At 46.5% G+C, this 105,226-nt stretch carries 93 protein-coding genes, 2 pseudogenes and 3 other annotated features; of the genes and pseudogenes, 18 read left to right on the top strand and 77 right to left on the bottom strand.

The annotated features are described in order from the left end of the window. Positions 1-373: 373 nt before the first annotated feature. The gene (locus ACZMB2_RS07740; protein WP_487596270.1) at positions 374-1,606 is read right to left on the bottom strand and encodes a GNAT family N-acetyltransferase; all 1,233 of its coding nucleotides are present in this window, start codon (positions 1,604-1,606) and stop codon (positions 374-376) included. 158 nt (positions 1,607-1,764) lie between these two features. On the opposite strand from ACZMB2_RS07740, the gene ACZMB2_RS07735 reads away from it, so the two are divergent. Further along, on the top strand, positions 1,765-2,676 hold the full coding sequence (locus ACZMB2_RS07735; RefSeq protein WP_487596269.1) for a LysR family transcriptional regulator: 912 nt from the start codon (positions 1,765-1,767) through the stop codon (positions 2,674-2,676). On the opposite strand, the gene buk is transcribed toward ACZMB2_RS07735, so the two are convergent. The 5 genes from buk to ACZMB2_RS07710 form a co-directional block, all read right to left on the bottom strand. Continuing rightward, positions 2,637-3,740 (bottom strand): butyrate kinase, encoded by a 1,104-nt coding sequence (gene buk, locus ACZMB2_RS07730; RefSeq protein WP_487596268.1) that lies wholly within the window; start codon positions 3,738-3,740, stop codon positions 2,637-2,639. The genes ACZMB2_RS07735 and buk overlap by 40 nt on opposite strands. A 21-nt stretch (positions 3,741-3,761) precedes the next feature. Beyond that, entirely contained in the window at positions 3,762-4,907 is a 1,146-nt protein-coding gene (rlmD, locus tag ACZMB2_RS07725) for a 23S rRNA (uracil(1939)-C(5))-methyltransferase RlmD (protein WP_487596267.1), read from the bottom strand. 4 nt (positions 4,908-4,911) lie between these two features. Continuing rightward, on the bottom strand, positions 4,912-6,132 hold the full coding sequence (gene tyrS, locus ACZMB2_RS07720) for a tyrosine--tRNA ligase (protein WP_487596266.1): 1,221 nt from the start codon (positions 6,130-6,132) through the stop codon (positions 4,912-4,914). A 68-nt stretch (positions 6,133-6,200) separates the two neighbouring features. Further along, positions 6,201-6,494 (bottom strand) — a binding site (T-box leader). Between the two features lie 33 nt (positions 6,495-6,527). Beyond that, positions 6,528-7,598, bottom strand: a complete 1,071-nt coding sequence (locus ACZMB2_RS07715) for a dipeptidase (protein WP_487596265.1) — start codon at positions 7,596-7,598, stop codon at positions 6,528-6,530. 6 nt (positions 7,599-7,604) lie between these two features. Further along, entirely contained in the window at positions 7,605-8,117 is a 513-nt protein-coding gene (locus tag ACZMB2_RS07710; RefSeq protein ID WP_487596264.1) for a shikimate kinase, read from the bottom strand. Between the two features lie 670 nt (positions 8,118-8,787). Here ACZMB2_RS07710 and ACZMB2_RS07705 point away from each other — a divergent pair. The 3 genes from ACZMB2_RS07705 to ACZMB2_RS07695 all read left to right on the top strand — a co-directional run bounded on the left by ACZMB2_RS07705 (position 8,788) and on the right by ACZMB2_RS07695 (position 11,713). Beyond that, the gene (locus tag ACZMB2_RS07705) at positions 8,788-9,705 is read left to right on the top strand and encodes an AAA family ATPase (protein WP_487596263.1); all 918 of its coding nucleotides are present in this window, start codon (positions 8,788-8,790) and stop codon (positions 9,703-9,705) included. A 12-nt stretch (positions 9,706-9,717) separates the two neighbouring features. Further along, entirely contained in the window at positions 9,718-11,418 is a 1,701-nt protein-coding gene (locus tag ACZMB2_RS07700; protein ID WP_487596262.1) for a vWA domain-containing protein, read from the top strand. 94 nt (positions 11,419-11,512) lie between these two features. After that, entirely contained in the window at positions 11,513-11,713 is a 201-nt protein-coding gene (locus tag ACZMB2_RS07695; RefSeq protein WP_118770924.1) for a cold-shock protein, read from the top strand. Between the two features lie 142 nt (positions 11,714-11,855). Here the strand turns inward: ACZMB2_RS07695 and ACZMB2_RS07690 are convergent, their stop codons facing one another. The 11 genes from ACZMB2_RS07690 to glnA form a co-directional block, all read right to left on the bottom strand. After that, positions 11,856-12,236 (bottom strand): DUF3783 domain-containing protein, encoded by a 381-nt coding sequence (locus ACZMB2_RS07690; RefSeq protein ID WP_487596261.1) that lies wholly within the window; start codon positions 12,234-12,236, stop codon positions 11,856-11,858. Positions 12,237-12,454: 218 nt separating this feature from the next. Continuing rightward, complete coding sequence (locus ACZMB2_RS07685; RefSeq protein ID WP_487596260.1) at positions 12,455-13,843, bottom strand: alanine/glycine:cation symporter family protein; 1,389 nt, start codon at positions 13,841-13,843, stop codon at positions 12,455-12,457. Between the two features lie 341 nt (positions 13,844-14,184). Then, positions 14,185-14,412 (bottom strand): hypothetical protein, encoded by a 228-nt coding sequence (locus tag ACZMB2_RS07680; protein WP_487596259.1) that lies wholly within the window; start codon positions 14,410-14,412, stop codon positions 14,185-14,187. Positions 14,413-14,489: 77 nt separating this feature from the next. Continuing rightward, the gene (gatB, locus tag ACZMB2_RS07675; protein ID WP_487596258.1) at positions 14,490-15,920 is read right to left on the bottom strand and encodes an Asp-tRNA(Asn)/Glu-tRNA(Gln) amidotransferase subunit GatB; all 1,431 of its coding nucleotides are present in this window, start codon (positions 15,918-15,920) and stop codon (positions 14,490-14,492) included. Positions 15,921-15,933: 13 nt separating this feature from the next. Continuing rightward, the gene (gene gatA, locus ACZMB2_RS07670; protein ID WP_487596257.1) at positions 15,934-17,403 is read right to left on the bottom strand and encodes an Asp-tRNA(Asn)/Glu-tRNA(Gln) amidotransferase subunit GatA; all 1,470 of its coding nucleotides are present in this window, start codon (positions 17,401-17,403) and stop codon (positions 15,934-15,936) included. 12 nt (positions 17,404-17,415) lie between these two features. Next, complete coding sequence (gene gatC / locus ACZMB2_RS07665; protein ID WP_308459427.1) at positions 17,416-17,709, bottom strand: Asp-tRNA(Asn)/Glu-tRNA(Gln) amidotransferase subunit GatC; 294 nt, start codon at positions 17,707-17,709, stop codon at positions 17,416-17,418. A 21-nt stretch (positions 17,710-17,730) separates the two neighbouring features. Beyond that, complete coding sequence (aspS, locus tag ACZMB2_RS07660; RefSeq protein ID WP_487596256.1) at positions 17,731-19,062, bottom strand: aspartate--tRNA(Asn) ligase; 1,332 nt, start codon at positions 19,060-19,062, stop codon at positions 17,731-17,733. 539 nt (positions 19,063-19,601) lie between these two features. Continuing rightward, positions 19,602-21,683, bottom strand: coding sequence for a glycosyltransferase-like membrane protein (locus tag ACZMB2_RS07655; protein WP_487596255.1), 2,082 nt, complete (start codon positions 21,681-21,683; stop codon positions 19,602-19,604). Continuing rightward, positions 21,680-22,534 (bottom strand): diaminopimelate epimerase, encoded by an 855-nt coding sequence (gene dapF, locus ACZMB2_RS07650; protein ID WP_487596254.1) that lies wholly within the window; start codon positions 22,532-22,534, stop codon positions 21,680-21,682. Before dapF ends, ACZMB2_RS07655 begins: the two co-directional genes overlap by 4 nt. A gap of 70 nt (positions 22,535-22,604) precedes the next feature. After that, complete coding sequence (locus ACZMB2_RS07645; RefSeq protein ID WP_487596253.1) at positions 22,605-23,153, bottom strand: ANTAR domain-containing response regulator; 549 nt, start codon at positions 23,151-23,153, stop codon at positions 22,605-22,607. 43 nt (positions 23,154-23,196) lie between these two features. Next, on the bottom strand, positions 23,197-24,525 hold the full coding sequence (gene glnA, locus ACZMB2_RS07640; RefSeq protein ID WP_487596252.1) for a type I glutamate--ammonia ligase: 1,329 nt from the start codon (positions 24,523-24,525) through the stop codon (positions 23,197-23,199). A 153-nt stretch (positions 24,526-24,678) separates the two neighbouring features. On the opposite strand from glnA, the gene ACZMB2_RS07635 reads away from it, so the two are divergent. Then, on the top strand, positions 24,679-24,897 hold the full coding sequence (locus ACZMB2_RS07635) for a hypothetical protein (protein ID WP_487596251.1): 219 nt from the start codon (positions 24,679-24,681) through the stop codon (positions 24,895-24,897). Positions 24,898-24,926: 29 nt separating this feature from the next. On the opposite strand, the gene ACZMB2_RS07630 is transcribed toward ACZMB2_RS07635, so the two are convergent. From ACZMB2_RS07630 to ACZMB2_RS07620, 3 genes are all read right to left on the bottom strand, one after another. Continuing rightward, positions 24,927-26,570, bottom strand: coding sequence for a DUF6020 family protein (locus ACZMB2_RS07630; protein WP_487596250.1), 1,644 nt, complete (start codon positions 26,568-26,570; stop codon positions 24,927-24,929). Then, entirely contained in the window at positions 26,560-27,507 is a 948-nt protein-coding gene (locus tag ACZMB2_RS07625) for a glycosyltransferase family 2 protein (RefSeq protein WP_487596249.1), read from the bottom strand. The genes ACZMB2_RS07630 and ACZMB2_RS07625 overlap by 11 nt, the downstream gene beginning before the upstream one ends. A 137-nt stretch (positions 27,508-27,644) precedes the next feature. Beyond that, positions 27,645-29,027, bottom strand: a complete 1,383-nt coding sequence (locus ACZMB2_RS07620) for a citrate/2-methylcitrate synthase (RefSeq protein WP_487596248.1) — start codon at positions 29,025-29,027, stop codon at positions 27,645-27,647. A gap of 465 nt (positions 29,028-29,492) precedes the next feature. On the opposite strand from ACZMB2_RS07620, the gene ACZMB2_RS07615 reads away from it, so the two are divergent. Further along, positions 29,493-30,272, top strand: coding sequence for a polysaccharide deacetylase family protein (locus ACZMB2_RS07615; RefSeq protein ID WP_487596247.1), 780 nt, complete (start codon positions 29,493-29,495; stop codon positions 30,270-30,272). Positions 30,273-30,312: 40 nt separating this feature from the next. Here ACZMB2_RS07615 and relB read toward each other — a convergent pair whose 3' ends face one another. The 4 genes from relB to ACZMB2_RS07595 form a co-directional block, all read right to left on the bottom strand. Further along, a complete protein-coding gene (gene relB / locus ACZMB2_RS07610; protein WP_487596246.1) occupies positions 30,313-30,657 on the bottom strand; it encodes a type II toxin-antitoxin system RelB family anti-toxin in 345 nt (114 codons plus the stop codon). Positions 30,658-30,752: 95 nt separating this feature from the next. Then, positions 30,753-34,334: a helicase-exonuclease AddAB subunit AddA gene (addA, locus tag ACZMB2_RS07605; protein WP_487596245.1), complete on the bottom strand. Its 3,582-nt coding sequence runs from the start codon at positions 34,332-34,334 to the stop codon at positions 30,753-30,755. Beyond that, on the bottom strand, positions 34,331-37,726 hold the full coding sequence (gene addB, locus ACZMB2_RS07600; RefSeq protein WP_487596244.1) for a helicase-exonuclease AddAB subunit AddB: 3,396 nt from the start codon (positions 37,724-37,726) through the stop codon (positions 34,331-34,333). The genes addA and addB overlap by 4 nt, the downstream gene beginning before the upstream one ends. A gap of 127 nt (positions 37,727-37,853) precedes the next feature. Beyond that, the gene (locus ACZMB2_RS07595) at positions 37,854-38,432 is read right to left on the bottom strand and encodes a zinc dependent phospholipase C family protein (RefSeq protein WP_487596243.1); all 579 of its coding nucleotides are present in this window, start codon (positions 38,430-38,432) and stop codon (positions 37,854-37,856) included. A gap of 227 nt (positions 38,433-38,659) precedes the next feature. Between ACZMB2_RS07595 and spoVAD the strand changes: the two genes are divergently transcribed. The 3 genes from spoVAD to ACZMB2_RS07580 are packed head-to-tail and all read left to right on the top strand — an operon-like array spanning position 38,660 to position 42,050. After that, complete coding sequence (spoVAD, locus tag ACZMB2_RS07590; RefSeq protein WP_487596242.1) at positions 38,660-39,697, top strand: stage V sporulation protein AD; 1,038 nt, start codon at positions 38,660-38,662, stop codon at positions 39,695-39,697. Then, positions 39,694-40,152: a SpoVA/SpoVAEb family sporulation membrane protein gene (locus ACZMB2_RS07585; protein WP_487596241.1), complete on the top strand. Its 459-nt coding sequence runs from the start codon at positions 39,694-39,696 to the stop codon at positions 40,150-40,152. The genes spoVAD and ACZMB2_RS07585 overlap by 4 nt, the downstream gene beginning before the upstream one ends. 44 nt (positions 40,153-40,196) lie before the next feature. Continuing rightward, entirely contained in the window at positions 40,197-42,050 is a 1,854-nt protein-coding gene (locus tag ACZMB2_RS07580) for an ABC-F family ATP-binding cassette domain-containing protein (RefSeq protein ID WP_487596240.1), read from the top strand. Here the strand turns inward: ACZMB2_RS07580 and ACZMB2_RS07575 are convergent. The 14 genes from ACZMB2_RS07575 to hydF all read right to left on the bottom strand — a co-directional run bounded on the left by ACZMB2_RS07575 (position 42,047) and on the right by hydF (position 56,386). Next, positions 42,047-42,460: a stage V sporulation protein AB gene (locus ACZMB2_RS07575; RefSeq protein ID WP_487596239.1), complete on the bottom strand. Its 414-nt coding sequence runs from the start codon at positions 42,458-42,460 to the stop codon at positions 42,047-42,049. The two genes, ACZMB2_RS07580 and ACZMB2_RS07575, sit on opposite strands and share 4 nt — an antisense overlap. Beyond that, the gene (locus tag ACZMB2_RS07570; RefSeq protein ID WP_487596238.1) at positions 42,450-43,130 is read right to left on the bottom strand and encodes a stage V sporulation protein AA; all 681 of its coding nucleotides are present in this window, start codon (positions 43,128-43,130) and stop codon (positions 42,450-42,452) included. Before ACZMB2_RS07570 ends, ACZMB2_RS07575 begins: the two co-directional genes overlap by 11 nt. Positions 43,131-43,136: 6 nt before the next feature. Further along, positions 43,137-43,880 carry a SigF/SigG family RNA polymerase sporulation sigma factor gene (locus ACZMB2_RS07565; RefSeq protein WP_487596237.1) on the bottom strand — a complete coding sequence of 248 codons (744 nt, stop codon included), beginning with the start codon at positions 43,878-43,880 and terminating at the stop codon, positions 43,137-43,139. Positions 43,881-43,885: 5 nt separating this feature from the next. Next, positions 43,886-44,308, bottom strand: a complete 423-nt coding sequence (gene spoIIAB, locus ACZMB2_RS07560; RefSeq protein WP_487596273.1) for an anti-sigma F factor — start codon at positions 44,306-44,308, stop codon at positions 43,886-43,888. Beyond that, entirely contained in the window at positions 44,308-44,622 is a 315-nt protein-coding gene (locus tag ACZMB2_RS07555; protein WP_487596236.1) for an anti-sigma factor antagonist, read from the bottom strand. Before ACZMB2_RS07555 ends, spoIIAB begins: the two co-directional genes overlap by 1 nt. A gap of 109 nt (positions 44,623-44,731) precedes the next feature. Further along, entirely contained in the window at positions 44,732-46,090 is a 1,359-nt protein-coding gene (locus ACZMB2_RS07550) for a tetratricopeptide repeat protein (protein WP_487596235.1), read from the bottom strand. 13 nt (positions 46,091-46,103) lie between these two features. Beyond that, complete coding sequence (locus tag ACZMB2_RS07545; RefSeq protein WP_308459406.1) at positions 46,104-46,247, bottom strand: hypothetical protein; 144 nt, start codon at positions 46,245-46,247, stop codon at positions 46,104-46,106. Beyond that, complete coding sequence (locus ACZMB2_RS07540; protein ID WP_487596234.1) at positions 46,240-47,541, bottom strand: bifunctional folylpolyglutamate synthase/dihydrofolate synthase; 1,302 nt, start codon at positions 47,539-47,541, stop codon at positions 46,240-46,242. The genes ACZMB2_RS07545 and ACZMB2_RS07540 overlap by 8 nt, the downstream gene beginning before the upstream one ends. A 1-nt stretch (position 47,542) precedes the next feature. Next, a complete protein-coding gene (locus ACZMB2_RS07535; RefSeq protein ID WP_487596233.1) occupies positions 47,543-50,182 on the bottom strand; it encodes a valine--tRNA ligase in 2,640 nt (879 codons plus the stop codon). 31 nt (positions 50,183-50,213) lie between these two features. Further along, positions 50,214-51,971: a CotH kinase family protein gene (locus ACZMB2_RS07530; RefSeq protein ID WP_487596232.1), complete on the bottom strand. Its 1,758-nt coding sequence runs from the start codon at positions 51,969-51,971 to the stop codon at positions 50,214-50,216. Between the two features lie 79 nt (positions 51,972-52,050). Further along, positions 52,051-52,271: a binding site (T-box leader), on the bottom strand. A 67-nt stretch (positions 52,272-52,338) separates the two neighbouring features. Then, positions 52,339-53,544, bottom strand: a complete 1,206-nt coding sequence (locus ACZMB2_RS07525) for an alanyl-tRNA editing protein (RefSeq protein WP_487596231.1) — start codon at positions 53,542-53,544, stop codon at positions 52,339-52,341. Positions 53,545-53,550: 6 nt separating this feature from the next. Beyond that, positions 53,551-54,717, bottom strand: a complete 1,167-nt coding sequence (locus ACZMB2_RS07520) for a class I SAM-dependent methyltransferase (RefSeq protein ID WP_487596230.1) — start codon at positions 54,715-54,717, stop codon at positions 53,551-53,553. Between the two features lie 30 nt (positions 54,718-54,747). Continuing rightward, a complete protein-coding gene (locus ACZMB2_RS07515; protein ID WP_487596229.1) occupies positions 54,748-55,182 on the bottom strand; it encodes an RrF2 family transcriptional regulator in 435 nt (144 codons plus the stop codon). A gap of 13 nt (positions 55,183-55,195) precedes the next feature. Next, the gene (hydF, locus tag ACZMB2_RS07510; protein ID WP_487596228.1) at positions 55,196-56,386 is read right to left on the bottom strand and encodes a [FeFe] hydrogenase H-cluster maturation GTPase HydF; all 1,191 of its coding nucleotides are present in this window, start codon (positions 56,384-56,386) and stop codon (positions 55,196-55,198) included. A gap of 195 nt (positions 56,387-56,581) precedes the next feature. Here hydF and ACZMB2_RS07505 point away from each other — a divergent pair, with 195 nt between their 5' ends. Further along, a complete protein-coding gene (locus ACZMB2_RS07505; RefSeq protein ID WP_487596227.1) occupies positions 56,582-58,693 on the top strand; it encodes a glutamine synthetase III family protein in 2,112 nt (703 codons plus the stop codon). A gap of 124 nt (positions 58,694-58,817) precedes the next feature. Here ACZMB2_RS07505 and gdhA read toward each other — a convergent pair whose 3' ends face one another. The 12 genes from gdhA to rpsL all read right to left on the bottom strand — a co-directional run bounded on the left by gdhA (position 58,818) and on the right by rpsL (position 71,265). Then, the gene (gene gdhA / locus ACZMB2_RS07500) at positions 58,818-60,152 is read right to left on the bottom strand and encodes an NADP-specific glutamate dehydrogenase (RefSeq protein ID WP_487596226.1); all 1,335 of its coding nucleotides are present in this window, start codon (positions 60,150-60,152) and stop codon (positions 58,818-58,820) included. Between the two features lie 100 nt (positions 60,153-60,252). Beyond that, positions 60,253-60,375 carry a hypothetical protein gene (locus ACZMB2_RS07495; protein WP_487596225.1) on the bottom strand — a complete coding sequence of 41 codons (123 nt, stop codon included), beginning with the start codon at positions 60,373-60,375 and terminating at the stop codon, positions 60,253-60,255. Positions 60,376-60,388: 13 nt separating this feature from the next. Beyond that, positions 60,389-62,464, bottom strand: a complete 2,076-nt coding sequence (locus ACZMB2_RS07490; RefSeq protein WP_487596272.1) for a glycogen debranching protein — start codon at positions 62,462-62,464, stop codon at positions 60,389-60,391. Positions 62,465-62,538: 74 nt separating this feature from the next. Continuing rightward, complete coding sequence (locus tag ACZMB2_RS07485) at positions 62,539-63,048, bottom strand: hypothetical protein (RefSeq protein WP_487596224.1); 510 nt, start codon at positions 63,046-63,048, stop codon at positions 62,539-62,541. A gap of 64 nt (positions 63,049-63,112) precedes the next feature. Beyond that, on the bottom strand, positions 63,113-63,865 hold the full coding sequence (locus ACZMB2_RS07480; RefSeq protein ID WP_487596223.1) for an N-acetylmuramoyl-L-alanine amidase family protein: 753 nt from the start codon (positions 63,863-63,865) through the stop codon (positions 63,113-63,115). A gap of 87 nt (positions 63,866-63,952) precedes the next feature. Next, positions 63,953-64,591, bottom strand: coding sequence for a DUF3786 domain-containing protein (locus tag ACZMB2_RS07475; RefSeq protein WP_487596222.1), 639 nt, complete (start codon positions 64,589-64,591; stop codon positions 63,953-63,955). 21 nt (positions 64,592-64,612) lie between these two features. Further along, on the bottom strand, positions 64,613-64,885 hold the full coding sequence (locus ACZMB2_RS07470) for an acylphosphatase (RefSeq protein ID WP_118770733.1): 273 nt from the start codon (positions 64,883-64,885) through the stop codon (positions 64,613-64,615). A 12-nt stretch (positions 64,886-64,897) separates the two neighbouring features. Beyond that, complete coding sequence (gene mgtE, locus ACZMB2_RS07465) at positions 64,898-66,289, bottom strand: magnesium transporter (protein WP_308459467.1); 1,392 nt, start codon at positions 66,287-66,289, stop codon at positions 64,898-64,900. A 411-nt stretch (positions 66,290-66,700) separates the two neighbouring features. Further along, on the bottom strand, positions 66,701-67,888 hold the full coding sequence (gene tuf / locus ACZMB2_RS07460) for an elongation factor Tu (RefSeq protein ID WP_118770735.1): 1,188 nt from the start codon (positions 67,886-67,888) through the stop codon (positions 66,701-66,703). Positions 67,889-67,992: 104 nt separating this feature from the next. Beyond that, a complete protein-coding gene (fusA, locus tag ACZMB2_RS07455; RefSeq protein WP_118511623.1) occupies positions 67,993-70,110 on the bottom strand; it encodes an elongation factor G in 2,118 nt (705 codons plus the stop codon). A gap of 48 nt (positions 70,111-70,158) precedes the next feature. After that, positions 70,159-70,629: a 30S ribosomal protein S7 gene (gene rpsG / locus ACZMB2_RS07450; protein WP_308459466.1), complete on the bottom strand. Its 471-nt coding sequence runs from the start codon at positions 70,627-70,629 to the stop codon at positions 70,159-70,161. A 213-nt stretch (positions 70,630-70,842) separates the two neighbouring features. Next, positions 70,843-71,265, bottom strand: coding sequence for a 30S ribosomal protein S12 (gene rpsL / locus ACZMB2_RS07445; protein ID WP_117499839.1), 423 nt, complete (start codon positions 71,263-71,265; stop codon positions 70,843-70,845). A gap of 228 nt (positions 71,266-71,493) precedes the next feature. Here rpsL and ACZMB2_RS07440 point away from each other — a divergent pair, with 228 nt between their 5' ends. Then, positions 71,494-72,015, top strand: a complete 522-nt coding sequence (locus tag ACZMB2_RS07440; RefSeq protein WP_487596221.1) for a VanZ family protein — start codon at positions 71,494-71,496, stop codon at positions 72,013-72,015. Between the two features lie 56 nt (positions 72,016-72,071). Here the strand turns inward: ACZMB2_RS07440 and rpoC are convergent, their stop codons facing one another. From rpoC to rpmG, 9 genes are all read right to left on the bottom strand, one after another. Beyond that, positions 72,072-75,770 carry a DNA-directed RNA polymerase subunit beta' gene (gene rpoC, locus ACZMB2_RS07435; RefSeq protein ID WP_487596220.1) on the bottom strand — a complete coding sequence of 1,233 codons (3,699 nt, stop codon included), beginning with the start codon at positions 75,768-75,770 and terminating at the stop codon, positions 72,072-72,074. A 14-nt stretch (positions 75,771-75,784) separates the two neighbouring features. After that, positions 75,785-79,711: a DNA-directed RNA polymerase subunit beta gene (gene rpoB, locus ACZMB2_RS07430; protein WP_487596219.1), complete on the bottom strand. Its 3,927-nt coding sequence runs from the start codon at positions 79,709-79,711 to the stop codon at positions 75,785-75,787. Between the two features lie 243 nt (positions 79,712-79,954). After that, positions 79,955-80,329: a 50S ribosomal protein L7/L12 gene (gene rplL / locus ACZMB2_RS07425; RefSeq protein ID WP_487596218.1), complete on the bottom strand. Its 375-nt coding sequence runs from the start codon at positions 80,327-80,329 to the stop codon at positions 79,955-79,957. A gap of 67 nt (positions 80,330-80,396) precedes the next feature. Continuing rightward, on the bottom strand, positions 80,397-80,885 hold the full coding sequence (gene rplJ / locus ACZMB2_RS07420; RefSeq protein WP_487596217.1) for a 50S ribosomal protein L10: 489 nt from the start codon (positions 80,883-80,885) through the stop codon (positions 80,397-80,399). Between the two features lie 48 nt (positions 80,886-80,933). After that, positions 80,934-81,069: a sequence feature (ribosomal protein L10 leader region), on the bottom strand. 54 nt (positions 81,070-81,123) lie between these two features. Next, positions 81,124-81,813 carry a 50S ribosomal protein L1 gene (rplA, locus tag ACZMB2_RS07415; RefSeq protein WP_487596216.1) on the bottom strand — a complete coding sequence of 230 codons (690 nt, stop codon included), beginning with the start codon at positions 81,811-81,813 and terminating at the stop codon, positions 81,124-81,126. Between the two features lie 67 nt (positions 81,814-81,880). Then, on the bottom strand, positions 81,881-82,309 hold the full coding sequence (gene rplK, locus ACZMB2_RS07410; protein WP_487596215.1) for a 50S ribosomal protein L11: 429 nt from the start codon (positions 82,307-82,309) through the stop codon (positions 81,881-81,883). A 75-nt stretch (positions 82,310-82,384) separates the two neighbouring features. Beyond that, on the bottom strand, positions 82,385-82,900 hold the full coding sequence (gene nusG / locus ACZMB2_RS07405) for a transcription termination/antitermination protein NusG (RefSeq protein WP_487596214.1): 516 nt from the start codon (positions 82,898-82,900) through the stop codon (positions 82,385-82,387). A gap of 16 nt (positions 82,901-82,916) precedes the next feature. Then, positions 82,917-83,126, bottom strand: a complete 210-nt coding sequence (gene secE, locus ACZMB2_RS07400; RefSeq protein WP_487596213.1) for a preprotein translocase subunit SecE — start codon at positions 83,124-83,126, stop codon at positions 82,917-82,919. Between the two features lie 29 nt (positions 83,127-83,155). Then, positions 83,156-83,305: a 50S ribosomal protein L33 gene (rpmG, locus tag ACZMB2_RS07395; RefSeq protein WP_117499871.1), complete on the bottom strand. Its 150-nt coding sequence runs from the start codon at positions 83,303-83,305 to the stop codon at positions 83,156-83,158. 302 nt (positions 83,306-83,607) lie between these two features. On the opposite strand from rpmG, the gene ACZMB2_RS07390 reads away from it, so the two are divergent. Both ACZMB2_RS07390 and ACZMB2_RS07385 read left to right on the top strand, forming a co-directional pair. Beyond that, positions 83,608-83,889, top strand: a complete 282-nt coding sequence (locus ACZMB2_RS07390) for a DUF6110 family protein (RefSeq protein WP_487596212.1) — start codon at positions 83,608-83,610, stop codon at positions 83,887-83,889. Positions 83,890-83,945: 56 nt separating this feature from the next. Further along, a complete protein-coding gene (locus ACZMB2_RS07385; RefSeq protein WP_487596211.1) occupies positions 83,946-86,036 on the top strand; it encodes a heavy metal translocating P-type ATPase in 2,091 nt (696 codons plus the stop codon). 63 nt (positions 86,037-86,099) lie between these two features. Here the strand turns inward: ACZMB2_RS07385 and spoVT are convergent, their stop codons facing one another. From spoVT to ACZMB2_RS07340, 9 genes are all read right to left on the bottom strand, one after another. Next, entirely contained in the window at positions 86,100-86,648 is a 549-nt protein-coding gene (gene spoVT / locus ACZMB2_RS07380; protein ID WP_487596210.1) for a stage V sporulation protein T, read from the bottom strand. A gap of 188 nt (positions 86,649-86,836) precedes the next feature. Beyond that, positions 86,837-88,294 (bottom strand): nicotinate phosphoribosyltransferase, encoded by a 1,458-nt coding sequence (locus tag ACZMB2_RS07375; RefSeq protein ID WP_487596209.1) that lies wholly within the window; start codon positions 88,292-88,294, stop codon positions 86,837-86,839. Between the two features lie 28 nt (positions 88,295-88,322). Then, the gene (locus tag ACZMB2_RS07370; RefSeq protein ID WP_487596208.1) at positions 88,323-89,435 is read right to left on the bottom strand and encodes a peptidylprolyl isomerase; all 1,113 of its coding nucleotides are present in this window, start codon (positions 89,433-89,435) and stop codon (positions 88,323-88,325) included. Positions 89,436-89,489: 54 nt separating this feature from the next. Continuing rightward, entirely contained in the window at positions 89,490-90,503 is a 1,014-nt protein-coding gene (locus ACZMB2_RS07365) for a SurA N-terminal domain-containing protein (RefSeq protein ID WP_487596207.1), read from the bottom strand. Beyond that, on the bottom strand, positions 90,500-93,868 hold the full coding sequence (gene mfd, locus ACZMB2_RS07360) for a transcription-repair coupling factor (protein ID WP_487596206.1): 3,369 nt from the start codon (positions 93,866-93,868) through the stop codon (positions 90,500-90,502). Before mfd ends, ACZMB2_RS07365 begins: the two co-directional genes overlap by 4 nt. Positions 93,869-93,881: 13 nt before the next feature. Then, positions 93,882-94,445: an aminoacyl-tRNA hydrolase gene (gene pth, locus ACZMB2_RS07355; protein WP_487596205.1), complete on the bottom strand. Its 564-nt coding sequence runs from the start codon at positions 94,443-94,445 to the stop codon at positions 93,882-93,884. 24 nt (positions 94,446-94,469) lie between these two features. Further along, positions 94,470-95,402, bottom strand: a complete 933-nt coding sequence (locus ACZMB2_RS07350; RefSeq protein WP_487596204.1) for a GTP-binding protein — start codon at positions 95,400-95,402, stop codon at positions 94,470-94,472. An 18-nt stretch (positions 95,403-95,420) separates the two neighbouring features. Further along, positions 95,421-96,869, bottom strand: a complete 1,449-nt coding sequence (locus ACZMB2_RS07345; protein WP_487596203.1) for a C69 family dipeptidase — start codon at positions 96,867-96,869, stop codon at positions 95,421-95,423. A 22-nt stretch (positions 96,870-96,891) separates the two neighbouring features. Continuing rightward, positions 96,892-97,044, bottom strand: a complete 153-nt coding sequence (locus ACZMB2_RS07340; RefSeq protein ID WP_487596274.1) for a hypothetical protein — start codon at positions 97,042-97,044, stop codon at positions 96,892-96,894. On the opposite strand from ACZMB2_RS07340, the gene tnpB reads away from it, so the two are divergent. After that, the gene (tnpB, locus tag ACZMB2_RS07335) at positions 96,979-97,206 is read left to right on the top strand and encodes an IS66 family insertion sequence element accessory protein TnpB (RefSeq protein ID WP_487596271.1); all 228 of its coding nucleotides are present in this window, start codon (positions 96,979-96,981) and stop codon (positions 97,204-97,206) included. The genes ACZMB2_RS07340 and tnpB overlap by 66 nt on opposite strands. 74 nt (positions 97,207-97,280) lie before the next feature. Here tnpB and ACZMB2_RS07330 read toward each other — a convergent pair whose 3' ends face one another. Both ACZMB2_RS07330 and ACZMB2_RS07325 read right to left on the bottom strand, forming a co-directional pair. Continuing rightward, positions 97,281-97,628: a type II toxin-antitoxin system RelE/ParE family toxin gene (locus ACZMB2_RS07330; RefSeq protein ID WP_487596202.1), complete on the bottom strand. Its 348-nt coding sequence runs from the start codon at positions 97,626-97,628 to the stop codon at positions 97,281-97,283. Beyond that, entirely contained in the window at positions 97,625-97,930 is a 306-nt protein-coding gene (locus ACZMB2_RS07325; protein WP_009587702.1) for a type II toxin-antitoxin system RelB/DinJ family antitoxin, read from the bottom strand. The genes ACZMB2_RS07330 and ACZMB2_RS07325 overlap by 4 nt, the downstream gene beginning before the upstream one ends. 120 nt (positions 97,931-98,050) lie before the next feature. Between ACZMB2_RS07325 and ACZMB2_RS07320 the strand changes: the two are divergent. The 4 genes and pseudogenes from ACZMB2_RS07320 to ACZMB2_RS07305 all read left to right on the top strand — a co-directional run. Next, a pseudogene (locus tag ACZMB2_RS07320) lies at positions 98,051-98,209 on the top strand (phage portal protein); the annotation flags it as partial. Between the two features lie 159 nt (positions 98,210-98,368). Further along, positions 98,369-98,572, top strand: coding sequence for a helix-turn-helix transcriptional regulator (locus tag ACZMB2_RS07315; RefSeq protein ID WP_007886509.1), 204 nt, complete (start codon positions 98,369-98,371; stop codon positions 98,570-98,572). Further along, positions 98,569-99,015: a hypothetical protein gene (locus ACZMB2_RS07310; RefSeq protein ID WP_015516358.1), complete on the top strand. Its 447-nt coding sequence runs from the start codon at positions 98,569-98,571 to the stop codon at positions 99,013-99,015. Before ACZMB2_RS07315 ends, ACZMB2_RS07310 begins: the two co-directional genes overlap by 4 nt. 234 nt (positions 99,016-99,249) lie before the next feature. Further along, positions 99,250-100,062 carry a helix-turn-helix domain-containing protein gene (locus ACZMB2_RS07305; RefSeq protein ID WP_487596201.1) on the top strand — a complete coding sequence of 271 codons (813 nt, stop codon included), beginning with the start codon at positions 99,250-99,252 and terminating at the stop codon, positions 100,060-100,062. 11 nt (positions 100,063-100,073) lie between these two features. On the opposite strand, the gene ACZMB2_RS07300 is transcribed toward ACZMB2_RS07305, so the two are convergent. The 7 genes and pseudogenes from ACZMB2_RS07300 to ACZMB2_RS07270 all read right to left on the bottom strand — a co-directional run. Further along, positions 100,074-101,474 (bottom strand): HAMP domain-containing sensor histidine kinase, encoded by a 1,401-nt coding sequence (locus tag ACZMB2_RS07300; RefSeq protein ID WP_487596200.1) that lies wholly within the window; start codon positions 101,472-101,474, stop codon positions 100,074-100,076. Then, the gene (locus tag ACZMB2_RS07295) at positions 101,462-102,124 is read right to left on the bottom strand and encodes a response regulator transcription factor (RefSeq protein ID WP_262575041.1); all 663 of its coding nucleotides are present in this window, start codon (positions 102,122-102,124) and stop codon (positions 101,462-101,464) included. Before ACZMB2_RS07295 ends, ACZMB2_RS07300 begins: the two co-directional genes overlap by 13 nt. Before the next feature lie 40 nt (positions 102,125-102,164). Beyond that, on the bottom strand, positions 102,165-102,908 hold the full coding sequence (locus tag ACZMB2_RS07290) for a lantibiotic immunity ABC transporter MutG family permease subunit (protein ID WP_487596199.1): 744 nt from the start codon (positions 102,906-102,908) through the stop codon (positions 102,165-102,167). Between the two features lie 2 nt (positions 102,909-102,910). Beyond that, positions 102,911-103,642 (bottom strand): lantibiotic immunity ABC transporter MutE/EpiE family permease subunit, encoded by a 732-nt coding sequence (locus ACZMB2_RS07285; RefSeq protein ID WP_412657309.1) that lies wholly within the window; start codon positions 103,640-103,642, stop codon positions 102,911-102,913. A 50-nt stretch (positions 103,643-103,692) separates the two neighbouring features. Continuing rightward, positions 103,693-104,403 (bottom strand): lantibiotic protection ABC transporter ATP-binding protein, encoded by a 711-nt coding sequence (locus ACZMB2_RS07280; protein ID WP_487596198.1) that lies wholly within the window; start codon positions 104,401-104,403, stop codon positions 103,693-103,695. A gap of 191 nt (positions 104,404-104,594) precedes the next feature. Then, the gene (locus ACZMB2_RS07275) at positions 104,595-104,915 is read right to left on the bottom strand and encodes an RNA methyltransferase (protein ID WP_487596197.1); all 321 of its coding nucleotides are present in this window, start codon (positions 104,913-104,915) and stop codon (positions 104,595-104,597) included. Between the two features lie 106 nt (positions 104,916-105,021). After that, positions 105,022-105,226, bottom strand: a pseudogene (locus ACZMB2_RS07270) (recombinase family protein); the annotation flags it as partial.

Below are 105,226 nucleotides of genomic sequence, written 5' to 3'. Positions count from 1 at the left end.
TGCTTTTGACTTATATAAGTTAAAGCTGTTCGTTTAAAAATTTTCAAAAAGAATTTTCGAAGATCTTTAAAGCACTATTTAATTATCAAGGTTCATTGTTTATCTCGTTGCCTCATCAGCAACTCTGATATACTATCACATCTACCAGATCTTGTCAACAACTTTTTTAACTTTTTTGAAAAGTTTTCATTGTAACAGATCTTTCGAAGTTCTGTGTTGATCGCTCTCGCAATCAACTCAGTTATAGTACCAAATGTTTCCGCAGATGTCAACACCTTTTTTCAATTTTTTTCATTTTTCTTGTATTTTCTTTTTCACGGCAAAACATGGGCAAAAAGGCAGCTTCTTCACGGAGCTGCCTTTTGGTGCCTTTTTAAAAATATGTATAGTTCTTCGGTTTCTGGCTCCAGCCAATGGCATTTTGTATATCCTGTGCATATGCCGTATCGCTGCACTGCATCCGCCCTGTCCATAAGAACGCTTCCAGCGGGATAGCTCCTATCACCAGGGAAGACAAATCTGCAATATTCGTCTTCAATGTCACATCTGCACGCTGTCCGCTTACCAGTTTCACTTCTTTATCTTTGATATAAAGCTGTACCTTCTTATCATTCGATTCCATAAAACTGTCTTCCACCTGCAGCTCCAGTGTGAACTCTCTGCTCACTGGTTTGTCGCAGTGGTTCTGCTGCCGGAAATAGTCATCCAGATCCAGGATGCGGAACATAAAGCCCATGATTTTCCGTCCTGTCTCCTGAATAGCGCCGTCATAGGCACGGTTCTCTCCGCTGTCCGGATTCGTGAACAGCATATGGAAATACTCTTCATATGTATAAATGCGTACCCGCTCAATCTGATCCGTCTGAGATGCAAAAAAAGTCAGAAACTGTTTCATAGTCTCCATATCTTCACAGATAATCTCGCGGACAGCCAAATCATGGTACATATCCGTATAATGATCCACTTCCACAAAATCAAAGGTCAGATAACCCGTAATCCTTCCATTTCTTCTGCAGACCACCACATAGGGCTCATCAAAAATCCGGTGTTTGTCCATAAAGGAGTGAATCGTAGCTCCGTGCGTCTTTCTGGCATACTGCCGATAGAACTCCAGAATCTCTTCTTCATCCTCCGGTTTTGCATAGGCAAGCCCTGACTTATCTCCATAAGAACGAATATACTGCGGACGCGGTGAATACATCACCTGTTCTGTACAGTATCCGTATCCCATCTTATGATAAAATGCAGGATTAAAAGGATGCAGCGCCCCTACAGCTGTTCCCGTCTGTGCAAATACCCCCATTTGCACACGGAGAAGGTTCTTCGCAACATGCTCCTTTTTATGCAGAAAACTGGTGGAAACATAAGCTGGCGCTCCCATTTTCATCATTTTTCCACGCACGTTCATCTCAAAATCCATCATGAGAAGAGAACCGATCATAGTTCCATCCTCATCAAAACATCCCAGGTACCGTCCCTCATCTGGATGTACCAGCTCCCCCGGCATATTATCAAGCAATGCCTGCGGTGTTTTAGACGGAAATGCTGTCTGTACATTTCTTGCAAGCTGCTGTACTTCTTCCGGTTTTACAAAACGAATCTCCATCTTTTATCCCCTCCATAAATATACCCCCATTATATCCGTTTTTTTGTATAAAGTAAACCACGGAATATTCTGGAAAATAATCCTGTTGCATAATTTCCACAAAATATTTATACTAAAATCAAATTTATACCTATAAGGTATCAACGGAGGAGCACTTCATGGAATTACGGCACATTCGTTATTTTAAAGCGGTCGCAGAAGAGCTGAATTTTACAAGAGCAGCTGAAAAATTAAACATTGCCCAGCCCCCCTTAAGCCGACAGATTCAGGATCTGGAGCAGGATCTGGGAACAAAACTTTTTATAAGAAATCCTCACAAAATCCTTCTGACCCATGAAGGAGAACTCTTTCTCCAATATGCCAATCAGATTCTGGACCTGGTAAACCGGTCAGCAGAAGAAGTACGAGAAGTAAAAGAAGGATTACAGGGAACCCTTTATATTGCATCTGTCGAAGGTTATGGCCCCCAGTTTTTTGCTGAAACAATTTCTTCTTTTCAAAAGAAATATCCCCATGTTCAATACAATCTCTGGAACGGAAATTCCGATGATGTCAATGCACGTGTTTCCAAAGGTCTGTGTGAAATTGCCATGATCACTGCCCCTTACAACAAAGAGGGCTTCGAGGTTCTTCCCGTTCACCAGGAACCATGGGTTGCTATTTTTCCACATGATCATCCTTTAGCAAGCAATGCGGACAAACCCCTTACGCCGGAGGAACTTCTTCCATATGAACTGCTGATTCCATCCCGGGAATCCAGAAAAAGTGAGATTGACCGTTGGTTTTCCCATACAGGAAAAGCGCCCGTCATACGGGGACGAATCGCCCATATGATGAACGCTTATGAATTAAGCAGGCACGGAGTCGGTGTTGCCATCTACCCGGCCTCTATTTCCCATATGATCAAAAATAATGAAATATGTATTCGTCAGATCGATCACCCTGATGCATTTGCTTCCTATGCGCTGATCTGGCTGAGAAATCATCAGCTGTCACGTACTGCTGAAATCTTCATCGAACACGTAAAACATCAGTCTTTAAAACCATCCCACACCGGTTTACCCGGATAGATCTTCGCTTCCTCTTCTCCGCGAAGTACCCGGAGTGCACCAAATGCCATGGCCTCCTGCTCGAATTCACCCGGGTAGGAAGTCACCGGTGCGATCCAACCGCAGCTTTCACGGATCTTTTCTTCCACCTCCGGGAAGCGCAGCAGTCCGCCAGTCAGTACGATTCCATCTACTTTTCCCTGTAATACGGTACTCATAGAACCAATATATTTGATTACCTGATAGATCATGGCATTCCAGACACGAGTGGCTTTCCTGTCGCCTTCCTCCACCTTTTTGTGGATCGCATCCGAATTGGAGGTTCCAAAATAGCTGCTCAAGCCACCGGTCTGACTGCAGAGGGATTTCATCTCTACCTGTGTCTTATCCCAGAAATAACGAGTAATGTCCGTCACCGCCATAGTTCCCATTCTGGTTGGGGTAAACGGTCCTTCTCCTCCGCCTGCGTCATTTCCATCAATCATTTTTCCTTTTTTATGAGCGGTAATAGAGATTCCGCCGTCAATATGGCAGACGATGAAATTACAGTCTTCGTATTTTTTTCCAAGGCTGAGGGCATGTCTTCTGGCTGTCTCTTTCAGATTCAGCGCATGGCAGACGGCACGGCGATAAACGCCATCCACTCCGGTCACACGGGCCAGGTCACAGAGTTCATCTACAATAGGCGGATTCATCATAATCATGATACCGCCATATTTTTTGTGAAGTACATCTGCCATCTGCACACCCAGCATAGAGGAATGATAAAGCCCACCCTTTGCAGCCTTAGTATCCTGAATCAGGCGGTCATCGATTTTGTAAATACCGCCTTCCACAGAATAGCATCCGCCGCCTCTTCCAACTATAGCATCCACCCCGGTCAGGTCAATGTTTCCATCTTTCAAAAACTTGTCAACCACTTCCATTCGGTAGTCCAACTGGTCATTGATGGTCGGAAACTTCTTAAGCACTGATGAATCATGAAATACGTCTTCGGTAAATAAGCAGGTTTCATTTTCAAACATCGAAAGTTTTGTTGATGTAGATCCTGGATTGATCACCAGAATCCTGTATATCTTATCCATTTTTGCACTCCTTATTCTGTGTTACTCTTTTCTCGTCAGCAGTACCACAGTCTCGCACTTCTCAGTAAACGGGAACATGTCCACCGGCTGAATTGCCTCCACCTTATAATCTTTCTTCAACGTTTTTAAATCTCTGGCCTGAGTTTCCGGTTCACAGGAGATATAGACAATCTTCTTCGGGCGAATCACCAGCAGGGATTTTAAAAATTCCGGGCTGCTGCCGCTTCGGGGTGGGTCCATGAACACCACATCCACAGCCTCTTCTCTGTCTGCCATGCCTTCCAGAAATACGCCTGCGTCTCCCTGTACAAAACGGATATTCTTCATGTTGTTTCTGCGGGCATTGCTCTGAGCATCACGGACTGCTTCGGCATTCAGTTCCACACCGATGACTTCTTTTACCGTCTTTGCCGCCACCATGCCGATGGTACCGATGCCACAATAGGCATCCACCACCACATTCCGCTTGTTCAGGCGGGCCAGCATCATGGCCGTCTTATACAGCTTCTCCGTCTGCACCGGATTGATCTGATAAAAAGACGTCGGTGAAATGCGGAACATACATCCACAGAGCCGGTCTTCAATATATCCTTTTCCATATAACGTAATATTTCGCGGACCGAGTACCATGCTGGTCTTCCGGTCATTGACATTGAGCACCACCGTAGAAATCTCCGGATGCTGTGCCCGAAGGGCTTTCACAAAATTATTCTTAGACGGAAAAATCGGTGAACTCACCACCAGTACCACCATAATCTGACCGGTCATATAACCCGTTCGCACCAGCACATGGCGCAGAAGTCCATAGCCTGTATCCTCATCATAGACTTTTACCTTAAAGGATTTTAACAGTTTCCGCACAGATACAATGATTTCGTCCGCCTTTTCATTTTCAATCTGACAGGCATCCACCGGAACTACTTTGTGGGTACCTTCCTGATAGATCCCTGAGACAATCTCTCCGTTCCGTTTTCTGGAAAAGACTGCATGCACTTTATTTCGGTAATGATAAGGATCATCCGCCCCGATAATAGGGCGGATTTCTCCAAATTCTTTCATCAGTTTCCGGACAGAATTTTCTTTCTTCTTCAGCTGCTCTTCATAGGAAATTCCCTGATAGTCACAGCCGCCGCATTTTTTTGCCAGCGGGCATACTTTTTCTGCCATGATCTTATTTTACAACCACTTTCTTGAAGTTCTTCTTTCCACGTTTTACAAGTAGACCAGTCTCCATCTGCTCTCTGGTATAGGTCATTCCGATATCAGTTACTTTCTCGCCGTCAACCGTCACGCCGCCCTGCTGTACATTTCTTCTTGCTTCGGAACGGGATGCTGCCAGTCCGGACTTATGAACGACCGTCAGAATATCTACCACGCCATCATTAAAGTCTTCCTCATTCAGAACTGCTTCCGGCGCATCAGTTCCTGCTCCTGCTCCGAACAGTGCTCTTGCACTCTCCTGTGCCTTCTTTGCCTCTTCCTCACTGTGAACCAGTTTGGTCAGTTCATAAGCAAGAATCTCTTTTGCCTCATTCAGCTGACTGCCTTCCCATTTGTCCATCTCGTCAATCTGCTCAAGGGGCAGGAAGGTGAGCATGCGCAGGCATTTGAGCACGTCTGCGTCGGAGACATTTCTCCAGTACTGGTAGAACTCATAGGGAGAAGTCTTCTCCGGATCCAGCCATACAGCGCCCTTTGCAGTCTTGCCCATCTTGTTGCCCTCAGAATTGAGCAGCAAAGTAATGGTCATGGCATGTGCATCTTTTCCAAGCTTTCTTCTGATCAGTTCAGTACCACCCAGCATGTTGGACCACTGGTCATCTCCGCCAAACTGCATGTTACAGCCGTATTTCTGATACAGCATATAGAAATCGTAGCTCTGCATGATCATGTAGTTGAATTCCAGGAAGCTTAATCCTTTTTCCATTCTCTTCTTATAGCACTCTGCAGTCAGCATACGGTTTACACTGAAGTGTGCTCCTACATCTCTTAACATTTCAATGTAGTTGAGCGGCATCAGCCAGTCTGCATTATTTACCATGATAGCTTTGTCATCTGAGAAATCAATGAATTTGCTCATCTGCTTCTTGAAGCAGTCACAGTTGTGCTGAATGGTCTCCTGAGTCATCATCTGACGCATATCGGTACGTCCGGACGGGTCTCCGATCATAGCGGTACCGCCTCCGATCAGGGCAATCGGTTTGTTTCCTGCCATCTGAAGTCTCTTCATCAGACACAGTGCCATGAAATGTCCTACATGAAGGCTGTCTGCGGTCGGGTCAAACCCAATATAAAATACAGCCTTTCCGTTATTTACCATTTCACGGATTTCTTCTTCGTTTGTTACCTGCGCGATCAGTCCGCGCGCTACCAGTTCTTCATAAACCTGCATGTTTCTTTCTCCTGTTTTCTTATTTTATTTTCCAGTATCTGGATGCAAAAAAGGCTCTCGCCCTTTTGCCAAAGGACGAAAGCCGTTATGTCTTCCGTGTTACCACCTTTTTTCACAGTACACTCACGCGCACTGCCTCACCGGGTACATGTTCCTTTTATTCCAGTACAGACCGGTCTGCCATTCGCAGATACCCTCGCATGATATCGGATGCACCCGTCTCCTCCTACACGCGGCTTTATTCACCGTTTCAAAGGGAAGCTCCAAGAGGTATTCATGACTTCTATTCCCCGCGCCTCTCACCAGCCGGCAGCTCTCTGTGGTCTTTCAAAATCATTACTTATTCTTTTCAACGCCGATTTATACGGCTATTTTAGGTGAGAAGCATTAGAATGTCAAGAGGTTTTCGGCAGCATTTTCCGGAAATACTGCACAAAATTCTCTCCTACGATTTTTCGGACAGCTTCTTTGTCCATGCCCCTCTGTAAAAGTGCCGCTGTCAGAAGCGGTACATTTCCGTGATTCAGAAGGCAGTCCGCATAATGAGGCTGACCTTCCGCCATCCGCTCCGCTGCCGTGTAAGAATCGCAGAAATCAAAACCGTAGCCCACATGCTCCGGCCCCATCACTTCCACCATATGCTCCACATGCATACATAATTTTTCCAGACAGTAAACACCATTTTCATCCGGATATTCTTCTTCCGCCGTCTCCGACACCAGACGGACGTAGCCATTAAGTCCTGCTATGCCGCCCTGGTCTGCCAGAATCTGCATCTGTGTATCCGTCAGATTACGATAGTGAAAGGATACCTCTCTGCTGTTGGAATGGGTTGCCATAAATGGCCGGATTGCTGTTTCCCGAATATTTTCAAACCCATCATCATTGAGATGACTGACATCCACAAGCATTCCCAAACGCTCCATCTCCCGGACAACATCAAACCCTTCTGGCGAAAGACCGCCCCGGATCTCATAGCATTCACTTGCCTTGCAGCAGCCGGACGCCAGCAGATTTCTCCTGCTCCAGGTAAGGGAGGCCCCGCGTACCCCCAATTCCCACAGAGCGGTCAGAAGCCTCACATCTGATCCGATGCAGTCCAGGCCTTCCATATAGAGAATAATTCCAATCCGATGATCTTTCAGGCACCGGTCCAGATCTTCCACAGACCGAATCTCCAAAAACTCCGGATTTTTCCGGATCTGCTCTTTCAGCACCACAATCTGCTCCAGTGCTGCCCGAAGTCCACCTTCCGGAAGTTCATGGTTCTGAAGGTAAACCGATGAAACAATCAGGTCAAAACCGCCTTTGCGAAATGCCGGAAGATAAATGTCCCGCAGCGGATTTTCTTCCCCATTGCGGAGACGAAAGACCAGTTCCCCTGCCAGGTCCAAATGAGTGTCCACGACCGGACAGGTTTTATGAATTTCCTCAGCTTTTGCTTTATAATACGTATCTATTTTCATATTCCGTTATTCCACGCTTTCCAACGCACTCACAATTCTCTCTACAACTCCGCGGATATCCAGATTTTCTTCATCCACAATAAGATCCGCATACTTTTCATAATAAGGAGTCCGATAGTCTACCAGATCTTTTAACGTCTGTCCCGGTTTCAGCACAACACCACGTTTTTTCAGATCACCAAGTCTCCTTTTTAAGCTTTTGTAAGGCAGACGCAGATAAACAACCGTGGAAATTTCCTGCAAGTGCTTCATGGCATCTTCTCCAAACACAGCGCTTCCACCGGTGGCAATCACAGTCTTATCTACTGTAAGCCCGGCATTTACCTGGTTCTCAATCTCCAGAAATCCTTCATCTCCATGTTCCGTAATCAGTTCATGCAGCAGTTTTCCCGTCTGTTCCTGAATCTCCAGATCAGAATCCAGAAATCGATATCCCAGTATCTTCGCAAGCACAACACCTACCGTACTTTTTCCCACTCCAGGCATACCAATAAGTGTCACATTCTGTTTCTTATCCATGTGTCCGCTCCTTTTTTCTTTTTATCTTGTCATCGAGTGTATCATATTTTCTCCTTTCCTCCAATACTGCAACGTAAGAACTGGCATTTCATCAAGATTTAATTTGTCAGATTATATAATTTTATTTTAAAAATATATTGACAAATATAATTACTGTGTTATAATAAACTCATAAAAACAAAGGAGAACGAAAAGTTAAAAATAAAAATCCCGAATAGCAGGGAGCATGTAAAGGAGGAGAGTCCAACTAAAACTTAACGTTACACCCCATAATATGAAGAATTGGAGGTACGGACCACCGGCAACGATAATTTCTTTTAAAACTTAGAAAATTGAATACGAAATAAAAAAAGAACGTGATTACCAATAGGGTAAGAAAAAGCAAAAAGCTTTTAATAAAGGTAAAGGACAGATACCTTGTAAAATAAAAAACCAGAAATGAAAAAGCCGTAAAGATTAAAAAGATAATTGCATACGGCACAGTAAAAAGTCATAAAAGACGATAAAATAGATAAATCAAAGAAACCGAGGTTTAGTCCATTGGAAATTACAGTTATATAGGCGGTATGAGAATTTTCAGAACAGATTCTTATACCGCCTTTTTCATGCATTTTTTCTTGTTTCGTGCTATACTTAGAGACAGAAAACTAGTTCGAGGGAGGCAAATGCCATGTTGGATTTTCTCAGAAAGGAAGGGGTAAATTCCCGGCTAATTCAGGAGCTTGCAGATTTTCGGGAACAGTACCCTGCAGAATCAGGACTAAAAGATCGAATCCGTATGCCGCGGTATCTCTATTATGGGACCAACATCTGGGAAGAGGCACTAGCCGCACTTCTCTCCGGCGAGCACCTGTTACTAACCGGACCCAAGGCAACCGGAAAAAATGTATTTGCAGAAAATCTGGCGGCTGCCTTTGGTCGCCCTCTTTTTAATATTTCTCTAAGTATTAATACCGATGCAGCTTCCCTCATTGGCTCCGACACTTTCAAAAACGGGGAAGTTGTTTTCCGGGAAGGTCCTGTCAGCCAAAGCGCACGGCTTGGCGGCTTCGGCGTATTGGATGAAATTAATATGGCCAAAAACGAAGCCCTTGCCATTCTCCATGAAGCCCTTGATTTTCGTGGCAGCATTGACATTCCTGGGTACGGCCGCACAGAACTGCACCCCGCCTCCCGCTTTATTGCAACCATGAACTATGGTTATGCCGGAACCAGAGAATTAAATGAGGCTCTGGCCTCCCGTTTTGTAGTCATCGACATGCCTGCAATCTCCGAAGATTCGCTAAACCGTCTTTTGGAAAAGGAATTTCCAACCCTTTCTTCAGAATGGAAGGACCAGTTCTGCAAGCTTTTCCAGGAATTGCAGGCAAAATGCGAAAGTGCCCAGATTTCACCGAAGGCACTGGATCTACGTGGACTTCTCGCCGCTATCAGGCTTATGGATAAGGGACTTTCTCCCCTTAACTCCCTGCGGCTTGGAATCGGTAACAAAATCTTTGATCCTTATGAGCGCAAACTGGTCGATGATCTTTTTATCGCACGGATTCCATCAAATGCAGATCATGACACTGTTTTTTCAAGTAAGTAAGGAGCTGATCAGATGAATCTGTCGGGATTTCAGGAACAAAGGGCAAAAAATATGATCTGGAATGCTGCTTCCGATTATCATTTTCTGCCGGATTATGCGGCCTACGACCGAAATGGCGAACCCAGCTTTTACTTTAACTGTATTATCGGTTATGTACACCGTTACTACGATTATGCCCTTCTCGAGGATCTTTTTCTGCGGCTCGGACGGCTGCGGGAGGCCAATCTTTACCGCAACCTTATCTGGCTTGGTCTGGAAGCATGTACTTATCAGCAGGCTGTCACGGACCGTCCATTGTTGTCCACACTGCGCCATGAGTATGCCGTGGATGTCTGGGAACACCGTACTTCTTACTGGGATCAGGAACTTTTTGAACGTCTGAACACAGCCCACTTTGGTACATTATTAGGAGAACACGTACGGTTAAGCAAAAAAGAATCTGCATTACTTAAGGATCTGGAGTTTGACGTCTCCATGGATACCTCGCAGATCGTCCGGAAGATCCACCAGATTATGAATTCATATTTTCACTGTGGGGTTCCTCCTCTCCATGAGAAACGACTTTTTCCAAGAATTCCTCTGCGGATCCGCAAAGCGGCTTTTCATGGCGGTGCTTTTGCCATGCCGGCGGAAAAGGACTCATCTCATCAAGAGAAGAGCAAACATAGATTAACCCTTTATCTTCCGGTACTCTATGCTTCTATCCGAAATCAGCAGCTTCGAAAGTTTCTGGAACTGAATTTTGGCACTTCCATTTATACGCCCCAGGAGCTCTCTGCCCTAGAGCATCGTATTTGTGTGAATGGTCATAAGAACTGCCATCTGCATATCACCCGGGGAGAGTTTCGCAAGGAAGCTTTCCTTCATGAACCACCCGGCTCCTTTCATGCAGCTCTCCTTCGCCAACAGGAGAAAAATCTCCGTTTTCATCGGGAACATTTTGACCAGCATATGCTCAGTATTTCCAGACTAACAGATCGCATCCGGTATGTACTCCAATGCAACACCAATGGGAATCCGGAAGAAAGCAGAAACGGCCAGCTCTGCCCGAACCGGGTCTGGAGAGGTCCCATTCTTCACGAAGAAAAGCTGTTTTTCAAAACAATTCCTTCTGCCAACGGAGATCTTTCCATTGATATTCTGTTGGATGCCTCTGCCTCCCAGCAAAACCGTCAGGAGGAAATTGCTTCCCAAGGCTATATGATTGCAGAAAGTCTGACCCGGTGTGGTCTTCCGGTACGGATTTCTTCCTACTGTTCTATCGAGGGGTGTACAGTTCTCCATATTTTCAGAGACTATCAGGAAACGGATAAAAATGACCATATTTTTCAATATCTGGCTGCCGGATGGAATCGGGACAGTCTGGCCATCCGTCTGGCTGGTGAGCAGATCCTGTCTTCCCCTTATGAACACCGTCTGTTTATTATTCTGTCTGACTGCCACCCCAACGATGACCATCGCCTTTTCTCCACAGAAGGTCCTATTCCATTCTTCTACGATTATGGCGGGGAACGTGGTATTATCGATACCGCCAGGGAAGTCAGCCATCTCCGCCGTCAAAATATCAGCATCCTTGCTGTATGCACAGGACACGAAAAAGATCTGACTGCCGCCCGCCGAATCTATGGAAATGATGTGGTCTGGGCGCCTTCTGCGGAACGCTTCGCCGATGCCGTCGGATACTTGATCCAGCAGAAAATACAGTTTCTTTAGGTTTTATGTCAGGCGGTTTTATTTGACACTCCTAGTAAACTGTGGTAATCTTAGACTGTGCTTTGCACATGTATTATTTTAAGGAGGTACCACAATGAACAAAGGTACAGTAAAGTGGTTCAACAACCAGAAGGGATATGGATTTATCTCTGACGAGCAGGGAAATGATGTATTCGTTCATTACTCAGGTCTTAACATGGAAGGCTTCAAATCTCTTGAAGAGGGCCAGGCTGTTGAGTTCGAAGTAGTTAATGGTGCAAAAGGACCGCAGGCTACTAACGTAACCAAGCTCTAATCCGAACATTTCAACAGATTCTTATGTTAAAATAAATATAAGTACAACGATTCTTATATGTTGTTTGAATTGAGAATTATGCAGAATGCTTTGACTGGAAAATAAAAAAGAGACGTGCATGCGTCTCTTTTTTATTATTCTTTTATCTGCGGTGCATAGCCGCATGTTCTTTTGCAAGTTCCGAAGAAAGCTCATATACGGTCCAGCTGATATTATGCGGTGTTACCATGGCTTTCAGCGCCACTGGTTCAATCTTCTCCTTCCGGTATTCTGCCAGAATCAGATCCAGCATTCCTTCCGGTATCCCGGAAAAAACAAGGAGCTCCGGCATCTGATAGAGAAGCGGTGCCGGCGCATGTATTCCTTTTGCTCCCATATAAATCCCGCACAACTCACCCAATTCCTTTTCCATGTCCTTCTGTCCGATCCGGATATTTGCAATATTCAGTCGTTTGCAAAGCTTCTGAAGCTGTTCCTCTTTCTCCCGGTTTTTTACATAAGATAATAGTATGGCTCCCGGCATTTTCTACTCCTTTCGTAATTTCCTAATAATTTGTTTTCCATTTCTTTGGAAACTTTAGGATTCTTTTATACTTCCGCTACAATTTGCTCACATTTTCCTGTTAAGATAATAATTGTAACAGGAACACATCCGTATTTCATTCATAACATTTTGAAAGGGGATCTGAAAAGATCCCCACTCCCTCGATATTTACAGAGACCAGCTTCATGGTCTCTTTTTTATTGTTTCCGGCTGTCCTCATATTCTTTCAAACTGGCTGCTGCTTTTCCGGATAACATGAGAATTGCTGCCGCATTAAAAACCGTCATAAGACCGATTCCCACATCTCCCAGATCCCACACAAAGGTATAAGCTGCCAGTCCGCCAATAAACAGCATGATCAATGCCAGAATTTTGTAGGCTGTCTGTGCCGTCCAGTTATCCCCAAAAAGAAATGCCACATTGGATCTTGCATAAAACAGAATTCCAAGAAATGTGGAAAAACTGAAAAGCCAAAGGATTACCGCAATAAAAATCACTCCGAACTGTCCCAGATGCCAGGACATGGCGCTCTGGAGAAGTTCCATTCCTTCCAGCCCCTTCATCATTTCCTGCGGTGCCAGCAGCATAATCATGGCGGTACAGCTGCAGATCACAATCGTATCAATAAACACGCCAAATGCCTGTAGAAGACCTGCTTTTGCCGGATGATCCACATCAGCTGCCGCTGCTGCACAAGGCGCTGAACCAGAACCTGCCTCATTCGAGAAAAGTCCTCTTTTTACTCCATTCATAAGGACCGCACCAAATCCGCCTGCCACTGCCTGACGGATTCCAAATGCTTCCTCAAAAATACGGTTGAACACTCCCGGAAGCTGTCCGATATTTCTTCCGATAATAAACAGAGTAATCAGGAAATAACATGCTGCCATAATGGGTACAACCCCATCCAGCACCTTTACCGTTGCATTTTTCCGGAGCACAATGACTGCTGCAATTACCACCAGAATAACCGTTGTGTAAATAGGCTGAATTCCAAATGCATTTTTGAATGCAGAGGTAACGGAATTGCTGATTACCTGACTAATCCCACACCAGCAGATAAGACCAGACAGGGCAAACAAAACGGCGATCAGAGATTTTCTGTCCTTTCTTTTACCCCTGCTAAAACAATCCTGAATATAGTAAGCCGGAGTTCCCCGATAACCGCCATACAACGGATCCTTTTCTTTATAAAGCTGTGCCAGAGTTGCTTCTACAAATGCAGTACTGGAACCAAGAATGGCTGTAATCCACATCCAGAACACGGCACCTGCCCCGCCTGCGGAAATGGCTGCTACAACGCCCACTAGATTTCCCATACCAACGCGGGTCGCTGTCGCGATAATCAGTGTCTGCAGTCCGGAAATTGATTCTTTCTCCCCATGTCCTTTTTTCTCCACTGTAATCCGAATCATATCCGGAAACAGGCGAATGGGAAGGAAACGAAGACGCAGTGTGAAAAATATTCCGAGCGGAATCAAAATCAGGATCAGAAGAGAGAGACCTGCCGTGCCTCCCGATGGCAGCGGAATATACACCAGATCTCCCCAAAGAAAATTGTAAGTGAATGATATTAATGTTTTCAATTGTTTATCCCCTTTTGTTTCATCGTTTCATTATACCATGGTATAAAAAATGCCGCAATGAAATATACGGGAACATAAAAAAAGCGTTTCAAACTCTGAAACGCTGTTGCTGTTAGTCGAAGGCGGCATTTCACTTGCGCGCATGTAAAATTACCGCCCTCATTTTAGAAAGTTCCCAAGGCCTTCCGCCTGTTTGTTTTTCTGTAAGAGAAAAGCTCCGGTAGAACTTTTATGCTTATACTTTACCAGAGACTTATGTCCAAATTATGGGGAAACCGTAAAATAATTATAAAATAATTGTCTACAATTTCACAATCTCTTCATAAATTTCCGGAAAATATCTATTTTACTGCTTCACGCAGTTCCTGTAAAAGCTCCAGATCAGACTGATTTACTTTCAAATTGGTTGTCATCTCTGTGCCGTCCGGTTTTGTCACCTTCATCTCGATAATCGTTCCCTCCTGAATACCGCCTGCAAACGCAGCATTCAGAAAGGCACCAAATTTCGGATGACTGGCGTTAAACTTATTTTTTGCATTCATTATTTTCATGAGTGCCATCGGGTTCATATTCGCTACTCCTTATCTGTCGTATTTCCAAACATGAACGTATTATACCCTACAGCTCCCGGAATGACAACTTTGATTTACAGTAACTCCTTCAGAATCTGGTTTACCATACCCGGATTTGCTTTGCCTTTCATTGCTTTCATGGTCTGTCCTACCAGGAAGCCGATGGCTTTCTCTTTTCCGTTGTGGTAATCTTCCACAGACTGAGGATTGTCTGCAATGATTTTCTCAATCGTGCTTCTTAATGCGCCCTCATCGTTGACCGTCTTCAAGCCATGTTCTTCTACATATTTCTCCGGATCAATATCTTCCAGGAAAATCTGCTCGAATACTTCTTTTGCCACGGAACTATTGATGGTGCCTGCGTCTGCAAGATCGATGAGTTTTGCCAGATGTTCCGGTGAGAATTTCAGATCCTCTGCCTCCATCTCATGCTCTTTCATCAGACGCATGGTCTCCACCATGAGCCAGTTAGATACTTTCTTGGGCTTTTTACAGATGGCTGTTGTTGCCTCAAAAAGGTCTGCCATCTTCTTAGCGGATGTGATAATCTGCGCATCATAGTCCGGAATATCAAAATCTTTCTTGTAACGAATCAGTTTGGCTGTCCGAAGCTCCGGCTGATGGGCTTTGATGGCTGCCAGCCACTCGTCACTGATGATAATCGGCACCAGATCCGGTTCCGGAAAATAACGATAATCCTGTGCATCCTCTTTGGAACGCATGGCATGGGAAGACTCTTTATTATCATCCCATCTTCTGGTCTCCTGGATGACCTGACGGCCCATCTCCAGCAGTTCAATCTGACGTTCCCGCTCTCCCTCGATCGCATGAGCAATGGCTTTAAAGGAGTTCAGGTTCTTCATCTCGGTACGGGTACCCAGTTTATCAGATCCCACCTCACGGACGGACAGGTTCACATCTGCACGCATGGAACCTTCCTGCAGCTTGCAGTCGGAAGCTCCCAGATACTGAATAATCATACGAAGCTTTTCCAGATAAGAAATGACTTCGTCTGCATTTCTCATATCCGGCTCGGATACAATCTCGATCAGCGGTACACCGGAACGGTTATAGTCTACCAAAGAGCAGTCTTCCCACTCATCATGGATCAGTTTTCCGGCATCCTCCTCCATATGGATCTCATGAATGCCAATCTTCTTCGGACCTGCCGGAGTGTCAATCTCCACATAACCATTGCGGCAGATGGGATAATACAGCTGGGAAATCTGATAGTTCTGTGGGTTGTCCGGATAGAAATAGTTCTTCCGGTCAAACTTACAGTTCTGAGTAATCGTACAGTTCGTTGCCAGTCCTACGGCTGCTGCATATTCCACTACCTGTTTGTTCAATACCGGAAGGGAACCCGGCATACCGGTGCAGACCGGGCAGGTATGGGTGTTGGGCGCTCCTCCAAATGCAGTGCTGCAGGAGCAGAAGATCTTGGTCTTGGTAGCCAGCTCTACATGAACCTCCAGACCGATGACGGTTTCATACTGTTTGCTCATCTTCGTCTCCTCCTTAGTCCTGCGCTTTGGCTGCTGCGCAGCGTTCGTAGGTTCTTGTCTGTTCAAATGCGTAAGCCGCACGGATAATGTTGTCTTCTTTGAAGCAGTCGCCGATCAGCTGCATGCCGATGGGCAGGCCTTTGCTGTCCACACCGCAGGGAACACTGATACCCGGAAGTCCTGCCAGGTTGACAGAAATGGTATAAATATCTCCCAGATACATCTTAATCGGATCACTTAAGGACTCCCCTAGCTTCGGTGCTGTAGTCGGAGCTGCCGGTCCGAGGATCACATCATATTTTTCAAAGGCACGGTCAAATGCCCGTTTGATCAACGCTTTGGTCTTCAGTGCCTTAATATAGTAAGCATCATAGTATCCGGAACTTAACACGAAAGAACCAAGCATGATACGACGTTTCACTTCCGGTCCAAAGCCTTCGCTTCTGGATTTCTTATACATATTGTGAAGCCCGTTATACTCTTTGGTACGGTAGCCATATTTTACACCGTCAAAACGTGCCAGGTTGGAGCTTGCCTCTGCGGAAGCGATGACATAGTAAGCAGGAATCGCATACTCTACCAGGCTTAAATCGAACTCTTCCAGAATGGCACCTTTCTCCTCCAGCACTTTTGCTGCTTTCAGAATACTTTCTTTCACTTCCGGATCCAGGCCTTCTCCAAAATAATCTCGCGGAATACCGATTTTCAGACCTTTCACATCATCCTTTAATGCAGAAGTAAAATCATAGGATTCTCTCTTGACGGAGGTACTGTCCTTCGGATCATAGGAGGCGATTGCTTCCAATACCGTTGCGCAGTCGGTCACGTCTTTGCAGACCGGTCCGATCTGGTCAAGGGATGAACCATAGGCAATCAGCCCATAACGGGATACGGTTCCGTAAGTCGGTTTGATACCGGTCACACCACAGAAAGAACTTGGCTGACGAATAGAACCACCAGTATCAGAACCTAATGCATAAGAACACTCCTCGGCTGCCACTGCCGCACAGCTTCCGCCGGAAGAACCGCCCGGTACATGTTCCTGATTCCAGGGATTCTTCGTCGGACCGAAATGAGAAGTCTCCGTGGTACTTCCCATGGCAAACTCATCCATGTTGGTCTTTCCAATCACAACAGCGCCTGCTTTTTTCAGATTCAGAACTGCTTCTGCCGTGTAGGTTGGTTTAAAATTATAAAGAATTTTTGAACTGCAGGTAGTAAGCATTCCTTCGGTACACATATTGTCCTTAACCGCTACCGGAACACCTGCCAGCGGACCTGTCAGTTCTCCTGCTTCGATCTTTTTCTGTACTTCCTCTGCTTCCTTCAGGGCAGCTTCTTCATCCACCGTCACGTAGCAGTTGTAAGTTCCATCCAGTTTCTTAATCTGTTCCAGGGCTGCCTTCGTGGCTTCCACTGCAGTTACTTCACCGGATTTTATTTTTTTGCCGAGTTCTACGGCAGTCAGACTCATGAGATTCATCTTCGTGCCCTCCTATTCTACCGTCTTCGGTACTTTGAATGCATCGTCTTTTTGTGCCGGTGCATTAGCCAGTGTTGCATCGTGTCCGTCTCCGTTGGTGACCACATCCTCACGGAATACGTTGTGTACCGGAAATACGTGGGACATGGGCTCTACGCCTTCTGTATCAAGACCATTTAACATATCAATGTAATCCAGCATATTTCCCATATCTTTCTTTGCCTGCTCTTTCTCTTCCGGAGACAGCTCCAGTTTTGCGAGAATGCCGACATATTCGATGGTTTCATCAGAAATAATGTTTGCCATGGTAAGTTCTCCTTCTCTTCACTACGGTTCCAGTCTTGATAAATCTCTCGGATACAGGGTGGTCTCACGGACATTGTCCTCACCCACCAGTTTCATGGTCAGACGTTCCATGCCGATACCCAGTCCACCGTGAGGCGGCATGCCATAACGGAACGTATCCAGATACTGCTCCAGTCCTTCCTGATCCATGCCTTTGGCTGCAATCTTCTCCACCAGCATGTTGTAGTCGTGGATACGCTGTCCGCCAGTGGTGATCTCCAGGCCATGATACAGAAGATCGAAGCTTAAAGTAAAGCGGGAATCTTCCGGATCATCCATTGCATAGAACGGACGTTTCTTGGAAGGATAATGGGTGACAAATACGAAATCTGCATCATACTCTTCCTTGAAATACTGACCGATCAGTGTCTCCTCCTCCGGCTCCAGATCAAATGGGTTACGGATCTTTCTGTTGTATTTTTCGGCAACCAGCTCTTTGGCCTTATCAAAACGAACAGCCGGAATCTTATCGGTCTTCGGAAGGGTGATATTAAGGATCTTCAGTTCCTTCGCATACTCTCTTTCCAAAAGCTTCATGGTGTACTGAAGAAATCCGGTCTCCATAGCCATAATGTCTTCAAAGCCATTGATGTAACCCATCTCAAAGTCGAGGGATGTATACTCATTCAGATGACGCTTGGTGTTGTGTTTTTCTGCACGGAATACCGGAGCCGTCTCAAATACCCGGTCAAACACCCCTACCATCATCTGCTTGTAAAGCTGCGGGGACTGCTGCAGCACAGCAGGGCGATGGAAATAATCCAGTTTAAAAAGGTTTGCTCCACCCTCTGCACTCTTGGCTCCGATCTTCGGGGTATGGATCTCGGTAAATCCCTGCTCATACAGGAAATCACGGAACCCTTTCACAATGCCTTCCTGAATCTTGAATTTGGCACGCTCTCTTATATTTCTCAGTGATACAGAACGCATGTTAAGCTTGGCATCCAGAGAAGTGTTCAGTTTCCATTTTGCAATGGGAAGGGGCATGGGTGCGCAGGGACTGGAAAGGATCTTCAATCCTCTGATACGAAGTTCGATTCCGCCCGGTGCACGCTCTTCCTCGTTCAGAATGCCTTCCATCTCTACAGTGGCTGCTTCTTTTAAGTCTTTCAGATCAAATCCCGCTTTGCCTTCTTCGTAGACGCACTGCAGAAGTCCGTCTCTTTTACGGAGTACCACAAATGCCACATCACCCATGTCACGGATGGTATGCACGGCACCGTTGACTTTAACAGTCTGACCTACCAATGATTTGTCCTGAAGCTCCGGGAGTTCCAGTAAGTCGGTTTTCTTTACGCCTGTCATAAATTCCATATTCTCATTCCTCCTGAATCTGGCTTCCGGGACGGGGGATGTTGGCTCATCGCCGGGCAGGCTCAGCTTTGAACTACGTTCTTCGCTTCGCTGATGCGGCATTCGCCGCATATAAGCCAAACCGTAAACGTTTGCGTCATATCCTTCGGATATGACGCCTACGCTTCCGGTTCGCTTCTGCCCGGCTCATTGCTCGCACAAAAAAATCCCGTCTCGGAATACTGTGAATATTCCGGGACGGGACGAATCAATTCTATCTCCCGCGGTACCACCCGCATTGAGTGCATGTCTTTCAATAAAAAACTGCGCTCCTCTCTTTTGCATGTAACGTATGCTCACGGAACCGGCCTACTCTTCTTTCGACCGGACAGCTCCCAGGTGTTCCCTTTACCTGCTCCTCCAAACGGCGCTCTCAGTCGGTGACGCCATATTCCTGTCGGTCTCTGCAAGGCAAGAGTCCTGTTCTTCGCCTTTTTTTATTTGAGCATAATCCTAGCACAAGTATTTTTTCTTTGCAAGGAAAAATTTATAGTTTTTTATTATTTGTCAGAAAAATTTTCAGAATATACCGCAAAGGCCAGATCTACCTTCTGTTCTTCCTGTGAAGTATAGAGTGCGCCGTCCGCATACAGATCACAGGTGCTCTGGTAATAAAGGAAATCTGTCTTAATGGCACAGTCCGGATTTTGAATAGCTACCTGAATGGTATAGGTCTCTGCATGATCCGGCTGTACCCGGTCAAATGCGATGGTATAAGGAGACATACAGGGCGCTTCCGCGCCGATCACCTGTCCTGTGGCTACGGCTATGCCGGACTCGTCAAGAATCGTCACATCATAGACCGAATCATTGGCTCCGCCGTCCCAGTTGGCCACCCAAAGATCCAGATGGTCAAATGCTTTTCCGGTTCGGAAGGTCTGCGCAAAATCCGTCTGCAGCGTCAGCTGGTCACTGGTCTCCTGATCCTGCAGCACTGCATAATTCCGGACCGGCAGACCGGTCACCTTCATCACCAGAACAACAGCTAATACTTCCACCAGCAGGATACCGCCAGAGACAGCCGGAATCCACCCAAAAAATTCCGGCAGTTCCCGTTCCGGCCGGCTGGCATCCTCCACACTTAAGGAAATTCCTTCCGCGCCTAGTGCCGTCAGGATGAGCAGAAACGGAATGCTGTAAGCCTGATCCACTTCCCAGATGAGATAGAACAGGTACGCACCGCACAGATTGATGATCAGCACATCCCAGAACTCCGGTTTTCCTTTCCAGGCCCGGTAAATAAGCGCCAGCAGCACCATCCCCATAAGAAGGCCATGATAGCTGTGGAGATAGAATGCCAGCAGGTCTGATCTGCCGCCATTGATATACTTTTGCAGCCGGGATGATGACTGCATGGTGCGGAACAGGGCATAGTAGTCGTCCGTTCCATCCGAAAATGCCACCCTTAGTTTATTCCGGAACAGAGTCAGAAGTCCGCCCGGTCCCATCTCTCCTACCCGGTGGCGAAGCTCCGCAAGATCTGCTGCCGTCCGCTCCGCTTTCGTGTCAAAAGAGCCTGTAAAAGCATCATCCGCACTGTTGTACTGGCCCTCTCCCTGGGCACTCATCATAATCCAGTGTACCGTGGGATAACCTGTCTTTGCCGGGTCAAAGCCCGCATATCGCTGTTCTGCCCTTCCGTAGACGGCAAACACCAGCAGAAGGCCAAGGAGAACCGCTGCCAGGGAAAGACCCCAGGAAACAATCCGTTTTTTCCATTCTGTTATTTTTTCTTCATCCAATGTGAATACCGTATAAACAAGTAAAGATAATATCGTCAAAATCACCGTCGCCCGGATCTTATACCCGGCCGCCAGAAGAAGGCCCGTGCCGACATACTGAAGCAGCTTTCTGACCATATCCCTTTCTTCCCCTGCCCGGTCAAAAAGCCAGATACCTCCCATGGAAAATGCCAGGGAAATAGTTGATGTGTAATACATCTCTGCCAGAAGATACCACAGAGGATTGACAATCAAAAACAAAAGAAAACAAAGAGCGGTCTTTTTGGAACGATGTCTTCGAATCAGATCAAAAGCTGCCCACATTCCCAGATTCATAAACACAATGTTGATGATTTTCATAAAGTCCATCCAGCTGCTTTCCGGAATTTCAAAAAGAGAAGCCAGCTTTAACCATCCATACGTAAAAATGCACATAGGAATGTTATTGGGGTACTTCATGAAGTACTGGCTGAAATGCGTTTCCGCAATCGTCGGATATTCCAGCAAAGCCACCGCTGTATCAAATATTTTCAAATGATCCTGGCGAAACGATGTCCGCAGCACCAGTACTGTCAGAATCTGCACCAGAACCATGAGACTTCCGAGCACCACCACTGTCTTTGAAAACCGTTTTTCCATCACCGGAAGCACCTTGGTCAGTATCGCAACAGCAAATATAGCCAGCAAAAGGACGGTTCCTGACATCACCACAGGAACCGTCCTTCCGTTTATCACATTTTCAAGTGCATCCGCATATTTCAGCGTGTCCACAGCACCGTAGAAAATATAGGCGCTCATGGAAATCACCGCAGCAAACAGAATCACATATCCTGCTTTCCTGCAATTGTTCCAGATCTTCACTCTGTCATTTCCTCCGGAAGTGTAATCTCGCCCTCAAATACCTCAGTTGCGGAACCCGTCATATAAACACAGTTATCATCCTCGTTCCACTCGATCTCCAGATCTCCTCCCAGCAGATGAACCACTGCTTTCCGGTCGCACAGTCCATTCAGTACTCCTGCCACTACAGTCGCACAGGTGCCAGTTCCGCAGGCCAGCGTTTCTCCGGAGCCTCGCTCCCACACGCGCATTTCCAGTGTCTGGCGGTCCAACACTCTTACAAACTCGGTATTGGTTCGCTTCGGGAAACGTGCATGATTTTCAAAATGCGGTCCTATTTCCTCCAGCGGGAATTCTTTTACCGGTGTATCAATGAAGATCACTGCATGGGGATTTCCCATGGAAACACAGGTCATCTTCCATTCTTTCCCGCACACTTCAATGGGTTCTGCCACTACCGGTTCCTTCTCAGCGATTACCGGAATCCTGTCCGGAGCAAGAATCGGCTGTCCCATATTAACCCGGACTTTCACTACTTTTCCATTTTCCACAGTCAGTTTCAGGTATTTGATACCTGCCAGTGTATCGATGGAGATCTCTGTTTTATCCGTCAGATGATGATCATAGACATATTTTGCCACACAGCGGATTCCGTTTCCGCACATCTCGCCACGGGAACCATCCGCATTGTACATATCCATCTGGAAATCTGCTTTTTCTGATGATTTAATCAAAATCATTCCGTCTGAACCAATTCCAAAATGACGGTCACTCACATATTTTGCAATCTCGGATGTATGGGCAAGATCTTTCTTCGTGCAGTCCACATACACATAGTCATTGCCAATTCCGTGCATCTTTGTAAATTTCATAGAAATCCCCTTCCTGTCAACACATATCTGGTTTAACTATAGCAAAAATATCCATCCTGTACAAGACTATTCACAGCTTAATCATGCTCAGCACCATCTGTGCTGTCTCTGTAAGAGAAGTGCCGCTGTCCATGCTGCATTTTTGTATGTAACGGTGCGCTTCTTCCTCAGTCATATGATTTCGTTCCATCAGCACTGCCTTGGCTTCCCACAAAATTTTCTTTTCTTCTTCTGTACGCTGTTTAGGCCTAGAACGGAGCTTTTTCCTTCTGCGCGCCTGATTCATGCACATCATTTCCACCGTGCTGATCAGATCCTGCACCTTCAGGGGCATGGTAACGCAGACAATTTCATGATCCATGCATTCCCCGCACACTCTCTGAGAGGCCATCAGCAGCATGTCAAATCCCGGTGTCAGAGAATGTTTCAGATCAAAATAATACATATCCGGGAATCTGTATCCGCTGATGATGATTCCATCATTCATGGTATCAATATAATTCAGCACCTGCGCCCCCTGGGTGCAGACAGCCGTTACCTCATATCCATGTCTTACCAGCAGATTTCGGACACTTTTGCCATCCTCTATTTTCGGGAATACAACAATAATGCCGTTCATTCTACCACATCCCTTCTGTTATCATATCAAATAACAAAAGGGGCTAAATTCTCAGAAGATAACTGTCAATCTCCCACTGAGATACGGTAGCATTATAATCGTTCCATTCTTTTTTCTTCGCCATACTATATTTGCCGCAGACTTCCTCTCCCAGCACTTCTTTCATCAGCGGATCCTTTTCAAACTCCTCCACTGCCTCCTGCAGGTTCTTCGGAAGACTTTCTATTCCGCGTTCTTCCAGTTCTTCCGGAGTCAGCAGATGCATATTTCCTTCCATGGCATCCGGCGGAACAATCTTATTCTTTATGCCGTCAAGACCTGCTGCAAGACAGATTGCCAGTGCCAGATACGGGTTGCATGCCGGATCCGGAGAACGGAGTTCGATTCGGGTCTCCTCTCCGCGGGTTGCCGGAATACGGATCAGGGGTGTCCGGTTTTTGCCTGACCATGCAATATGGGTCGGTGCCTCGTATCCAGGCATCAGACGCTTATAGGAATTCACCAGCGGATTCAAAATCAGCGTCATTCCTTTGATATGTTTCAGAATTCCTCCCAGGAAATAGTATGCCTCCTGGCTCAGTCCGTTAGGATCATGGCTGTCCTGGAAAATGTTTCTGCCATCACGGGATAGAGACATGTTAATATGCATACCGGAACCATCCACACCATTTTTCGGCTTTGGCATAAAAGTTGCATGAAGACCATGGCGCTTCGCGATAGTTTTGACCACAAGCTTAAATGTGCTAATGTTATCTGCTGTCTGCAGTGCTTCGTCATATTTGAAATCAATCTCATGCTGTGCCGGCGCATTTTCATGGTGGGAAGATTCCACTTCAAATCCCATATCCTCCAGCGTCAGTACCATATCTCTTCTGGCATTTTCTCCAAAGTCCAGAGGTCCCATATCAAAATATCCTGCCTGCTCATGGGTGATGGTAGTCGGCATTCCATCATCATCTACATGGTACAGGAAGAACTCGCACTCTGGTCCCACATTAAAGGTATAACCAAGGGCGGCTGCTTCGCTGACCACTTTTTTCAGGATATACCGGGGATCTCCCTCATAGCAGGTGCCGTCAGGACGATACACATCACAGATCAGACGGGCTACTTTCCCCTGCTGGGGTCTCCATGGAAATGTTGCGAATGTACCGTAATCTGGATACAGATACATATCACTCTCTTCCACACGAACAAATCCTTCTGCGGAAGAACCATCAAACATCACTTTATTATCCAGTGCTTTTTTCAGATGACTGGCTGTGATTGCCACATTTTTCATATTGCCGAACAGATCTGTGAACTGTAAACGGACAAATTCCACATCCTCTTCTTCTACCATCTCCAGAATATCTTTCTTCGTATATCTCATTTCCATGCTCCTTTTCTGATTTTTGAGTATGATAAAAGGGCGTAATTCACCTGATGAAAACGCCCTTGTTTCTTACTTGCAATATAGCAGTTGATTCCTTTTTTGTCAAGAAATGGCTTTCTGCATAGTCTATAACAGAAAGGAGTTGAAGATATGAACAGTTGGATCTGGATTTTACTGCTTCTGTGCTGGTGCGGCGGTGGGAATTCCTGCAGATACAATTCCTGTGGAAACCAGTCCTGCGGATGTGACAAACCAAAACCGCTCTGCAGCGGCAGACCGGAGAACGGATGCGGATGTAATTCCGCAGAACCGCCCTGCCCTCCTCCGCCAAGACCTCCGAGACCTCCTTATGAAGACTGCGGACGGTAACGGTTGACCGGATGAAAAAGACCAGCGCATTATGCCCTGGTCTTCTTTTTCTTTAACATCATATAAATAATTACCGGTGCTCCCAGCATCAGCGGATAGCTATACCGGATCAGCGCCGCCGGTCCCAACAGACTGGTTCCCATATACGTCCAGAATGGCAGCATCCATAAAAGCCGCACATATTCTTTTCGATAAATCACATAAAGCGCTGCAAATACCATAAGCCAGAAATAAAATCCCATAGAAAGCAGTTCCCGGATCACTGGAATATTCCGGAATGCCGTATCACTGCCGATGGCTTTGTAATACCGATAGAAAAACGAACTTACCGGCTGCATCTCCACATGGGGGTAGTTCGGATCGTCCTTCTGAATATTGAAGCAGACAAAATCCAGATATTCTTCCTCTGTATCCGGATACCAGAATGCCGCTGTGGTATTTAAAAATGCATCGATATATGTCTTTTTATTTCTCCAGCCAATTTGAAGCCACGCCTTTAGAAATGCTCCTTTTTCCTCGTTAAAAGCATCTGTATGAAACTGATTTTTAATGGGGTCAGACAGGTTCGGCATATACTGAGCCAGCGTCTCTTCATCCATCACCGGACGGATCACCTGCCACTCTTCCTCCGTGATCTCCCCGCCGCTTACATAAGTACGTCCCAGGGTCTGCATGACAATGCTGTAGGCCTCCCGGCTATTACCGGGTTCCGCATGAAGCATTTGGAACAGGGGACCATTATAAAAACTATAGACCGCAAACACACAGATAAAAATTACAGCCACCTGTTTTCTGTATCCTTTCAAGAAAAGCAACAGAAATGGCGCACATAACAATAACGTATGCATTCCATTATTCCGGAACAGAAAACAAAGGACAAACCAGAACACGGTCTCTGTAATTCTGACTGCCCCATTCAGCCACACCTCCGGTCGGGTACACATGCGATAAATACGAATAACACACAGCACAAAAATTCCTGCAAAAATGGTGTCTTTTGTCGTGTAAACCGCCATCATTCCATGGAATGGAAAAAGACAAAGATAGAGAATCGTTCCCACCTGGAGCCAGACAGGTGCGTGTTCTTTTTTCAAAAAGCCGGAAATCCCGGCAAAAATCCCCGCCAGCGCCGCCATCTGAAGCAGGGAATAAATGGCTGCCGCCAGATTATCACTGCCCCCGAAATTCCGCACAACAGAAAAAATTCCACAGAGAATCCCTGTATGCAGCAGCGGATGATGTGCTGTCAACCATCCTGAAAATGTCCATCCTATCTGATTTGGAGCATCCGCTGCAAAAATTCCGGGAAAACCACCCAAAAATGCAGGCAGAAAACTTATAAAATAAAGTCCCCACATCAGAAACGGCCAGTATTTCCATCTGCAGAAGATTTCCCAGCGAATATTACGGATTCCTTTTTTCCATTTCTGCCGTTCTCTGATCGCATCCAACAATATCAACAAGAGCAGCACCGCCAGAATCATAACTGGGAGCCGCAGCAGAATCCGGTGAAAAATGGTCCTGTGCAGAGGATTTTCCGATATGGCCCAGATAGAGCCATAACGCTTCAACATATAACCGCAACGATCAAAGGCGGCAAATACTATGCCGCCTGTACATGCAAATATCCAGATACGAAGATTTCCCAGTGTATTCCGGAATCTATCTTTCATCTTTCATAAGCTCCTTATAACGCATGTCTACCTGTATCAGATGCATCTCAAATTCCTGACGGCTCCTCTGTGCCCCTGCTGCCAGAATCAGGCCTGCAAACACAGACTGGATAGCCGCCAGCAATGTAAAACCACATACCATCAGAGTCGGGAATTTGGGTACCAGTCCGGTTGTCACATATTCTGCCAGCACCGGCAGGAAAAATCCGACGCTGATCAAAGTTAGAATCAATGCCAGAATTCCAAAGAAGTGCATCGGTTTATAGTTCCGGTAAAGCTTCGCGATGCTCATCAGTACCTTTGCTCCATCAGAATAGGTGTTCAGCTTCGACTCACTGCCTTCCGGCCGATCACGGTATTCGATGACTACATTATCCACCTGCATATTCTTATCTGCTGCATGGATAGTCATCTCTGTCTCAATCTCAAATCCCTTGGACAGTACCGGGAATGTCTTTACAAACTGATAACTGAATGCACGATACCCGGTCATAATATCCTTGATCTCTGTATGGAACAGCTTATTAATCGTGCTGCGTACCAGTGAATTGCCAAAATTGTGGAACGGGCGTTTATTCTCCGTAAAATATGTGGAGGAAAGGCGGTCGCCTACCACCATATCGGACTGATGATACAGCACCTTGTCCACCATCTCCCTGGCAAACTCCGCCGGATAGGTATCATCGCCATCCGTCATAATATACACCTCCGCATCAATCTCGCGGAACATTCTGCGGATAACATTTCCCTTTCCCTGCAAATACTCATGGCGAACGACAGCGCCTGCCCTTTGGGCCAACTCTACCGTCCGGTCAGAAGAATTATTATCATATACATAGATCACGGCTTCCGGAAGTACTTCACGGAAATCTCTTACTACCTTTTCTACCGTCTTTTCTTCATTATAACACGGAATTAAAACTGCTATCTTATCCAAGCTCTCTTTCTCCCTGGAAACCACCACAAGACCGGGTTTGTCCCTTGCAGGTGCAAATCCGGTCCTGACGATGTCTCTTTTGAATATTATTTTCTTCGATTGTAGCACATCCGTATCATGAACGCAATCCTATTTCCTTACACTTCCTTACGATCATCCAGTGCAATGTACCCGCGGTGATGGCCTACATATTTATATGCCGGACGAATAATTTTACCATTATTGACAACTTCCTCCAGTCGGTGTGCACTCCAGCCGGAAATACGGGAAATAGCAAAAATCGGCGTATAAAGTTCCTCCGGGATTCCAAGCATGGAATATACAAATCCACTGTAGAAATCCACATTGGCGCAAATAGGCTTAAACAGATGACGCTTTTTCGCAATAGCCTCCCCTGCCAGACGCTCCACTCTCTCATAGAGCCCATACTCCCGCTGCATGCCTTTTTCTTCGGAAAGACGTTTCGCATACTCTTTCAGAATGACTTCACGAGGGTCGGACAAGGTATAGACGGCGTGTCCCATACCATAGATGAGTCCTGATTTATCAAATACTTTCTTATCCAGCATATCTTCCAGATACTGGGTCAGCGTCTTTTCATCCTCATAATCCGGACAATGTTCCTTGATATCCGCAAACATCTGCTGCACTTTCAGGTTGGCACCACCATGACGGGGACCTTTTAAGGATGCAATGGAAGCTGCCGTTGCAGAATAGGTATCGGTTCCGGAAGAAGTAACAACATGGTTGGTAAATGTGGAGTTGTTACCACCACCGTGTTCTGCATGCAGCACCAGCGCCACATCCAATACCTTTGCTTCCAGCTCCGTGAACTCTCCATCCGGGCGAAGCATCTGAAGAATATTTTCCGCAATAGACATCTCTTTATTCGGAAGACGGATGACCAGTGTATCATCCGCATGGAAATGCCGGTAAGCACAATAGGAATGAACAGCAATCTGCGGCATCTTTGCAATGAGCTGCAGGGACTGGCGCAATACATTGGGCACCGTCACTTCATCCGGGTTCGCATCATAGCAGTACAACGTCAGAATACATCTCTGCAGTGCATTCATCTGATTCTTATTGGTTGCCTTCATAACCACATCCCGAAGGAACTGTCCGGACAGTTCCTGAAGACTCTTGATAATACGGACAAAGCTTCTAAGCTGTTTCGGTGTTGGCAGACTTCCGAACAACAGAAGATAGGTTGTTTCCTCGAATCCATACCTGCGGTCTTCAAATCCGGCAATCAGATCCTTTACATTATATCCCTGGAAATAAAGTTCACCATCTGCCGGCATCTTCTTGCCATCCACACTCTTATAAGAAAGGACATCGGAAATCTCGGTAAGACCTGTCAGTACACCTTTACCATTGGCATCACGCAGTCCTCGCTTTACGTCATACTCTGTATATAACTCCTGATCAATCTCGCCTGACACCATACATTCATTCAACAGACGATCAAACTGCTCATCCAGCTCTTTCGATAACTCCATCATGGTAACATTGCTCATCTTCGTCACATCCCATCCTTGCGTAAGGCAATATTTTGTATACATGTATTCATATTGGATTCTATTATAACGAATAGGAGTTATAAATTCAAGCGTTTTCTGTAGAAAAAGGGCAGGCGGAATGTGCCTGACCTTTGCCGTTAGACTTTAACCCTGGATGCTCGATCTCTTCCCTTGGGATCTGCCCCCATCTTGTTCAATTTCTTCCGTGGGTCTCCGATCCAACTTGCTCTAAAAAATTCCTGCCATTTTCAAAAAACAAGGAACTTTTTCTCTAACACCTGGTATTCTGGCCCATTCCACTTGAAAAAGCTTGTTAAAGTAAATAAAAACAGGAACTAATATGGGCACCATTTTCATATAGACCCACAGCTGATGCGTCAGCTATTCTTATCGGTTAGTCGTCATATTCTTCTGTTTTTCATCATACACTCATTATCAAGAGCCTCTCTCGGGAGTAAGTATATGAAATTATTTCACAGGAAGAACCTGCTTTCTCTGTCATTATGCCTTATCATTGCCCTTGCAGGCAGCTTTTTCTTATCCCGCTCCCCGGCCGTTCCTGCCTCTGCATCCATTGAAAATAAGAAACTTCCCATCTATTGCGTCAGCACAGAAAAGCCCAAAGTAGCCTTAAGCTTCGACGCAGCTTGGGGCAATGACGATACTGCAGAACTTTTATCGATTCTGAAAGAGCATCAAATACACGCCACCTTCTTCATGACCGGCGGATGGGTCTCTTCCTATCCAGACGATGTAAAAGCCATTGCTGCGGACGGACATGATCTGGGAAATCACAGCGAAAATCACAAGCAGATGTCCCAGCTCAGTGCATCGGAATGCCGGTTGGAGCTGCAGCTGGTTCATGACAAGGTAAAGGAGCTGACCGGGCAGGATATGACTCTTTTCCGCCCACCCTATGGTGACTATAATGATACCCTTATCGAAGCTGCCAATGACATGGGTTATCACGTGATCCAGTGGGATGTGGATTCTCTCGACTGGAAGGATTACGGTGCGGATGCCATTGTCTCACGAGTATTAGATCACAAGCACCTGGGCAACGGCTCCATCGTCCTCATGCACAACGGTGCTAAATATACAAAGGATGCCCTTCCCCGCGTCATTGAAGGTCTGCAGGAGAAGGGCTATGAACTGGTTCCCATCTCTGAATTGATTTATACAGACAATTATGAAATGGATCATGAGGGGCGGCAGTTTCCGAGAAATTCTCCCTCATCATAAAGAAACACCGGCCGTTCTCAACCAGGAACAGCCGGTGTATTTACGTTTCTTCTTCTATTTTCTTCATGGCCTTCATCAGTGACAGTACCATCTTTTTATTATTCGAGCTAAGACTTTCATACAGACGAATCAACTCCTGATATTCATCCATTTTTCTGTGAAACTGCCGTTCTTGTACGGACCCCCGTTTCTCATCGGACAGGCCAAGAAGATAGTCTGTCGTCACTTCAAAATAATCAGAAATCTCAATCAGGAGATCAATTCCCAATGAGTCTGTATTTCGTTCTACCTTGCTGATTTTCTGCTGTGATACCCCTACAAGTCCAGCCAGGGCTTCCTGATTCATGCCTCGTTCTTCCCTCAATTCCCTGATTCTGTTCTGCATACCATATCCTCCAATACAGATATGGTACTATTATTTCCCTGCTGTCTTATCTTGATACCGTGTATCAGAATACTCTAATTTCGCGTAAACGCGTATCAGACAGGAATCAGTTTTCCGAGGGCAAAGGAATAAATAAGCCGTTCTCTTACCCTCTTTCCGGTAACCATGGCAAGGGCCTGCTCATAATACTGAAGCTGCTGTCGATACCGTTCCACCAGTTCTTCCGGGCAGCCTACATGATCCGTCTTATAATCCACGACCACAATCTCATCCTCTTCATAGAAGAATGCATCAATCATTCCCTGGATAAGCACCGTTTCTTCCGGATCCGAACCATCCACCTGGTCACCAGGCAGTCCGATGACGAAAGGCTGTTCTCTATAAAGTTCTTTTCGCTGTTCCGCTTCTGCCAGACGTCTGACCAGCCCGCTTTTCACCAGCCGCACAAAATCTGCCGGCCAGATACAGCTTCTGTCTTCCTCCGCCAGCTTTCCTGCCGCTGTCAGACGATCAAGTTCCTGACGAACTGCCTCTGCAGAATCCTCTGCTTTCAGAATTTTCGCAAAATCCATCCATTGCATGACCGTATGATATACCGTACCTCTGGCCGCTCCTGTCTTCTCCTCCGTCTGCTCTATAAAATGGGGCAGAATCGGAACTGCCTCTTTCTCGCGATACAGTTCCTCCGCCGGATCATCCTCCGAGGATAACCGCAGCTTTTTGAGCTCCGTAACACTGTATTTCTGCCGGACTGCCGTTCGGTCTTTCCAGGCGTAATCCCAGGAAAGCCGCTTCTCCACCTCGCTGTAAAGCTCCGGATCCACAGAACCATAGACCAGCATCCGCTCCAGATCATCCCTGGAGACAAATTCCGCCATCTGCTGCGTCACTGATTCCTTGAGCAGTGCTTCCATGGAAATCTGTTCCACTGCAAATCCACTCTGCTCCGGTTTTGGATTCAGTGCCAGAAGGATCCACTCCATACTGCATTTGGCTCCCAACAGTTGGGAAAAAAGCAGCGGTTCCCCTGTCCGCGCCTCTGCATCCGTCTTCTCATCAATCATACCGGTCAGGATCAGCTTCTCCCGGGCACGGGTCATGGCTACATACAGCACCCTCAGTTCTTCCCCAAAACCGCTTAACAGATTCTGTCTGCGGATCAGCTGCTTAATGAGCGCCGGGCGTTTCATCCGGTGTTCCAGATCCACGTAATCAATTCCCACGCCCCAACGGTTATGAAAGACCATTTTATCCCGGCTTTCCTGCCGGTTAAAACTCTTTCCCATACCAGCCACAAACACAATGGGAAACTCCAGCCCTTTACTGTGGTGGATACTCATGATCTGTACCGCTGCTTTTCCGCTGCCGGAAATATCTGCCTCGCCGAAATCCATCTGGTATTTCTGCATCCGTTCAATATACCGGACAAAGTGAAAGAGTCCATGATAACTGATCTTCTCATAATCCTGCGCCTTGGCCAGCAGCATTTCCACATTGGCAAGCCGCTGCACGCCGCCGGGAAGTGCGCGAATCTGATCAAGATAACCCGTCTCCGTCAGAATCATCCACAAAAGCTCATGCACGGATGTATAAGAGGATAATTCCCGATAATGCTCTATCTGCCGGAAAAAGTCATCAATGGCAGTTCTTCTTTTTTCATCGGTTCCTTCCAGCCGATACTGCTGACATGCTTTTAAAAAGCTTTTCTCCGGGTGTTCTGCTTTGATCGCAGCCAGATCTGCCGAGGAGAAGCCGCCCAGCAGTCCGTGAAGAGCTGCTGCCAGAGGAATTTCCTGAGTAGGATTATCCAGCACTCTTAGATAAGCAAGCAGCGTCTCCACCTCCATGGTTTGAAAATACCCTTCCCTGGACTGGGCGCTGGCAGGGATTCCTTCCTCCTGCAGCACCCGCACAAAGGTCTCGCTCCAGCCGGACATCGTACGAAGCAGAATAACGATATCCCCCATCTCTGCCGGACGCAGAGTTCCGTGATCGGTTACCATGCCGCTCTGCAGCAGTTTCCGAATACGGAATGCAATGAGATGGGCTTCCGCTTCCGCCTTGCTCCACCTGCACTCCTTCCGGAAACTTTCCCAGTCTTCTTTCTGAAGCAGAAGGATCTCCGCACCGTTTCCATCCGCTTCCGGATAGGCAGCGCCTTCCTTCAGGGCCGCATCCTCATCATAGAGAATGCCGCCCAATTCCGGTCTCATCATTCTGCCGAACACTTCATTGACCGGAGAAAGAACTTCTCCCCGGCTTCGGAAATTCCGGTGCAGATCAATGCAGACACCGCCATTTTCTTCTACGTAGGCCGCATATTTTCCGAGAAATAAGCCCGGTTCCGCCTGACGGAACCGATAAATGCTCTGCTTCACATCGCCTACCATAAAACGGTTGTCCCGCCCTTTCCGGCTTTTGGAGATGCTGTTCAAAATAGCTTCCTGCACCAGGTTGGAATCCTGATACTCATCCACCATAATCTCTTCAAAATAATCGGCAAAAATATCCGCCGTCTCTGATGGCACCAGACGCCCGTCCTTTTCCCTCGTAAGAATCTGCAATGCCAGATGCTCCTGATCCGCAAAATCCAGGATATTTTTCTTACGCTTCTTCTCATTCAAGCGATTCAGGAAAGAGAGGGTCAGATCCGCATAGGCCGCCACATTTTCCTTTGTCTCCCGCAGCTGCCGGAACTGCTCCTCATCCGAGATCTGAAAATACTGTTTTCCCAGTCCTTTTAAGAGGTCTTTCACCTCATTTCTTATGGACATAATTCGGTCACAGAGTTCCTCGTCCGCATCTGCCATGGCTTTGGCCCGTCGGCTTGGCAGTCTTCCGTAGGACAACTGTTCCCATTTTTCCCGGAACAGCCCCACATCCTGACAATCTGCCAGTTCATGAATCATCGTTTCATCTGCCAACAGCACCGGCTCGTACGGTTCCGGTCCTCCCGGCACCCGGCACAGAACTCTTGCTTTTCTGATCTCGAACAGACAATCCCCCGCCGTCAGTTTCAGTTCCTTTAAAACCTCTTCCTGACCTGCAAAGTCCTTCCAGCTTCCCTCCTCCGGTATCTCATAGACATCTGCACAATGGGTCAGCCAACGCATCGGCTGAGGACTGGCAACCGCATATTCATAAAGTCCCAGAATCATCTCTTCCAGACCGCTTCCCCGGTTGCCGCTCCCATAGCTGTCCGCAAATTTTAAAAATGCAGGATCTTTTTTCTCATAAGCTTCTTCCAGAATCTCTTTTGCCGTATCCTGTTTTAGAAGTTTCATCTCTCCTTCATCCGCAATCCGGAAATTAGGATTCAGGTCGATGATATGAAAATAATTGCGGATCACATACAGACAGAAGCCATGAATGGTAGTAATCTGCGCCCGGTGTACCAAAGACTCCTGCCGTTGGAGCCATTCATTTCCCGGATTTTCCTTCAGCCGGTCGTTGAGTGCTTTTCCAATTCGCTCTTTCATTTCCCCGGCTGCTGCTTTAGTAAAGGTAGTAATGAGCAGCCGGTCCACATCCACCGGATGCTCCGGATCCGTAATCAGAGAAAGAATCCGTTCTACCAGCACCGCCGTCTTGCCGGAACCTGCTGCCGCTGATACAAGCAGATTGGTATTTCTGGTCTCTATGACTTGTTTCTGCTCTTCCGTCCAGGTGACGCTCATGACTCTTCCTCCTCTAGTTTCTTCCAGATTTCTTCCTTTTCCAGCGGTTCCAGCTGCCGCTTCTCACAGCCCTCCAGTCTGCTGTCAAAGCCACAGACACTGTGGTAACTGCAGAATCTGCAGGCATCCTCCTCCCGCAGTTCATAGGGCGAAAGACTGATATTTCCATTCAGAATCTCCTCCCCGTACCGGGATAATTTTCGTTTCACATGACGGGACAGACGCAGCAGCTGATCCTCTTCCGCCACGGAAGAAGAGGCACTGTAGCCACCGCCTTTTTTGAACCGTACCGGCAGAAGGGAGGATCCACTCTCTGCCTCCTTGTCCATCCGCTTTATAATCTCCGGATCCCCATTGACAATGCCATTAAATGCCAGCTCCTTTAAAATCCGTAATGCCGGATCCTCCTCCTCTTCGTAATCCAGCATGGGATCCTGAATATGATAGTAAAACATGCCTGCCGGATGCACCGTCTCCACACCATTCCGCTGTTCCAGCTCCATAGCAGCATTCAAATAGACTGCCAGCTGCAGCTGCAGTCCATAGTAAATACTGGTCAGGTCAAACCGCTGTGCACCGCTCTTATAATCAATCACCCGGACGTAGAGATTTCCTTCCTCCCGGCACACATCAATCCGGTCAATTCTTCCCTGCAGGCGCATACGCTCTTCCTCCGACAGAAGAAGAGATACGCTGGACAGCTGTTCCAGATTTCGGAAGGAAACCTCCGTTTGTTCCGGCAGAAAGGTGCCCTTTTTCAACTGTTCCAGAAATGCCCAGGCCGTGCGCTGACCGATCCGTTTCATGCGTTCCACCACATAGGCATCCGATGCCTGCTCTGTCAGTCCTTTTTCTGCGCAGGATTCCAGTGCCCGTTCCAACGCCTGTTCCATCCATTCCGTCCGTTTGTCTTCCGGCACACGGAACCAGCCATACTCACTTTTTTCCACCGTATCGGAAAAATATTTTAGTGCATCATGAAATACATTTCCCATATCAATGGCCTGCAGACCATAGGTTTCCCGTTCCTGCAGCCTTAATCCGTATTGAAGAAAATGTGCATAGGCACAGGCTGCAAACTGTTCCAGCCGGGTGACACTGCCTTCCAGGAGTGTTCCATAGAGTGCTCTTGCCGCAGCCTTTCCAATGGGATCTTCTTCTCTCCGGTAAAAGACTGCATCCATAAGCCGTTCCAGCTTTTCCTGCCAGGCAGGCTGTTCCCCATACCAGCGGAGCAGTGATTTCTGCTCCGGGGAAGGTTCTCCTTCCCTGGCTGCCTGTAATGCCTCCGTCAGTTCCGGAAGGTTTCCCTCCGGCACCGACAGACGGTCCAGAAGCTCCCTGTCTCTATCGGTTCTAACCTCCACCTTCGGAAACAGCTCCTGCATGGATGCAATGAGATAGGAAGGCCGCAGTGCATTACCGTCTGCATCGGCCAGGCTCCAGGAAAGATGCAGTTCTTCCGACGGAATGGTCAGACTCATATACATATAAAATTTTTGAATACAGGTCTCCTGTCTGGACGTAGGCGCCAGCTCCACCTCCTGGGATGCCAGAATCTCCCGGTCCATTTCCGAAAGCAGACCGCCCCGGCTCTTCTCCTTCGGCACATTTCCTTCATTAACTCCGGTAAAGAACAGCACCCGGATATCTTTCAATCGGCTTCGCTCCATATCACCGACCACCACCTGATCGGTTCCTGCAGGAATGAGTCCTACTTTCAGCTCGGAAAGCCCTGCATCCAGAAGCTCCGCATATTCTTCCAGACTCATGACACAGGTTCCAAGAAGCATCACCAGCTTATCCAAAAGTTCCATGATCATGCCGTAAATCTGGTCATATTCTTTTGCCAGACTTAAATTTCCTTCTGCTTCAAATGCCTCTTTCCTTGCTTTTAATTTTTCCTGAATGCCAAGTTCGGCAATATAGCCGTAGAGGGCACGGCTCATGGTTTCTGCATCGGTGTCCTTCTTAGTGAGCACGCTCCTCAAATCCTGAAGCCCAATAAGCGCCCGCTGCCTCAATTCATTCAGCTCGGAAAGTTCTTCCTCTTCCATCCCTTTGAGAGGATAGCGCCATTCTTTCTTCCATCCGGAAATTCCCCGGATACCTCTGGCCAGCACATAATTTTCCAGCCGGTCTGTCTCTTCCATGGTGACACCGGTCATCCCACTTCGCAGCAGTCGGAACATGGACTCGTAGGAAAAATCCTCCTGCACCGCCGCCAGCAGCGCCCTCACAAACTCCACAAAAGGATTTTTTAATACATCCCGCTTCCGGTCAATGAAGGCCGGAATGCCAAGCCGGGCAAAGGTCTGCTCCATCAGCGGACCATAGACTTCCAGATTACCGGTCACCACTGCCAGATCCCGGTAACGGAATCCCTGATCCCTTACTTTTTTCAGAATCTCGCAGCCGATCTCCTCCGCTTCCGCTCTGGGCGAGCGGGCCGCATAGAGGGTCAGCTGATCTGTCGGTTCACCCCAGAATTCCCTTCCATGGCGGAAGATCCGGTGTTCCAAGAATCCAAGAGCCGGGGCATGGTCAAAGCGCCATACATGGTCTCCACCCAATATCAGCGGTTTTCTGACCGTTATCCCTGCTTCTTCCGCTGTCCGGCACAGATCCCGGATGGTCTTCTTGGTCAGATAGAAGAGCTGATGCTCACCGCCGGAAATAAAGGGATCTTCTTCATTGTCCAGAGTCAGCGCCACATATACCTCCGAGGAAAGACGCAATAATTTTCCCAGAAGCTTTAACTGCACCGGAGTAAATCCGGTATACCCGTCCAGCACAATCACACTGTCCCTTATGGAATCTGAGCGCTCCACCGTCTCTTCCAGCGCTTCCAGCAGCTGTTCCGCCGTTAAATACGTATGGGATAAATATTCCTCAAAGCTTTCATAGATCAGTTTCATATCCTGCAGTTTATAGTATAACTGCGGGTTGTCCTGATTCTGCGCCATCATCTGTTCCAGATCCTGCGAACCAATCCGGTACTGCACCAACTCGGACAGGAGGGATTTCACCTCGGTAATATAACCCAGCTTTTTCAGATTTCCGCCCAGAAGAGTCAGGCGGTCCTTATTCTCCTCTGCCAGCCTGCGGAGCACCATATTTTTACCGGTATCCTCCAGAATCTTCCGGTGTTCCCCTCCTACTTCCTCAAAAATACGGTGAGCCAGGCGTTCAAAGCTTAAGACATCAATGTTCATAATGCCATGGCGCGGATGCATCCCTACCAGATCCTTCTGGGTCTGCATAGTGAACTGCTCCGGCACAATGACAAAAAACTGCCGCCCAGGCTCCTCCATAGACTGGTGGATCATTTTTTCAAACATATAGTGGGATTTTCCGGCACCGGAATTTCCCAGAATCAGCTGTAACGCCATATCTACCTCCGGATCTTTCTTTGATTTCTATACAATCATACGACAAAAAATGCCGGAACCGTCCGGAATATCTGCCTTCTGCGGCATCTTCCGAACGTCCCGGCTCTTTGTTGTTCTTTTTTCTCCATTAACCTGCGTATGCCATCACCGGAACTGCCGCAAACTGCGGAAGTGCAGCCAGTACCTGTGAGCTGACTCTGGTAATGTATGCACAATCGTCTTCCACGCTGCGCGGTGCAGACATATATGCTTCATGTTCCTCCCGGATGTAGGCAAGAATCTCATCCACGGAACGCATCCTACGGGTATTGCCCGTGTAAAATACCGCTTTCCCTTCCCGGATATAGGCGCGGAGCCCATGCTTTAAATGCTCCTCATAGACACAGTGATCCTTGATATTTCCTGGAAAATGAGTGTTGTGCGGATAAGTAAAATAATCCGCTATATAATGAACGATCTGTCCCAGATCCCTCATATACTGCGCAGTATCCATGGACCAGTATCCGTCTTCCTCTGCCAGAGCTCTTAACATCTCTGCCATGAGATCAAAGGTTTTGTCATATTCATGACGCACCGTCACGAAAGAAGGCTTACAATCCGGAAGAATATTTCCCAGATAAAAGGATCTCCATCTGCGGCTCAGGACCTCATTGTCCATTCCCTGTACCAGAAAACCTGCCAGACTAAGATGTGATTTTTTTCTCATGAACACTCCTCCATTGTGAATCTTCCTGTTAACTCAAAACCTTTGATAGTATAGCATACTTTTCTGTGTTTTGCACGATTTTTTTCAAAGTTAACAGAAAGTTCAACTTTTGTTAATTTTTATGTGCATGTATATTTTCCCCAGATGCGGAAAACACTGTTTTTAACAGGTTTGCTGGATGTGACGGCAGATTTCGTCAAAACAATGTTGGGAAAGGAGCGCATAAAATGACACAGATGGCAGGAAGATCCTCACTTTTATTCGAAAGACCGCCATACATCATGGAAGCGGCTTCCATTGTGGGAAAAAAAGAAGGTGATGGTCCCCTGGGACATCTTTTCGATTATATTGAAGAAGATCCGAAATTCGGGAAAAATACATGGGAAGAAGCAGAGAGTGAACTGCAGCTCCGTACCGCCCGGAAAGTTATAGAGAAATCCGGCATCCAGGAAGAGCAGATCCGCTATCTCTTTGCCGGGGATCTGCTGGCTCAGGGCATTGCCACTTCCTACGGTATTATGGAACTGCAGATTCCACTATTTGGACTCTATGGTGCCTGCTCCACCTGCGGTGAAAGCCTGGCTCTTGCTTCCATGGCTATAAACGGCGGTTATGCCGATTATGCCCTGGCTCTGACCTCCAGTCACTTTGCCAGCGCCGAAAAAGAATTTCGTTTTCCCTTGGACTATGCAGGACAGCGTCCTTTGTCCACCACCTGGACGGTTACCGGTTCCGGAGCTTTCCTTTTGTCTTCCTGTTTTACCGGGATTCCCGGTAAATCCTGCGTGCAGATTACCGGAATTACCACAGGAAGGATTGTGGATTACGGTGTGAAAGACTCCATGCACATGGGTGCTGCCATGGCACCCGCTGCCGCCGATACCATTTACCAGCACTTGAAGGATACCGGCCGTACTCCAAAAGACTATGACCAGATTATTACCGGTGACCTGGGAAGTGTAGGCCAGACTATTTTAAAGGATCTGCTCATGGACCGGGGCATTGATCTTAAGGACCGCCATGATGACTGCGGCATCCTGATCTATAACAGTCAGACTCAGGACACCCATGCAGGCGGTTCCGGCTGCGGCTGTGCAGCCGCCACCCTTGCTGCCTATATCCTGCCTCAGATGCTTCGTGGTGTCTGGAACCGGGTTCTTCTGGTTCCTACCGGAGCACTTATGTCCAAGGTAAGCTTTAACGAAGGACAGACTATCCCCGGCATTGCCCATGCTGTCATTCTGGAAAGGAGAGAATTTCCATGAGTATTAGTGAAGATCAGAAAAAAGAATATCAGAAATATGTAAAAGAGATAACGCCTACCCATTCCCTTCCTCTGGAAATGGGAAAGGCCTTTCTCACAGGCGGAATCATCTGTCTTCTCGGACAGCTTCTCCAGAATGCAGGCATGGCATTGGGACTTGAGCAGGAAGCAGCCGGAACCTGGTGCTCCATTCTTCTGGTTCTTGTCAGTGTCCTGCTCACGGGATTCGGTATCTATCCGCTCATTGCCAAATGGGGCGGTGCCGGCGCCCTGGTTCCCATCACCGGTTTTGCCAATGGCGTTGCTTCTTCCGCTATCGAATACAAAAAGGAAGGGCAGGTCTTCGGCATCGGTGCCAAAATCTTCACCATTGCCGGTTCTGTCATCCTGTACGGTGTGCTTACTTCCTGGGTTCTGGGACTCCTCTACTGGTTCTTCCGCTTCTTGCAATCCTGACAGGGTTCTGCTATAGTGATGGCAGAAATACAGGAGATACCCAAATGCTGTTACAGATTCAGGATGGAACTTTAAGTGCCGGAACCCAGGTGGTTCTGTCACATTTTGATTTTGAAATACGTGGAAATGAAAAAATTGCCGTTGTTGGAAAAAACGGCTGCGGAAAGACGACGCTTCTCCGGCTGCTGGCCGGGGAGCTCTCCCTTGACCGGGATGACAAAAGCGCCTCTGCCGGGATCAGGACCACCCGCCGGCTGACCATTGGTCTGCTCAGCCAGCAGGCTTTTTCTGATGTCTCCGAAACCGTAGAGGAAGAGTTATTAAAGACCTGTCCATGTCCGGATAAATGGGATCGGGAGCGGTTCACCTGGGAACAGGAATACGACCGTATCTTCACCGGATTTGGTTTTCAGAAAGAAGATAAGAAAAAGAAGCTTTCCCAGTTTTCCGGTGGGGAACAGACCAAGATTGCCATGATCCGGCTTCTCCTCACCCAGCCGGATATCCTCCTTCTGGATGAGCCCACCAACCATCTGGATGTAGAGACCGTAGAATGGCTGGAATCCTATCTGAAACAGTATTCCCATGCAGCCGTTATCGTCTCCCACGACCGGTTCTTCCTTGACCGGACTGCAGATACCATCTATGAATTTGACCATCAGAAGCTGGTCCGCTACGCGGGAAATTATTCTTCCTATAAAGAGCAGCGCGCCAAAAACCTGGTCATTCAGGAAAAAGCATACCGCCAGCAGCAGGAGGAAATACAGCGCCTGGAAGAACTCATTGAGAGGTTCAAGCACAAGCCCAAAAAAGCCGCCTTTGCCAGATCCCGGAAAAAGATTCTCGAACGGATGCCAAAGATAGAAAAGCCATCTGTCGGAGAAGCTCATCTCTTCACCGGTGCGCTGGATCCGGAGATCCGCAGCGCTAAATGGGTTCTGGAGGCAGAGCACCTGAAAATCGGTTACGAAAACAAAGCTTTACTGGAGCTTTCCCTTCGCATCCGCCGGGGACAGAAGATTGGGATCATCGGCCCCAACGGAGCCGGAAAATCTACCTTTCTAAAGACTGCCGCCGGACTGCTTCCCCCAGTGGACGGAACCTGCAGTCTGGGACTTAACGTATTACTGGGATATTTTGACCAGCAGACGGCTTCCCTCACTTCTGATCTGTCTGTGGCAAATCATTTTCACCAGCTATTCCCGGCACTTACTGAAAAGGAAGTCCGTCAGACACTGGGGGCTTTTCTTTTTTCCGGGAAACATGCATCCCAAAAAGTGAGTACCCTCTCCGGTGGTGAAAAATCCCGCCTGGTTCTGGCCGAACTATTGCAGAGCCGCCCGAATTTTCTGGTGTTGGATGAACCCACCAACCATATGGATATTCCTGCCAAAGAGACGCTGGAATCTGCTTTCCGTGCATATACAGGAACCTTGCTCTTCGTCTCTCATGACCGGTATTTTATCCGGCAGGTAGCCGAATCCCTGCTCATTTTTGATGAGCAGTCCGTCTTCTATTATCCCTTTGGATATGAGCATTATCTGGAACGGAAAGAAAAAGAATCCGGACAGGACATGAGTGCCTGTATCCGGGCAGAAGAGCAGGCGCTTATCAGTGGCCTTCAGAGCGTCCCCTTGCCGGAACGGCACCGTCTCCGGGAACCGGATACGGAACGGGCCTACGAAGACTGGCAGCTCCGTCTGGCCTTGGAACCAGTGGAAGCGCTTCAGGCAGAACTGGAACAGCACTGGAATACTTACGACGAATACTTAAGCTGGAGTGACCCGGAGGCAGCCCTCGCCTGGACATGTCAGGAAGAAGCACTTCGTCTCAAATATACGGAATGCTGTCTTACCTGGTATGAAAAGTGGGAAGAATTTCATCCCCAATCTTCCTAATATCCATAATATGCATGAACCCATTCACCGAAGGAACGCCCCAGCGCCATGGCAAGAATGAGCGCTGGCATTCCTTTTTTTAAGCGGATTCTCCGACTGAAAATAGGAACCGCATCCACAATCTCCGTTAGGGCCATGGCCCAGGCTCCGGTAAAAATACCGGACAAAAATCCAAAAATTGCTGCTCCCGGAACTCCAACCGGCAGATGAAACTGATAGATACTGAAGAGATTTCCCAGAATTCCGCCCAGGGCAGCGGCATCCTCATACTGCATCACCGCCCGGGCCGTGTGAGTCTTTCCTGCAAAGCGCACCACCACACCAAGGGCAATCAACAGGGCAAACATACCTCCTGCCACCGCCATTCCACTGGTCAGTCCCAGAAATCCAAGAAACCATTCAGTCCACATCGATGTTCGTCTCCTTTCGGTTACAACCTTCTACCAGTGTGGTATTCACATCATCCTCATACTGACGCATCTGTACTTCCATGGGCGTCGGATCCTTCGTAATCCGCTTTCCGCCAAAATGGTTATAAAATACAATGATGCCCACAGCAATACCAATGGAATATCCCAGTTCCATGACCGTATAACCGTCCGATTCCCTGCCGGTAAACAGTTGATAGGTTTGTGCAAATACCTCATCCACTCCCACGTCGTTATTGAACACCATAATGGAAAAAGCGGACCCGAAAAAAATGAGAATACATAAGACTGCCACCTTCAGCGTGTTAAATCTGTCCTTTGCATAGTCTGGTGACTCATATTCAATGATAAAATCGGTCTCCCCCAGATTCTGGATTTCCAGTTCCGGGTAGATTTCATGGATCTGCTCGATCACTTTCATAACAGAAAACACATAGCGGTCACTTTTCTGTGCCTGAATTTTCAGAAGCTTCATGGTCTTCAGCCTGTTTTTCACAGAAGCATCCACACATTCCAGCTTCGCCACATCTCCAAGTCTCACATCCGCATGACTCACCTGGTTATTCCGGTCTATTTTCAGATACAGCATCCCCCTCATGGTTTTCGCGCCTCTCTTTTTATTACATTTATCCACAAGTATGCGCAGATTCATAGGGTTTTATGCACCATGATCCACTGCGTTTTCTTCCTTAAAATGTTTCCTCATCTCCCTTAAGATTTTCTTTTCCAGACGACTTACCTGCACCTGGGAGACACCCAGATTTCTTGCCACCTCCGCCTGTGTCTGATCCTGCAAATAACGCATCTTGATAAGCTTCCGATCTGCCTCCGGCAGCTCTTCCAGAAGCTGCAAAAGCACCAGATGGTCCAGCACACTCTCTGTTTCCTGATGCCCGCTCCCCAGTCGGTCCAACAGACATACCTCACTCCCGTCACTCTGGGGAATGGTTTTATAGATGGATTCCACCTCCACACCAAAATCTGCCGCCCGGACAACCTCCTCCGGTGTCAGCCCGGTCAGTTCCGCCAGTTCCCCCACCGTAGGATCCTTCCCTTTTTTCTGTAAATACTGATCTTCCGCTCTTTTGACTTTCCAGCTGTTCTCCTTCAATGTGCGGCTCACCTTCACCATGCCGTCATCCCGAAGAAACCGCTTGATTTCCCCGGCAATCATCGGCACCGCATAGGTGGAAAATTTTACCTGAAACGAGGGATCAAACTTATCAATTGCCTTGATTAATCCCATTGCTCCGATCTGAAATAAATCCTCCGTATCCGTTCCCCGTCCGGTAAAGCGGCGGACAATACTCCAGACCAGTCCCATGTTCTCCTGCACCAGACGATCTCTGGCCTCTTTATCCCCATGGTGTGACCGTTCAATCAGAGCCATCGTTTCTTCCATCGCAACTACCTGCTCATGATCTGCTTCTTCATATAGACAGTTGTTCCCATGCCCGGTGACGATTCTACCTTCACCTCGTCCATAAATGCTTCCATGAACATAAAGCCCATGCCGGAACGCTCCAGATCCGGACGGCTGGTATAGAGTGGTTCCATAGCTCTGGAAATATCTGCAATGCCGACGCCCTCATCAATCACCCAGACTTCCAGCTGCTGGTTCTCCATACGGACCCGCAGCACAATGGTATGTATCCCTTCTGGGTAACCATGGATAATTGCATTGGTCACCGCTTCCGATACCGCAGTTCGGATATCCGCCACTTCCTCCAGCGTGGGATTTAACTGGGATGCAAAAGCTGCCACCGTTACCCGCGCAAATTCTTCATTTTCCGAGATGCTGTCAAATGCCAGCGTCATTTCATTCTTCATCATTTCTCCTCCTTCTCCAGCGGAATATAATTTCGGATACAGGACAGTTCCAGTACCCGGTCAATCCTGCTGTTCATATGACTTAACACAATGCGGCCATTCAGCGCCTTCAGCATCTGATAACGTCCAAAAATCATTCCGATTCCCGCACTGTCCATAAATTCCGTCCCCGAAAAATCAAATTCCACCTCGTCTACCGGTTCCTTCCGAATCACAGCATCCACTTTTCTCCGGATTTCTTCTGTATGATGATGATCCACCTCCTCCGGCAGGTGCACAATTAACCGGATTCCTTTTCGTTCCAGCAGTTCCATACAGCAGTCTGCTCCTTTCTTTTTTGTGTTCGTTCCTGGTTTTGGGTAAAGAAAAAGGACGCCATAATGACTTTCATTATAGCGTCCCTCTCCTCAGGGTATTTATCTTCTACAGCCCGGTCATCAGACCTGCTGCATCTGTTGCTTTTTTCGTGTTGGGGAACTCATCGACGACCTTCTGATAATAGGTCTTCGCATTCTCTGTATCCCCGGATTTATGATAGGATCTTGCCAGGAAATACAGGGCGTCTCCCTGAGTATTATCCAGTTCATAGCATTTTCCAAGATCTTCAATGGCAGTTGCATAATCACCCTTCTGATATGCGTCATATCCAGTCTTATAAAGATCTTTGACTGCGGTTACTCCTACTTCACTGAATACAGAACTGTACAGGGTCTTCGCATCATCAGAAAGGGTATCCTGATTGATGGCTTCCAGCTGCTGCAGGGCTGCTGCCGAATCACCGGAAGAATAGGAGGCATAAGCTTTTAACAGTTCTTCATAACTGCTTACTTTGTCAGCTGCTTCGCTGGCTGCCTTCGCTGCTTCTTCATTCTGTTTTTTAAGAGAATCATTTTCTGCCTGCAGGCTGTCCAGCGTTGCGGATTTGGCATCCACCTGATCACTGTACTCTGCCACTGCCTTATTCAGCTCCCCGCTCTTCTTGCTCTGGAGCGCCGGCATGATGAGAAGTCCCATGACTGCTACACCAATCACCACACCGATAACTACATTAAGCACTGCATGGAATCCGGAATTATCTTTTACGCCTACCGGCTGGATAATGGTCTCATTTCCTCTGGTATAGGCAATGGCGTCTTTGTTGGCATCTTCTTCCTGGGGCTTTTCTTCCACCGTCTGCTGATCCAGTGCCTGCATGTAACGCAGTGCTTTTGTATTGGTACAGTCCACAGCCAGTACCTTTTTCAGTTCTGCCTTCGCACGGCTCAAATTTTCCGTCTTCATATAGAGAAGTGCCAGCAGCAGATGTCCGTCCAACAGCTTTCCATTGACGGAAAGTACTTTCTTCAGCTGAATGATGGCCAGATCATAACTCTCCTGCTGACAGTATACTAACGCCTGATTATATTTACGCAGGCTGGTATTGATACTGTCCAGCTGTGCCGGATTATTCTGAACTGCCTCAATATACTTGTCCGCCATATTTTTCGTGCTCTGGAAACTGCGGCTGATAATCCACTGAGTCAGTGCATCCACTACCATACCCATCTCAAAGTAGACAAGTCCCAGAAGGTTTCTTGCATTGGTATTCTTTTTATTGATCTTCAGACTTTCCCGTAAGGCCAGCACTGCTCCCGACAGGTCGCGTACCTTTGCTTTCTCCAGTCCTTCATTGTAGTATGCGTTGGAAAGCTTCAGCATTCTGCTGTAAAGCTTCACATCTGCGCCACACTGGCTGCAGTACTCGGAATCTTTAAGGTCCGCTCCACAGTTAAAACATTTCATATATTCACCTTTTCTATCGACGATCCTTAATTTCCTTCAACATCTCATCTATCAGATCTGTCACATCTGCCAGATTGTTGCTATACACATTTTCCTCTACCTGATCAATCTCCAGGCTCGGATGAAATTTCTTTAATTCTTCTTCAAAGTCAAGCATTTTTTCGACTCCTTAATATCTCTTTCAGACTTCCCACCAGATACAGGGAACCTACACAGAACAGGATTCCGTCTCCTTTGCGGGCATATGCTTCGTCAAATGCCTCTTCCACGGAAGAAATCTCCGTGACGGGCTGCTTTGTATATTTCCGGAAAATACTGCCAAGCTTCTCTGCCGGAACCATGCGGTAAGCACCTACCTCTGTGACAATGACCTCTGTAAAAGCAATCTCCTCACAGATGGTCCTGATCATGCCATCGTAGTCTTTGTCACTGACGCAGGAAAACAACAGCGTCACTTTGGTATCTTTTCCAAGCTGTCTGGCTGTCTTCACAAATTCCTCAATTCCGGAATCATTGTGCGCGCCGTCCAGAATCACGCCCGGAAGCACCGGCTCCATACGCCCTTCCCAGCGCATATTCTTCATACCGCTGTGAATATCCGTTTCTGTCAGTCCCACATCCATCACCAGTGCCGCTGTCACAGCCTCCATTGCGTTCATCACCTGGTACTCTGCAACAGTGTCGATGGACACGTTCATAGGTTCATAATACCCAGTATCCATTGAAAAATCAATCGTTTTCTGGGTGTTCATCAAAATTTTATACATGTTCGGACGGATGGCATAAGCCTTCGCATGCATCTCGGAAGCCTTCTTAAGAATGGCTTCTTCCACATCCTTCCTGGTTCCGTCATAGACGACCGGGCAGCCTTCTTTGATAATGCCTGCCTTTTCCCCTGCAATCTTTGCATAGGTATCTCCAAGATATTCCGTATGTTCCAGACTGATGGAGGTAATCACGTTGACCAGCGGTTTTTCAATCACATTGGTGGCATCGAAGCGTCCACCAAGACCGGTCTCTAACACTACATATTCCATATGGGCTTTATCAAAAATGTAGATACCCATAAGAAATAATAATTCAAAAAAGGTGGGATGAGCAAACTCCTCCGGCTTTTCTTTTAAAAGCTGACGAACCAGATCCATCACTCCTTCAAAAGCTTCCAGGAACAGTTCGTCGGATACATCCTCCTCATTGATCTTGAACCGCTCATTGATCTTTACCAGATGCGGAGAGGTGAACAGTCCCACCTCTTTTCCCGCAGCTTTTAAGATAGAAGACAGATATGCACATACGGACCCTTTTCCATTGGAACCTGCCACATGAATCAACTTCATCTTACGCTCCGGATGACCCATGGCGTCCAGAACCATCCGTGTGTTTTCCAATGTATTTTTCTTTGTAAATTTAGGTGTATCGTTAATATAGCTCTCTGCTTCTTCGTATGTCATGTTATTCTCCCAGCTGAGCCAGACGTTCTTTGACCTGACTCATCATCTGTGTATATTTCTCCAGTTTTGCGCGCTCTTCCTGAATCTTTGCTTCCGGTGCACGGCTGACAAATTTCTCATTGTTCAGCATGCCATTGACACGGTTAAGCTCGCCTTCCAGACGTTTTTCCTCTTTGTGGAGACGCTCTTTTTCTTTCTCGATATCTACCAGCTCCTGCAGAGGCATGTAAATAGCTGCCTCCGGAAGCAGTGCAGATACCGCATCATCTGCGATACCGGTTTTGTCTGCCTGTACGATGACTTCGCTTGCAAATCCAAGTGCTGCAAAGAAGACTTTGCCATGCTCAAAGATCTCACGAATCTTGGCATTCTCGGATACCACATAAACGGTTGCTTTCTTGCTGTTCGGTACGTTCATGCTGGTACGAACCGTACGGATACCGCGTACTGCTTCCTTGATCGTCTCAATCGCATTTTCTTCTGCTTCAAAGTTCCATTCTTCTTTGTACTCCGGCCAGGAGGAAATCATAATGGACTCCTCATCGGACAGGTTGCAGAAGATCTCCTCCGTGATGAAGGGCATGTAAGGATGCAGCATCTTCAGTGCATTGATCAGTACATTTTTCAGGGTCCACAGAGCAGCACCCTTGGTCTCATCCTCGTCATTCCATAAACGCGGTTTTACCATCTCGATGTACCAGTCGCAGAATTCTTCCCAGATAAAGTCGTAGATCTTCTGTACAGCGATACCCAGATCAAAGTTATCCATATTGGCAGTGATCTCTTTTGCCAGACTGTTGACTTTGGACAGGATCCATTTATCAGCCGCTGTGAGCGTGTTCAGATCGATCTCATCCGGAATCTCAGCTTTCTCCATATTCATCATAATGAAACGGGAAGCATTCCATACTTTGTTTGCAAAGTTTCTGCTGGCCTCTACACGCTCCATGTAGAAACGCATATCGTTACCCGGTGCATTACCGGTTACCAGGGTCAGACGCAGTGCGTCAGCGCCGTATTTATCAATAATCTCCAGCGGGTCAATACCATTTCCAAGAGATTTACTCATCTTACGTCCCAGAGAGTCTCTGACCAGTCCATGGATCAGTACATGGTGGAACGGGCATTTTCCAGTCTGCTCATAACCGGAGAATACCATACGGATTACCCAGAAGAAAATGATGTCATATCCGGTTACCAGTACGTCGGTCGGATAGAAATAATCAAGCTCCTCGGTATTCTTCGGCCAGCCTAAGGTTGAGAACGGCCACAGTGCGGAGGAGAACCAGGTATCCAGAGTATCCGGGTCCTGGGTCAGATGGGTGCATCCACATTTCGGGCATACCGTCGGTGCTGTCTTGGAAACAACAGTCTCGCCGCACTCATCACAGTAATATGCCGGGATTCTATGTCCCCACCAGAGCTGACGGGAAATACACCAGTCACGGATGTTCTCCAGCCAGTGCAGATACGTCTTGTCAAAACGCTCCGGAACGAAGGTCAGGTCACCGTTCTTGATCGCTTCGATAGCCGGTTTTGCCATCTCTTCCATCTTTACGAACCACTGCTGCTTGATCATCGGCTCTACCGTCGTACCACAGCGGTCATGAGTACCTACATTGTGTACATGCTCTTCTACTTTTACAAGCAGTCCCTGTGCTTCCAGATCCGCTACCATTGCTTTTCTTGCCTCGTAACGGTCCATACCATCATATTTGCTGCCCGGGCAGTTAATGGTCGCATCATCGTTCATGATGTTGATCTCTGGCAGATTGTGACGTCTTCCTACCTCAAAGTCATTCGGGTCATGGGCAGGCGTAATCTTTACGCATCCGGTTCCAAACTCTTTATCTACGTACGGATCCGCAACTACCGGAATCTCGCGGTCTGTGAGCGGCAGTTTCAGCATCTTGCCAACCAGATTCGTATATCTTTCATCATCCGGATTCACAGCCACAGCGGTATCGCCAAGTAAAGTCTCCGGACGGGTGGTTGCGATCTCTACATAACCGCTTCCATCTGCGATCGGATAATTAATGTGCCAGAAATGGCCAGCCTGTTCCTCATGCTCTACCTCTGCATCAGAGATGGAAGTCTGGCATACCGGACACCAGTTGATGATTCTGGATCCTTTGTAAATATATCCTTTTTCATAGAGGCGGGTGAATACTTCGAGAACTGCCTCGGAGCATCCTTCATCCATGGTGAAACGCTCTCTGTCCCAGTCACAGGAAGAACCGATCTTCTTTAACTGGTCTACGATGGTGCGGCCATACTCTTCACGCCACTCCCAGGTTCTCTTTAAGAAGCCTTCTCTTCCCAGGTCGTTCTTGTCGATTCCTTCCTCTTTCAGTTTGTTGATCACCTTTACCTCTGTGGAAATACTTGCATGGTCCGTTCCCGGAATCCACAGTGCGTTGTATCCCTGCATTCTCTTGTAACGGATCAGGATATCCTGAAGGGTATTGTCAAGAGCATGTCCCATGTGCAGCTTACCGGTAATGTTTGGCGGCGGCATAACAATGGTGAAGGGTTTTTTGCTTCTGTCTACATCCGGATGGAAGTATTTTCTTCCCATCCATTTGGCATAGGTACGATCCTCGATTTCAGATGGATCATAAGTCTTTGCTAATTCTTTCATATCAGTATCTCCTTAAAAATAAAACAATATTTTACTTATCTATCACAAGCTGGATATCCAGCTCATTGTCTGTATAGCTGCTGTCTAACAGCAGTTCGGAACCATCTATACGGGTTCCATTTACCATCCAGTAATATGGATGACCTCCATCATCAGAAACTGCAAGGGTGAGCGGATAGTTATGGTAATAAATGCCTTCATATTCCGTTTCCCCGGAGAGACGGATCTGGCTGAATGCCACCGACAAACCATCCGGAACCTGAAGCTTTAATGTATAGGGATCTGCGGCTCCCAGATTATTCTGCAGTCCTGCATGGACCACTAAACAGCTCTCCGCTGCAGATTCCTTCATATCCTCCACGGCTGCCTGCTGCCGCGCCCGTTCAGCATCTGTATAATAGATCTCCATCGAATGGGTGATCTTCTGGTCTTCCTCATCAATGATCTGCAGCACATGATCCGCTGCAAAAGTGGTACTGGTCAGATCACAGATCATATTTACAAACTGGGTCCGATATTTATCCGATTTCATCAGAAGAGCCAGAGTGTCTGTCATATCCTCCACCGGCTCCTGCATGAGATAGTCAAACACATTGGCAATCTCACTGTTACTGGTATCTCCATAGACCCCATCCAAGTCATAAAGGAAAAACCGAACTTTGCCGTCTGCATAAGCACTGTTGGTTCCCGTATCACATTTCCAGGAAAGAAAATTGTGAAATGGCCAGTCAATATTATTCATAATGCAGTTTACAGCATAATGCCGCAGCATATCCGTCATGTCCACCGATGCTTCCAGGCTTTCCTGACGCTCCGGATCATTAAGGTCCATATGAAGCTTTCCATAATATTCGCCGAACCTGGAACTATTCACCTCATTTGGCTCATATTTTATAATGTCATTTTTCCTGGAACCAATAGCCGCAGACACATTATACTGGGTGTATTTTTCCTGCAGCTGGATAATGCCATAATATTCGCCATTGACAAACAGGACTCCCGGCCTTGCTCCGGCACAGATAATTCCGGCTTCTTTTCCAAGACGGCTGACCACATTCCATTTGATCATGGTTCCTTCATGATCGGAACCTCCGTTTCGCAGCACCAACCGGTTATAAGACTGTCCTGTCCGGTTGCCTGCCATATCGGTCTCAAAAAAATCATAATTGAATCTTGGATGATCCATATCGTACTGTTCCGACGCGATGAGCTTGATGCTCTTCTGGTTGAATCCTCTGGAACCGTGACCTGATACAGCAATGCCGGTTCCCTGGGCAATCATGGGTGTTCCATCCTGCTCATAGAATTCAATGTATGCCGGGCGCTCCCAGCTTCCATTCTCGTCATTGACCTCGTTCCAGTTAGCAAAAATACCAGTCTTCTCATCATAGAGATTTGCCTGATCTGTGGTCAGGGACACCACCATGGTGTCGAACAGTTCCGATACGCCCTGTCCTACAAAATAGGTTTTTGTATAAACAGAGCTCTCCACGCCTCCCCGCACTACCATAGCCTTCACCACAGTCGTTTCCATAGGAAGTCCGGCTTCCACCCGAATGGGCGCTGTATAAATATCCGACTCGGTCGTCGGTGTATTCCCGTTCAATGTATAATAAATGGTTCCTCCCCGGATGCCTGCACTTAAGGTCAGGTCAAAGGCTTCTTCCTGAAATGCTTCTTCTCTGGAAAAATGTACTTCCGGATTCCGCACATCCAGCAAAATCATGCCGCCGGTCAGAAGGGTCAGCAGCAAGATGATCACCACTGCCGACGCATATTTTTTTATCAAAAACTCATTCCTCCATATTGTTGGATCACTCCTGCGAGATTCTGTTTACAACAAAAAACCCTCTGCACAGTCTGTCCGTGCAAAGGGCGAATCATCGCGGTACCACCTTTGTTCATATGTGCTTTTTGCACATACCTCTTGACTCCTTAACGCGGAGAATTCGGGACTGCCTATCTCTTCCTTTCAGCACTCCGGCTCCGAAGCTACCTTCCATATGTCCATTCCGAAATCACCTCTCAGCCTACGGGTAATTCTCTCTGACGGCGGATCATCTGTACTCCTCTTCTTCACTGCCTTTTTCGATACTTTTCTAGTTTAGATGCAAAGAAAAACTTTGTCAAGGGGAGGCGGCTGGAATTAAGGAAATTTAAAGAAAATCTCCGATAGCAGACCGGATCCCGGCTTCTGTTCCATTCAAAGATCCCTGCACCATCTCCGGCTTGCCGCCGCCTTTTCCTGCGAAACGGGTATTCAGTTCTTTTGCCAGTTCCCGCACATCCCTGGTTTTGCTTCCAAGAATATAACGATAGCCTTTTTCATCCGTTCCCACAAAAGCCGCGCAGATACCTTCAAACCGCTCCACTGCACCGTTTACAAAATTGCGGACTGCTACATTATCGAGGTCTTCTTCAAAAAGAAGTGCGAATGTATCTTCCTTGGAAATGCTGTCCAGTTTCTGTTCCAGATAAATGGCCTGCATCCGGTTCAGTTGGAAACGGGTAGCCTCCTGCTGTTCCTTCAGACGAAGCACTGCCTCGCCGATCTTCTCCGGCTTTGCGGAAAGTGCCACGGATACCGCTGTCACTTGTATCTGCTTTTCCTGATAATCTTTCAGGGCACGGATACCAGCCAACATGGTCACCCGGCAGCCACCCCGGTGACGGTCACAGGCAATGAACTTAATTATACCGATCTCACCGGTATGCGTTACATGGGGTGCACAGCAGGCACAGATATCCACACCCGGAATTTCTACCAGGCGCACCTGCCCCTCGATCTCAATCTTGCTTCTGTAATCCAGTGTCTTCAGTTCTTCCTTGGAAGGATAGGAAATCTGTACCGGCAGATCGGCGAACACCGCCTCATTCGCCAGCCGCTCCACTTCCTGAAGCTGTTCTTCACTGAGTTCTCCATTAAAATCCAGTGTCGTATTTTCACTTCCCAGATGGAATCCCACATTATCATACCCATGCAGGCGATGGACAATACCCGATACGATATGCTCACCGGAATGCTCCTGCATTCTGGAAAAACGCTCCGCAAAATCCAGCTTTCCGGTCACCGTCGTTCCTACTTCCACGGGTGTCTTTGTATAGTGAAGAATGACACCGCCTTTTTCGTGAGTATCGTATACTTCCACGTCATCTATCCAGCCCCGGTCACCAAACTGTCCGCCCCCCTCCGGGAAAAAGGCTGTCTGATCCAGTACCACCGCATAGCCATCTTTCTTTCCTTTGGCCGTCATCCGCTCTTCACAGGACAGTACCGTTGCCTTGAATTCCTTCCTGTGGCTGTCCTCGTAATATAATTTCTTCGTCTCCTCCCCGCCGGAGGTCATCTGTTTTTCTATCATCCTATTTCAGGCTTCCTTTCCATGTAAAAGTGTATCCAGTGTCGGCTGTAATCCGAACTCTTTCTCGATGGCATCCACCTCTGCCCGTGCCTGTTTCTTCGCAGACGCCGGAATCATGGAACGCACCGCACGAATCAGAAGATTCTTCGGCGTATGGGACAGATCCACGAATTCCAGCAGCTGGGTCCGGTAACCGCTCTCTGTCAGAAGATTGCCGCGGATGGCATCCGTCATCAGTGCTGCCGTCCGCTCCTTTACAATTCCATAGCGTGTCAGAATAGACAGATTGTCACTCTTCATCTGTTTATTTAATTCATGCTGGCAGCACGGCACGGAAAAAATAAGCTTTGCTTTCCAGCGGATGGCATGATACAGGGCATAGTCTGTCGCCGTATCACAGGCATGAAGAGAAATGACCATGTCAATCTGTTCCTCTGTCTCATATCCTCCAATGTCTCCTACCTGGAAATGAAGCTTGTCATATCCGTATTTCTCTGCTGCCTTGTTACAGTGGGCGATCACATCGGCTTTTAGGTCCAGACCGGTAATCTCCACGTCCCGCTTCTTCAATTCCACCAGATAATAATAAAGAATAAAGGTCAGATAGGATTTTCCGCATCCAAAGTCAATGATACGGATGGTCTGATCCTTGGGAAGTGCGTCGATCTCATCATCTATCAGTTCTACAAACCGGTTAATCTGACGGTATTTGTCATACATGGAACGGACCACTTTTCCTTCAGCGGTAAAAATCCCCATATCCACCAGCGGCGGGATGACGGTTCCTTCTTCCAGCAGATAATTTTTCTTCCGGTTGTTCTCCATCTTCGCCTTCGGTGCCTCTGTCTGGGCCGTCCGTTTCTTCATACCGGTTACTTTTCCCTTTTTGGAAATCCGCACTGTATGCTCAAAGATTCCATCCCAGGCACCGCACTGCCGGAATGCGCTGCTCATATTTTCCATCAGGTAATCCTGTACCTTTCCTTCCGGAAGATTTTCATGAAATACCTGTTTCTCTGTATACTGCTCCGCCTGCCAGCCCTTTTTCTGCCGGTTCAGGACAATTTTCCGATAGGTTCCCTCTCCTGTCGGATTGCTTAGTATGATTTTATATAACTCACTGCTCCAGATCGTCTGAATGATTTTCTGAAGTTCTGATTTCTCTGCCTGCATTGTGTGGCTCCTTCTTTTTTTCCTCTGATATCATATACAGTAGTCCTGCCCTTGTACATGACTCCAGTCCACCAGATCCTGAAGTGTTACCTTATCCACCACACCACGGATGGCATTATCCAGCTGTTTCCACAGGATAAATGTCACACAGCTTTCCTGCCGCGGACAGTTCTCTGCTCCTTCATCCAGACAGTCCACCGGACTTAAGCTTCCTTCTGTCAGTCTGAGAATCATGCCCACTGTATACTCTTCCGGCTTTCTGGTCAGGAAATAACCTCCCTGAGGACCACGAACACTCCGTACAAATCCAGCCTTGTTCAGAATGGACATAATCTGCTCCATATATTTCTCTGAAATCTCCTGTCGCTCGGCAATCTCTTTTACCCGCACCGGTTTTCCGGAATCAGCAAGTGCCATATCCAGCATCATCCGAAGTGCATATCTTCCTCTTGTCGATATTCTCACGTCTGTCTACTCCTTATATTTCCTTATTTAATACTTTGATACTTCTTCTTAAAATCCCCTGCATTTCTGCAATGGCAATTCCGTAATTGGTAAATGGTACACCCTGATCCTGGGCGCATTTCATCCGGTAACGAACTTCCCGCTCATTGAGCATGCAGCCGCCGCAGTGAATGACCATTGCATAGGGGGACAAATCCTCCGGAAATTCCGTACCGGAACAGGTCACAATCTCCACCTCCCTGCCTGTGTAATTCCGTAACCACCGCGGAATCTTCACACTGCCAATATCGTCGCACTGCCGGTGATGGGTACAGCCTTCTGCAATGAGAACCCTGTCTCCATCCTGCAGCTTTGCCACCGCTTCCACACCATGAACCGCTTCTTCCAGAAATCCTTTATAACGGGCCATCAAAATGGAAAAAGAGGTCAGTAAAATATGCTCCGGTACTTTGGCATCCACTTCTTTAAACACCTGGCTGTCCGTAATCACCAGGGCAGGCGGCTCTTTCAAAGCCTGCAGCGTTTCTGTGAGCTCTGTGTTACGGACACAAAGAGCCGATGCACCAGCTTCCAGAACATCCCGGATCACCTGCTGCTGGGGCAGGATAAGCCGTCCTTTCGGCGCTGCCGTATCAATGGGAATGACCAGCACAACTACATCTCCCGGTTTTAAAAGATCACGCACCAGCACTTTCTGTTCGGCGGAAGCCTGCCCCAGACGGGCAATTTTCTCTTTCAGCTCCCAGATCTGAAACTGTTCCTGTGCGCTTACGTAGATTTCCTGTTCCCCTGCCTCCGGAATCTCTTTCAGCAGATCGCTCTTATTCCAGGCAATAAGATAAGGAATCCCTTTTGCCCGGAACAGCTCCAACAGTTCCTGATCGCAGGTCTTCAGACCTTCCTGTACATCTGCCACCAGCACAGCTACATCCGTCTTATTCAGAATCTGCCGGGTCTTACGGACTCTTAATTCCCCAAGAGTTCCTTCGTCGTCAAATCCCGGTGTATCGATAATGAGAACCGGCCCCATGGGAAGGAGTTCCATTGCCTTCCGAACTGGATCTGTGGTTGTTCCTCTGGTATCCGATACGACAGCCAGATCCTGGCCGGTCACGGCATTAACCAGACTGGATTTGCCTGCATTTCTTCTTCCGAAAAATCCAATATGCACCCGCTCTCCCGACGGTGTATCATTCATCCCCATAAATATCCTCCCTTTTCATCGGATCAATTAGAAATCCTACTTCTATTATAGGATTTTTCCCGGCATATTACAATTAGAAGTTTTTTTCCAAAGACTATTGTGCTTTTTTTTCAGATATTGTATCTTTAAAAAGAATGCCGGTATCATCGCATCCGGCAGAAGAAGTCCTAATACTCTTAAGAGAAAGGAATTACTATGGAAAATACGAATTCAATCATGGATATCTTCGGAACAAATGTATTCAACGACAAGGCTATGAGACAGTATCTTCCCAAAAGTGTCTATCACGAACTGAAAAAGACCATCGAAGGAAGAAAAGAACTGGACCCGGCTATTGCTGACGTAGTGGCAGCTGCCATCAAGAAATGGGCCATTGAAAAAGGCGCAACTCATTACACCCATTGGTTTCAGCCTCTGACCGGTTTTACGGCTGAGAAGCATGACTCCTTCATTACCCCGCCCAACGAAGACGGCTCTGTCCTTATGGAATTCTCCGGAAAAGACCTGATCAAAGGTGAACCGGATGCCTCTTCCTTCCCCTCCGGTGGACTGCGGGCAACCTTTGAAGCACGAGGATATACTACATGGGACTGCACTTCCCCTGCTTTTATCCGCGAAGATGCTGCAGGTGCCATTCTCTGTATTCCCACCGCATTCTGCTCTTTCACCGGTGAAGCACTGGACCAGAAGACTCCCCTTCTGCGTTCCATGGAGGCTGTTCAGGAGCAGTCTTTACGTCTCCTTCGGCTTTTTGGAAACACTACATCCCGCAAGGTAGTACCCTCCATTGGCGCCGAGCAGGAGTATTTCCTGATTGACCGTAATAAATATTTACAGAGAAAAGACCTGATCTATACCGGTCGTACCCTGTTCGGCGCCATGCCGCCGAAGGGCCAGGAGCTTGACGATCATTACTTCGGAACCCTCCGCCAGAGAGTCGGCGGTTATATGAGACAGGTCAACGAAGAGCTCTGGAAAATGGGCGTCCCGGCCAAGACCCAGCATAACGAGGTGGCTCCTGCTCAGCATGAGCTTGCTCCGATCTATGCCGAGGCTAATGTCGCTGCAGACCATAACCAGATTATGATGCAGACTTTAAAGAGAGTCGCTGCACAGCAGGGTTTGGTATGCCTGCTCCACGAGAAACCCTTTGCCGGTGTCAATGGCTCCGGTAAACATAACAACTGGTCCCTGACTACCGATGACGGCATCAATCTTCTGGATCCGGGCAAACGCCCCCACGAGAACCGCCAGTTCCTGCTGATTCTCGCCTGCATCCTGAAGGCGGTTGATATTCATGCCGATCTTCTCCGGGAATCTGCTGCCAATGTAGGAAATGACCATCGTCTGGGCGCACATGAGGCTCCGCCTGCGATTATTTCCGTATTCCTTGGTGAGCAGCTGGATGACGTCCTCGATCAGCTTCTGAGCACTGGAAATGCCACCCACAGCCTGAAAGGCCATAAGCTTCATACTGGTGTAAAGACCCTGCCGGATTTCACGAAGGATGCTACCGACAGAAACCGTACTTCACCTTTTGCATTTACCAATAATAAATTTGAGTTCCGTATGGTCGGATCCAGAGATTCCGTAGCTCACTCCACCGTTGTTATCAACACCATCGTGGCAGAAGCTTTTGCAGACGCCTGCGATATTCTGGAAAAAGCAGAGAACTTTGATGTCGCCCTTCATGACCTGACCATTCAGTACATTTCTGAACACCGGAAGATCATCTTCGGTGGAAACGGTTATGCGGAAGAATGGGTAGAAGAAGCTAAACGCCGCGGCCTGCCAAACCTGAAATCCATGGTAGACGCTATCCCGGCTCTGGTAACCGATAAATCTGTCCAGATGTTTGAACGGTTCCATGTATTTAATGAAGCTGAGCTTCATTCCCGTGCTGAGATCAAATATGAGGCATACAGCAAAGCAGTTAATATCGAAGCCCTGACCATGATTGATATGGCAGTAAAACAGATTCTTCCGGCTGTCATCGAGTACACCGGCACCCTGTCCGGCATCATCCAGTCCTTAAAAGCAGTGGATATTACTCCAACCGTGCAGACTGAGCTGCTCAGAGATATCATGTCTCTGCTCAATGAAGCGAATGCCGCTGTCCGGGTACTCCGCAAGGTAACTGCAGAGGCTTCCGGTATTCAGGATAATGAAGAGCGTGCTCACTACTATCATGATCATGTCATGACTGCCATGGATGACCTCCGCCGTCCTATTGACAAGCTGGAAATGCTGGTTGATAAAGAAGTATGGCCAATGCCTTCTTACGGTGATTTGATATTTGAAGTATAATTGCCTGGCTGCGCAGATAGACTATAAATGAAAAGAAGTCCCGGAAACCTAAGGTTTCCAGGACTTTTCTTTTTCTAAACAATACCATAAAGCTTACATATGACTGTTCATGATTAATTTCTGATTAGAATACACCCTGTGCAAGCATAGCATTTGCAACTTTCTCAAAACCAGCAATGTTAGCGCCTGCTACATAGTTGCCTTCCATTCCATAGCGTTTTGCTGCATCATCAATGTTATGATAGATGTTGATCATGATCTTCTCAAGTTTTGCATCTACTTCTTCGAAGGTCCAGCTCATACGCTCGCTATTCTGGGACATCTCCAGTGCGGAAGTAGCAACACCACCTGCGTTGGAAGCTTTACCGCAGATAAACAGTACACCGTTATCCTGCAGATACTGAGTAGCCTCCATGGTTGTCGGCATGTTCGCACCCTCACATACAGCAGTACAGCCGTTCGCTACTAACTGTTTTGCATCTTCCAGATGAAGCTCATTCTGAGTTGCACACGGAAGAGCGATATCGCATTTGATCTGCCATACACCACGGCCCTCATGATACTGAGCACTCGGTCTTGCAGCTGCGTACTCGGTCAGACGTGCACGTCTTACTTCTTTGACCTCTTTCAGAAGTGCTACATCAATGCCTTCCGGATCATAAACCCATCCGGTAGAATCAGATGCAGTAACAACCTTTGCCCCCATCTGCTGTGCTTTCTCAATAGCATAGATTGCTACGTTTCCGGAACCGGATACACAACAGATCTTGTCCTTCATCTCCATGCCATGGCATTTCAGCAGCTCGCGGGTGATATACAGAAGTCCGTATCCGGTTGCTTCGGTACGTGCCAAGGATCCACCGAAGGTCAGTCCTTTTCCGGTCAGAACGCCCTCATAGCGTCCAGTCAGTCTCTTGTACTGTCCATACATATAGCCGATCTCTCTTCCGCCGGTTCCGATATCTCCAGCCGGTACGTCTACATCTGCACCAATATATTTGTAGAGCTCCGTGATGAAACTCTGGCAGAATGCCATAATCTCTCTGTCAGATTTGCCCTTCGGATCAAAATCAGATCCGCCCTTGCCGCCGCCGATCGGCAGTCCGGTCAGGGAGTTCTTGAAAGTCTGCTCAAATCCCAGGAATTTGATGATACCGATATTTACGGAAGGATGAAGACGAATACCTCCCTTGTACGGTCCAATGGCATTATTGAACTGTACACGATAACCAGTGTTCACCTGAACCTGACCCTTATCGTCTACCCACGGTACGCGGAATTTGATCTGACGATCCGGCTCAGTCAGTCTTTCCAGCAATGCTTCTTTTTTGTACTTCTCCTCATTGGCCTCGATAACAGGTCTTAAGGTCTCCAGTACTTCATCCACTGCCTGAAGAAATTCGGGTTCTGATGCATTTTTCTCTTTGACTCTTACGAGTACTTCATCAACGTAACTCATGTTTAATCACCTCAGTTTAATATTATATAATCCCAACGGTATGATTTTATTACGAATTACGTCTAATTGCAATATTTTTCATGTATAAAATTAATTTTATTCACTTCCAATACCAGCAAAATTTGGAAATTCGGTCGATTTCTGCCAGTTCTTCCTCGGAAAAACTGCCTCCGCATCGGTTGTAGACCATCATTTCATAACGTTCTTTTGACGGTGTGTACATCTTTTATCCCCTTTTATACGCGTCCTGTAAATACCACCACTGATCTTGGCTTCATGATAAAATCATGCTGGATAAATGGTGCCTCTTCCTCTGACCAGGTATATTTTCCTTCTCCATTTCCCCAAGTATTCACATTCATATACCAGGCAACTCTTCCATATACCTTCGGTAAAGTAATCCGTACATCCTCCCAGTAGGTATTGACTGCGATATAGACCAGATCATCTTTTCCCTTGTCCAGATCATAGCCTGCAAAGCTGACGCAGAAAGTCATGGCGTCTCTTGCAATATCTGTCCGCTCCGCGTCTGTATCATGGGTGTGGATAGGATCCATGCCGCAGACTGCATCCGGTAATTTTTCCCGGATTACCCGGTGTTCCTGACGGAATGCAATCATATATTTGAAAAATTCAAACAGTCCCCGATTTTTCTCAAGATCGTTCCAGTTCAGCCAGGAGATCTCATTGTCCTGACAGTAACCGTTATTATTTCCATACTGGGTGTTTCCAAATTCGTCCCCCGCCAGGAACATGGGGGTTCCACGGCTGCACATGAGCACTGCACAGGCATTTCGAATCATACGAAACCGGAGTTTCAGCACTTCCGGATCGCTGGTCTCCCCTTCTGCTCCGCAGTTCCAGCTGCGGTTGTCACTGTGACCATCCAGATTGTTCCAGCCGTTGGCCTCATTATGCTTGTTATTATAAGCATACAGATCATACAATGTAAAACCGTCATGGCAGGTAAAGAAATTGACGCAGGAATTATACCCTGCATAATTACCGGTATAGTCATCCCCATATCCGCCGTACATGTCACCGGAACCGCTGATACTCCATGCCGCACTCCAGGATTCCCATCGCTCTCCTTTGAGGTAAGCCCGCAGCACATCCCGGTAACGGCCATTCCATTCAGCCCATCTGCGGCTGGCCGGGAAACTTCCCACCTGATACATGCCGCCTGCGTCCCATGCCTCGGCGATCAGTTTGACCCTGCTCAGGATCGGGTCCGATGCCAGATTTCTGAGCAGCGGCGGGTTGTCAAGGGGGGAACCATCTTCATTTCTTCCCAGAATACTTGCCAGATCAAACCGGAATCCATCCACGCGGTAAGTAACCGTCCAATATCGGAGACATTCCAGAATCATCTGCTGGACGATGGGATGATTACAGTTCAGCGTGTTTCCGCAGCCGCTGAAATTATAATAATTGCCATCAGGCGTCAGCATATAGTAAATATTATTGTCAAACCCTTTGAAACAGAAGGATGGTCCCTGCTCATTTCCTTCCGCCGTATGGTTAAATACCACATCCAGAATCACTTCAATGCCATTATCATGAAGTGCACGGATCAGTTTTTTCAGTTCCAGTCCTTCCTTATTATATTCCTCGGATGCTGCATAGGCCGCATTGGGCGCAAAAAAACCTACTGTATTATAACCCCAATACTCCAGAAGCTTTGTTCCGTTTACTTCCCTGGCATTGATTGCCTCGTCAAAGGCAAAGATCGGCATCAGTTCTACTGCATTGATACCCAGTTCTTTCAAATACGGAATCTTTTCCTGCAGCCCGGAGAAAGTTCCACGATGCTTCACACCAGAGGAAGGATCTTCTGTAAAGCCACGAACATGAAGCTCATAGATCACCAGATCGCTCATATTTCTGGTAGACTGCGGCATCTCACCCCAGTCAAAGGTATCCTTTACCACTCTGGCCCGGTAGTTACCTTCCAGCTTCTCTCCCCAGGCATGTTTTCCGACGACTGCTCTTGCATAAGGATCCAGCAAAATCTTTTTCCGGTCAAATAAAAGACCTTCCCGCGGATTGCTGGGACCGTCCACCCGGTAGGCATATTCAAATTCCTCAATATTCAGGCCAAAGACAATCATGGAATAGACATCACCAATCTTATAGGATGCCGGAAACGGAAGCACTGCGTAAGGTTCTTCTTCTCCTTTATGGAACAGCAGCAGTTCACAGGATGTCCCATGATGGGTATGCACGGTAAAATTCACCCCCACCGGGAGGAGTGTTGCTCCAAAATCTTCAAAATAACCGGGTCTTACCGGATATCCGGCAATTTCCCCCATAGGGCGTGCGGATATAGGAAAACTCGGTGTATAAGTTCCTGTATAATTCTTCAAATCTACGGTTTCCTTTCTCTCTATTCTGCCTTTTCGGTGCGGAAAAAGACACCTTCCTGATAGATCCACAGTTCTCCGGTGTCAGTTACAAAAAAGGTATCACCAAAAAACTCCTGATCTTCACTGCTTATCACTTCTCCGAAGGAAATATTCTCCACTCCATCTTCCCAGTCAGAGAGATCTGCTTTATAGTCTTCTTTTATAGAGTCTGGTGTATAGACATCCTGCATGGTCTCATAACCTTCGATTTCCAGCTGTTCCTCATTGATCTGTACCGTATTAGCTTCATAGGTTACGGTATTGCCGACCTTCCCTGAAATCTCCTCTTCCGACAGCGCACTGACTTCCGCTGCCTTCGTCTCCGTTACCACCCTGGTTCCATACCAGGATGCTTTCTCTGATGCCTCTTCTTCTGTATCTTCTGAAGCACTGTCCTGTACTTCTTGTGCTGTGTCTAATGCTGTACTGCCACATCCGCTCAGTCCTAATATTACACATCCAGCCAGTGCCATCCATACTTTTTTTCTCATCTTGCTGTCCTCCCTGCACTCGTAACGCTATTATACTACATTTGCAGAAAGAACGCCAAAAAACTTAAGAAGTTTCTCCGTTTTCCATTAAAATGCCGTCCGCCAGACGGTCAATTAACTCCTGCTGATAGTCTTTACTGCCCAGATTCTGACGTTCACTGGAATTGGAAAGATAACCGATCTCCACCAGCACCGCTGTCATGGAGGTATTCCGAAGAACACTGAAATCAGCCGTTCTGGTTCCCCGACAGGAAATCATAGAAGATTCCTCCACTGCTGTCACAACGTTTTCTGCCAGCTTCTGTGCCTCGTCGCTTCCTTCCCTGTAATAACACTCCAGGCCCTGTACACTGCTGTCATCCTCACAGTAGTTGCAGTGAATGCTCACGAAAAGATCTGCCTCTTTTTCATTTGCCATGGCGGCCCGCTCTTCCAGAGGAATCTTCGTATCATCTGTCCGTGTGAGGAGAACCGAAGCACCTCTCTTTTTCAGCTCCTTCGCTAATTTTTCTGCCACTTGCAGATTCAGATCCTTTTCAAGTACATTTCCGGCACTGGTACCCTGATCTTTTCCTCCATGTCCTGCATCAATCATAATCCGCGGCTTTCCTTTTGGAAAAGTCTCCGGCTGCTCAATGACGCTGGCCCCGGCAAACGTCTGCTCTTCTCCGTCTGTCGTCAGCCGATTCCACAGAAAAGTACCGCCCCAGATCAGTCCAAATAAGAAGAGGAGAACCACCGTGAGCATTCCGCATCGGATCATAAATATCCTGATCATTTTCTTACGCCGTCTCCGGCTCATTCGTCGCTTGCTCACAGCAGTTCTCCTCCGTTCGTCACATCTTATGGGCTTATTCTACCGCAAAAATGTATCGGAAGTGTATGAAGTTTTCTAAAGATTTTCTTAATCTAAACGATCCAGCAAGTCCGCAATGAGACAGCCGATCGTCTCATAATGAATAAAATCCGTTACGCAGCGGTCCACCAGAATCTGTGCCTGAGCTGGGAAATCTTCCTCTGCTTCCCAGAAAATCAGGCGAAGGTGCACCTGCGGAAATGCTTCGAATTCATAGCCCACATCCCCAATGTCCAGCTTCGTGCCGTCTGCCTGTTCGCAGGCCGTTCGGAGTTCTTCCAGTTTTCCGGAATATTTCCGGGCAAAAGGATCCAGAAGCGGATCGGCCGTAGGCCTTCGGGATACCACCCCATCTACCGTCTGGCTTGGCACCCAGCTTCCGGAAATCACCGGTATATCTTTTGTATAATACAGAAAGTGATAGATTGCCATCGCTTCGTTAAAATACAGCTGATCACTCCATGTTTCATCTGATTTCCTTTCCAGAACTCCATTTTTCAGGCAAAGCCGATAGAGGCTGGAAAAGTATTGTAAATACAGATACTCCTCATCTGTTTCCAGATGAAGAGTATTCTTAATCCGGGCAGGGTCATACTGACTGAACTCCTGCCTCCACTGTTCACTTACTTTTTCATGATTTTCAAAAAGCACGCCCCGGCTCTGGGCCGCATGATAATTTACACTCATGATGTTCTCCCATTTTCCTTTTTACCAACGTTCCCGAAATGCAGTTTCCTCCTCCTGAAGGGGGATTTTTTTCTCATCCATTTCCTCAATCTGTATAAAACGCTGTGCCTGCAGATAAAGAATCAGATCATTGATCTTATTCGGATCTCCCTGCACTTCCATCTCCACACTTCCATCATAGCAGTTTCTCACCCAGCCTGTGAGACCGAGATTTTCCGCCTTATATGTGGAGTGATACCGAAATCCAACCCCTTGGACTCTTCCACGAAAAATAATGTGTTTTCTGACGATCATGCTTTCTCTCCTTTATCCGACCAAATGAAGCACATGAATCAATAAAATCCATACCAGACCATAGTAAGTCACTACTGCCACCAGGTCGTTAACAGTTGTAATCAACGGACCGGATGCAACGGCCGGGTCTACATTAATCTTATGGAAGAACATCGGAATCAAGGTTCCCACCAGACTGGAAATGACCATGGCAATCATCAGTGCCAGTCCTACACAACCGGAGATGACAAATGCATGTGGTGCCGGATTCTGCTTGAAAATCCATACATACAGTCCAATAAAAATAAACGCAAGTGTTCCAAGAAACAGCCCATTTAACAGCCCCACTCTCATCTCTTTGATAACCAGATGGACTTTCTGTTTTCCAGTCAGATTTTCATCTACCAGAACACGAATGGTAACAGCCAGTGACTGGGTTCCCACATTTCCCGCCATATCAAGGATCAGGGACTGGAAACACATGACCACCGGAATCACGGCCACTACCGTCTCAAAGATGCCAACCACGGAAGATACGCCAAGGCCAAGTATCAGAAGAATCATCAGCCAGGGAAGTCTCTTTTTCATACTTTCTTTGGTGGTTTCTTCCAAATCCTCCTCTGCCGTCAAACCTGCCAGCTTTGCATAATCCTCGCCCATGGCATCATCTACTACTTCCACCAGATCCTGGGAAGTAATAACTCCGATCAGCTCTTTTTCCCCGGTCAGTACCGGGATGGAATCCTCGGCGTAATCTTTAATCTGCTCGATGCAGTCATCGATTTTTTCATGATCCGTCACATACGGATAGGAAGTACTGACGATATCATCCAGTAACGTTCCTTCTCTGGCAATGATCAAATCCTTCAGATCGATTGCTCCATAGAACCGATTATCTTTATCAATTACATATACGGTTGAAATATTGTCATTCTCACCGGCCTGCCGAATCAGTTCCCGCATGGCCTGTCGAATCGTAAGGGTATCATGAATGACAACGAAGTTCGTGGTCATAAGACTTCCGACTTCATCATCCTCATAAGACTGGATCATCTTAATGTCATGACTGGACTCTTCATCCAGCATGCCAACCAGTTTTTCCTGGGTGCTGTCATCCAATTCGTCCAGAACATCTACTGCATCGTCAGAGTCCATGAAGGACAGGACTTTTGCCGCCTGATCCAGATTCAGTTCCTGCAGATATTCGTCGGGATCTTCAATATAACTGAAGATCTCTGCAACCCATTCCGCCCCCAGAAGCGGATACAGCTTTTTCCGTTCCTCTACGGATAACTGTTCAAAGGCATCTGCAATATCACTTTCATGGTAATCGGAAATCTGATCCCGCAGTTCTTCCGCACTCAGCGGACTGCGGAAAATTTCCAGCAATTCTTCTACATAATTTGGTTTTCTTGTTGTTTCCATCTTCTGCTGCCTCCTTCTCTCGCCCAAAAAAGGGCATAAAAAATCCACCGCTTATGTCATCCAAAAGCGTACCTCCAGTTGCTCACTGCGAAGTGTCGGAATTACATACGGTGGCTCAAAAAGAAGCGGCAGAAAAGAAACCGCCAGCTTACCTGAAATCTATGGAATGCTGCCTGGTGTATCTTTTCTGTCTGCCACCGAAGATAATACTTCGACCTGTACTATCGCAACTGTCCATAAATTTCACCTCCAAATCTTAGTTCTATCTTATTTTAATCCAGGTGGTGGATTCGGTCAAGTCCATAACATGTAAAATTTTTTTACAGAAAAACCCCGGAAACCTTACGGTTCCGGGGTATCTTACGTTTGGACACATGTACCTTGCGGTACTCAATATATATTAATCAGTGATTATTCGATGATAGTAGCAACACGACCTGATCCTACAGTTCTACCACCCTCACGGATAGCGAAAGTAAGACCCTGCTCCATAGCGATCGGATGGATCAGCTCGATGGTCATCTCTACGTTGTCACCAGGCATGCACATCTCGGTACCAGCCGGCAGCTCGCAAACACCAGTAACGTCAGTTGTTCTGAAGTAGAACTGCGGACGATAGTTGTTGAAGAACGGAGTATGACGTCCACCCTCATCTTTGGTCAGAACGTAAACCTGAGCGGTGAATTTGGTATGGCAGGTAACGCTGCCCGGTTTAGCAACAACCTGTCCACGAACGATATCAGTTCTCTGGATACCACGAAGCAGACAACCGATGTTATCACCAGCCTGAGCCTCATCAAGAAGTTTACGGAACATCTCGATACCAGTTACAACAGTTTTACGGGTCTCCTCTTTAACACCAACGATTTCAACCTCGTCGTTCAGATGAAGAACACCACGCTCTACTCTACCAGTAGCAACAGTACCACGACCAGTAATGGTGAATACGTCCTCAACCGGCATCAGGAACGGTTTGTCAGTTGCACGCTGCGGATCCGGGATATAAGAATCAACGGTATCCATAAGCTCCATGATCTTGTCTCCCCACGGTCCCATCGGATCCTCAAGGGCTTTCAGAGCGGAACCTTTGATGATCGGGCAATCATTGAATCCGTACTCCTCAAGCTGCTCGGTAACTTCCATCTCAACCAGCTCGATCAGCTCTTCGTCATCAACCATATCACATTTGTTCAGGAATACAACGATGTACGGTACACCTACCTGACGGGACAGAAGGATGTGCTCTTTAGTCTGAGCCATAACACCATCAGTAGCAGCTACTACAAGGATAGCGCCGTCCATCTGTGCAGCACCAGTGATCATGTTCTTTACATAGTCAGCATGGCCTGGGCAGTCAACGTGTGCGTAATGTCTTTTAGCGGTCTGATACTCTACATGTGCAGTAGAGATAGTGATTCCACGCTCTCTCTCTTCCGGAGCTTTATCGATGTTAGCGAAATCAGTTGCCTCATTTCCCGGAACTCTTGCTGCAAGTACTGCAGTGATAGCTGCGGTCAGAGTAGTTTTACCATGGTCTACGTGACCGATGGTACCAATATTACAATGTGGTTTAGTTCTGTCGAACTTAGCTTTTGCCATTTTGTTTTCCTCCTTGAATAGATCAACTTTTCTACGTTTAAATACGCAATCAGCTAATTTTGATTATATTTCAAATAGGCTTGTTTTGCAAGCCTATTTGTATATTATTTTGCCTTTGCAGCAAGAACTTTCTCCTGAACGTTCTTCGGTACCGGCTCATATTTCTCGAAGAACATGGAGTAGTTACCACGTCCCTGAGTTCTGGAACGAAGGTCGGTAGCATATCCGAACATCTCTGCCAGCGGAACATAACCTTTGATCATCTTACCGCCACCGATGTCTTCCATACCCTCGATACGACCACGACGGGAGTTGATATCACCGATAACATCACCCATGTAATCTTCCGGAGTAGTTACCTCAACCTTCATGATCGGCTCAAGAAGAACCGGAGCTGCTTTCTGCATAGCCTCTTTGAATGCAAGAGAACCAGCGATATGGAAAGCCATCTCAGAAGAATCGACCTCATGATAGGATCCGTCGTATACGTTAGCATGAACACCAACTACCGGGAATCCACCAAGGATACCAGACTTCATAGCCTCTTCAATACCTTCGCCTACAGCCGGGATGTACTCCTTCGGAATAGCACCACCAACTACGGTAGACTCAAACTTGTAAGTCTCCTCTGCGTTAGCATCCATCGGCTCAAATTTAACTTTACAATGTCCGTACTGTCCACGTCCACCAGACTGTTTTGCATATTTGCTGTCTACATCAGCCGGTTTGGTAATGGTCTCTTTGTAAGCAACCTGCGGTGCACCTACATTAGCCTCTACCTTGAACTCACGAAGCAGACGGTCAACGATGATCTCCAGATGAAGCTCACCCATACCAGCAATGATAGTCTGACCAGTTTCCTGATTGGTATGTGCACGGAAAGTCGGGTCCTCTTCTGCCAGTTTTGCAAGAGACTCGCCAAGTTTGCCCTGGCCAGCTTTGGTCTTCGGCTCGATAGCCAGCTCGATAACCGGCTCCGGGAACTCCATAGACTCAAGGATTACCGGATGCTGCTCGTCACAGATGGTATCACCGGTAGTAGTTACCTTGAAACCAACTGCTGCTGCGATATCTCCAGAGTAAACCTTGTCAAGCTCTGCTCTCTTGTTAGCGTGCATCTGAAGGATACGTCCTACACGCTCTTTCTTATCTTTCGTGGAGTTGTACACGTAAGAACCAGAATTCATGGTTCCGGAGTACACACGGAAGAATGCCAGCTTACCTACGAACGGGTCAGCCATGATCTTGAATGCCAGTGCAGAGAACGGCTCTTCATCAGAAGAGTGTCTTACAACCTCATTTCCTTCCATATCCACACCTTTGATGGACGGGATATCGGTCGGAGCCGGCATAAACTCAAGAATTGCGTCCAGAAGTTTCTGAACACCTTTGTTTCTGTATGCACTACCACAGCATACCGGAACAGCGGTACACTCACAGGTAGCTTTACGAAGAACAGCTTTCAGGTCCTCAACGGACGGCTCCTCTCCATCAAGATACTGCATCATCAGATCATCATCCAGCTCGCAGATCTTCTCTACCAGCTCGGTATGATACAGCTCTGCATCATCTTTCATATCATCCGGGATATCAGTAATGCTGATGTCATCACCCTTATCATCATTATAGATGTAAGCCTGCATCTCGAACAGATCGATGATTCCCTTGAAATCATCCTCTTTTCCGATCGGCAGCTGCAGACAGATTGCATTCTTACCCAGACGGGTCTTGATCATCTCTACTGCATTGTAGAAATCTGCACCCAGGATATCCATCTTGTTGATGAATGCCATACGCGGTACATTGTAGGTATCAGCCTGACGCCATACGTTCTCAGACTGCGGCTCTACACCACCTTTTGCACAGAACACGCCGACAGCGCCGTCCAGTACACGAAGGGAACGCTCAACCTCTACGGTGAAGTCTACATGGCCTGGAGTATCGATGATGTTGATACGATGCTCAAGCGCACCTTTCTTCGGCTTGCAGTGATCCTGCAGAGTCCAGTGACAGGTTGTAGCTGCAGATGTGATGGTAATACCTCTCTCCTGCTCCTGCTCCATCCAGTCCATGGTTGCAGTACCTTCATGAGTATCACCAATCTTATAGTTAACACCAGTATAATACAGAATACGCTCGGTCAGTGTGGTTTTACCAGCATCGATATGAGCCATAATTCCGATATTTCTGGTTCTCTCCAATGGATATTCTCTTTCAGCCAATGGATTTTCCTCCTTATACGAGTGAGCAAATCAGGTCGCGCAGCCAGATTAGAATCTGTAATGAGCGAATGCCTTGTTTGCCTCTGCCATTTTGTGCATATCTTCTTTTCTCTTCACAGCTGCACCAGTGTTGTTTGCTGCATCCATGATCTCGTTTGCCAGTCTCTCTTCCATGGTCTTCTCGCCTCTTTTACGGGAGAACATGGTGAGCCAGCGAAGTGCTAATGCCTGACGACGATCAGCTCTTACCTCGATCGGTACCTGATAAGTAGCTCCACCGATACGTCTTGCTTTTACCTCCAGAACCGGCATGATATTGTTCATAGCCTCTTCAAATACTTCCAGAGCCGGCTTCTCAGCCTTTGCTTCTACTTTGGCAAATGCGCCGTATACAATTTTCTGTGCTACACCTTTTTTACCGTCAAGCATGATGTTGTTGATCAGTTTGGTAACCACTTTGTTATTGTACATCGGGTCTGCCAGTACGTCTCTTTTCTGAGTATGTCCTTTACGTGGCACGTTACTTCCCTCCTTAATACATGTTTACCGGATAAATCCGATAAGATTAATTCATAGGTACTCACATGTGTCGTTCTACGTGTGTCCGTGCCCGGTATTCCTCTATATCAAACCCGCAGTCATAGGTCCTTTTGATGAACCCTGGCACAAGGCGGCGCTTACGCGACGCCAACAATCATAGTTCTGTTTGTGATACTTGATTTTGTTTTTAAATTACTTTTTAGCGTCTTTCGGTCTCTTAGCTCCGTATTTGGAACGAGCCTGACGTCTCTTAGCTACTCCAGCGGTATCCAGTGTACCACGAACAATGTGATATCTGGTACCCGGAAGGTCCTTTACTCTACCTCCACGGATAAGAACAACGCTGTGCTCCTGAAGGTTGTGTCCCTCTCCCGGGATATAGCTTGTTACCTCAATTCCGTTGGAAAGACGTACTCTGGCGATCTTACGAAGAGCTGAGTTCGGTTTCTTCGGGGTTGCGGTTTTAACTGCGGTGCACACACCACGTTTCTGCGGTGCAGATGCATCGATCGGTCTCTTCTTCAGAGAGTTAAATCCTTTCTGAAGTGCCGGTGCCGTAGACTTTTTAACAGATGTCTGTCTACCCTTTCTTACTAACTGGTTGAATGTTGGCATTCCTTTCACCTCCTGATGGTTTGTGATGACTGCTGTTTTTCAGACTTGCTGAAACATGCACACCTAAATACGCATGCTTGATTATTATATTAAATTGATTTTTGCTTGTCAAGCGGTTTTCCTTGATTTTCTGTGAAAGTTTTAGGATTCGACCGTATTTGCTGGACAGTCTTCTCCTTTGGTGCTATGATAGGGCAAATTTGTTTTTGAATTAAAGGAGATTTCTATATGATAAAAGCATTTTTAAGGTCCCTGTTAAAACCTTTTTCCTTTGTACCGGCGTTGCTCATGATGTATCTCATCTTTTCCTTTTCCGCTCAGGACGGCACCACTTCCGGGAATCTGAGTTACAAGGTCAGTGAAATCATCGTCGAAACTGCTAATGACGCTTTTGATCTGCACTGGTCTTCTTCGGAAATCAAACAGCATATCAAGGAAATTCATCATCCGGTCCGCAAACTGGCCCATATGACAGAGTATTTCCTGCTTGCCATCTCCGTATCCTTTCCATTATATGTGTACGGTGTCCGGGGAATCTGGCTTCCCCTCCTTGCCGGCATGATCTGTGTGGGATTTGCTGCATTGGATGAATATCACCAGTCCTTCGTGGCCGGCCGCGGCCCTTCCAAAAAGGATGTGGGAATCGACAGCATCGGCGTGTTTGCAGGAATTATTATGATGCAGTTTATCTGCTTTCTTGGACGCGTCACTCTTTTCCGTCCACTGGCACGGAAAAGAAAAGAAAACTAATATTTGTACATAAAAAAAACTGGAAAAATTTCTTTTTCCAGTTTTTTTACGCTATTTTATTCTTCCTCAGAATCAGTCTCCTCAGCTACAGTTACTTCTGCATCCTCGGTATCCGGTTCTTCTGTCAGGTTCAGTTTCTCTTCTCCATCCAGATTCTCGTCTTCCTCTTCTGCAAAACTTAAGGAATCCTCATCTTCCAGATCAGTATTCAGTTTCACATCGCGATAACGTTTCATACCGGTACCAGCCGGAATCAGCTTACCAATGATAACGTTCTCTTTCAGACCAATCAGCGGATCAATCTTACCCTTGATAGCAGCTTCCGTCAGAACCTTGGTGGTCTCCTGGAAGGATGCTGCTGACAGGAAGGAGTTGGTAGCCAGGGATGCTTTGGTAATACCAAGCAGTACCTGTTTTCCATCTGCCGGCTGTTTACCTTCTGCGATCAGTCTCTCGTTTTCGTCTGCGTAGTCCAGAATGTCAACCAGAGTTCCCGGAAGGAAATCACTGTCTCCGTTATCCTCTACTCGTACCTTCTTCAGCATCTGACGTACGATCATCTCAATATGCTTGTCGTTGATCTCAACACCCTGCAGACGATATACACGCTGTACTTCCTGAAGCATGTAATCCTGAACCGCACGTACGCCTTTGATCTTCAGAATGTCATGCGGATTGATGCTACCTTCCGTCAGTGCATCACCGGCCTCAACTACTGCGCCATCCATGATTTTGATTCTGGAATCAAAAGGAATCAGGTAGGTCTTGGACTCACCAGACTCATTATTGGTAATGACAATCTCACGTTTCTTCTTCATGTCATTAATGGTGGCAATGCCGCCGATCTCAGTAACGATTGCAAGACCCTTCGGCTTTCTTGCCTCAAAAAGCTCCTCGACACGAGGAAGACCCTGAGTAATATCTCCACCTGCTACACCACCGGAGTGGAAGGTTCTCATAGTCAGCTGGGTACCCGGTTCACCGATGGACTGTGCTGCGATGATACCAACGGTCTCACCAACCTGTACAGCCTCTCCGGTTGCCATGTTGGCACCGTAACACTTCGCACATACACCAATATGGGATTTACAGGTAAGAGCAGTACGGATCTTTACGCTATTCAGCGGATTTCCGTCCTTATCCACACCTTTGGATACGACTGCAGCCGCACGTTTCGGTGTGATCATATGGTTTGCTTTGACAATGATGTTACCATCTTTGTCGCAGATGTCATTGCATGCAAAACGTCCTGTGATACGTTCCTCCAGAGACTCAATCATTTCTTTTCCGTCAGTGAAAGCGGTAACTTCCATTCCCGGAATCTCGTCTTTGCCTTCTGCACAGTCTGTCTCACGGATAATCAGCTCCTGAGATACATCTACCAGTCGTCTGGTCAGATAACCGGAGTCAGCAGTACGAAGAGCGGTATCGGACATACCTTTACGTGCTCCATGAGCGGACATGAAGTACTCCAGTACGTCAAGACCTTCACGGAAGTTGGATGTGATAGGAAGCTCGATCGTATGTCCGGTCGTATCTGCCATCAATCCACGCATACCGGCCAGCTGTTTGATCTGTTTATCAGATCCACGCGCACCGGAATCAGCCATCATGAAGATGTTGTTGTATTTATCCAGACCATCCAACAGTGCTTTGGTAAGAACTGCGTCAGTCTCTTTCCAGGTTTCCACAACCTCTTTGTAACGCTCTTCCTCGGTAATCTTACCACGTTTGTAGTTACGGGTAATCTTATCAACGACTTCCTGCGCCTCTTTGATCAGCTGCGGTTTCTGCGGCGGTACAGTCATATCGGAAATGGATACGGTCATAGCCGCTCTGGTAGAATATTTGTATCCCATTGCTTTGATGTCATCCAGCACCTCTGCAGTTCTGGTTGCGCCATGGGTGTTAATTACTTTACCAAGAATCTGTTTCAGACCCTTCTTGCCTACGTGGAAGTCAACCTCCAGGCTCAGCTCATTGCCCGGAACTTTTCGGTCTACAAATCCCAGATCCTGCGGAAGAATCTCATTGAACAGGAAACGTCCAAGGGTAGATTCTACAGTACCGGTCATTACGCTGCCGTCAGGCATATTTTTGCTGACGCGTACTTTAATACGGCTCTGAAGTTTAATAACTCCATTCTCATATGCAAGAATTGCTTCATTCACACTCTTGAAGAATTTGCCTTCACCAATTTCTCCCGGTCTCTCCTGCGTCAGATAGTAGATACCAAGGACCATATCCTGTGAAGGAACAGCTACCGGACCACCGTCAGACGGTTTCAGCAGGTTGTTCGGAGAAAGCAGAAGGAACCGGCACTCTGCCTGTGCTTCTACGGACAGCGGCAGATGGACAGCCATCTGGTCTCCATCGAAGTCAGCATTGAACGCAGTACAAACAAGCGGATGAAGCTTGATTGCCTTACCTTCTACCAGGATCGGCTCAAATGCCTGGATACCCAGACGATGCAGTGTAGGAGCACGGTTCAGCATTACCGGATGCTCTTTGATGACGTCCTCAAGGACATCCCATACTTCCGGCTGAAGACGCTCAACCATCTTCTTAGCACTCTTAATATTATGAGCAGAGCCATTGGAAACCAGTTCTTTCATTACGAACGGTTTGAACAGCTCAATTGCCATCTCTTTCGGCAGACCACACTGATAAATCTTCAGTTCCGGTCCAACGACGATAACAGAACGTCCGGAGTAGTCAACACGTTTTCCCAGAAGGTTCTGACGGAAACGTCCGGATTTACCCTTCAGCATATCAGAGAGGGATTTCAGGGCTCTGTTTCCAGGTCCGGTAACAGGGCGTCCTCTTCTGCCGTTATCGATCAGTGCATCAACAGCCTCCTGAAGCATACGTTTCTCATTGCGAACGATGATATCCGGTGCTCCCAGATCCAGCAGTCTCTGCAGACGGTTATTTCTATTGATGATTCTTCTATACAGGTCGTTCAGGTCGGATGTAGCAAAACGTCCGCCGTCCAGCTGTACCATCGGACGAAGGTCAGGCGGGATAACCGGGATTACATCCATAATCATCCACTCCGGTTTGTTTCCGGATTCACGGAATGCCTCGACAACCTCAAGTCTCTTGATGATACGGGCACGTTTCTGTCCGGAAGCGGTCTTCAGACCTTCTTTCAGTTCCTTGGAATCTTTTTCAAGGTCAATGGACTGCAGAAGTTCCTTAATGGACTCTGCACCCATGCCTACGCGGAAAGCACCCGGTTCCGGATACTTTTCCTTCATATCCTGATAATCTTTTTCGGAAAGTACCTGCTTATACATAAGCTCCGTCTTTCCTGCATCGAGCACAATATAAGATGCAAAATACAGCACTTTCTCCAATGTTCTCGGGGAAAGGTCAAGGATCAGTCCCATACGGCTGGGAATTCCTTTGAAATACCAGATATGGGATACCGGTGCAGCCAGTTTGATATGGCCCATACGCTCACGACGCACGCTGGATTTGGTTACTTCCACACCACAGCGGTCGCATACGACACCTTTATATCTGATCTTCTTATATTTTCCGCAGTGACACTCCCAGTCCTTACTCGGTCCGAAGATTTTTTCGCAGTATAAACCATCTTTTTCCGGTTTCAGCGTACGATAGTTGATCGTCTCCGGCTTGGTTACTTCTCCATGAGACCATTCAAGAATAGTCTCCGGGGATGCCAGGCCAATTTTAATCGCATCAAAGCTCATTGGCTGATAGTTATCATTCTTCGTCATTTCCGGCATGAGCGGCACCTCCTTTATTCTTCAAAATCAATGTTGTCATCCATATCGGCGAGCTCGCTCTCATCGAAATCGTCGTCCTCTTCCGGTGAAACATCTACCAGTTCCTCTCCCTCAAACTCCTGTTTGCTGAAGCCATGGTTGCCGAAGGACTCATCTTCTCTGTTGAAGCGGCGTCCATCATCTTCCAAGATGGAACGAATATCTACATCACCGTAGTCACTGGTCTCTGCCAGTTCCACTTCCGTATTATCCTCACGCAGCACACGAACATCCAGACCAAGGGCCTGCAGCTCTTTTAAAAGTACCTTGAAGGATTCCGGAATTCCGGCCTCAGGAATATTTTCGCCTTTGATGATAGCCTCGTACGTCTTCACACGTCCGATAACATCATCGGATTTAACGGTCAGGATCTCCTGCAGGGTATAGGATGCACCATATGCCTCCAGAGCCCAAACCTCCATCTCTCCGAAACGCTGTCCACCGAACTGAGCTTTTCCACCCAGCGGCTGCTGCGTTACCAGGGAGTACGGTCCGGTAGAACGTGCATGGATCTTATCGTCTACCAGATGATGCAGCTTCAGATAATGCATGTGTCCGATCGTTACCGGGCTGTCGAAGTACTCACCGGTACGACCATCTCTCAGACGTACTTTACCATCTCTGGAAATCGGTACACCTTTCCATACTTTTCTGTGCTCTCTGTTCTTATCGAGATAATCTACAACCTCCGGAAGCAGATCTTCTCCATGTTTGCCTTTGAATGTCTCACCATTCCACGGTCTTCCGTCTGCGGTCTGATCAAGTTCCTTCTCTTTCCACTCTGCAGCCTCTGCATCATCGAAGGGAAGGTTTGCATAATCATTCGCAAGATCCAGGGTATCCATGATCTCGGACTCATTTGCGCCATCAAAAATCGGAGTAGCCACGTTGAAGCCCAGTGCCTTTGCAGCCAGACTCAGATGAATCTCCAGGACCTGACCGATATTCATACGGGACGGCACACCCAGCGGGTTCAGTACGATATCCAGCGGACGTCCGTTCGGCAGGAACGGCATATCCTCTACCGGAAGTACACGGGAAACAACACCCTTATTACCATGACGTCCTGCCATCTTATCTCCGACAGAGATTTTTCTCTTCTGAGCGATGTAAATGCGGACTGCCTGGTTTACACCCGGAGACAGCTCGTCTCCGTTTTCTCTGGTAAATACTTTGGCATCTACAACGACGCCATACTCACCATGAGGTACCTTCAGGGAAGTATCACGCACTTCTCGTGCCTTCTCACCGAAGATTGCGCGGAGCAAACGCTCCTCTGCGGTCAGCTCGGTCTCTCCCTTCGGAGTTACCTTACCTACCAGAATATCACCGGCACGAACCTCTGCACCGATACGGATGATACCTCTGTTATCCAGATCCTTCAGAGCATCATCACCAACTCCCGGAACATCTCTGGTAATCTCTTCCGGTCCAAGTTTGGTATCACGGGCTTCTGCCTCATATTCCTCAATATGAATAGATGTATAAACATCATCCATAACCAGTCGTTCACTTAAAAGAACAGCATCCTCGTAGTTATAACCTTCCCAGGTCATAAATCCGATCAGCGGGTTCTTACCAAGAGCAATCTCTCCACCAGATGTGGACGGTCCGTCAGCAATTACCTCACCAACCTCTACCCGGTCCCCCTTGAAGACGATCGGCCTCTGGTTGTAGCAGTTGCTCTGGTTACTGCGGGAGAATTTCGTCAGATGATATACATCACGCACACCATTATCCTGACGTACAACAATCTCATTGGAAACTGCACGTTCTACGATACCAGCGTTCTTTGCAACTACACAAACACCGGAGTCAACTGCAGTCTTCTCCTCCATACCGGTACCAACTGCCGGAGCTTCCGTCAGCATCAACGGAACGGCCTGACGCTGCATGTTGGATCCCATCAATGCACGGTTTGCGTCATCGTTCTGCAGGAACGGAATCAGTGCCGTAGCCACAGAGAATACCATCTTCGGAGATACGTCCATGTAATCAAACATGGTCTTATCATAAGCCTGGGTCTCATCAAGATAACGTCCGGATACATTATTTCTCACGAAATATCCGTTCTCATCCAGAGCCTCATTTGCCTGTGCTACATGGTAATTATCTTCTTCATCAGCGGTCATGTAGACAACTTCGTCGGTGACACGCGGATTCTTAGGATCTGATTTATCGATCTTACGGTACGGAGCCTCTACAAAGCCATACTCGTTGATTCTTGCATAGCATGCCAGAGAGTTGATCAGACCAATGTTCGGTCCCTCAGGAGTCTCAATCGGGCACATTCTTCCATAATGGGAATAATGTACGTCTCGAACCTCGAATCCTGCACGATCTCTGGACAGACCGCCCGGTCCCAATGCGGACAGACGTCTCTTATGGGTCAACTCACCCAACGGGTTGTTCTGATCCATGAACTGAGACAGCTGGGAAGATCCAAAGAACTCTTTCACTGCTGCGGTTACCGGTTTGATGTTGATCAGGGTCTGGGCGGAAATACTCTCCGGGTCCTGAGTGGTCATACGCTCGCGTACTACTCTCTCCAGACGGGAAAGACCAATACGATACTGGTTCTGAAGCAGCTCACCTACAGCACGGATACGACGGTTGCCCAGGTGGTCAATGTCATCCTTGCTTCCGATACCATACTCCAGATGCATGTTATAATTAATGGATGCCATAATGTCATCCTTGGTAATATGCTTCGGAATCAGCTCCGTGACGGAACGCTGGATTGCCTCTTTCAGTTCCTCTGCATCAGTATACTCATTCAGCAGTTTCTCCAGCGCCGGATAGTATACAGATTCTTTGATACCCAGTGCTTCCGGATCGCAATCCACATATTTGGTAATATCAACCATGCGGTTGGACAGTACTTTAATATTACGTCCCTCACCTTTTACCCAGATGAAAGGAACAGCGGAATCCTGCAGTTTTACTGCCAGTTCCATGTCGATCTTCTGATCTGCTTCTGCGATAATCTCGCCAGTAGACAGATCTACTACATCCTCAGCCAAAACCTGTCCACGGACACGGTTCTTCAGATGAAGCTTCTTATTGAACTTATAACGTCCGACTTTTGCCAAATCATAACGTCTCGGGTCAAAAAACATACCCGTAATCAGGCTCTCCGCACTCTCTACAGCCAGCGGCTCGCCCGGACGGATCTTCTTATACAGCTCCAGCAGACCTTCCTGATAACTCTCAGATGTATCTTTTGCCAGAGATGCCAAAATCTTCGGTTCCTCACCAAACAGTTCCAGAATCTCAGCATTCGTACCATAACCAAGTGCTCTGATCAGCACGGTGATCGGTACTTTACGGGTTCTGTCAACACGAACATAGAACACATCATTGGAGTCAGTCTCATACTCCAGCCATGCACCACGGTTCGGAATTACTGTACAGGAGAACAGAAGCTTACCTACTTTATCATGATCAATGCCATAGTAGATACCAGGGGAACGTACCAACTGGCTGACAATAACACGCTCTGCTCCGTTGATGACGAAGGTTCCCGTCTCAGTCATCAAAGGCAGGTCGCCCATGAAAATCTCATGCTCATTAATCTCATCTGTCTCTTTGTTATGAAGACGGACTCTGACTTTTAATGGTGCGGCATAAGTAGCGTCACGCTCTTTACACTCTTCGATGGTGTACTTCGCACCTTCCACATCAAGTACAAAGTTCGTGAACTCCAGGCTGAGCTTTCCGCTATAATCCGTAATCGGAGAAATATCGGCAAATGCTTCGCTTAATCCCTCATCCAGAAACCACTGGTAGGAATCTCTCTGGACTTCTATCAGGTTCGGCATTTCAACTACTTCTTTTTTTCTGGAATAACTCATTCGCAGATTTCTGCCGGACTTGGTAGGTTTGATTCTGTTCTTTTCCATTGACATTTCACCCCTTATATATTTTAATCACTGCATATTGCAAAAGGACCGCACGAATCACAGCAAGGATGAAAGCATACCTTACCACAATAGTGCATTTTCCATGTTATCATAAATATTTTTGGATGTCAATAAATAATTTTGGGATTTTCGCGGGATTTCCGCAGTTTTTGGGGACTTATTTTTGAAAAAGGAAGAAGGACACCGCAACCGCAGCATCCTTCTTTCGAATGTACAAACTCATTATTTAAGAGTAACTTTTGCACCCTCAGCCTCAAGTTTGGTTTTGATCTCCTCAGCCTCTGCTTTGGAAGCGCCCTCTTTGATTACCTTCGGAGCGCCATCAACTACGTCTTTAGCCTCTTTCAGACCAAGTCCGGTAGCTTCACGAACAACTTTGATAACTTTAACTTTGTTCGGACCAACCTCAGTCAGCTCTACGTCGAAGGAATCTTTCTCCTCAGCTGCTGCTGCGCCATCTCCAGCTGCTGCTACAACAACGCCAGCTGCTGCGGATACACCGAACTCCTCCTCACATGCTTTTACAAGATCATTCAGCTCTAATACGGTAAGCTCTTTGATTGCATCAATAAATTCTGCAGTAGTTAATTTTGCCATTTTTATTTACCTCCAATAATAATAATTGTATCATGCCGCTATGCGGCTTTTCCTATTGTAATAACGATTAAGCCTCTTTGCTCTCTGCGATCTGGTTGATAACGCGAGCGAAGTTTGTAATCGGGCTCTGGATGCTGCCAAGCAGCTTTCCAAGAAGTACTTCTCTGGACGGAACGTTTGCGATTGCAGCCATTCCCTTTGCATCGTAGTAGTTACCCTCTACGACACCAGCTTTGATCTCAAGCTTCTCTGCTTTCTTTGCAAAGTTAGCAACGATTCTTGCCGGAGCAGTCGCATCAGTTTTAGAGATAGCGATTGCAGACGGTCCTTCGAGATGCTGAGACAGCGGCTCGAACTCGGTTCCTTTGATTGCAAAGTTCAGCATGGTGTTTTTGTAAACCTTGTAAACGATTCCTTCTTCTCTCATCTGTTTACGAAGCTGTGTATCCTGCTCTACAGTCAGACCGCAATGGTCAACCAGAACAACACCAGCTGCACCTTCCAGATTTGCAGAGATCTCGTCTACAACCGGTTTTTTCAGTTCAACTTTTGCCATGAATGGTTTCCTCCTTATAGATTTTTAAGAGAGATAACCTTCCCAGTGGTAAGGATTAAAAAACCCTCTGTGCCGCAGACACAGAGGGTTTGTAAGTCATTCTTAATCGAACGCTTTCCTCGGCAGGCGGTTTCCTCTTATGCCTCACGGCACCTGCTGTCTTCGGGCAGTCATCTTCAACTGTTATAAAATATCACAATATATAGTGGATGTCAACACCCTTTTTCACTCGCCGTGATTAAGCAAGCTTTAACGGGTTAACCTTTACGCCAGGTCCCATGGTCGGAGTAATGGTGATACTCTTCAGATACTGACCTTTAACAGCTGCAGGTCTTACTTTGTTGATAGCATCCATAAGCGTCTGGAAGTTGTCCGCTAACTGCTCCTCGGTGAAAGAAGCTTTTCCGATCGGCACGTGGATAATATTGGTCTTATCCAGTCTGTACTCGATCTTACCGGCTTTAATATCATTGACTGCTTTGGTAACATCCATGGTTACGGTACCAGCCTTCGGGTTCGGCATTAAGCCCTTCGGTCCAAGTACACGTCCCAGACGTCCAACAACACCCATCATATCCGGAGTTGCAACGACTACATCGAAATCGAACCATCCGCCCTGGATCTTCGGAACAAGTTCCTCAGCTCCAACGAACTCAGCGCCTGCTGCCAGTGCCTCGTCAGCTTTTGCGTTCTTAGCGAATACAAGTACACGAACCTGTTTACCAGTTCCGTGCGGAAGTACAACAGCGCCACGGATCTGCTGATCTGCATGACGTCCGTCGCATCCGGTTCTGATGTGAGCTTCGATGGTCTCGTCAAATTTTGCGGTTGCCAGTTTCTTTACGATGGCAACTGCCTCGTCTCTGTCATACTGAGTCTGCTTGTCGTATAATTTAGCAGCCTCAACATATTTCTTACCATGTTTCATAATTCATTAACCTCCTGGTGGTAATTGCGGGAATTTCCCTCCCACGTCTGTTCATCTGCAACAGTTTTTAGTCGTCAACTACGGTGATACCCATACTTCTTGCAGTACCTGCGATCATGCTGATAGCTGCGTCAAGGCCTCCTGCGGTCAGATCCGGCATTTTCAGTTCAGCGATTTTCTGAACTTCAGATCTCTTGATCGTAGCAACCTTGTCTTTTTTGGAGTTAGCAGAAGCGGTTTTCAGTCCGCATGCTTTTTTCAGTAAAACTGCTGCCGGCGGAGTCTTGGTAATGAAGCTGAAGCTTCTGTCTGCATAAACAGTAATGACTACCGGAATAATCATATCGCCCTGATCTGCGGTTCTTGCGTTAAACTCTTTTGTAAACTGTACAATGTTAACGCCGTGCTGACCAAGAGCCGGTCCTACTGGGGGAGCCGGTGTTGCCTTTCCAGCAGGAATCTGTAATTTGATGTAACCTGTAACTTTCTTTGCCATAATTAGGCACCTCCTTGTGGTGATGGCGGGAATTTCCCTCCCACGATCCGCGATCTACAGTTTTTCACGAACCATTTACATCTTCTTAATTTCTGTGAAACTTATTTCTACCGGTGTTTCACGACCGAACAGGTCGACGTTGATCGTCACACTCTGTTTGTTCTCATTGATGGCCTGGATGACTCCAACAGTATCCTTCCATACGCCACCCGTAACAACTACATTGTCACCTTCCGCAAAATCAATTTGCACGGAATCCGATTGAACCCCAAGCGGTCTCATTTCCTCTTCCGTAAGCGGAACTGGTTTGGATCCCGGTCCAACGAAGCCGGTCACGCCTCTGGTATTGCGAACTACATACCAGGTATCGTCGTTCATGACCATGTTGATCAGAACGTATCCCGGAAACATCTTTTTCTGGACCTGACGGCTTGCACCATCCTTCAATTCAACCACGTCCTGCATCGGAACCCTGACCTCAAGGATCTGATCCTCAAGATGTCTGTTTTCAATGGTTTTCTCAATATTAGCCTTTACCTTATTCTCATATCCTGAGTAGGTATGGACTACATACCAGTTTGTCTCTGACATACAATCACCTTTCTAATTATAAAGTCAACAGCCGGTCAATTCCAAAGGTCATGACCATATCCAGTATTTTAATAATGAGAGCCAAAGCAACAGAAACGCTGACTACCGCAATGGTCTGTTTCGTAAGTGATTTTTGGTCTGGCCACACAATTTTCTTGAACTCGGCTTTCATGCCTTTGAACCAGCTTGTCTTCTGGGCCTTCGGGGCATTCTTCGTTTCTCCCATCTTGTCACTTCCTTTACCTTTGGGGCAGATTACTTCGTCTCCTTATGAAGAGTATGTCTCTTGCAGAAACGACAGTACTTCTTGGTTTCCATTCTGTCCGGGTGATTCTTCTTTTCTTTGGTCATGTTGTAGTTACGCTGTTTGCACTCCGTACATGCCAATGTGATCTTTACGCGCACAACTTTCCACCTCGCTTTTTATACTTTTTTGTCTGATGGTCCTGCGAAAACCATCAATTTTAGGCATAAAAAAAAAGCCTAAACTTCCATTCGCTTGTCTACTATAACACAGACTCGCATATGCCGTCAAGGATTTTTTCTATTAAAATGCACTTTGCCATTTTCGTTTTTATTGATAACTTTTATCATCAGCGTTTGTTCTAATTGACTAACCGGTATTTTCTCACTATGATGGATGATAAACCAAAACGGTTGAAAACAGTCACTGCTATATTAATAAGATAACACAGGAGGAACAAATTATGTTAGACATTTCCAAAATGAAAAAACTCGGACTTTTCGCAGGTGGCGTTCTTTTCGGAACTGCTGGCATCCAGGTGCTTTCCAGCAAAGATGCGCGTAAAGTATATACCAATTGCACCGCTGCTGTTCTTCGTGCAAAAGAATGCGTGATGAAGACTGCTACTACTGTTCAGGAGAATGCAGAAGACATTCTTGCAGAAGCAAAACAGATCAACGAGGACAGAGCAACACGGGAAGCTGCATGTGTACAGGAAGCTGAGACTGCAGAAGACGCAGAATAATCTGTATTCATATGGACGGAGCTGCCTGACAGCTCCGTCTTTTATTGGAGGAAAACATGAAATTCATTATAAAACACGACATCAGGGGCCGTCTTCGTATTCATATGGTACAGTCCCGCATGTCTTATGAAGAAGCAGATACGCTTCTTTATTATATAGAGAATCTTTCAGGTGTCACTTCCGCCAAAGTATTTGAGCGGACCTGTGATGCTTCCATTTCTTATAAAGGAGAACGTGAAACACTGCTGCAGGCGCTGCGTATTTTCCAGTATCAGACAACGGATGTTCCGGCTGATCTCCTTGCGCATTCCGGAAGAGAATTGAACAGCACCTATCAGGAGAAACTGATGCAGAAGGTTGTCCTGCGGGCAGGAAGCAAACTCTTCCTTCCTTATCCGATTCAGGCCGCTTACGCAGCATTCAAATCTGTCCATTATATATGGAAAGGGCTCAAATGTCTGGCTCACAAAAAGCTGGAAGTAGAAGTTCTGGATGCAACCGCCATCGGTGTTTCCGTTTTCCGCGCCGACTTTACCACAGCAAGCTCTATTATGTTTCTGTTGGGAATCGGCGAACTTCTGGAAGAGTGGACTCATAAGAAATCCGTAGATGATCTGGCAAGAAGCATGTCCCTGAACGTCAGCAAGGTATGGCTCAAAAAAGATGATCAGGAAATCCTGGTCTCTGCAAGAGAGATCAAACCAGGTGATGAAGTCATCGTCCGCATGGGCAATGTCATCCCGTTTGACGGCATCGTATGCGACGGCGAGGCAACGGTCAACCAGGCTTCCCTCACTGGAGAATCCGAACCGGTCAGAAAAGATCACGGAACTTACGTTTACGCAGGAACCGTATTGGAAGAGGGAGAACTGACCATTCAGGTCAAAGCCGTTTCCGGCTCCACCAGATTTGAAAAGATTGTAACCATGATCGAGGATTCTGAAAAACTGAAATCCGGCGTAGAGAGCAAGGCCGAGTCTTTGGCTGACCGGCTGGTTCCTTACACCTTAGGCGGTACCGCACTCACCTGGCTGCTTACGAGAAATACCACGAAAGCACTGGCTGTCCTGATGGTTGACTTCTCCTGCGCACTGAAGCTGGCTATGCCGATCTCCGTTTTGTCCGCCATCCGCGAAGCCCAGACCCATCACATTACCGTGAAGGGAGGAAAGTTTTTGGAAGCTGTAGCATCTGCCGATACCATTGTTTTCGACAAGACCGGCACTCTGACTAAGGCCAAACCAACGGTCAAGGATGTAGTCGTTTTTAACGGAAGCAGCAAAGAAGAGATGCTTCGAATCGCCGCCTGCCTGGAGGAGCATTTCCCCCATTCCATGGCAAAAGCAGTTGTTACTGCAGCAAAACAGCGCTCTCTCGACCATGAAGAGATGCATTCCAAAGTCAATTACATTGTTGCTCACGGAATCTCTTCTTCCATCAACGACCACAAGGTCATCATCGGAAGTTATCACTTTGTATTCGAGGACGAAGGATGCCATATTCCCGAAGATCAGATGGATAAGTTTGAGAATCTTCCTACGGAATACTCTCATCTTTATATGGCTATTGATAATAAGCTGGCCGCTGTCATCTGCATTGAAGATCCCCTTCGTCCGGAGGCTGCCGCTGCCATCCGCGCACTGAAAGCCGCAGGCATCAAACATGTGGTTATGATGACCGGAGACAGCGAACGCACTGCCGCTGCTATTGCAAAACGGGTGGGTGTTGACGAATATTACTCTGAGGTACTGCCGGAAGATAAGGCAAATTATATTGAGCGCCAGAAGGCAAAAGGAAGCAAAGTCATCATGGTTGGTGATGGAATTAACGATTCCCCTGCTCTGTCAGCAGCCGATGCCGGCGTAGCTGTCAGCGACGGTGCAGAGATTGCCAGAGAAATCGCAGACATCACTGTGGCATCTGACGACCTATATCAGTTGGTAATTCTGAAGAGCTTAAGCAACCGCCTGATGAAACGAATCCAGCGCAACTATCGAACTATCGTAGGATTCAATACCGGACTGATTGGGCTGGGTGTTGCAGGCATTCTGCAGCCAACCACCTCCGCACTGTTTCATAATACTTCCACCCTGTTAATCAGTTTGAACAATATGAAGCCGCTTCTCCATGAAGAAGTTGAACTTTAACTTTGATCGATAACCTTAAAAGGCTCCGGAAAATCTCCGGAGCCTTTTACATCTGTATTGATTTTACTGTTCCATCTGTCTTCCCAGAAATGCAGCTGCTGTAGCTGCCAGTTTCTGTTCCGTCTCTCCCATCTTTGCCTTCGCATCTTTTGCATACAGCATCACAGATCCTATAGCATCACCCTCACAGATAACAGAAACCAGCGTCTGTGCTCCTGTTTCTTCCTTCCGGTCCGCAACAATGGGAATAAAGTTCTTCTCACCAGCAAGAGCCTGTACCATTTCGCGGTTCTGAATAACCGCTTCCAGCTCCGGACTGATTCCTTTTCCCAGATAATCTTTCTTACTGCCGCCCGCACAGGCAATCACGCTGTCACGATCTGTCACAAAAACGGTATATCCCGTAGTCTGTGCCAGACTGTCTGCATACTGCTGCGCAAATGTGCCAAGTTCCCCGATCGGAGAATATTTTTTCAGAATGATCTCACCTTCCCGGTCCGTAAAGATCTCCAGCGGATCTCCTTCCCGGATTCTGAGAGTTCGCCGGATTTCCTTCGGCACTACCACTCTTCCCAGATCATCTATCCGCCTTACAATTCCAGTTGCTTTCATATCATGCTCCTCCAATGTTTCAAATTCAGTCCATCATTTGTTTCCCTAGTCTGTCTATATCTAGTATTTGTAAGATCTGGATTTATATGCATCCGGATCTTCATCTTGTCATGCCCTGCAGGCTTTGAAAACGTAAGTCTTCATTGTTCAGTTTTCTCATAACACTTCGGCAGGATAGATCTGCTGTTTTATTCTCCCGGATGCATTTCGTTCAGAAGTTTTGTCTTCATGGCATACAGTCGGTCGGAAAGATCCACATAAACCTCGTGAGGATTTACCAGTCGTCTGGTCTCGTCCCACAGTGTCTCCTGTTCTTTCTTGCAGAACTCCCGGATCTCCATCACAGACGGAGACTGATAAATACACTCGCCTTTATCAAACACTTTCACCATAAGTTCTTTCATGGTGTATGTGCCGCCCTTCAGGTGGGTCTTCTTCCAGGTGGCCTGCGGATCAAAGAGCACCAGATCTTTTGACTCATCAAACACATCATCCACCAAGGAAATGAGATCTGCTTTCAGTTTACCGTTTGTTTTTTCATAAATACGGTATACAGTCTTATTTCCCGGATTGGTGATTTTTTCGGTATTCTCGGATAATTTGATCTTTGGAACAAACTCACCATCACCAGTCTTCACAGCGGCCAGCTTGTACACACCACCAAATGCCGGACAGTCTTTGGAGGTAATGAGATTCGTTCCTACTCCCCAGGAAGTAATCGCTGCCCCCTGACTCTTCAGGCTGTCAATAAGATATTCATCCAGATCACTGGAAGCTGCAATCACTGCGTCCTCAAATCCGGCTGCATCCAGCATCTTCCGCGCTTCTTTGGAAAGATATGCCAGATCACCGCTGTCCAGTCGAATTCCGTAACGTCCGCTTAATTTACCTGTTTCCTGCATTTCCTTAAATACACGAATCGCATTCGGCACACCGGATTTCAGCGTATCGTAGGTGTCTACCAGAAGAGTACATGCACCGGGATACAGTTCTGCATAAGTCTTGAATGCCGTATACTCATCCGGAAAACTCATAATCCAACTGTGTGCATGGGTTCCAAGCACCGGTACGTCAAACATTTTACCAGTCAGTACGTTGGAAGTTCCAATACATCCACCTATAACAGCTGCTCTTGCACCATAGGTTCCGGCATCCGGTCCCTGCGCTCTTCTCAAGCCGAACTCCATGATTCCGTCACCGCGGGCTGCATTGACAACTCTGGCCGCTTTGGTGGCGATCAGGCTCTGATGATTGATAATATTCAGGATCGCAGTCTCTACCAGCTGTGCTTCCATAATCGGAGCAATGACTTTCACCAGTGGCTCTCTCGGAAATACAACTGTTCCTTCCGGAATTGCATAAATATCACCACTGAAATGAAAATCTGCCAGATATGACAAGAATTCATCATCAAAGATTTCCAGGCTCCTCAGATAATCAAGATCATCCTTCTCAAACCGAAGATTCTTAATATAATCAATCATCTGGTCCAGACCTGCCGCAATGGCGAATCCATTTCCACAGGGATTGTTCCGGTAGAAAACGTCAAAAATAACAGTTTCCTGTACCGGATTCTTCAAATATCCCTGCATCATGGTCAATTCGTACAGATCAGTTAACAGTGTCAGATTCTGTGTTGTACTCATGATAATTTCCCCTTATATCACGCACCTTCTACTGTGCGTTTTCTTCTGCTTCCTCAGATTCTGCACCGTCTGCAGAACCGTCCGTAGTATCTGCATTTTCATCGGTTTCCTCTGCTGCATCTGTAGTATCTGCTGTCTTCTGCGTAAATACACGCTCAAAGGTCAGTTTCTCCAGTGCCTTATCATTGGTGGTTATCGTTGCGCCTTCCTTCAGAGAATCCACCCATGCTGTATACGCATCCTTCTCTCGCTGGCTTAAAATCACCTGCTTATGACTGTCCGTTGCTTCTCTGTCGAAGGTAGAATCCATACGTACCAGATAATAAGCATTGTCACCTTCAATGATATCTGCATATTCTCCGTCAGACAATGTCTCTGCTGCCGCTTTTACATCTTCATTCAGATTCTCATCATCTGCACCGTAGCTGGTGGTGACGGCACTTAAATCATGATTTTTAGCTGCCGCATCCAGATCACCATCTGAGCCTGCCTCGTCACGGATTTGATTCAGAGTCTCTTTCTTCGCCGCCAGTTCTTCCTCTGTCAGATCTACCGTATCTCCATTCTCATCTGCAGTTCCGTTGGTCGAAGCACGTACGTAGGTAATTGTCTTCTGTGCTGCTTCTTCATCCGTCACATTGGTGTCGATGGTTGCCGCACGATTCTGATATGCTTTATTTTGCAATGCCATCAGTTCCAACACATGAGCAACCGTTTCTTTGTCTGCAGACATCGCCTCCAGTGTCTTGCTGTCGTTAGCTGCCAGAAAAGCATCTGCTGCTGTAGCTGCAGCATCCTTGTCCTCATCCGTAAGGGAAATACCCAGATCGTCTGCATGGGCCTCAACCAGATAGTATTCTTCCAGCGTCTGCATTACGGTATCCTTTACAGTCTCACCATAAATACTTCCAGTTCCCATAAGATCCTTGTTCATAAAATCCTCGCCAAAATATCCGCTGTACATAGCCATCTGGGTCTGCTGGTAGCGAAGATAAAAATTCACTTCTCCCAGCGGAATGGATACTCCATCCACATTTGCTGCCTCTGCGGAATTATCTACACTGTTTCCGACGGAGCAACCGGTCAGTGCCATGGTCATCGCGGACATCAGTGCAATGAGGCACACGGTTCTCTTTTTCATATTATATATCCTCCTAAATCCGTGTTTTCCTATGATTATATGCTTTTTCCAGTGTTAAAGCAACTCTTTTAATACTTCCTTCACAATTACAGTGTCCATGACATCCTGATGAAGTTCAATAGAAGCTTTCTCTTTCCATCCCTGATAAATCTCACTGCAATAGGATTCTTTTTCCTGCTCCGTCAGATACTCCTTCCAGTATTCCGTACCGTCTGCATCGTTATCACTGGTATGCTGTACTAGAAACCAGCCCTCCTCGGTTTCCACCGGATCAGAGATTTCTCCCACTTCCAGCGCTCTCGCCGCATCCAGCATCAATGGCTCCTGGCCATCCCCTTCATTGGTATTTCCCATACTGGATTCGATAGGTGTGAGACCTTCCGCTTCCGCTGATATTTTCAGGCTCCCTGTCTGTCTTGACTCTTCTGCCAAAGAATAAGCCAGTGCCGTACGTCTTGCTACCTCCTCCTCTGAAAATGGCGTGACGGTTCCCTCCTCATCCCTCAGTCCCGTAGTAGAAATCAATACATAACAGATACCTTCCCGATGATAATCTTCCTCTTTTAATTCTGGTTCATAATTCTCTGCAATGACCTCTGCTACTTTCTCTGAAAGACGAGTTTCAGCAAGCTTTTCTTTTACAAAATTCTCGTCCGCACCGGCAAATTCCAACAGCTTTTCATGATAATTTTCCATGAAATCTTTTGCCCGTGCCAGGATCTCCGTCTCATCCGCATCGGTAAGTGCCGCACCATATTCTTCCGCATGTTGGTTCATCAGATGAATCTGCACAATGGTATCCAGCACCTGCTCTTTCAGATTGTCTGCCAGGGTTGTTCCATCATCGGACACTTCCTGGCTCCACATGTCATCCCCGGCTTCTTCCAGATCATCCTTTTCCCAGATCATCTGATTCATCCGAATATAAAAATTCCACTCCCTGAGGCTGATCTCTTCTCCATTGATGGTAAATGCCGTCTGTTCCGCGTTATTTTCGGTGGCGGATGCCGATCCGCAGCCGCCCAGAAAAAGTGTCATACCTATAAATGCTGCAATCAGTCTTTTCATTTGGCCTCCTGTTCCTTCAGCAGTTCCATTTCCGCGAGTACCTCACCAGTGATTTCCAACAGGGAACCGGAAAATCTCCGTCTGCCGCCTTTTAACTGGCAGACAAACTGGGGCGGGTCTGTTTTACGGAAGGTCATGTTGCCGCCCATACGTTCCAAAAGCTCTGGAATCCGTTCCACACGGATCTTTGCTTTTTCATACATGGTCAGAGTCACGCGGTCAGGGCGGGTCTGCACTTCCTTAATATAAAGGCTGTGAGCTCTCCCCCGAAGAAGAGTAATCGCCAGAAGATTCATAACCGCAGTCGGCGGTTCTCCGAAACGATCAATCAGCTCTTCCAGCATATCATCCTTTTCTTCTTCCCCTTCAATGGCCGCGATCCGCCGGTAAATATCCAGCTTCAGCGCTTCATTTTTAATGTAAGAATCAGGAATAAATGCATCGATCTGAATATCCGCTACCGTCTCGAAATCGTCCTCATCCACAGCCTTATTGCCCTTTAACCTCAGAACTGCTTCATTTAACATTTTACAATATAGATTATAACCTACTGCCTGCATGTGTCCATGCTGCCGCTGACCCAGAAGTGTGCCGACGCCGCGAATCTCCATGTCACGCATGGCAATCTTGAAGCCACTTCCCAAATCAGAATATTCTCTGATGGCATGAAGACGCTTTTCTGCCACCTCTTTGAGCATCTTGTCTCTCTTATACATGAGAAATGCATAGGCTGTCCGGTTAGAACGGCCCACACGGCCTCTCAGCTGATACAACTGAGAAAGTCCCATGTTATCTGCATCGTGGATAATAATGGTATTTACATTGGAAATATCCATCCCGGTCTCGATGATGGTCGTCGCCACCAACACATCAATCTCTCCCTGAATGAAATCATACATAATCCGCTCCAGCTCATGTTCCTTCATCTGGCCGTGGGCAAACGCCACATTTGCCTCTGGTACCAGCGCCTGGATTCTGGCTGCAGTTTCTGCTATTGTTTCTACCCGGTTATAGACATAATATACCTGTCCTTCCCTGGCCAGCTCTCGGTGAATGGCTGCCCGTACCATCTCTTCATCATATTCACAAACATAGGTCTGGATGGGCATACGGTCCATGGGCGGTTCTTCCAGCACACTCATATCCCGAATTCCCGCAAGGCTCATGTGAAGGGTGCGGGGAATGGGCGTCGCTGTCAGGGTCAGTACATCGATATTGGTACGAAGCTTCTTGATCTTCTCCTTATCTGCTACACCGAATCGCTGTTCCTCGTCGATAATCAGAAGTCCCAGATCCTTGTATTCCACATCTTTGGAAAGCACCCGGTGGGTTCCAATGACAATGTCCACCAGACCCTTTTTCAAATCCTCTATGGTCTTCTTCTGTTGGGCTGGAGTCCGAAAACGGCAGAGAAGATCTACCCGCACCGGGAATTCCTTCATACGCTGAACAAAGGTATTATAATGCTGTTGGGCCAGAATAGTCGTTGGCACCAGATATACCACCTGGCGGCTTTCCTGCACTGCTTTGAACGCTGTACGAATTGCCACTTCCGTTTTTCCATAGCCTACGTCGCCGCAGACCAGACGGTCCATGATTTTCTCACTTTCCATATCATTTTTCGCATCCTGAATGGCACGCTGCTGATCTTCTGTCTCCTCATAAGGGAACAGTTCTTCAAACTCCCGCTGCCACACGGTATCCGGACCGTATACATAACCCTTCTCTGCCTGACGTGCCGCATAAAGTTCCACCAGATCTTTTGCAACTTCCTGTACAGCACCTTTTACTTTTGTCCGGGTCTTCTTCCAGTCTGCACCTCCAAGAGTATTAAGTCTCGGTGTCTTATTCGCCTCGGAGCTGCTATATTTCTGGATGGCATCCAGCTGGGTTGCCAGTATATAAAGGAAGGAACCCTTACTGTACTCGATTTTCATATAGTCCTTTACCGTGTGATCAACCTCGATTTTCTCGATACCGCGGTAAATGCCGAGACCATGATTTTCATGGACTACATAATCACCAACAGAAAGATCCGTAAAGCTTGCAATCTTCCGTCCTTCATAGGCCCGACGTTTTTTTCGGGCTTTTTTCTTTTCCTGACCAAAGACATCCGTCTCAGAAATCACGGCAAACCGAATGAGGGGATACTCGTATCCCCTCTTTACATTTCCATGGACTACCATGATCTCACCAGGCTGTACTACCCGCTCCGGATCCTCACTGTAAAATCCATTCAGATCTTCCTTTAAGAGGTCTTCTGCCAGTCGGCGCCCTCTGGTCCTAGATGCACAGAGCAGAATCACCCGGTACTTTTCCTTCTTCCAGCGTTTTAAGTCCTTGACCAGAAGTTCAAAATGATTGTTATAGGGTTGGACAGAACGGGTATCCATGCTGAACCGGTTATGAAATTCCAGCCGTCTTTCCGGCGTTTCCAATGTTCCCAATGCTGCTCCCCGCACATGATTGAGCCGGTGAATCATTTCTGCACAGGTGAAGATCTCTTTGGGCTGATTCTTGGGAATCTCGCCTTTTTCCATGCGGTTTTCATAATTTTGCAGATACTCTTTTTCTACAGTTTCGCCCCGCTCCAGCAGGCGGCCTCCCTCATCCAGAAAGACAAGAGAAGGAAAAAATTTCACATAATCAAGGAGGCTCACACCCTCGCAGTGTTGTTCCTCCGGGTTCAGCTCTGCCGCCGGATAGAGAGTCAGTTCATCCAGATTTTCCAGCGAGCGCTGGCTCTCCGCATCAAAGCTTCGGATAGAATCTACCTCGTCGTCCCACAGCTCCACGCGAACCGGGTACTCTTCTGTCAACGGATAAATATCAATGATGCCGCCGCGGATAGCAAACTGTCCCGGCATCTCCACTTGTCCGACCCGTTCATATCCCATACGAACCAGACGCAGTTTTACCGCTTCCGTCTCCAGTATACTGCCAACACCGATGTTCATGACAAAGCTTCTTAATTTTTCCAGTGGAAGCAACGGATCCATACAGCCATCCAGGGTCGTGACGATGACCGCCTCACCTTTTTCCAGCAGGCGGCTCACTGCCATCACCCGCTGCCGCAGCAATTCATTTCCCTGAATATCCGCATGAAAGAAAAGGAAATCCTTCGCCGGATAATAAAAGACCTCTTCTTTCAGTGTCTGATATTCCTCAAAAATTTCCTTTGCTTTTAACTCGCTGTAGGTAAGGATCAGCTTCACCGGGTAATCCCGGCCAAGTCCGTACATCAGATGGGTTTTCTGGGAATCCACGCAGCCGGTAATCAACTGCAGCCCTCCCTCTTTCTTCATCGCCTCCCTGATCTGATCGAAGGCTTCCATCTGAAGCAGCGGTTCATAAAATGTGTTCATGAAATCCCCCTAATTACCTATTAAAATCGTTCATTGCTTTCTCCGGTCCGTCGGTCAGCATAACTGCAGCTGCCTCCACGGCCCGCTCCCAGGATTCTTTCACCAGCACTTCGTCTTCCTTCGAAAATCCGCTCAGTACATAGTCTGCCAGATCCCATCCTTCCGGCTTCTCTCCCACACCCACACGGATCCGCGGGAATACCTGAGTCCCCAGATGCTGAATGATATTTTTAATGCCGTTGTGTCCTCCTGCACTTCCTTTTTTTCGAATCCGCAAATGACCAGGGGGCAGAGAAATATCATCATAAATAACAATGAATTCCGTCTCCGGGTCAATTTTATAAAAATCTACTGCATCCCGGATGCTCTCCCCGCTCAAGTTCATAAAGGTCTGGGGCTTTAAAAGAAGCACCTTCACCCCCTCAATGATACCGGTTCCGCAGATAGCTTTGTGCTTTTTCTGGTTCATTTCTATATGATATTTATCGGCCAGCAGATCAATGACCTGAAAGCCCATATTATGTTTGGTCTTCTCGTATTTTCCGCCTGGATTTCCCAGACCTGCAATAATATACATGATTCACTCCTCAGTTTTTCCTTATTATCCTTCGATCATTCCTGAAATCACATCCCTGGAAAGATCCTCTCCAATGACGATCAACACCTGCTGCCCCGCCGTCACCGGACCAACCGTCATACTGCGGGGAGTGGCATTTAACTCCATCCACTGTTCCTCCTGCTGCCAGAATCCTTTTACTCGAAGAACTTCTCCCGCTTCTGTCGATGCAAATAGCTGCTCCACGATTTTTTTAAGCTTTTTTTCATCCATCTGTAAGTTCAAAAAACTCAGAGAGGAAAATACTGCTTCCTTCTGAAATCCCAGTTTTGCAAAGTCCTCCATCACATAGCCGGAATTTTTAATTTGCTCAAAATCCACATCTGTCAGATGATCCCAGTCTTTGCTTATGATCTCCTGCCCAAACCGACGGCTGCATTTCACCAGCTCCATGGAACGATTGATATGAGCAACCGTCTCTTTCTGCTGTGTCTCAGATACCAGCTGGCTTCTGCTCAGGATCACACAGCCTGCATCTGCCACTTCCGATGCCAGTAAATATTCCTCGTCTCTGGAAAGTTCCGATTCCAGTCCTGCATCCACCACCGCAATGACGCTGCCGATTTCATACCACTGATCCAGTGGTTCCTCCCGAAGCGCATCAAAGAACTCGTCCACATCAAAGATGCCGGACGGTTCCACTAAGACACGGTCATAACCGCACATTCCCATGGCAATGAGTTTTGTCTTAAATCTCCTCCGGTGGCAGTCTGCATCACATCCGCCGGAAACCATCTCAAGCTCACAATGGTCTCCTTCCAGATCCTTTAACATCATCATATCCACATTCACTGCGCCAAAATCATTTTCCAGAATTCCGATATTCTGGCCCTGATCCAGAAGATAGCGGGCATATTTTTTCAAGAAAGTGGTCTTACCGGCTCCTAAGAATCCGGTAATCAGATCAATCTTAATCATGGCTGTTCCTCTTCCTACTTATGCATCAGACCTGGAGTAAGCATTCTTCATCTGATTGCTCAGTTCATAGAGCACTTTATTCAGCGTGGACGCTGTCTCTTTTTTGAGCATCTCCGCAATCTTCTGATTTGCCTCTGCCTTCAGCTTCATCTGCTTTGCCGGATCCTGTTCCTGCTCAAGCAGTTCGTCATATTCATTGATCAGCGCGTGGCCTTTTGCCATGACGTTCTCCTGATACCGCTCAATATGGAAAATGGAAGTGCGGTAAGACGCATCTGCCATGGCCGCAATCATTCGGCTGCACCAGTAAAGGTTATCGGTGGAAACCTCTGCCGTCGTATTGGACAGATAATCCGGCGTCTCCTCCACATCTGCATAGAAGGGTGCCAGTACATTAAATGCATTGGAGGCAAATGCCACCCACTCGATGGTGCTGTGATATTTCTTCTGATCCGGACGCATCTGAATGACAGACACAAAGTCGTTCCTGTTAATACCGATAGAACGGTAAGCGCCCTTCATGGTTTTGTCGCCATAAGGGGCATAGGGATCATAGGGAGTTCCCTGAAAATGAGAAGACAGCACGTATTTTACGTCCTCCACGGTAATTTTCTTCTCCGGCACCATGCACCAGGGCAGATCGTCAGATACCGGTGTATACTCTGCATCCGGACCGTCCCAGTTCCAGGTCGTCGGATTCAGATAACGCTCCATGAACCAGGCACGGGGTGTATTGTAAACATGGTCTGCATCATCATGGCTTCCAAAGGCGTCTCTCGGATTGAGCATGCCATCCTGGGACAGATCCAGATGGTATTTCCGGATAAATTCTCTCATGTCTGCGGAACACAGATGCTCCTTCTGCGCACCGAAGGCATCCTCCAGATCGAAAGCATCAATGCCCAGCTGGTTCGGCATCACCACATACACCTCATCCGGCACTTTTCTCGCAATCCAGTGATGTCCTCCAATGGTCTCCAGCCACCAGATTTCGTCCTGATCCTGGAACGCAATGCCGTTCATTTCATAAGTTCCGTACTGCTCCAGCAGACTTCCCAGACGCTGCACACCTTCCCGTGCGCTGTGAATGTAGGGAAGTACCAGATATACAATATCTTCCTCACCGATGCCGCCTTCTACCAGCGGATCTGCTCCTAGCACCCTTGGATTGGATGTAATGGTCTCTGTGGCGGTCATTCCTACATGGGCTTCATTGACACCGCTGGCTGCCCAGATGCCTTCTCCTTCCAGCGCATTGGGCATGGAAGTGTAGCGCATAGGATGTTCCGGCAGCGGAATCTCCACATGAGAAATCACAGATTTATAATGTTTCTGCTGCTCCTCTGGATGAACTACCACGAATTTCTTCGGAGTAAATCTTCCGGAACAGGAATCGTCATTTCTGGCAATCATGGTAGAGCCATCATAAGAGGCATTTTTTCCAATTAATATAGTAGTACAAGGCATAGTTTCTGCCCTCCTTTTCTTCTTATGCTCCTATCATACAACATTTTTCCATTTCCGGCACCTGTTGTTTTTCTACAGATTTGTTTTCTGCGGAAGATCTGCCTCGAAGATCAAAGGTCTCCTGTGGGAAGGCGATGGTTTCCTGCTCCTTTACAAACGTGTAGAATCCGAGCATTTCACATGGCCGCGGTCATCCGATGATCTCAGATCCATGTCTGCAGAACAGTTCCACTGGCCGATGTCGTGCCCGTCTCCGTACGGACATTTTTCAATTCAAGAGAACGCCGCAGACGGTCTTTCCTATAAAGTGAAAAAAGCACCAACCATTTCTGATTGATGCTTTCAAATTATTTTGTACCACTTGTGTATCATCATCCGGAATATATAGAACAAGATAATTGTCTACTGGCGCTACACGTAGCCCTCGACTTTTCCATGGTTCCAATTCATATTGTCGATATCTCGACCACCGTAGAATATTCGTACTACTGTAACTGTCCTTTTCTCGTCATCAACCAGATAATACACAATAAAGTTGTCTACCGGAAGCTGATGCATTTTCATCGAATGCCAAGGCTCCCAGTCAACTAACGCATAGCGAGCTGGCATGAAATCCAATGAACGAACCTCTTTTCGGATACGGCTCAGCTGAGCAGAAGCAGTCTCCGGAACAAGGAGTTCATTCGCAATGTAGGAATAGATTTCACGTAAGTCATCAAGTGCATCTACAGAATAGCCGACTTTATAGCTATCTGTCATATGCCAAACTCCTTTGCAAGTGCCGCATCGACTTCATCCGCAGAATATACCTTTCCTGCTTTGATGGAATCAACACCCTTCTGGAGTTCTGCATCAAGTTGTTCTCTGGTCATTGCGCCAACAGCTAATGGCTTAGAAGAAGGAAGTTTCAGTTCAAACGGCATACCCTTCTTCAGTACAATTTGACTATAAAGCATCTGAATTGCACTGGATGGAGAAATGCCAAGCTGAGAAAGAATACTCTCAGCATTATCCTTGAGATTGGTATCTATTCTTGCATAAACAGCGGATGTATTTGCCATAGTATCGCCTCCTTTTTCTTTATTATATTCGCTTTTGCTTGCGATCGCAAGCATTTGCATAGATTATTTTATGACGAAACTTTGAATTTTATACGCCCTTTGCGGCAGAAAGGAATATTTATGGGATTTTTATCAGGACTGTTTCACTCAAAAGACAAGACCACCAACAGCACCAATGGCAGTGCCTATCGCTTTCTCTTTGGTGGAAGTAACTCCGGCAAAGCCGTCAATGAAAGAAGCGCCATGCAGATGACTGCAGTCTATGCCTGCGTCAGGATTGCATTATACTCCGACACTTGAATCAAATACTTAAAAGTTCTATTACCAAAACATAATAATCTTTTTCACATAACGTTATATATTTATTATTTTTTGTATTATATATTTTACATTTTGTTTGATATATCATATAATACATATAGAAAGGAGGTTATATAAATGAAAAATATGCGTCTTAAATTAGCGCGCGTTGAGATGAATCTTTCTCAAGAAGAACTGGCTGCCAAAGTTAATGTTACACGCCCTACTATCAACTTACTAGAAGGCGGAAAGTTTAATCCCAGTCTTCAGCTTTGTATTCGGATATGTAAAGTACTTAACAAAACATTAAACGATTTATTTTGGGAGGAGGACAACTTATGAAAACCACCATTCACTGTGATGAAAGGATCACAAATATTCGGCACACAATTTATGTTAAACTTTTTTGGGGTATAATTATAGCAAATGAACTTACTTATCTACTAGATTATTTTTTTAAAACAAGCTTAAACGGTTGGGTTATTCCATTAGCGCCTGATGTGTTAATCATTTGGATGTCAATAAAAGGAGTTCTTTTTAATGGAACCCAACATTTTCCACTCTGGTGTTGGCTATTTGCACTATGCTATTCTAGTTTAAATACTATTATCGTTTTTGTTGAGAGTTTCCAAATTGATACTGTTTTCTATCTTGAACAGATTAATCAAAGAATTATTGTCTCCTTAATATTTCTAACTGTTTATTTCCTTGGAGTATTGTTATTTTTTTACATTTCTTATCGTATTGCTATAAGAAAAATTAAAAAACTTTCTACTGACATCTAATTATGTAAAATTAAATGATTATCAATCCCACATTCTTCTTTTAATAAAGCGATAAGGTTTCCCCTTATCGCTTTACATTGAAATTAATAATAAGAGTGCTGCTTAATGCTTATTTTCTATAACACAGTTTTAAACTTTTTAATTATCCAATTCTACGACATGCAGCTCCACAATATTCTGTTATGATTTACACATACAAGAACTTTAGAAAAAGCACTGGGGGGGAATAAAGCATTGAAGTGTAAATTATCAATTCAGGAAAAACTAAAAGATTTAAGAATAGAAAAAGGCCTGTCTCTGCAAAAATTGTCAGAGCAGACCGGAATATCCAGAGCATCACTGGGAAATTATGAAACAGATGATTACAAAGAAATCTCTCACAAGGCCATCATCACACTTGCGGATTTTTATGGAGTAACATCAGACTATCTTCTGGGACTTACTGAAAATAGAGAACAACATCTATTTCCTATAGATGAACTTGGACTGGATGATGAAACTGTAGATTTACTAAAAAGTGGGAAGCTTAATGTCAGATTGATTTGTGAAATGATTAAGCACCCGGATTTTATAAATTTTCTTTCGGACATGGAAATCTACGTTGATAATCTTGCCGGAATGCAATTTCGAAACATCAACAAAATGATTGAACAGACAAGAGTTCGGCTTCAAAATAAAGGCATTTCCGATGAAGACCATTACATGAAAACTTTAGAAGCTGCAACTATATCTGAAGACAACTACTTTAACAATCTCCTTGGAAATGACGTAGTAAAAATTGCAAAAGATATAAGAGATGCACATAGCAAAGACGCAGAAACCGGTGAAGCTACTACGCCTGTTGACGATATACTTGACTCATTTGAGGAATTAAAAACTGCAGACAATGCCACTCAGGCTCAAATGGTTATGTACAGCAAACTTTTCAAAATCAATTTTACCAAAATGGATCCATACGAGTTCAAGACCTTTACAGACATTTTGCAACGCTACTCAGACCTCTGCAAACCAGTTAAGGGAAATGGACGTGGCAAGAAGAAAAAGTAATGCTATCAACACTATTGACTAGTAAAGCTTATCTCAACCTTGGCTCCACTAGTCTCATTGGAATTAGCAAGAACAATCTTTCCTCCGTGCTCCTCAGCTACTTTTTTCGCAAAGAACAATCCTATGCCATAATGAGAGCCGCCGGTTCTGCTAGAATCATCCATGAAAAATTGCTCTGTGCCATGGGCAAGCCCTTCAGGCGTAAAGCCACTTCCGCAATCCTCAACGGTAAAGGCAAGTTCTCCGTCGCTGTAAGTAACTGTAATATTTATCACACTGCCCTTGGGCGTGTGCTCAGCAGCATTTCTCACAACATTCATGACAGCCCTGACAACATGATCGTACACGACGCTTATAACAGAGTCGCTATTTTCACTTTCCAATTCTTCCTTCCAGTTAATCTGATGCTGATAAACTTCCGATAGTCCCAAGGTCTGCTTTTTGATATCAGCCAGAACATCATAGACATTCACGTTAACAGGTGCCTGCGAAATCCCCTCCTGAGACTTCGTAACTTCTATGAGAGTCTGCACATAATTCTGAATCTGAAGTACGCTTCCTGAAATATAGTCCGCATAATTCTTCTGTTCATCCGTAAGCTCTGTCTCTAATAAAAGCTCGGAATTGCCACGTACCACCGTAAGAGGCGTCTTGATGTCATGGGCAAGCGCTGACATCTGCCTGTTCTTTTCCTGCTCGGTCTCCCACTGCTTCTGAAGTGAAGTCTTAAGCGCATATCGCATATCATCAAGCGCCACCAAACATTCATCAATCTCACGAACACCTGAATAATTGATTTCAAAATCCAAATTTCTGTCGCCAATCTGCACTAAAGCCCCCCTCATGGGAGCCATCTTCTTTCTGATTCTATATCCGAATCTCTTTGCAAAAATCTGCATAATTCCGATACAGCAGAAAAGAACGAACAACATCAAAAGTATTTCCGGGTTTGGCATATGTTCATTCATCCACAAAGATTTATACTGAGGCTTAAGTCTATACTGCAAGACAACATATTCATCCGTCCGGGGAATAACTTTATAATATTTGCCATCGCTATAATTCTTATTTGCTAATACCTTCCGTGCTGTTTCCACATCCTTTTCGCCAAGATTGCCAGAGATTACTTCCCCATCCTCTGAAAAAACAACATAATGACATACATCAGGAATTATATCCTCTGTCACTTCGTTTGCTGTTTCAATCTGTTCAAAGACTTCATTTATTCTATATTCCGCGTAGTTAGCCGGGTATATAGCACCAATATTGATAAGCACGCTAAAAGCAAAATAAGAAATGATAACCCATATAACGAGTGCAAATCCCATTAAAAAAATATAGGCCTCGAACATACTTCCAAGACCCAGCGTACCTCTCTTGTTTTTTTTATTCTTACTCTTTACTCTTCCCATTTATATCCAATCCCCCAAACTGTCTTAATTGGCATATACTCGAAGCTTGAAAGCTTTGTTCTAATATTTTTGATATGTGTAATGATTGTGCTATCGCTACTCTCACTGTCGTAACCTAACACCTTTTCCAATATCTGTTCCTTTGAAAAAATCTGTCCGCGGTTCTTTGCCAAAAACTCGCATATGTCATACTCTGCCTTTGTAAGACTTATTTCCTTTTCATCAATCATCATCTTTCGTGCTTCAAGCATAAAGCATATTCTGCCAAGAGCAAGTCTTGCCACATGCTCACGTTTTTCTCTTCGAAGGTGTGCTCCAATCCTTGCACGAAGCTCCATTACTCCGAAGGGCTTACAGATATAATCATCTGCACCAAGGGCAAGTCCATTTACAAGACTTCCCTCATCCGTCTTTGCAGTGATAAATAAAATCGGACAATCAACCACATTTCTTATCTTCGAGCAAAGCTCAAAACCGTCAATTCCAGGCATCATCACGTCCAGTAATATTAGGTCGAAGTGTGAGAGCTTATCCATCTCAATTTTCGTAGGTTCATCAATTTTTGTAACGGTGTGAGAGTCTTTAACAAGAATACTCTCAATCATGTTTAAAATGGCTTTTTCGTCGTCAACCGCAAGTATGTTTGCCATATTCTTTTTTCATCCTCTATTTCATTATATTTGAAGCTGATTATTCAAATATTTTACTACCCTCATAGTTTGTAGCAAAAGCAAAATATCCTGCAAAGCATACAGCAACAACTACCAGGTAAATCGGTGCATGCGACTTTATTTCAGAAAGTGCTCCCCTATCCGCAAGCTCGTATGCAAGGAATGTTTCAGGAATTCTGGCTGTCCATGAAAGTGGTACAATCTTCCAGACATACATTCCAATATCAGTAAGGAAAAGTGCACTGATAAGTCCCGAAATCAAACCTGCACCTATTGCAAAAGCTTTTCCAAAAACAAATGCAAAAATCTCAAATATCAGATAAAGTGGGATTGCGGAAAGCCACATCACAAGGACTGCTCTAACAAAAAGCCCCATTGAAGCGATACTATGTCCATGTATCATGTTAAAGCCAAATCCGAATATAACCGCCGTAAACAACAAGGCAAAGAGACCAAACACAAGTAATGTCACTACCTTAGAAAAGAGCGCTGCTGTCCTACTTCTTAAAGTAAGAAGATTTTGGAATGCCCCGGCATTTTGCTCCTGCTCCATTGTACTAGCAATGAATATTCCAATCAATACAGGAAATGCAGATCCAAGAGTCTCATAAAAAGCAGTTATCTTATCTGTTTCATTCCATCCGGAAATCGCATAATAAGCAAGAAACACTGCACTTACCACAATCGGGATTATAATATGAGCAATTATTACGGAACTTCTTTTCATCTTATAAAAATCTGCGCGAAGACATCTGGTAAACATTATTATTTCACCTCTCTTTTTTCAAACCAGTTAAGGTATAGATAAGTTAAAAGCATAAAATGGGCGAGTGCAATAAGAATTCCAGGAAGAATTACGAAGGAACTAAGAAGTGGTTCCCCTGCCTGCGCTCTCAATCCATTTGGAAGTACATGCAAAAGCGGCGTAACAACTCTCATGGATATCGCAGAGACCAGTATAAACCATTTTTCTGAAGGTGCTACGATAATTCCAAGCACATTTATAAACAGACAAACCATAAGTTCTACTACCATTCCAAATTTTTCACTTAAGAATAAGAACAGTGGTATCTGCCAAAGCTCTGTGATAGTTAGAACGACAACCGTTATAGCTGCTCCAATTACAGGAATACTTGTTGTTAAAATAGCTCCCCCCACGGTAGCTCCTGCAAAAAGTACTACATTTGATACAAGAACAAGGATTCCAAGATAAGCAATTTTCCCAAGCATCAGTTTTCTTTTTTCCATTGGAAGAGTCTTGATATTGTAGTATCCGTTTTTCTTTTCTCTAATTACAGAAAGGTAGCTTACGATAGCAATCATACCAGGAAGAAGAAGTACATACCACCAGTTCCATGCGCTCTCTGCGTAGGCATTGGTCATTCCTAACGTAAGCACAAATGCCATTACAAGTGTAATTATTGGGAATACAACTATGAGTTTACTACTCATAGTTCTCTTTGATTTTAAAAATTCCGCTCTTATTATATTAGTCATTGCTTTAGTCCTTTCATCTAATCTGTCAGATAGTTAGTAATTTACGTTCTTTATTCGATATTCTGAAGCTTACGATTTTTCTTAATAACATCCATAAAGAGCTCTTCAAGATTCTGTCCCGGAAGAAGCTTACCTTCATATCCAAGTACTCCGTCTGAGATTATTCCGATATAATCAGCACACATTTGAACCTCTGAGAGAATATGGCTTGACAAAATCACGGTAATTCCCTGCTCAGGGAAGGTTTTTATAAGTTCTCTAAGCTCTTCAATTCCGATTGGGTCAAGTCCGTTTGTAGGCTCATCCAGAATAAGGAGCTTGGGATTTGCAAGAAGTGCAAGTGCGATTCCAAGTCTTTGCTTCATTCCCAGCGAAAACTGACCAGCCTTCTTTTTTCCTGTATTTGTAAGTGAAACTGTTTTTAAAACTTCATCGATTCGGCTCTTTGCCACCCCAAGAAGAATAGCTCTTACTTCAAGATTCTCTCTTGCTGTAAGATTTTCATAGATTGGAGGATTTTCGATGAGTGCTCCAATCTCTTCAAGAATTGCTCTGCTCCATGGCTTTCCGTCATAGATTATCTCACCATCTGTAGGCTTCATGATTCCGGTTATCATCTTTAGTATTGTCGACTTTCCTGCTCCGTTTGGTCCAAGGAGGCCATATACACAACCCTTTGGTATATTCAGCGATACTTTATTTACCGCCTTCTGATCTTTAAATGTCTTACAAAGTTCGTTAGTTTTAAGCATCATTTCCATTATTTTTCCCTTTCCTTTACCTATATATAAATTTGTTTTTTATTTTGTTGCCATAGATATTTTTCAATCTGAAAACAGATTACAAAGAAAAAATAAAGATTTGATGAAGATTATTAGAAAAGCTTTCATATATCCATAAATAATTTGTCGCAAAAAATTAGAGGCACTCTATAAAAGAATGCCTCTTTTTATCATATCATCTTAAAATACTTAAGTGCTTCTGTGATAGCTTTCTCCTTTTCCGGAGTTGTACCCGGTCGTCTACTATTCTCTGATTTTGGCCTATTGTAATTCTCTCTTTCTATAATTCCATACTTCTGTTTCACCTGTGCAATGTTCAGGTTTGTTACATGGAATCCGTAGTGCTCCTGCACCCATTCCTCGATTTCTTTGTATGTAGCCTTCGTCTCAGCACTTGTCGCATCAATCTCATCCAGATTAATCTCAATCTCGATATGATCATCCGGTTTTTGTTGGGACAGAAGAACTACCGTCTCCACATGCAACGGCATCTTTGTTGGAACACACATTTTCTGCCTCGTGTTCTTCAAAAGAACACATATTATTATCATTCAACAAGTCATGATTATCGCTCATTTTTAAGCTCCTCCTTGTTGTCTACACAGCCTTTTCACAAAGATTCATATATTGGTCTCTGGCATATGGTATGCTTCTATCATCCATACCCTTTAGTACAAATGTCAGCTTATACGGATCAGCTGTGCCATCCTCTTCCATATCACCGACAACGACTTTCTCCACAATGCTTTCAAATACTACTCTGTCAAATTCATCAAGTACATCAGCCCCTTTAAGCTTCTGC

This window comes from Hominiventricola sp. (assembly GCF_057604405.1).
The sequence above is the reverse complement of the archived record's forward strand: the minus strand, read 5'-3'. Positions and strand labels throughout refer to the sequence as shown.

What these genes read in the sequence shown, in the direction of transcription:
- ACZMB2_RS07315 (WP_007886509.1), top strand. Translation starts at nt 98,369, where the DNA reads ATGAAAAATATGCGTCTTAAATTAGCGCGCGTTGAGATGAATCTTTCT.
- rpoC (WP_487596220.1), bottom strand. Translation starts at nt 75,770, where the DNA reads ATGCCGGAAATGACGAAGAATGATAACTATCAGCCAATGAGCTTTGAT.
- ACZMB2_RS07275 (WP_487596197.1), bottom strand. Translation starts at nt 104,915, where the DNA reads ATGCCGTTGCATGTGGAGACGGTAGTTCTTCTGTCCCAACAAAAACCG.
- ACZMB2_RS07565 (WP_487596237.1), bottom strand. Translation starts at nt 43,880, where the DNA reads ATGGAAGAAACGATGGCTCTGATTGAACGGTCACACCATGGGGATAAA.
- ACZMB2_RS07525 (WP_487596231.1), bottom strand. Translation starts at nt 53,544, where the DNA reads ATGATAGAAAAACAGATGACCTCCGGCGGGGAGGAGACGAAGAAATTA.
- ACZMB2_RS07485 (WP_487596224.1), bottom strand. Translation starts at nt 63,048, where the DNA reads ATGAGAAAAAAAGTATGGATGGCACTGGCTGGATGTGTAATATTAGGA.
- ACZMB2_RS07620 (WP_487596248.1), bottom strand. Translation starts at nt 29,027, where the DNA reads ATGAGCAATGTTACCATGATGGAGTTATCGAAAGAGCTGGATGAGCAG.
- gatB (WP_487596258.1), bottom strand. Translation starts at nt 15,920, where the DNA reads ATGAGCAAACAGTATGAAACCGTCATCGGTCTGGAGGTTCATGTAGAG.
- gatC (WP_308459427.1), bottom strand. Translation starts at nt 17,709, where the DNA reads ATGGCAAACATTATTTCTGATGAAACCATCGAATATGTCGGCATTCTC.
- ACZMB2_RS07535 (WP_487596233.1), bottom strand. Translation starts at nt 50,182, where the DNA reads ATGAAAGAATTAGCAAAGACTTATGATCCATCTGAAATCGAGGATCGT.
- ACZMB2_RS07710 (WP_487596264.1), bottom strand. Translation starts at nt 8,117, where the DNA reads ATGGATAAGAAACAGAATGTGACACTTATTGGTATGCCTGGAGTGGGA.
- ACZMB2_RS07545 (WP_308459406.1), bottom strand. Translation starts at nt 46,247, where the DNA reads ATGCTTGACTTTGAAGAAGAATTAAAGAAATTTCATCCGAGCCTGGAG.
- ACZMB2_RS07300 (WP_487596200.1), bottom strand. Translation starts at nt 101,474, where the DNA reads ATGGGAAGAGTAAAGAGTAAGAATAAAAAAAACAAGAGAGGTACGCTG.
- mfd (WP_487596206.1), bottom strand. Translation starts at nt 93,868, where the DNA reads ATGAACACATTTTATGAACCGCTGCTTCAGATGGAAGCCTTCGATCAG.
- spoIIAB (WP_487596273.1), bottom strand. Translation starts at nt 44,308, where the DNA reads ATGAAGAATGAAATGACGCTGGCATTTGACAGCATCTCGGAAAATGAA.
- ACZMB2_RS07290 (WP_487596199.1), bottom strand. Translation starts at nt 102,908, where the DNA reads ATGTTTACCAGATGTCTTCGCGCAGATTTTTATAAGATGAAAAGAAGT.
- ACZMB2_RS07540 (WP_487596234.1), bottom strand. Translation starts at nt 47,541, where the DNA reads ATGACATACGAAGAAGCAGAGAGCTATATTAACGATACACCTAAATTT.
- addB (WP_487596244.1), bottom strand. Translation starts at nt 37,726, where the DNA reads ATGGCGTTACAGCTGATTCTGGGAAATTCCGGTGCCGGAAAATCCCAC.
- ACZMB2_RS07505 (WP_487596227.1), top strand. Translation starts at nt 56,582, where the DNA reads ATGGAAAATACGAATTCAATCATGGATATCTTCGGAACAAATGTATTC.
- ACZMB2_RS07715 (WP_487596265.1), bottom strand. Translation starts at nt 7,598, where the DNA reads ATGAAAATAGATACGTATTATAAAGCAAAAGCTGAGGAAATTCATAAA.
- ACZMB2_RS07390 (WP_487596212.1), top strand. Translation starts at nt 83,608, where the DNA reads ATGTTAGACATTTCCAAAATGAAAAAACTCGGACTTTTCGCAGGTGGC.
- rplJ (WP_487596217.1), bottom strand. Translation starts at nt 80,885, where the DNA reads ATGGCAAAAGTTGAACTGAAAAAACCGGTTGTAGACGAGATCTCTGCA.
- ACZMB2_RS07345 (WP_487596203.1), bottom strand. Translation starts at nt 96,869, where the DNA reads ATGCCTTGTACTACTATATTAATTGGAAAAAATGCCTCTTATGATGGC.
- tyrS (WP_487596266.1), bottom strand. Translation starts at nt 6,132, where the DNA reads ATGCAGGTTTATGAAGAACTGGTAGCGCGCGGACTGATCGCGCAGGTA.
- gdhA (WP_487596226.1), bottom strand. Translation starts at nt 60,152, where the DNA reads ATGAGTTACGTTGATGAAGTACTCGTAAGAGTCAAAGAGAAAAATGCA.
- ACZMB2_RS07365 (WP_487596207.1), bottom strand. Translation starts at nt 90,503, where the DNA reads ATGAAAAGACTGATTGCAGCATTTATAGGTATGACACTTTTTCTGGGC.
- ACZMB2_RS07280 (WP_487596198.1), bottom strand. Translation starts at nt 104,403, where the DNA reads ATGGAAATGATGCTTAAAACTAACGAACTTTGTAAGACATTTAAAGAT.
- ACZMB2_RS07370 (WP_487596208.1), bottom strand. Translation starts at nt 89,435, where the DNA reads ATGAAAAAGAGAACCGTGTGCCTCATTGCACTGATGTCCGCGATGACC.
- ACZMB2_RS07690 (WP_487596261.1), bottom strand. Translation starts at nt 12,236, where the DNA reads ATGCCGGGAGCCATACTATTATCTTATGTAAAAAACCGGGAGAAAGAG.
- rpoB (WP_487596219.1), bottom strand. Translation starts at nt 79,711, where the DNA reads ATGGAAAAGAACAGAATCAAACCTACCAAGTCCGGCAGAAATCTGCGA.
- ACZMB2_RS07680 (WP_487596259.1), bottom strand. Translation starts at nt 14,412, where the DNA reads ATGAACCCGATGGCACTCATGAAAATAATGAATGCAAAAAATAAGTTT.
- ACZMB2_RS07520 (WP_487596230.1), bottom strand. Translation starts at nt 54,717, where the DNA reads ATGCAGGCAGAGAAATCAGAACTTCAGAAAATCATTCAGACGATCTGG.
- ACZMB2_RS07695 (WP_118770924.1), top strand. Translation starts at nt 11,513, where the DNA reads ATGAACAAAGGTACAGTAAAGTGGTTCAACAACCAGAAGGGATATGGA.
- rpsL (WP_117499839.1), bottom strand. Translation starts at nt 71,265, where the DNA reads ATGCCAACATTCAACCAGTTAGTAAGAAAGGGTAGACAGACATCTGTT.
- ACZMB2_RS07700 (WP_487596262.1), top strand. Translation starts at nt 9,718, where the DNA reads ATGAATCTGTCGGGATTTCAGGAACAAAGGGCAAAAAATATGATCTGG.
- nusG (WP_487596214.1), bottom strand. Translation starts at nt 82,900, where the DNA reads ATGTCAGAGACAAACTGGTATGTAGTCCATACCTACTCAGGATATGAG.
- ACZMB2_RS07325 (WP_009587702.1), bottom strand. Translation starts at nt 97,930, where the DNA reads ATGGCAAATACATCCGCTGTTTATGCAAGAATAGATACCAATCTCAAG.
- rplL (WP_487596218.1), bottom strand. Translation starts at nt 80,329, where the DNA reads ATGGCAAAATTAACTACTGCAGAATTTATTGATGCAATCAAAGAGCTT.
- addA (WP_487596245.1), bottom strand. Translation starts at nt 34,334, where the DNA reads ATGAGCGTCACCTGGACGGAAGAGCAGAAACAAGTCATAGAGACCAGA.
- tuf (WP_118770735.1), bottom strand. Translation starts at nt 67,888, where the DNA reads ATGGCAAAAGCTAAGTTCGACAGAACTAAACCACATTGTAATATTGGT.
- pth (WP_487596205.1), bottom strand. Translation starts at nt 94,445, where the DNA reads ATGTATATTATTGCAGGTCTGGGAAATCCAGGCGGAAAATACGAGAAG.
- ACZMB2_RS07440 (WP_487596221.1), top strand. Translation starts at nt 71,494, where the DNA reads ATGATAAAAGCATTTTTAAGGTCCCTGTTAAAACCTTTTTCCTTTGTA.
- ACZMB2_RS07645 (WP_487596253.1), bottom strand. Translation starts at nt 23,153, where the DNA reads ATGAACGGCATTATTGTTGTATTCCCGAAAATAGAGGATGGCAAAAGT.
- spoVT (WP_487596210.1), bottom strand. Translation starts at nt 86,648, where the DNA reads ATGAAAGCAACTGGAATTGTAAGGCGGATAGATGATCTGGGAAGAGTG.
- ACZMB2_RS07705 (WP_487596263.1), top strand. Translation starts at nt 8,788, where the DNA reads ATGTTGGATTTTCTCAGAAAGGAAGGGGTAAATTCCCGGCTAATTCAG.
- ACZMB2_RS07285 (WP_412657309.1), bottom strand. Translation starts at nt 103,642, where the DNA reads ATGACTAATATAATAAGAGCGGAATTTTTAAAATCAAAGAGAACTATG.
- ACZMB2_RS07585 (WP_487596241.1), top strand. Translation starts at nt 39,694, where the DNA reads ATGAGTATTAGTGAAGATCAGAAAAAAGAATATCAGAAATATGTAAAA.
- rplK (WP_487596215.1), bottom strand. Translation starts at nt 82,309, where the DNA reads ATGGCAAAGAAAGTTACAGGTTACATCAAATTACAGATTCCTGCTGGA.
- ACZMB2_RS07555 (WP_487596236.1), bottom strand. Translation starts at nt 44,622, where the DNA reads ATGGAACTGCTGGAACGAAAAGGAATCCGGTTAATTGTGCACCTGCCG.
- ACZMB2_RS07495 (WP_487596225.1), bottom strand. Translation starts at nt 60,375, where the DNA reads ATGTACACACCGTCAAAAGAACGTTATGAAATGATGGTCTACAACCGA.
- aspS (WP_487596256.1), bottom strand. Translation starts at nt 19,062, where the DNA reads ATGGAATTTATGACAGGCGTAAAGAAAACCGACTTACTGGAACTCCCG.
- rplA (WP_487596216.1), bottom strand. Translation starts at nt 81,813, where the DNA reads ATGAAACATGGTAAGAAATATGTTGAGGCTGCTAAATTATACGACAAG.
- rlmD (WP_487596267.1), bottom strand. Translation starts at nt 4,907, where the DNA reads ATGGCAGAAAAAGTATGCCCGCTGGCAAAAAAATGCGGCGGCTGTGAC.
- ACZMB2_RS07570 (WP_487596238.1), bottom strand. Translation starts at nt 43,130, where the DNA reads ATGAATCTGCGCATACTTGTGGATAAATGTAATAAAAAGAGAGGCGCG.
- ACZMB2_RS07490 (WP_487596272.1), bottom strand. Translation starts at nt 62,464, where the DNA reads ATGGGGGAAATTGCCGGATATCCGGTAAGACCCGGTTATTTTGAAGAT.
- dapF (WP_487596254.1), bottom strand. Translation starts at nt 22,534, where the DNA reads ATGAAATTTACAAAGATGCACGGAATTGGCAATGACTATGTGTATGTG.
- ACZMB2_RS07615 (WP_487596247.1), top strand. Translation starts at nt 29,493, where the DNA reads ATGAAATTATTTCACAGGAAGAACCTGCTTTCTCTGTCATTATGCCTT.
- ACZMB2_RS07595 (WP_487596243.1), bottom strand. Translation starts at nt 38,432, where the DNA reads ATGAGAAAAAAATCACATCTTAGTCTGGCAGGTTTTCTGGTACAGGGA.
- secE (WP_487596213.1), bottom strand. Translation starts at nt 83,126, where the DNA reads ATGGGAGAAACGAAGAATGCCCCGAAGGCCCAGAAGACAAGCTGGTTC.
- ACZMB2_RS07295 (WP_262575041.1), bottom strand. Translation starts at nt 102,124, where the DNA reads ATGGCAAACATACTTGCGGTTGACGACGAAAAAGCCATTTTAAACATG.
- ACZMB2_RS07470 (WP_118770733.1), bottom strand. Translation starts at nt 64,885, where the DNA reads ATGATCGTCAGAAAACACATTATTTTTCGTGGAAGAGTCCAAGGGGTT.
- buk (WP_487596268.1), bottom strand. Translation starts at nt 3,740, where the DNA reads ATGGATAAGATATACAGGATTCTGGTGATCAATCCAGGATCTACATCA.
- ACZMB2_RS07375 (WP_487596209.1), bottom strand. Translation starts at nt 88,294, where the DNA reads ATGAGTACAACACAGAATCTGACACTGTTAACTGATCTGTACGAATTG.
- glnA (WP_487596252.1), bottom strand. Translation starts at nt 24,525, where the DNA reads ATGAGATATACGAAGAAAGATATTCTGGAGATGGTAGAAGAAGAGGAT.
- ACZMB2_RS07475 (WP_487596222.1), bottom strand. Translation starts at nt 64,591, where the DNA reads ATGAGTGTAAATTATCATGCGGCCCAGAGCCGGGGCGTGCTTTTTGAA.
- relB (WP_487596246.1), bottom strand. Translation starts at nt 30,657, where the DNA reads ATGCAGAACAGAATCAGGGAATTGAGGGAAGAACGAGGCATGAATCAG.
- ACZMB2_RS07350 (WP_487596204.1), bottom strand. Translation starts at nt 95,402, where the DNA reads ATGATTAAGATTGATCTGATTACCGGATTCTTAGGAGCCGGTAAGACC.
- ACZMB2_RS07630 (WP_487596250.1), bottom strand. Translation starts at nt 26,570, where the DNA reads ATGAAAGATAGATTCCGGAATACACTGGGAAATCTTCGTATCTGGATA.
- ACZMB2_RS07735 (WP_487596269.1), top strand. Translation starts at nt 1,765, where the DNA reads ATGGAATTACGGCACATTCGTTATTTTAAAGCGGTCGCAGAAGAGCTG.
- ACZMB2_RS07740 (WP_487596270.1), bottom strand. Translation starts at nt 1,606, where the DNA reads ATGGAGATTCGTTTTGTAAAACCGGAAGAAGTACAGCAGCTTGCAAGA.
- ACZMB2_RS07385 (WP_487596211.1), top strand. Translation starts at nt 83,946, where the DNA reads ATGAAATTCATTATAAAACACGACATCAGGGGCCGTCTTCGTATTCAT.
- ACZMB2_RS07635 (WP_487596251.1), top strand. Translation starts at nt 24,679, where the DNA reads ATGAACAGTTGGATCTGGATTTTACTGCTTCTGTGCTGGTGCGGCGGT.
- gatA (WP_487596257.1), bottom strand. Translation starts at nt 17,403, where the DNA reads ATGAATCTCATGAGTCTGACTGCCGTAGAACTCGGCAAAAAAATAAAA.
- ACZMB2_RS07575 (WP_487596239.1), bottom strand. Translation starts at nt 42,460, where the DNA reads ATGTGGACTGAATGGTTTCTTGGATTTCTGGGACTGACCAGTGGAATG.
- hydF (WP_487596228.1), bottom strand. Translation starts at nt 56,386, where the DNA reads ATGGGGATGAATGATACACCGTCGGGAGAGCGGGTGCATATTGGATTT.
- ACZMB2_RS07330 (WP_487596202.1), bottom strand. Translation starts at nt 97,628, where the DNA reads ATGACAGATAGCTATAAAGTCGGCTATTCTGTAGATGCACTTGATGAC.
- ACZMB2_RS07550 (WP_487596235.1), bottom strand. Translation starts at nt 46,090, where the DNA reads ATGAAATGTTTTAACTGTGGAGCGGACCTTAAAGATTCCGAGTACTGC.
- mgtE (WP_308459467.1), bottom strand. Translation starts at nt 66,289, where the DNA reads ATGGAAACAACAAGAAAACCAAATTATGTAGAAGAATTGCTGGAAATT.
- spoVAD (WP_487596242.1), top strand. Translation starts at nt 38,660, where the DNA reads ATGACACAGATGGCAGGAAGATCCTCACTTTTATTCGAAAGACCGCCA.
- ACZMB2_RS07310 (WP_015516358.1), top strand. Translation starts at nt 98,569, where the DNA reads ATGAAAACCACCATTCACTGTGATGAAAGGATCACAAATATTCGGCAC.
- ACZMB2_RS07340 (WP_487596274.1), bottom strand. Translation starts at nt 97,044, where the DNA reads ATGCTCGGATTCTACACGTTTGTAAAGGAGCAGGAAACCATCGCCTTC.
- ACZMB2_RS07580 (WP_487596240.1), top strand. Translation starts at nt 40,197, where the DNA reads ATGCTGTTACAGATTCAGGATGGAACTTTAAGTGCCGGAACCCAGGTG.